This window comes from Allobosea sp. LjRoot9 (assembly GCF_964252745.1).
Classification (GTDB): Bacteria; Pseudomonadota; Alphaproteobacteria; order Rhizobiales; family Beijerinckiaceae; genus Allobosea.
In genome coordinates this window covers 503,354-613,609 of sequence record NZ_CAXUPC020000001.1, presented here as the reverse complement: position 1 = coordinate 613,609, position 110,256 = coordinate 503,354, and the positions used below count along the sequence as shown (strand labels likewise).

The window sequence follows — 110,256 nt, the reverse complement described above, 5'->3', positions numbered from 1 at the left end:
CGAGGGGAGAAGGGAAGCGAGCCCCCCGCTCAGGCGTGCGGCTGCAAGGTCCCGTTCGGACTGAGCGCGTTAATCACTGTCGGCAGATGGGCGGCGAGGAAGCCGGCCACCTCGTCGGGCGAGCGGTTGAAGGTCGAGGCGATCTTGCCGATGATGGTGTCGCCGAGCGCGGCCTCGATCTGGTCTGCCGTCACCGGCTGGTTGGCGCCGCTGCCGAGCCAGGAGGCGACCTGCGGGCCAAGGCCCGATGCCTGCAATTTCTCGAGCAGGCCCTGCAGCGAGCCGAGGCTGGTGCTGGCCAGGGCCTTCGACAGCAATTCGGGCAGCAGCTGCGCCTCCGCCTGTTCGACGAGGCCGCCAAGCGCGCCTTTCAACCCATCAAGCAAACTCATCTCGCCCCACCCCTTTCTGGAAACCTCGAAAAGGCCCGGCGCCGCGAGACGGCGCGCGGGCCAACTTGTTCAGGCCTTCATCGTGCTCAGGCCTTCTTGCAGGCGTCGCGGAATTTCTTGCGCTCCTTGCCGTGCAAACCCTTCTGGTCGGCCTGTACAGAGCATTCCTTGGATTTTGCCGTCCGCGTCGCGGGAGCCGCGGCGGCAGGCTTGGCAGCAGCGGGCTTGGTGGCAGCAGGGGCCGTGGTCGTGGCAGGTGCAGTCACCGCAGGCTTGGCTGCGGGCGTCGCCGGTGTGGCGGGCGTCGTCTGCGCGCTGGCGAACGACATCGTCATCAGAAGCAGACCGGCCGCGCCTGAGAGCATTGTGAAGTGTTTCATGATGAACCTCGCTGCGGTGGCCCCTGCCCCGGCAGATCCAGTCAAGGGATGTCTGAAAAGAGGCAGAATTCAGGCGCGCGTGAATTGTCCGGGCACAGTCATCGCGCCTGCATTGCTGCCGCAACGGAAGTTTTCGTCAGGCGGATACTTGCCAGGCCGATACTTGCGCGGATCGAGCCCGGCCGGCGAGCCCCGCCCGCGATTTGCGCAGCGCCGCCACAAGGCGCAACTCTCCCCGGTGAAGCTCGACTCGGCATCGCGCCGCAGCCGGGGACGATGCAACCGACGAGACGACTATGCCTCACAGCGCGCCCCTCTCCGCCCCAGACCTTGCCGCCTATCTCGCCCGGATCGGCTATGACGGCGCGGTCGCCCCGACGCGGGCCGCGCTGAACGCCCTGCATCTCCTGCACCCGCAAGCGATCCCCTTCGAGAATCTCGACCCGCTCGAGGGCCGCACGCCGCAGCTCGACCTGCCGGCGCTCGTCACGAAACTCGTGCATTCCCAACGCGGCGGCTATTGCTTCGAGCAGAACACCTTGTTCAAGGCGGTGCTGGAGGCCTTCGGCTTCGCGGTCGTGCAGATGTCGGGCCGCGTCATGCTCGGCAAGCCCGAGGAGGCGCAGGTCGCGCGTACCCACAAGGTGCTGCGCCTGACTTGCGAGGGGCAGGATCTGCTCTGCGATATCGGCCTCGGCGGCCAGGTCCTGAGCGGCCCGATGCGGCTCGTCCCCGAGATCGAACAGCCGACCCCGCACGAACCTTACCGGCTCGACCGCACCGGCGAAATCTGGTGGCTGCGCGCAAAAGTCGCCGGCGAATGGCGCCTGCTCTACCGCTTCACCCTCGACGAAACCTGGCCGATCGACGACCAGCTCGCCAACCACTATGTCGCGACCCACCCCGCCTCGCATTTCACCTACAGCCTGATCGCCGCCCGCGTGCTGCCGAAAGGCCGGCTCGCCTTGCTGAACCGGCGCGTGACGGAGCACCGGCTGGGCGAGCCGTCGGTCATCCAGGAGATCGCGGATAATGACGCGCTCAGGGCCGTGCTGGCGCAGCGCTTCGGGATCGCGGTCGAGGATGAGGCCTGGGCGAAGGCGGCGGGCAATATCGCAGGGTGAGCGCGGGCGCCGCGTCCGGTCGGGATAGAAGAGCGCCTTATCAGAAACAGGCGCGGGGAACCCCTCTCCTATAAGGAGAGGGGCAGGGGTGAGGTGTCGGCCCCTGGACCAGTTGCATGATGTCCTTGCCGTCATTGCGAGCGCAGCGAAGCAATCCAGGAGGGCTCGCTCTACGTCGCCTGGATTGCTTCGCTGCGCTCGCAATGACGATGGAGCAGCGGTGAGGTTACAACCAAAGCGTCAAACGGCCGACCCCTCACCCTGCCCTCTCCCTACGGGAGAGGGTTCCCCGCGCTGGCTGGACCTCGGGCTGCCCTTCCTTCTCCCATCCACGAGAAGGAAAGGAGCCCTCTCAGACCACCCTCAGGATCACACCACCCCGTAGGTCTTGAACCAGGCCAGCATCCGGGCCCAGCCGTCATCGGCCGCCGCCTTGCGGTAGCTCGGGCGATAATCGGCATGGAAGCCGTGCGGCGTGTCGGGAAAGATCACGATCTCGACCGTCTTGCCGGCCGCCTTGGCGGCGTCGCGCTGCTTCTCGACATCGGCCACCGGAATGCCGGTATCGGCGGCGCCGTAGAGACCCAGCACCGGGGCCTTGAGCTCGCCGACCACATCGGCCGCCGTTTTGGGCTGGATGTCGCTGCGGTTGCCGCCGAGCGGACCATACCAGGCGACGCCGGCCTTCAGCGCCGGGTTATGGGCGCAGTAGAGCCAGACGCCGCGCCCGCCGCGGCAGAAACCGGTGACGCCGAGCTTCTGGGCGTTGCCCTTCGAGCTGGCCGCGGCCCAGGCCGCGGTGGCGTCGAGATCCGACAGCATCTCGGCGTCAGGCTTCTTCGCGATCACGTCGCGCACGATCTGCTGCACGTCGGTCATCTTGGTGAGATCACCCTGCCGGGCGAAAAGCTCGGGCGCGACGGCGCAGTAGCCGATCTTGGCGAGGCGGCGGCAGGTGTCCTTGATATATTCGTGGACGCCGAATATCTCCTCGATCACGAGGATGACCGGGAACGGCCCTGCCCCGCTCGGCATGGCCCGGTAGCCCGGCATCATGCCGTCGCTGGTCGGGATCTTGACCTCGCCGGCCTCGAGCCCCGTCGCATCGGTGGAAATGGTCTGGCCCTGCACCACGGTGGTGGCGGCGGTGAAGCCGGTGACCAGCCCGGTCATGACGAAGCCGCGGCGCGAGAAGGGCTCGCGCACGAGGCCGTCCAGGCCCTCCAGCAGGGGTTTGGCGGCTTTCGCGATGGTGCTGCTCGTCATGGCGGTTACTCGCATGTCGGAAGGGGCGGCAGAGTGCGGCGGCGCGGACGCACTGCCAAGGGGCCGAAACGGAGCAATCGGGCGCAAATAGTCACAGCTGCGTGATCGCAAGGCCGTTGGGCGCGGAAAACGCGAATCTTTTCGCGCAAGACGGCCTGCCTGGGCGCCGCTCCCCTTGCGTCAGCCCGTCGCCCCGGCGCTCACGCATAGACTGAGCAGGTGCAACATGCCCACAAAGAAGGCAAAACAGCGATCTGTTAACGAACAAACGCTTGAATGGCGACTGAATAGGCAGAATCGAGTCGCCTCTGACCGCCTTGCCAGACCCTCACTGCGGGACAACGCCCGAATTATGAAGCATTTCTTAAATCGACATGCGCAAAGCGCATAACGGAACTGATCTAGCGCCTCTGTTTCGAGCAGGGGTGCTCCCATATATGCAGTGCACAACGAATTCATCGCTGTCAGGGCCAAAAGGCTCCGAAAAAACCGAGGACTTTCACCATGTTCGTCACCATGATTGCTGCCAAGATCCGCTCTTATCTTCGTTACCGTGAGACCGTTCGCGAGCTGTCGCGTTTGACCGACCGCGAGCTGGACGATCTCGGCCTGTCGCGTTCGGAAATCGCTTTCGTCGCGCGCACCCACGCCGCCGTCTGAGCCTTCACGGCTTCTACAAGTAGTTCTCCCGGGTTCGTGTCCTCCCCTCGGACCTGGTCGAAGAGCGAATGCCCGCTTTCGAGCGGGCATTTTGCGTTTTGGACCCTGGATCATGCCCCCGCGCCGGCGAAAAGCCGGAGCCGGCCGCCAGATAACGCCGGCCAAGATCGATCCGTCTCTTGACCGCGCGCGCCTGTGGCGACACATCGCTGGCATGACAATCAAACCCATACACATCATCGGCGGCGGCCTTGCCGGTTCCGAAGCCGCCTGGCAGATCGCGGAGGCCGGCTTGCCGGTCGTGCTGCACGAGATGCGGCCGGTGCGCGGCACCGAGGCGCACAAGACGCAAGGCCTGGCCGAGCTCGTCTGCTCCAATTCCTTCCGCTCCGACGATTCGCTCAGCAATGCGGTCGGGCAGCTCCATTGGGAGATGCGCCGACTCGGCTCGGTGATCATAGCCAAGGGCGACGCGCATCAGGTGCCGGCCGGCGGCGCGCTCGCGGTCGACCGTGACGGCTTCTCGCAAGCCGTCACGGCCGCGCTCGACGGCCATCCGCTGATCACGATCGACCGCGCCGAGATCGCCGGCCTGCCGCCCGCCGACTGGGACAATGTCATCATCGCGACCGGCCCCCTCACCTCGCCGGCGCTGGCGCAAGGCATCCAGTCGCTCACCGGTGAGGATTCGCTCGCCTTCTTCGACGCCATCGCGCCGATCGTGCATTTCGACTCCGTCGACATGGACCAGGCCTGGTTCCAGTCGCGCTACGACAAGGTCGGCCCGGGCGGCACCGGCGCCGACTACATCAACTGCCCGCTCGACCGCGACCAGTACGAGGCCTTCATCGATGCGCTCTTGGCCGCCGAGAAGACTGAATTCAAGGAGTGGGAGGGCACGCCCTATTTCGACGGCTGCCTGCCGATCGAGGTCATGGCCGAGCGCGGCCGCGAGACCTTGCGCTGGGGACCGATGAAGCCGGTCGGCTTGACCAACAAGCACAACCCGACGGTCAAGGCCTATGCAGTGGTGCAATTGCGCCAGGACAATGCGCTGGGCACGCTGTTCAACATGACGGGCTTCCAGACCAAGCTGAAATATGGCGAGCAGGCCGCGATCTTCCGGATGATCCCGGGGCTGCAGAACGCCGAATTCGCCCGGCTCGGCGGCATCCACCGCAACACCTATCTGAACTCGCCAAAGCTGCTCGATGAGCGGCTGCGCCTGAAGGCGGATCCGCGCCTGCGCTTCGCCGGCCAGATCACCGGCTGCGAGGGCTATGTCGAGAGCGCCGCGATCGGCCTGCTGGCGGGCCGCATGGCCGCCGCCGAGCGCCTCGGCCGGGAACTCGCCCTGCCGCCCGCAACGACGGCCCTGGGCGCGCTGGTCAACCACATCACCGGCGGCCATATCGTCACCATCGACGAGGGCCCGCGCTCCTTCCAGCCGATGAACATCAATTTCGGCCTGTTCCCGCATATCGAGGGCCAGGCGACGCATGGCCCCGATGGCAAGAAGCTGAAGGGCCCGGCCAAGAGCGTCGCGCGCAAGCACGCGCTGACGGCAAGGGCGAAGGCGGAGATGGAGGCCTGGGCGGGCGGGGTCGAGGTTCAGGCGGCGGAGTAAGGCACCCGGAGTTCCACGCGCGGTCATCCCGGACGCAGCCCCCGGGTCCGATCTTCGATCGGCCCAAGGATAAACTCCGCGCAGATCCGGGACCGTCATCAGGAAAGAGCGCCTTGTCCTGATGCTGGTCGACAGAGACTTTTCCGGAGGGCGATCCCGGATCGGCGCGGCTTCGCCGCTTGTCCGGGATGACGCGCTATATCACCGCGCCGCTTTCGCCGCCCGCCAGATCGTCCATTGCCGCTGCCAGGCCGGCAGCGCGATGATCGTGCGATAGGGGTCGTAGCCGCTGCGCTCCATGCGCTTGAGATAGGGCTCGACCAGCGTGACGGGCAGGAAGGCGGGTGCGACCGCCGAGGGCACCGTCTCGCGCATCTCGCGCAGCTTCTTGAGATGCTTGCGCGCGATCTCGCGCAGTTCCTTCAGCGAATAGAGCACGCCCGGCCCGCCGCGCCCGCGCACGATATCGTCGCGGGTCACGCCGTTGCGGGCGAGGACATCGGCCGGGATGTAGACCTGCCCTGCCGCCGAATGCCAGGGAAAGGCCCGCATCAGCCCGCACAGCGCATAAGCGACGCCGGCATGGCCGCAGGCCGCCGCGCCGCCCGGATCGGTGCCGTTGGCCAGCACGATCGAGGCGAGCCGGATCAGGGCGCTCGAGGTCTCCCCGGCATAGCCTTCAAGGTCGCGCAAGGACGGCATCGGATCGTCATAGAGATCGAAGATACGCGCCTCGATCAGCCCCGTCAGCGGCGCGATCGGCAGACGGTAGCGCGCGACGGCGTCGAGCAGTGCAGCCGCGACGGGGTGCGCCTGCCCCTCGCGTTTGCCACCATGATCATTGGCCTCGTTCTCCAGCAGGTCGCGCCACCACTGCATGCGCACCTCGCCCGGCAGCGGCTCACTGACCAGCGCCCGCACGCGGGCGATCTCATGGCTGAAGGCATAGAGCGCAAACAGCGCCGGCCGCTGCGCCTCGGGCGCGTAGAGGGCCGCGATATAGCGGTCGTGATCATGCTCGCGCACCAGCGCGGCGCAATGCGCATAAGCCTCCGGCAAGGCCGGCGCTACGGTCTTGGAACGATCGTCGGTCTGCGTCGTCTGCGGCATGGTTTCCGCCTTGGCCAGCTCTCGGGGGAAGGCCTCGCTCACCCTCAGTCTAGGCCCAGGATGGGGTGCGTGGCTATGCGTTCGTCGTCATGGCAGACGCTCAATCAACCGCGATCAGCACCGCAGCCACCCGCCGGTCCTCGCCGACCAGCACATTGTAGGTGCGCGCCGCAGCCCCCGTCGCCATGCCCTCGATGGTGATTCCGGCCTCGCGGAACGGCTCGCGCAGGGATGCGGGGATGAATGTGATGTCGAGCCCCGTGCCGATCAGCAGGAAATCGATGCCCTCGGCTTCGTCCAGGACCTGCTGCAGGCTCTCGCGCGTGATCCCTGCGAAGGCCGTCACTGGCCAGATCCGGATACCCGCCGGCGTCGCCAGAATCGAGCCGCGATGGCTCATATCGGCGAAGCGGAAGCCGCCGGCCCCAAAAGCGTCGATCTGATGCCGGCCCGGAACAAAACCGTCGAAGCGAGCCATGATCGATCCATTCCAATCCAGCGACAGCCCGCATGCTTCGAGGCACCGCTACGCGGCTCCCCAGGGCGAGGGCTGAGGCGCGAAATCAGGCTTTGGCCTTGGCCTTTGTCGCGGCGGGCGCCTTTTCCTCGGCGCTTTCCGGGCGGCCGAAGCGTACATCCATGTAGAGCAGCACCGGCGTAGAGACGAACATTGCCGAATAGGTGCAGACCACGACGCCAAACAGCATGACGAGCGCGAAACCCTCGATCGCAGAGCCGCCGAAGAAGACGAGCGCCAGCAGCGACAGGAAGGTCGTCGTCGCGGTCATCGCCGTGCGCGAGAGCGTCGAATTCACGGAGAGGTCGAGCAGTTCGTCGATCGGCATCGTCTTGTAGCGGCGCAGCAATTCGCGCGTGCGGTCGAACACCACGACCGTCTCGTTCAAGGAGTAGCCGACGATGGTCAGGATCGCCGCGATCGAGGTCAGGTTGAACTCGAGCTGCGTGATCAGGAAGAAGCCGATCGTCAGGACGATGTCGTGCAGCGTACCCAGGATCGCGCCGATGGCGAGCGGCATCTCGAAGCGGAACCAGAGATAGATCAGCACGCCGATGATCGCGAGCACGACGCCGAGCGTGCCGGCCTGGACCAGCTCGCCGGAGACGCGCGGGCCGACCGTCTCGACACGGCGGAAATCATAGTTCGCGGAGAAGGCCTCGCGCGCCTTGACGACGACCGCCTGCTGGGCCGCCTCGCCGCCCGCCTGCAAGGCAAAGCGCATCGAGATATCGCCGGCTGTGCCGAATTCCTGCACCTCGGCCTCGCCGAAGCCCAGGCCATGGGCGGTCGAACGCACTTGCGCGATCTCGGCCTTGCCATCCTTGGCCTGCATCTCGATCAGCGTGCCGCCCTTGAAGTCGATGCCGTAATTCAGGCCGACCGTCAGGAACAGGATGATCACCAGCATGGAATAGGCGGCCGAGAGCGGGTAGCTGAAGCGCCGGAAACGGACGAATTTGAAGCGGGTATTGTCGGGGACGATGCGAAGCAGACGCATGCGCTATCTCCTGAAAAGGGTTGGCAGCGTCAGAACGGCAGATGCTTGGGACGGGCCCAGCGATACCACAGCGCGATCAGCATCCGCGTCAGCGTCACGGCCGTGATCACGGTCGTCAGGATGCCGAGGATGAAGACGACCGCAAAACCGCGCACCGGGCCGGAGCCGAGCGAGAACAGCGCCACCGCCGCGATCAGCATGGTGACGTTGGAGTCGATGATGGTCGCAAAGGCGCGCTGGAAGCCCGCCTCCAGGGCCGAGACCAGCGGGCGGCCCTGATGCTCCTCCTCGCGCATGCGCTCATAGATCAGCACGTTGGAATCGACCGCCGTGCCGATGGTGAGCACGATGCCGGCAATGCCCGGCAGCGTCATGGTCGCGCCCAGCACCGACATCAGCCCGAAGATCAGGCAGACATGGACGAGCAGCGCGATCGAGGCGATCAGCCCGAACACGCCATAGGTCGCGAGCATGTAGACGATCACCAGCGCGGTTGCGATCAAGGTCGCGAGCTTGCCGGCATGGATCGAATCGGCGCCGAGGCCGGGGCCGACGGTGCGCTCCTCGACGATCGTCATCTTCGCCGGCAAGGCGCCGGCGCGCAGCAGGATGGCGAGATTGTTGACGCTCTCGACGGTGAAGTTGCCGGAGATCTGGCCGGAGCCGCCGGTGATCGGCGACTGGACGACCGGCGACGAGATCACCTCGTCGTCGAGCACGATGGCGAGCGCGCGTCCCAGATTTTCGGTCGTCGCCTGGCCGAAGCGCTGCGCGCCGCGGATGTTGAAGCGGAAATTGACGATCGGCTGGCTGGTGCGGGAATCGAAGGCCGGCTGAGCGTCGATCAGATCGCCGCCCTCGACGATGACCTGCCGGCTGACCGGGATCCGCTGGCCGCCACTATCCTTCGAGGGCAGCATGTCAACATCGGTCGCGCCCGGCTCCGCCACGAAGCGGAACTGGAGCTTTGCCGTCTGGCCCAGAATGGTCTTGAGGTGCTGCGGGTCCTGCAGCCCCGGAACCTGGACGAGAATCCGGTCGATGCCCTGGAGCTGGATGCTGGGCTCGACCGTACCGTCGGGATCGATACGGCGGCGGATGACTTCGATCGCCTGTCCCGCGGCGCGGCGGATGCGCTCATTGATGCCCGCCTCGGTCACCGAGAGCTGAACCAGCCCGTCGGGCTGCTCCGTCACCTCGAGCGTGCTGTTGCTGGATGGCCCGAAGGCGCCCAGCGTACCGACCGGCTGAGCGAGTTCGCGCAGCTTGGGCAGAAGCTTGGCACGGTCGGCGGCCTCGGGAACGCGCACCTGCACGCCACGGGCGATCGTGCCGATGCCGCCCTGGAAGCTGATGCGCTCCTCGCGCAGGATGCGGCGCAGATCGTCGCGCAGCTGCGTCACCTGGCTGCGGATCAGGTCGCTCCGGTCGATCTCCAGAAGCACATGCGAGCCGCCCTGCAGGTCGAGCCCGAGCACGACCGCGTGGATCGGCAGCAGGATGCGCGGAATCCAGGACGGCGCGCCGTTCTTGATCGCGTCTCGCGTCTGCTGGGAAAACAGGTTCGGCAGCGCAAGACCACAACCGAAGAACAGCACGAGAAGGACGACGATGACCTTGCGGGCCTGGAAACGAAGCATCTGCTTGAACAGCCTTGTTGTCGCGCGCCGGCCCGCTCTGGAGCCGGAGCGTCGTTCAGCTCTTGACCGGCTCGCCCTTGGCGCGCACTTCCGAGATCATGCCCTTGACCAGCCGGACGCGCACGCCCTCGGCGATCTCGGCCTCGATCTCGCCATCGTCGATGACCTTCGACACCTTGGCGACGATGCCGCCCGAGGTGACCACCGTGTCGCCGCGGCGGACGTTCTTGATCATCTCCTGATGCGTCTTCACCCGCTTCTGCTGCGGGCGGATGATCAGGAACCACATAATGACGAAGATCAGAACGAACGGCACCAGCGACATCAGCACGTCGGAGGAACCGCCGCCGAGGCCTTGAGCGAAAGCAGGGGTGATCACGAATAGGCTCCTTCATCGCGGCGGCGCAAAAGGCCACCGGCCGCGGGGCGCGGCAAAAGCATCGTCAGGCTTGTCAAAATCGCGCGGACTATAGCCACGGACGCCGGTAAATCAATCTGAGAGCAGCCGGTCACCCGGCTGCGTCCCCCACCTATGGGCTTGCCATCATTCGCGCAATGGCCTTGCGCTTTGCATCGAGGTGCAGTTTACCGGATTGTTGAACCGTACCGCCGGGTACGGCTGCTGCGGCTCACCTGTTTCAAGGCGCTTTCCAGATGACCGACACCGCTACCGACCAGACGCTTGCGACGCTCCTGCGCATCGCCTCCGCCCTGGAGCGCATCGCTCCCCCTGTCCGCAAACCGGCGGATCTGACAGTGGCCGACGCCTTCGTCTGGCATCCCACCGGGACGGAGCTTGCGCCCGTCGCCAGGGTCAACCGGGTGGCGCTCTCGCTGCTGCGCGGCGTCGACCGCGTCCGCGACACCTTGGCCGAGAATACCGAGCGCTTCGCGCGCGGCCTGCCCGCCAACAACGTCCTGCTCTGGGGCGCGCGCGGCATGGGCAAGTCCTCCCTGGTCAAATCGATCCATGCCGATACCAATGCGCGGCTCAAGAACAAGACGCTGCCGCTGAAGCTGATCGAGATCCATCGCGAGGACATCGAGAGCCTGCCCGTGCTGATGGCCCTGCTCCGCGCCGATCCGCACCGCGCCATCGTGTTCTGCGACGACCTCTCCTTCGACGGCGACGACACCTCGTACAAATCGCTGAAGGCGGCGCTCGACGGCGGCGTCGAGGGCCGGCCCGAGAACGTCGTGTTCTACGCCACCTCGAATCGCCGGCATCTGATGCCCCGCGACATGATGGACAATGAGCGCTCGACCGCGATCAACCCCGGCGAAGCGATCGAGGAAAAGGTCTCGCTGTCGGACCGATTCGGCCTCTGGCTCGGCTTCCACAAATGCAGCCAGGACGAATATCTGGCGATGATCGACGGCTATGTCGGCCATTTCGGCCTTAAGGTCGCGCCCGAGGAACTGCGTCGCGAGGCGCTGGAATGGGCGACGACACGCGGCTCCCGCTCCGGCCGCACCGCCTGGCAATACATCCAGGATCTGGCCGGGCGACTGGGGAAGCGGCTGGAGGGGTGAGCTCCTCTCCTTCTCCCCCGTCAAAGTCGGCTGTTGCCGACTTTGACGCTTTGGGTTGCCCATCTCGAACAAGCCCGAGATGGGCGGGAGAAGGTGGCAGCGCGAAGCGTTGACGGATGAGGGAAGCGCCTCAGCCTCAAACAAGAAAAAGGGCCGCTTACGCGACCCTTCCCTCATCCGTCTCACTGCGTTCGACACCTTCTCCCCCAAGGGGCGAAGGGAAGAGAGAATAGACAAAGCAATAGCGGGGCGGCCTTTCCTGGGACCGCCCCGCCTTGTTCCGATCGGTGGGGTCTCGCGGGTACCGATCGAATTCCAGGATCTCGAATTTCGGGATCGCTCAGTTGGTCAGGTAAGGCGTCGGATCGACCGGCGAGGAGCCCTTGCGCAGCTCGAAATGCAGCTGCGGCGAGGAGACGTTGCCGGACTGGCCAGAGTTGGCGACGACCTGACCGCGCTTGACCGTGTCGCCGCGCTTGACCTTCAGATCGCCGTTATGAGCGTAGGCCGAGACATAGCCGTTGGGGTGGCGGATCAGCACCAGATTGCCGTAGCCCTTCAGCTCGCTGCCGGCATAGGCGACGGTGCCGCCCTCGGCCGCCTTCACCGGCGTGCCTTCCGGCACGGCGATGTTGATGCCTTCATTGCCGCCCTTGCCGCTATAGCCGCTGATGACACGGCCACGCGCCGGCCAGCGGAAATCGGCCTTGTCGGAGGCATCCTCCGCGGCGGCCGGCTTGGGCAGGCTCGCGGTGACGACCGGCTCCGGCGCGGCCTTCGGAACGGCCGTGACCTTGGGCTCGGCGACAGGCGCGCTGGCGACCACCACCGGCTTCGCCTTCTCGGGCGCTGGCTTCTTCACCTCGGCGATGACCGGCTTGGCAACAGGCACGGCAGGAGCCGCCGCGACGGTCGTCTTGCGCGCCTCGGCCTTCGCCTTGGCTTCGGCTGCGAATTTGGCGCGCGATTCGCGCATCGCCTGCGCGTCAGTTGCGGCTTTGGTCTTGGCCTGGGCAGCTTCGTTCGCCTTGGACTCGGCGGCAGCGCTTGCCTTGGCTTCGGCAACAGCCTTGGCTCGAGCGGTCGCGCTAGCGGGCATGGCGGGAGCCGCGATGCGGGCCGCAGGAGCTGTCGGCGCCGCGGTCGGCGGAGCGAGGTTGCGGGCAGGTTCCGGCCGGGCGTCGCTTTGGACCTGCGCGCTCTGGGCGAATTGCTGTCGCGCGGCCGGGGCCGAACCTGCATTGGCATTATAGACGGGAATGGTCAGGCGCGAGCCCGGCGCGATAGTGGGGCTCGAAAGCCCGTTCGCGGAGATCAGCGCGGCGCGTGGCACGCCATAGCGCGAGGAGATGATGTCGAGCGTCTCGCCCTGGGCGACGACGACCGGCGTGCCGCCCTGCGCGGACCAGCCCGAGGCATTGCCGCCGGTGGCAAGCGGAGCCGTATTGCGCAGCGCCACGGCCGATTGCGGCGGCGGCAGCGGCTGCGAGCGGACTGATGCCATGACTGGCGCGGATGGCGGGTTCAGCGGCGTGCTGGCGACACGGCCGATCGAGCCCGTGGTCGCAGGATCGCGCATCGGCGGGGCCGCCTGAGCGCTCTTGAAGGGGCTGGAGAAGGGCGCGTCGCTGAAGCGCATCGTCTCCGAGGAGCAGGCGCTGACACCCAGGGCCAGCAGGCAGACCGTCGACACGCGAAGGACGACGCTGGGCTGGACCGATCCGACTAGAATACGCATGGCGACCTGGCTACGCATGGGACTGGCACTCGCGAACAACGCAACTCAATGGCGAGCATTAAAGCCCCGTTCAGGTTACGAAAGCGTTTCGCCCTCTCCCGCCATTTTCAATTTTCTGCGCGGCTCCCAAGCATTTTCGCGCGAAGCCGATATCGGCTCGCGTGAAGAAAGCACGCTAGAACAAAAGGCTAGAGCGCTCGCGCCAGGCCCGGTGCGAGCGGCGGCAGGCGCACCACCGGCCCCATGGCGTGGTCGAAGCTGCCGTCGGCAGCCTTCGTCACCACGACCCGGCGCGCGACACCCTCGACGCGCAAGGCGCCGACGAGCCGCCCGCCCGGCGAAAGCCGCATCAGCAGCGCCTCGGGCATGGCATGGGCGACGCCATTGACCAGGATGCGGTCGAAGCGGCCCAGCGTCCGATCCGGCTGAAATCCGTCGGCATGGCGCAGATCGACCGACTGGCCATAGCCATTACCGCTGAGGCGCTCATGCGCGGCCAGCGCCAGCGTGCGGTAGCGCTCCAGAGAGACGACCTCGCCGCCCATCGCAGCCAGCAGCGCCGAGACATAGCCCGAGCCGGTGCCGACCTCGAGCACGCGGGCCGAGGGCTGCATCTCCAGCGCGGTCAGGAGCGCGGCGACGGTATGCGGCGCCGTCATGGTCTGTCCGCAAAGCAGCGGCACCGAGACATCCTGGCGCGCCAGATCGGCAAAGCGCGACGGCGCGAAACGCTCGCGCGGCACCCTCTCCATAGCGCGCAGCACGACGAGATCGCGCACGCCCTGCGCCCGCAGCGACAAAAGGAAGGCGACAGTGCGCTCGCCCTCGCTGGCGGCCACCTCCTCGGTCATCCCTGCGCCCTCGTCGCTGGTCATGATTCAGCCCGCGCTGGCGGTCATTCCAACCGCGACGTCATCCTGGCCGGAGCGAAGCGGAGCGCCGGGATCCATCGGAGCGCTCCGGAGTTCTACGATGGATCCCGGGACGGCCTTCGGCCGCCCAGGATGACGCCGTGTTTCCTGAGCAAGATTCCCGCTCAAGCGAACACCTGCGCAAAACGCGTCAGCGTCGGCTCATGCGTCAGGTCGAGTTCCAGCGGCGTCACCGAGATCTTCTTCTCGAACAGTGCGCGCAGATCGGTGCCGTTGGCGGGCTCGGATTTGCTGCGCTGGAAGGCGATCCAGAAATACGGGTTGCCGCGCCCGTCCTGGCGCGGTTCCAGCTTCATCAATTCCTGGTCGCGCCGGCCCTGCACCGTGACCGCGACACCGGCAACCTCGCTCGGGGGAACATTGGGAAAGTTGAGGTTGAACAGCACATCCCTGGGAATGCCCTCGTCCAGCAAGCGCCGGATGATGCCGGGCGCATGGTGCTTGGCGCAGTCCCAATGGATCTGGTCGCGGCCGGCCGGCCCGTAGGCCTGGCTGACGGCAATCGAGGGGATGCCGAGCAGCGTGCCCTCCATCGCGGCTGCGATGGTGCCGGAATAGGTGACGTCCTCGGCGACGTTCTGGCCGCGATTGACGCCAGACAGCACGAGATCGGGCCGCTGGTCGATCATGATCGAGCGCGCGGCCATGATGACGCAGTCCGTCGGCGTGCCGGCAACCGCGTAGCGGCGCTTGTCGATCTGGCGCAGGCGCAGCGGATTGCTGAGCGACAGCGAATGCGCCACGCCCGACTGGTCGGTCTCGGGCGCGACGACCCAGACATCGTCGGACAACTGGGCGGCGATCGCCTCCAGCACGGCCAGCCCCTCGGCATGGATGCCGTCATCATTGGTGACGAGAATGCGCATGGGTCAGGAATCTTTCATCGTCAGACAGGATGAGGCGGTGAACCGCGACAGACCCCCTCTCCCCGCGCGGGAGAGGGTTGGGGTGAGGGAGCGCGCGACGCGGCCAAGGTTTCGGCTACCACTGCGCAGCCCGGAAACGTCACGGCGCCCCCTCATCCGGCCGCTGCGCGGCCACCTTCTCCCACCAGGGGCGAAGGGAAGAAGCGGCGCGCCGTCATGCCGCAGCATCACGCCTTCTCGATCCGCGTCACGCCGCGCATATAAGGTACAAGCGCTTCGGGCACCGTGATCGAGCCGTCGGCGTTCTGGTAGTTCTCCATCACCGCGATCAGCGCCCGGCCGACCGCCGTACCCGAGCCGTTCAGCGTGTGGACAAAGCGCGGCGCGCCGCCCTCGCCCGCACGGTAGCGCGCGTTCATCCGCCGTGCCTGGAAATCGCCGCAGACCGAGCAGGACGAGATCTCGCGATAGGTCTTCTGTCCCGGCAGCCAGACCTCGATGTCGTAAGTCTTCTGCGAGGCAAAGCCCATATCGCCGGTGCAGAGCGTCATCACGCGATAATGCAGGTCGAGCTTCTTCAGCACGGCTTCGGCGCAGGCCAGCATGCGCTCATGCTCCTCGCGCGATGTCTCCGGCGTGGTGATCGAGACCAGTTCGACCTTCTCGAACTGGTGCTGGCGCAGCATGCCGCGGGTATCACGCCCAGCCGAACCGGCCTCAGACCGGAAGCAGGGCGTCAGCGCGGTGTAGCGGCGCGGCAGCTCTTCCTCGGAGAGGATCGATTCGCGCACAAGGTTGGTGAGCGGAACTTCGGCTGTGGGGATGAGCCAGTGATCCTCGCCCGCCCTGAATTGATCGTCGCGAAACTTCGGCAGTTGCGCCGTACCGAACATCGCATCGTCCCGCACCATCAATGGCGGGTTGACCTCGGTATAGCCGTGCAGCTCCGTATGCGTGTCGAGCATGAACTGCCCGATCGCCCGGTTGAGCCTCGCAAGCCGCTGATTCAGCACGACGAAACGCGAGCCCGAGAGCTTGGCGGCCGTCTCGAAATCCATCTGACCGAGCGCTTCGCCGAGTTCGTAATGCTCCTTGAGCTGGTTGAAGCCGAAGAGCCGCCTGCCGGTTTTCTCAGGCGCCTCGCCATGCACAGATTTCACGACATTGCCATGCTCGTCGGCGCCCTCGGGCACGTCGTCATGGGGCAGATTGGGGATCGCGGCGAGTTGCTCGTTCAACGCCTCGACCGCCGCCTTCTCCTGCGCTTCCAGCGCCGGCTGCAATTCCTTCAAGCTGGCGACCTCGGCCTTCAGGCTGTCGGCGAGCGCGACATCCTTGGCGCCCATCGCCTTGCCGATCTCCTTGGAGAGGGCGTTGCGGCGTTCCTGCGAGCTTTGCGCCTTGGCGATGGCCGAGCGGCGAGTGTCGTCGAGGGCGAGCAGCGACGACGACAACGGCTCAAGCCCCCGCCGCTTCAAGCCGGTATCGAACGCCTCGGCGTTCTCGCGAATCCATTTGATATCGTACATCGGTCTCAGGCCATGCCGTCGCTGCGGAATGCAGCGAGAGATGCTCTAGACCGGGATGGCGAGCGATGGAACCACCGATGTAGCGGTTGGGAGCGCGGCCGCCCTCACCCGTCATGGCCGGGCTTGTCCCGACCATCCACGTCTTCGCTGGCTAAGGCCTGTGTTCAAGACGTGGATGCTCGCCACAAGGGCGAGCATGATGACGGAGGATCACTCCGCGGCAGCGTCCTCCGCCGCCTTCCTGGCCACCCGCTTCTTCTCGACATAGCGCACCGAGAACACCGAGAGCTCGTAGAGCAGCAGCATCGGCACGGCGAGCATCAGCTGGGAGATCACGTCCGGCGGCGTCAGCACGGCGGCAATGACGAAGACGAAGACGATGGCGTAGCGGCGCTTGTCCTTCAGGAACTGCGAATCGATGATCCCCGCCTGCCCGAGCAGCGTCAGCACCACCGGCAATTGGAAGGCGACGCCGAAGGCAAAGATCAGCGTCATGATCAGCGAGAGATATTCGCTGACCTTGGGCAGGAGCGCGATGCCGGCCTGGGTCTCGGTCGCGGCCTGCTGCATGCCGAGCGAGAACTTCATCAGCACCGGCATGGCGAAGAAAAAGACCAGCGCGGCGCCCAGCGTGAAGAACACCGGCGTCGCCACGAGATAGGGCGCGAACGCCGCCTTCTCATTCTTATAGAGGCCCGGCGCGACGAATTTGTAGACCTGCGTCGCGATCACCGGAAAGGCGAAGAAGCCGGCCCCGAACGCCGCCACCTTGATGTGGGTGAAGAGCAGTTCGAGCGGGCCGGTATAGATGAGCTGCGCGTTCGCGGTGCTCCCGGCCGCCCAGACATAGGGCTGCACCAGGATGTTGTAGATCTGCGTCGAGACCGCAAAGCAGATGAAGAACATCAGCAGGAAGGCGATCAGCGACTTGATCAGCCTCGCCCTGAGCTCGATCAGATGGTCGATCAGCGGCGCGCGGGAGGCCTCGATCTCGTCCTCGCCGTCCTTCGCATTGACGACGCTCATGCTGCGCTCCCGTCTTCGGGTTCGCTGACCCTAGCCTTGCGCTTGCGCGGAGCGGCCTTGGCAGGCTCCGCCGCCACGACCTCGGGCTCCGCCTTGGGCGCACGCTTGCGCTTCGGCTTCTCTTCGGTTGCAGCATCCGCGATCGGCGCGGGCGTGATCTCGACGGGCGGCAAGGGCTCAGGCGCCGGCAGCGCCGCGAGCTTGGCCTCCGCCTCTTTGATCTGCGCGTCGTCGAGGCCCGTCGAGGCGGGCTCGTTAGGCATATCGATGGGTTTGTAGTCGGAGTTCATGGCCGAAGACACCGAGCCGCCGACATCCTCGACCTGCTTCTTCAGGTCATGGAGTTCGGCCTCGCGCATCGCGTCATTGAACTGGCCCTGGAACTCGCTGGCCATGCGGCGCACCTTGCCGACCACCTGGCCGACAGTGCGCATAGCTTTGGGCAGATCCTTGGGGCCGATCACGACGAGCGCAACCGCCCCGATCAGCATCAATTCGCTCCAGGCGATGTCGAACATCGATGGCTCGTCCTCTCAACCGCTCGCCTTGAGGCAAGCGGCGCGCCATCAGGCCTTGTGCTCGGCCTTGGCCGCAGCGGGATTGCTCGTGGTCGCCTGGTCGATGACCCGGGGATCCGCCGGAGTAGCACTCGGCGGCGTGGCCGGCTCGTCATCGTCGGCCATGCCCTTCTTGAAGGACTTGATGCCCTTGGCAACGTCGCCCATCAGCTCGGACACCTTGCCGCGCCCGAACAGCAGCATCACAATGACGCCAACGACGATCCAGTGCCAGATACTGACGCCACCCATGGCGAACTCCTCCGAATTACAGTGCGGCCGGGCGTTGAGCCTCGGCCAAGCGCTTGTGGCGGAACCTATGTGTCCCCCGCAGGGAACACAAGAACTTCATCCGTCGGAATATCGATGCCGACATCGTCGCCCTCGCGAACGCTCCCGGTGAGCGACACCCGCGCGAGCAGCGGCCGATCGAAGCCCGAGACCGCGAGCAGGACGTGATCGACCTCGCCGAGGAAGCGCCGCGTCACGACACGGCCAGGCAGGCAGAACCCCTTCGGCGTCAATCGGATCGCTTGCGGCCGGATGCAGACCACGGCCTGCGCGCCTTCGCCGAGCTCGCCCGCCGGAAACCGCCCCACCGGCGTATCCACCGCGCCGCGCAGGACACGGCCTTCTATCTCGGTAAAATCGCAGAAGAATCGGGCGGCAAAGAGGCTGTTGGGCTGACGGTAGAGCTGTTCGCCCGTGCCGACCTGGACGATCCTGCCCGCGCGCATCAGCACGATGCGGTCGGCAATGCGCATCGCATCCTCGGGATCATGCGTCACAATGATCGAGGTCGCGCCGGTTTCCTTGAGCAGCGCCGCCGTCTCGTCGCGCACCACATCGCGCAGGCGCCGGTCGAGATTGGAGAAGGGTTCGTCCATCAAGAGCACGCCGGGGCGCGGCGCTATGGCGCGGGCCAGGGCGACGCGCTGCTGCTCGCCGCCCGACAACATATGTGGATAAGCCTCGCTGAGATCGGCGAGACCGACGCGGGCGATGGCGCGCAGCGCGGTGGCGTCGGCGGATGTCTCGTCATAGCCGCGCAGGCCGAAGCGAACATTCTCGCGCACGCTCAGATGCGGGAACAGCGCATAGTCCTGGAAGACCAGCCCGACGCCGCGCTGCTCCGGCTCGACGAAGCTCTGCGGTGAGGACACATCGCTGCCCTCCAGCAGCACGCGCCCGGAACTCGGCCGCTCGACGCCAGCCGCAAGCCTGAGCAGCGTCGTCTTGCCGCAGCCCGATTGGCCAAGCAAGGCCACGACCTCGCCGGGCTCGATCGACAGGCTGACCTCGCTCAAAGCCGTCACATCGCCGAAGCGCTGCGTCACCCGGTCGAATCCCAGAGCCATCGGAATCGCGGCACCGGCCGTCCCCCGCCTGCCCCAGCTCAGCCAGCGCGCCTTGGTCTCATTCGACGCCAAAAGATGCTCCTTGCTGCGCTTCAAACCCTTCAGCCCTCATCCTGAGGAGCAAGGCGGCAGCCTTGCGTCTCGAAGGATGCTCCAGCACGCACTGGATCATCCTTCGAGATGCGCTCCTGCGGAGCGCTCCTCAGGATGAGGGCTGAGAGAAACGAAGCCTGCTACTCATCCGCCCTGTGCGGCGGCCCTTCGCCGTCGTCAAGCGGCGTGAAGAGGTCGCCGAGCGGATCCTCGTCGGCGCGCAGATCCGGATCATCGTCGGGAATCGGCACGGTGAGGTCCTTGGTCAGCCGCCCCTCGATGAAGCCCGAGCCCTTGAGCTCGTCGAGGCCGGGCAGGTCGTCGATGCGGTCGAGACCGAAATGGTCGAGGAAACCCGGCGTCGTGCCATAGGTCACCGGCCGGCCGGGCGAGCGACGGCGGCCACGCAGTCGCACCCAGCCTGCCTCCAGCAGGATGTCGAGCGTGCCCTTGGCGGTGGCAACGCCGCGAATTTCCTCGATCTCGGCCCGCGTCACAGGCTGGTGATAGGCGATGATCGAGAGCACCTCGAGCGCCGCCCGCGACAATTTGCGCGGCGGCTCGGCCTCGGCCGCCAGCAGATAACCGAGATCGGGCGCGGTGCGGAAGGCATAACCGCCCGCGACCAGGCGCAGATTCACTCCGCGCGGTGCATAAAGCTCGATCAGATGCTCCAGCACCTGCGCAACATCGACGCCGGCCGGCACCGAGCGCGCCAGTTCCTCGGCGCTCAACGGCATGGCCGAGGCGAAGAGCAGCGCCTCGACAATGCGCGTCGCCAGGGCCAGCACCTCGGCCTCGTCGCCATCCTCCTCCTCGTCGAAACGCTCGGTCATCGCCACCGTCATCGCCCGCTCACAACGGCAAGGCCGGCGGCCGCGCCGAGCGGCGGCGCAGATAGAGCGGCGCGAAGGCTTCGTCCTGACGCAGATCGAGCGCCCCCTCCTTCACCATCTCCAGCATCGCCGACAGCGCCGAGGCCCTGACGGTCGCCGTCATCTCGCGCGCCGGCAGGCCATGCGAGGTCATGTAGCGCGCAAGATAAGGGTCGATCGCGGTCCAGTCGCCCGCCTCGCCAACGAGACGCTGCAAGGCCTCGCGCGCCTCGACCAGCGACCAGACGATGCGGTGGCCGACGGAGATATGGCCCTGGACGCGCCTCTGGCGCTGCTGCGCGTAGGCGGAGAGCAGATCGTAGAGCTCGGCCTCCCAGATCGGGCGCGCGCCCGCCACGATCGGCTCCGGCGCACCGCGCGCAAAAACGTCCTGCCCCAGCAATTCGCGCGAAGCGAGCCGGCGCGACGCTTCGCGGATCGCCTCCAGCCGGCGCAGGCGCAAGGCGAGCGCGGTGGCGAGGTCGGCCGCGCTCGGCTCCTCACCCTTGGGCGGCTCGGGCAGCAACAGGCGTGATTTGAGATAGGCCAGCCAGGCCGCCATCACGAGATAATCGGCCGCGAGTTCGAGCCTGAGCGCTCGCGCCTGCTCGACGAAGACGAGATATTGCTCGGCCAGGGCCAGGATCGAGATGCGGTGCAGATCGACCTTCTGGCGCCGCGCCAGATCGAGCAGCAGGTCGAGCGGACCTTCATAGCCGTCGACATCGACGAGGAGCGCAGGTTCGCCCTCGCCGCCAGCCTGGCTACGCCGCGGCTTTTCATCCTCGAATGGCAGTTCAGCGGCCATTTTGATTTCGGCCTGCCCCGATCGTCGACCCCGACCGATAGGTTCGGCTGTTCAGGCGCTCAAGGCAAGCGCGCTTGCAAGCTGCGCCCTCGCTTCATCCACATCCAGAGGCTCGGGCTCGTGCCGGATGCGGGAGAGCGCCATGGCGGCGCGGCGGCCGCGCCCGCCTTTCATCTCCGGCACGGCGCCGGCGATCGCCACCATCTCCTCCATGATGCCGTGGCAATGCAGCACGACATCGACGCCGGCGCGGATCGCCGCCCTGGCCTTCTGCGCGAAGCCGCCCGCGAGCGCCTTCATCGAAATATCGTCGGTCATGATCAAACCGTCGAAGCCGAGTTCGCCGCGCATGATCTCGCGGACGATCGTCTTCGACACCGTCGCCGGATGCTTCGGGTCCAGCGCGGTGAAGACGACATGCGCCGTCATCGCCATCGGCATGTCGGCGAGATGCCGGAACGGGCGGAAATCGCTCGTCCGCAAGTCCACCAGCGAGGCCTCGACCACCGGCAGGTCGTGATGGCTGTCGGCCTTGGCGCGGCCATGGCCAGGCATGTGCTTGATCACCGGCAGCACGCCGCCCGCAATCAGTCCCTCGGCCGCCGCCCGGCCGAGCCGCGCGATCATGTCGGGCTCATGCGCATAGGCGCGATTGCCGATGACGTCGTGGCTGCCGGCGACGGGCACGTCGAGCACCGGCAGGCAATCGACATCGATGCCGACGGATTTCAGGTCACGCGCCATCAGCCGGGCCGAAAGCCGCACGATTTCACGCTGTTGCACCGGGTCATTGATGCCGAGGAACGCCCGTGCCGGCGGGTAGGCCGGCCAATGCGGAGGTCCCATGCGCTGGACCCGGCCCCCCTCCTGGTCGATCAGGATCGGCGCATGCCAGCCGACGGTCTCGCGCATCTGCGCCGTCAGGGCCGCGACCTGCTCGGGCGATTGTGTGTTGCGCTTGAACAGGATGAAGCCCCAGGGCCGCGCCTCCCTGAAGAAGGCGCGCTCGTCTTGGGTCAGGCTCGTGCCGAGGCAGCCGGCGATGAAGGCGCGTGAGGTCATGTGTGAGGCCTAGAAAGGGGCAGGCCGACGGTCAACCCTCCGCCGTCATCCTGGACAAGTCGCGCAGCGGCGCAGATCCGGGATCCATCATAGGACGACGCGCTCTACGATGGATCCCGGCGCTCCGCTTCGCTTCGGCCAGGATGACGGTGGAGGATGGGATAACCTCCGCGCCTCAGCGCATCTGCGCAGACATCTGGGCGTTGAAGGCGTCGAAAGGCAGCTCGGCGATGCGGAACCAGAGCTGCTCCTTCTTCCAGTAGGGCAGGAACGAATCATAGAAGGTCTTGAAGGCCGGGTTGCTCGCGGCGAGCTCGCCATAAAGCGCGAAGGCCTCCTTGAACGCCGCCTGCATCACCTCCTGCGGGAAGGGGCGCAATTCGGCGCCAGCGGCTGCCAGCCGCAACAGGGCGTCGGGATTGCCGTGGTCGTATTTGGCGACGCACAAGGCATTGGCCTCCGAGCAGGCCGCTTCGAGCGCGGCCTTGTAGGCCGGCGGCAGATCGTTCCACTTGTCGAGATTGGCGATGAAGCTGACGTTGGCGCAGCCCTCCCAGAACCCCGGATAGTAGTAATATTTCGCGACGCGCTGGAAACCGAGCTTTTCGTCGTCGAGCGGGCCGGAAAACTCGACAGCGTCGAGCGTACCGCGCTCCAGAGCCGGATAGATGTCGCCGCCGGCGATCTGCTGCGGCACGACGCCGAGCCGCGCCATGATGCGCCCGCCGAGGCCCGCGATGCGGAACTTCAGCCCCTTCAAGTCTTCGAGCGTCTTGATCTCCTTGCGGAACCAGCCGCCCATCTGGGCACCGGTGTTGCCGGAGGGGATCGTGTAGCAGTTGTAGCCCTTCATGAAGGCGCGGCACAGTTCGAGCCCGCCGCCCTGGTAGAGCCAGGCGTTCTGCTGACGCGTATTGAAGCCGAAGGGCAAGGAGGTCTCGAAAGCGAAGGCCGGGTCCTTGCCGATATAGAAGCTCGACAGCGTATGGCTGCACTCGACCGTGCCGTTCTGGACGGCGTCCAACGCCTGCAGGCCGGGCACGATCTCGCCGGGCGCAAAAACCTGGATCTGGAACTGGTTGTCGGTGAGCTCGCCGACGCGCTTGGCGACCTGCGTGCTGAGGCCATAGAGCGTGTCCAGGCTCTTGGGATAGCTCGAGGTCAGGCGCCAGCTGACCTTGGGCTGCGACTGGGCGATAGCGGGAGCAGCGATGGCTGTGCCACCGACTGCAGCGCCCGTGCCTGCGGCCTTGACGAATGTACGACGATCCATGGGTTTCCTCGGTTTCTTGTGTCGCGTGGAATTCTGGTCTCGCGCCCTGCCCTCACCCTGACCAAGGACTTGCTCTAGCCAGAACATGCGCAAGCTGGGCAGAGACGCTACCCGCACTGGGCCCGCGCTTGAACCCCAACCATGCGGTAGCGTCATGCGCCGTAGGCCGAACGGAAAAGCCGCCGGCAGCGATTGGGCGCTGCCGGCGGCTTTTTATTGGGTCAGGCGTTATGTGACGGCTGAAGCCCGCTCAGTTCTTGTTCGCTCAGTTCTTGCTCGTCTAGTTCTTATTCGCTCAGTTCTTGGCGATGAAGCACTGGCCGCCGGCCGTCTGCAGCTGCGTGCACATGGCCGTGGCGTCGTCGCGCGAATAGGGGCCGACGCGCAGGCGGTAGACGGTCTTGCCGCCGGCGAGTTCGGTCTTGCGCACGATCGGCGCCTGGCCGCCCAACTGATCCGGATACTTGCGCTGCAGCGCCGAGAAGGTGGCGCGCGCTTCCGCCTCGCTGCCGGGCGCGCCGAGCTGCACCGCGAAATCGCCGGTGCCGGCGCGGATCGCGGCGGTGGCCGGAGCGGCATTCGTCGCAGCTGGAGCTGCGCTGGCGACGCGCAGCGGCGGCGTGGTCGCGGGTGCAGGCGTCGCGACGCGTTCCTGCACTTTCGCGGCCTCGGGCGTCGTGGCCGGGCGCGGGCGCGGCTGGTTATTGGCCGCCGTCGCGCTCGGATTGGCCGCTGCGGGCGCGGTGAGCTTGGCGGGAGCCGATCCCGTGACCGACGGTGATACGGCGTTGATATTGCCGTTGCCGTTCGCGCCGGGAGGCGGCGCGGGCGTGCCATCGGGCCGGATCGCGACGGTGCGCACGCGGCGCGGCTCGCCCAAACCCGGAACGGCAGGCCCCGGCGTCAGGGCGGGCTCCGCCGGCGTCGCGCTGCGCTCGGGCACGGCGGGAGCGTTCGCCAGCGGGTTGGTCGTGCCGGAGGTGTCGGTGCCGCCGGTGACCACGGAGGAACCCGGGCCGGGCAGGACAACACGCGCCGGCATGGCCCGCGCCGCCTGCTGGACATCGACCGGCTGCTCCTCGCGGCTGACCACCTGGGTCTGGGTCGAGGGAGCCTGTCCAACTTTTTCGTAGATCTGCTTGTTCTGGTTGGGAATCTCGGCGCCGCCGGGATTGGTGGGCTCGACCTTGGTCGGGCCGCGATCGGCGTTGATCACCAGCGGCAGTCCGTCCTTGCTGACCGGGCCCGACGAACGGAAGAACGACGCGCCTGCGACGCCGACGATGCCGATGACGGCGACCGTGGCCACCATCCATAAGCCCTTGCGCGAACGGCGCGGCTCGAGATCGGGCGCATCATCCTCCGCCATCATCGGCCGCTCGGACGGCTCGGACATGGCTGGCTGGCTGTAGCCGCCGGACTGCTCATAAGCATAGGAATAACCGCCGGCCTCCTGATCGAGGTCGCGCGGCGCATCAGCCACGCCCTGCACCGAAGCGGGCCGCTGATAGCTCTGCGGCTCCGGCAGGTGGAAGCCCTGCTCCTCGGGCTCGTCATAATGCTCGTCAGCAACGGGCGCAGGCCCCGGGGTCGTCGCCGGTCGAGCGACGTCGGTGCGCCGCAGCAGCGCCTCGAACTCGTCGAGCGCGCCACGCAGCTCGGCCGGAGGAGCAGAGCTCTCGGGCTTCGGCGGAACCGGAGCGGGCACGAAGGAGGGCTCCTGCCGCGGCGGCTGCCAGGACTGAGCCGGCTGTTGCCAGGACTGTACCGGCTGCGGCACAGGTGCCGGCTGGCCGCGATGGGCGAAGATATCCTTCAGCGGATCGTCCTGCCCAACGATGCGCGTCAGTTCCGCGAGCGGATCCGTGGTTTGGCCGGGCTTGGGCGCCTGGGCCGCACCGCGAAGCTGACGCTCGAGATCTTCGAGGTCGAGGGCGAAACGGTTTCTAGCTGGCTCACTCATGGCATGATCCATTCCAGCGCGGGCCGAGGCGACGAATGGAACGCCGAACCTCACGCGCGGTCAAATTGACCTTGTGCGCGCTGCCGGAAGGTTCCGTCAGCGCATCTCTTCCGGCGCCGCTACACCCGCGACTGCCAGACCGGAAGCAAGAACGCTGCGCACCGCATGCACGAACGCCAATCTCGCTTCCGTCGACTTTCGATCAGTTTGATTAACGAACCGTAATTGCGGCGAGTCTTTGCCCTTGTTCCAAAGCGAGTGGAATGCGCTCGCCAGCTCATGCACGAAAAAGGCCACCCGATGCGGCTCATGCGCCAAGGCTGCACCCTCGATCATCCTGGGATAGGCCGCGATCATCTTGACGATGCCGATCTCGGCCTCGTCGGTGAGCATAGCGAGATCCGCTTGAGCCAGCTTGGCGGAAGACAGATCGAGATCGGGAAAGGCCTCGCGCGCCTGCCGGAAGATCGAAGCACAGCGCGCATGCGCGTACTGGACATAGAAGACGGGGTTGTCCTTCGACTGCTCGACGACCTTGGCGAGATCGAAGTCGAGCGTCGCGTCGTTCTTGCGGAAGATCATCATGAAGCGCACCGCGTCGCGGCCGACCTCGTCGATCACCTCGCGCAGCGTAACGAAATCGCCCGAGCGCTTCGACATGCGCACCTGTTCGCCATTGCGCAGCAGCCGGACGAGCTGGCAGAGCTTGACGTCGAGCGCCCCTGCCCCGCCGGTCACCGCCTTCACGGCCGCCTGCATGCGCTTGACGTAGCCGCCATGGTCGGCGCCCCAGACGTCGATCATCTCGGTGAAGCCGCGCGTGAACTTGGAGCGGTGATAGGCGATATCGTTGGCGAAATAGGTGTAGCTGCCATCCGACTTCAAAATCGGCCGGTCGACATCGTCGCCAAACTGGGTGGCACGGAACAGCGTCTGCTCGCGATCCTCCCAATCCTCGTCCTTCTGGCCCTTGGGCGGCGGCAGACGGCCCTCATAGATCAGGTCGCGGGCGCGCAGATCCGCGATCGTCTCGGCCACCGCGTCGAGATTGCCGTCGATCGTCTGCAGCGAGCGCTCAGAGAAGAAGACGTCGTGGACGACGCCGAGCGCCGCGAGATCGTCGCGGATCATCGCCATCATGCCGTCGATCGCGACCGCACGAACGAGCGGCAGCCACTCGGATTCGGGCTTCGTCAGCAAGGCGTCGCCATGCGCTTTGGCCAGCGTCTGCCCGACGGAAACGAGATAGTCGCCGGGATACAAGCCCTCGGGGATCTCGCCGATCGTCTCGCCCAGCGCCTCGCGATAGCGCAGGAAAGCGGAGCGGGCGAGCACATCGACCTGCGCGCCGGCATCGTTGATGTAATATTCCCGCGCCACGTTGTGACCGGCGAAAGCCAGCACATTGGCGAGCGAATCGCCGAAGACCGCGCCGCGGCCATGGCCGACATGCATCGGCCCGGTCGGATTGGCCGAGACATATTCGACATTGATCTTCGGCTCGGGCTTGAATGCGCCCCGGCCGTAATCAAGCCCGGCCTCGACCGCGCTCTTCAGAATCGCGGTGAAGATCTCCGGCTGCAGCGTCAGGTTGATGAAGCCCGGCCCCGCGATCTCGGTCTTGACGATCGTCGCATCGCTGGCGAGCTCCTCGCAGATCAGCTGTGCCAGCGCGCGCGGATTGGTGCCCGCCTCCTTGGCCAGCACCATCGCGGCATTGGTCGCGAGGTCGCCATGGGCTGCATCCCTGGTCGGCTCGACCACGACCCGGCCGAGATTGAGCCCGGCGGGAAGCGCACCACGCTCGGACAAGCGCGCCAGCGCGGCGTTGACGCGGGCGGAGTAGGTCTCGAACAGGTTCATCGCGGTCATTCTTGGCGGTGGTTCGTGCTTGCAGGGAAGCGCCCGGCCCTATCGCAGCGAGGGGGTGGCGTCAAACAGGCGGCGGTGTTCGTCGAGCGCGTACCAGTCGGTCATGCCGGCGATATAGTCCGAAATTCGCCGCGCCTGACGCTGCGGATCGAGCGCCTCGCAGCCCTCGCCCCACTCCGCCGGCATGGCGCCGGGCTCGGCCAGGAAGCGCGAGAACAGGTCACGCACCACGTCGGCCGCCCTGCGCCGGATCTCGGCGATGCGCGGATGGCGATACATATTGGGGTAGAGGAAGGCCTTGATCTCGCTGTCGGCCGTCGTGATCGCCCCGGAGAAGGCGATGACAGGCGCGACCGCCCGGCGAACCGCATCGGCGTCCTGCGGCTGCAGCGCCGCGATCCGGGCCTGCGACTCCCCGATCACATCCTCGACGAAGCGGGTGATGACGCGCCGGACGAGCTCGTTGGTGGCGCGCGGCTTGGCGAGGCCGGGATGCAACCGGTCGATCTCGTCAAGCAATTCCGCCAGGAACGGCAGCTTGCGCAGATCCGTAAGCTCGAACAGCCCCGCGCGCAGGCCATCGTCGAGATCATGGGCATTGTAGGCGATATCGTCGGCGAGCGCGGCAGCCTGCGCCTCCGCCGAGGCATGGCTGTCGAGCCAGAGATCCTGCTGCGCCTGGTATTCGAGGATCGCGGCGGGAATGCCGGTATCCGCGTAGCGCGCGGTCGGCTGGCCATCGCCATCGAGCAGCGGGCCATTATGCTTGACCAGCCCCTCCAGCGTCTCCCAGCTCAGGTTCAGCCCATCGAAGCCAGCATAGCGATGCTCCAATCGCGTCACGATTCGCAGCGTCTGCGCGTTGTGGTCGAAGCCGCCGAAGTCCTTCATGCATTCGTCGAGCGCATCCTCGCCGGTATGGCCGAAGGGCGTGTGGCCGAGGTCATGCGCCAGCGCCAGCGCCTCGGCGAGATCCTCATCGAGCCCCAGCGCCCGGGCGAGCGCCCGCGCGATCTGCGCCACCTCGATCGTATGCGTCAGCCGCGTGCGATAATGGTCTCCCTCATGTGAAACAAAGACTTGCGTCTTGTGCTTCAAGCGCCGGAAGGCCGTGGAATGGATGATGCGGTCGCGGTCGCGCTGGAACTGGCTGCGCGTCGGCGAGCTCGGTTCATCGACCAGACGACCGCGACTCAGGCTCGATCGGCAGGCATAAATCGCCCGCCAGCGGTCGCCGGGTTCCGGTTCAAAGCTCTGTTGATGCGGCATGGCGGATCCGTCATCGCCCCCTGCTTGTAGAGGCGCGTGTCGGCAATTACCTTTGTGGGCAACCCGGGTGCAAGGAGCATCTGCCCAAGGAGCTCGCCATGTCGACCGATATCGAGGTCAATCCGCGCGGCGTCGCCGTCACCGGCAAGGCCGCGAGCCGCATTCTCTCCGTGATGGAAAAGGAGCCGCCCGGCTCGATGCTGCGCGTCAGCGTCGCCGGCGGCGGCTGTTCCGGCTTCCAGTACATCTTCGACGTCGACCGGGAAAAAGCGCCGGGCGACCTCGTGATCGAGCGCGATGGCGCAACCGTGCTGATCGACGAGACCTCGCTCGATCTGCTCGAAGGCTGCACGATCGATTTCGTCGACGATCTGGTGGGTCAGTCGTTCCGCATCACCAACCCGAACGCGACCAGTTCCTGCGGCTGCGGGACGTCGTTTGCGGTCTGAGGGAATACCCTCGTCATTCCGGGGCTTCGCCCTCGGGTCCGCCTAAGGTCGATCCAAAGGATAAACTCCGCGAAGAACCCGGAGCCGATAGCCACCATCGACGCGGAACGAAGCCGCACCAGCGGCTGCGCTCAGGAATTGCTCGCCTGCCGCCGCGCCGCATTGGCTTCGGCATATTGCAGCAGCCGGTCGAGATCGTTGCGCGCAATGTCGAACGATTCTCCCATTTGCGTCAGCGCCTCGTCGATATCCTCTGGATTGAAGGCAGCCGCCGCCCCCGCGGAGAGAGCAGCGGCTTTGGCTGCCGCAGCGCGATGCGGGTAGGATCGACGGGACAGCGCGTGGAACGCCATTCCCAGCATAACCAGGCACAGCGAATTCACCCCGATCGGCACCAGCGGAAACAGCACGCCCCATTTCACGGCGACGGGGCCGCCGAGCGCAGCGGTCAATGCAACCGCGCCGCCGGGCGGATGGAGTGAGCGCGTCACCGACATGACCGCGATCGCCAGCGCAACGGCGCATGCGGCTGCGATGGTGACGTCGGCAATAGCCCAGGCGACACCAAGACCAACGAAAGCCGAGATGACGTTTCCGCCGACGACCGGCCAGGGCTGCGCCAGAGGGCTTGCCGGAACCGCGAAGATCAGCACCGCCGACGCGCCGATCGGCGCGACCACCAATGGCGAGTGAACCGGAAAGGCAAAGCCCGTCGCGGCCGTCAGCGCCACCGCGATGAATGCGCCCGTACAGGCAATCGAGCGTTCCGAGATCGTCGCGCCGGCAAGAATGGGATCGAACAGCTTCACAGGCCGGCGCCAGCACTCATTGAGGAGGCCTGCTTCTACAATGAGCATTATGCACAATTCAACGGCAAATCAGATTAATTCACAAATCGACATGTGAATTACCTCAAAGCCATGAGGGAGTAGGGCCCGGCCGCCGCCAACCTCTGGAACTCAACAAAAAGGGCGCCATAGGCGCCCTTTCGTCACGGAACCCATGTTCGCGGCGTCAATGCGAACTGATCACGCCGCCCTGCTCCAGCCGGATCTCGGCAGCCATCAGGCCCTTCGGCCCGGGACCGTAGCGCACCAGCACGGCCTGGCCCGGAATCAGCTCGACCAGGCCGTAGCGCCGCAGCGTTTCCATATGGACAAAAATGTCCGGCGCGCCCTCGCCCGCCGAGACGAAGCCGAAGCCGCGCAGACGGTTGAACCACTTCACCACCATGCGCTCGAGGCCGCTGGTCGGCGTGACCGAGACATTGGTGCGCGCCATCGGCAATTCGGCGGGATGACGCCCGGCGCTGGTGTCGATCGACAGAACCCGCACCGCCTGCCGGCCGCGTGTCTTCTCGATCGCCTCAAGCACGATGCGCGCGCCCTCGGCAATGGCATTGAAGCCGTCGCGCTTCAGGATGGTGACATGGACGAGCACGTCGGCGCCGCCATCCTCCGGGACGACGAAGCCATAGCCCTTGCTGACGTCGAACCATTTGACATAGCCGGCGAGCTCGACGCCGGCCTCATGAGACAGCCCATCGGACCCGTCGAGCCGCATCACGCGATTGAGCGACTGGATCGGTCCTACTGGTGGACGCCCGCTCTCACCGTACTCGTCGGACATGTGCCGCTCACCCCCGCGCGAATGGCTTGATTCGTGGTGTCACGATACCATTGCTGCCAAGGCGCGATACAGCCCGCAGAGCTTCATCCACATCAACGAGAGGGAAATATTCAATTGTTAGCAGCTTGGCCGCCCAAAGCTCAGTCGTCATGATCACGCGCGCCGCCATTTGATTCCGGAGAGACCGATGCAAGACCTGCAGACCCTGGTTCTCTTTACGGCAGCTTGCGCGGTGCTGACCGCGACGCCAGGCCCCGACATGCTGCTGATCGCTTCGCGCAGCCTGAGCCAGGGCCGCGTCGCCGGTTTCCTGACCTATACCGGCATCGCGGCGGGCAGCTATCTGCAGGCCTTCGCCGCCGCATTCGGACTGTCGCAGCTCTTCATCCTGGTTCCGGCCGCCTACGACATCCTGCGCTGGGTCGGCGCGGCCTATCTCGCCTGGCTCGCCTGGACGACGCTGCGTTCGAAAACGCCGCTCTTCGCGCCGGACGCCACGGCAAGCCCCGTCTCGATGCGTCGCATCTTCATGCAGGGCCTGCTGACCAACCTGCTCAACCCCAAGATGGCGCTGTTCATGCTCGCCTTGCTGCCGCAGTTCCTGAAGCCGGAAGCCGGCTCGGTCGCGCTTCAGGTCATGGTGCTGGCGACGATCCTCAACCTGATAGGGCTGATCACCAATGGCATCGTGATTTTGACCGCAAGCCGGCTCGGCCACGCCATCGCCAGCCGCCCGCATCTCGCGCGCCTGCCGCAGAAGCTGATGGGCGCGGTCTTCGGCGCGTTGGCGATCAGGCTGGCAGTCTCGGCGCGCGAGTGAAGTCCCGGCACGCCACCTAGAGCGCTACTGGCAGTTCTTCGACCAGGGACTCGATGAGCTTCCTGTCGGCCGGTGTGGCCGGATTGTAGACGATCAGGCTCAGATCCGGCCGGGCATCCACCGCAAAGGCAGAGTACTCCAAGGTGATCGGTCCCAGCCGGGGATGACGCAGGCGCTTCACGCCGTCGCCATGCGTCTGGACATTGTTGTCGCGCCACATCGATGCGAATTCCGGACTCGCCTGGCTCAACTCGTCGACCAGCTTCGCAACCTCCGCATCGGCGCCCGCGCGTGCGGCATCAACCCGGAAAGTAGCCACGACGAAGCGGGCTACGGATTCCCATTCCGACTGCGCGGCGCGGACGCGGGGATCACAGAAGATCAGGCGCAGGACGTTGCGTTGATCGGGCGGGAGCGCGCCATAGTCGGTCAGTACGGCCGCGGCTGCGCGGTTCCAGGCAACGACGTCCCAGGTCGCCGTCCTGACGATCGCGGGGCTGTAGGTCAGCACGTCGAGCAGGCGCTGTAATCGCGGCGTGATCGCGTCGCCGCCGCGATAACGGACTTCGGGCGGACGACCGAGGCCGACAAGAAACAAATGCTCGCGCTCGACATCTGTCAGCGTCAGCGCCCGCGCGATCCGCTCGAGCACATCCGCCGAGGGACTTCCGCCGCGCCCCTGCTCCAGCCAAGTGTACCAGGTCGCGCTGATATTGGCGCGCTGCGCCACCTCCTCGCGGCGCAGCCCGGCGGTTCGCCGCCGGCCGCCGGAGAGACCGAAGGACGCAGGATCGAGCTTCGTGCGTCGGCTCCTGAGATAGACACCGAGCGAATTGCCGTCGGACATCGCGGCCCACCCTGTTAGCAATTATACCGGGATAAGCTCACTACTTTACCGGAATACTCAGCCTGCCCACAATGACCAAAGTGAAATTCTGGAGGCTGAGCGCATGCGTGTATTCGTGACGGGAGCCACCGGCTGGGTCGGCTCGGCGGTGGTCCAGGAACTGGTCGGGGCCGGCTATAAAGTGACGGGGCTGGCCCGCTCCGACGAAAAGGCTGCCGCGCTCGCAGCCGCTGGGGCCGATGTGTTGCGCGGCACGCTCGATGATCTCGACGCGTTGCGCAGCGCAGCCTCGGAAGCGGACGCGGTGATCCACACCGCGTTCAATCACGATTTCTCCAGATTCACCGAGAACGCCCAGCAGGATCGGCACGCCATCGAAACGCTGGGAAGCGCGCTGGAGGGATCCAGCCGCCCGTTGCTCGTCACTTCGGGCTTCGCGCGCCTCGCTCCGGGCCGGCTCGCGACCGAGCTGGACGTGCCCTCCTGCGATTCATCCTTCCCACGTCGATCCGAGGCGGCAGCGCGAGCGCTGACGGAGCGCGCCGTGCGCGCGGCAACGATCCGGCTCGCGCCGTCGGTCCACGGCCTTGGCGACCACGGTTTCATCCCGATCCTGATTGCGATGGCGCGCGAGAAAGGCGTGTCGGCCTATATCGGCGAGGGACTGAACCGCTGGGCCGGCGTGCACCGGCTGGACGCTGGGCGCCTCTACCGGCTCGCACTCGAACAGGGCGCCACCGAGCCCGCCTATCACGCGGTCGCCGACGAAGGCACGCCCTTCAAGGATATCGCCGAGGTGATTGGTCGCCGGCTCGGCCTGCCCGTAGAATCGCGTGGCCGCGAGCATTTCGGCTGGTTCGCCGACTTCGCAGGCGCGGATATGGCAGCGTCGAGCGAGCGCACGCGGTCGCTGCTAGGTTGGGAGCCGACCGGCCCGGACCTGCTCAGCGATATCGATCAGTCCGGCTACTATGCCGTTCGATGAGGTATGCGGTGCCTGGGCCGCCAGCCCCTAGAGCCGGATGATTTCAGATGGAATTACAAAGTGATCCACCTGAAACCTGAATCCATCTCTCATCTAAGAGTGAGGGCAGGATCAATGCTCTAGCGCAGCCAGGACGGAGCGACATAGCCGACGCAGCGCAGCTCTCCGCGCCCAGGGTTCACCACCTCGAAGGCCGGGACCGGGCAGTTGTTCGCGGGCGCCGGCTCCTTGAGCTCGGTGATGCTGCCATTGCCGGGACGAAGCTTACGAAGCGTCCAGGTCGAGCCCCCTGAATAATATTGCGAGCTGAGCTGCCAGCCCTGAGCCATGACCTCTTCGCTGAGCAGCGGGGCCGCCAGCGCGAAGGCACAAGCTCCGCCGGCCAAGGCATTCGCGAGCCGTTTCAAGACCGGACGGGAGGATGCCTGAGCGGCATCTGCGTTCGCTTTCGGGGCGTTCTGTGTCATCGGGGGACATCCAAAATTGCGCTGCCCCCAAAGCTGCAATCATGACGCCGGGGAAAGGCGCTGGACGTTGGCCCCCCGGAACCACGCCGTCATTCCGAGCCACCGCCCTGGCCCTGGCGAAAAGTCGAAGGGCCGTAGATGGCCAGGTCCGCCATGATTACCGGCCGCGCCGAGACGATCGCCCGCACCACAGCCCGGTGCTTTCTTCAGGGCAAACGATGCGCCCATGGGCGGTCGCCGGCTCCCTGGCTATCGTCCTCGGCCGGCGGAGTGGAATGTCGGCACGGCGCCCTCGCACCGTTCGTGCGACCTACTCTTCGAAGCGGCTCGTGGCGTCACGATCACGCTCATATCGTCTCTTGAGCGGAAACGGCGGCAACCAGGACTCGCGGCGGATGGTCCAGAGCTCGTAGGTCGGCGCCAGTTGGTCAGGGGCATCCAGCGATCCCAGGTTCACTTCGATTTCGTCGGCGCTGCGGGCGAAAACGGGCGAGCCGCAGCGGGGACAGAAAAACCGCCCGGCATAGTCGCGCGTTTCGCCATTGATCGTCACCGCATCCTGAGGGAACACCGCGGAAGCGTGGAAAAGGGCCCCATGATGCTTGCGGCAGTCGAGGCAGTGACAGAGGCCGACCCGGTATGGGCGCCCCGACGCCACAATCCGGACATTGCCGCACAGGCAACCGCCCGTGAACCGGTCCATGCTGCGTCTCCTTCAAAATCGAGCGGTCAGAAGGCTAACAACGAACCCCATCGAGCGTCCATGAAAGCCGTAACATGGAGCGCGCGCGACCGAGGCAGATGATGAGCGACGATAAAGCAACATGATCGCTTGGGCAGAAGGCCGACGGCTCGTCGCTCGGTCAGGCTTTCGATTTCTCGTCCGCATCGCGCTGGTAGACGGCGAAGAAGGCCTTGCCCATCAGCGTGGTCTCGCCGTCGATACATGTCTGGAGAACAGCCGCGCGGATGGCTTGAATCTGCGCGTCCCCCGGAGCCGCCGCCCCGGCGAATTCGGCAAGCTGAGCCGCAAGCCGCGTCTGGCCTTCCCCGGACAGGATAGCGGCCCGCTCGGCAAGCTTGCCCGCGCCGCCCGCAAGCCGCGCCAGCTCCGACGCCAGATCGGCAGTCCGCGCCGGCTTCAGATGCGCCGGATCGCCATCGAACCAGCCGGCATAGAAATGGTAGCTGGCTCGAACCAGGAATTCGGGATCGTCGTATTTCGGCAGCAGATAGGGCTTCGCCAGATAGCGGGGCGGAACCTTGACCGCGTGCAGCACCTCATCGAGCGTGGCGCCCTGATTGATTAATCGGAGCGTCTCGCTCGTCAGATATTCGAGCGCCTCCGCGCCGTCCCGCAGCACCTGCCCCGCGCGCTCCTTGCCGAAAATCACCGGCCCATGGCCCGGGATCAGGATCTCCGGCTCGAGTTCTTCCATGCGCCGCAACGCGACCGCCCAATCCGCCGCATAACGCTGGACCTTGCGCGGGTTGCCCGCATTCGGGAACACCCAGATCACAAAGTCGCCGCTCGCCAGAACGCGGCGCTTCGGCAACCAGACGAAGCTGGCGTCGTCGGTTTCGCCACGCCCGTGGAAGAGCGCGATCTCCTCGCCGCCGATCGTGAGCGACAAGCTGTCGTCATAGACCTCGTCAGGCTGTCGCTGGCCGATCGGGTAAACATAGCCCGGCTTGTTGAACTGCTGGCCCTGAACCAGGCTGTTGAAGCCGTGCGACGCTTCGTATCGCTCCATGCGGCGCCGCACATTCCGGTGAGCGACGATGCGTGGCCTGGGGCGACCCCTCGCATCGGCGTCCTCGTCGATGAGCGTGATGCCGCTGGTGTGGTCGATATGGCCATGGGTGTAGATCACGGTGTGAACCGGGCTGTCGTCCCAGCTTCGCACGACGGCCAGGGTCTGGGCTGCGGTATCGGGCTTGGCCGTGTCGATCAGGACGAGCCCGGCATCGGTGCGGATAGCCGTGACGCTGCCGCAAAAATACGTCGTATGGACGGTGATGATGTTCTCCGCGACCTGCGTGATCGCTCCCTCGGACACCGCCGCCGTCCACTCTTCCATCGGGGCGGCACCGCTCCAGAGCCGCTCGAACAACGCGTCGTGAGCCATCCCGAATTCCCTCTCAGCCGAGCTGCTCTTCTTGCTTAGCACTGCCGGCAGGGGAGTGAAGCCCGGGCAAGGAGGATGCTGACAGGTCGCGTCAGCTATGGCGCGCATAGCGATGGAGAGCGACCAGTGGTCGGCGGCCCGGACACGCTGCCTCATGCTCGACGACCGATAGCAAATCTGACCTTCACCAGAGGCCGGGGACCAATCGCCACTGCACTCGGCGGGAATAATCGTCATAGCCAGGAAGCTCGGCCCGCAACAGCTGGTCTTCCCATGACGTGCGCAGGACGAGCACCGCCGCCGCCAGAGCGGCGGGAACGAGCGCCCAGAGCGAGCCCAGCGCGAGCGCCATGCCGAAAAACAGGAACAGCGCGGCGATATAGCCGGGGTGGCGCACGAAACGGTAGGGACCGTTGTCGATCACGCGCTGATGCCGTTCGGACTGGATCCGGACGCCCGGTTCGAAATACGGATTCATCGCCTGCGCCCAGCCCGTCACCGCGATGGCCGCCAGCACGGCGACATAGCCCAATAGCACCACCCAGGCTGGCAGAGCCGACCAGTGGAACCGCCCGGCATCGAGCGCCGCGACCGGCAGGACCGCCGCCATCGCCGGCAGGATGACCGCAAGCAGCGCCTTGTCCCAGCTTTTCGTGCCCGCTTGGAAGCGGCTGCGCGCGCGGTAGATGATCGGATTGACCCAGGCGAGCACGAGGGCCGAAGCCCCGAAGCCCGAAATCAGAACCGCAAGGAAGACCCATCCGGGCCGCCAGGCGATCGTGCCGGCAGGCCAGAAGATCAATCCAAGCAACGAAAGCGGGAGGCTGATCGCATAGGCAATGGCCGTGCTGCGCGACATCGCGCTCGGCTCCCGGGGCGTTTCGGTCTGTTCCATATCACTCACTCCTTCGGCGAAATTGTCTCCAGGCTGGCTTTGGCCCAAGACTGGCTTGACCCAAGACTTACTTGACCCATGACTGACTTGATCCATGCGAGGGAACGCCGATCGATCGCCTCGTCAGGATCGCGGCTTCTTCGCACGCCACTGCTCAAGTGCTGCCTCCATCGCCTGGCGTATCGCCAGGTAGAACTCGGCCATATCCTCGAGGCGGTCCCGCGCTGCTCCCGACGCCACAGTGACTGCGCCATTCCTTAGGAGAGCGGCGAGCGCATCGAGCAGGTGGTTCTGCTCGGTCAGCATGCCCTCGTAATTATCGGACACCGCGTACAAGGCGCGCTTGCTGCCGCGTTCGCCATGGCGCCGGGCGAGCCTGTATGTTTCCAGCAATCGCGCGGCGACGCTGGCGCTGCTCTTGCTGATCTCGAGCTCGGCCGTGATGCGGTCGAGGCTGACCGGCTCGGCGCAGAGCAGCAGATAGCCGTAAAGGCGCGCCGCGGTCTGGGGCACGCCCCAAGGGATCAGCAACCGGGCCGCCTCCTCGATGAAGCGTTGCTCAGCCGTCGCCATGCGCTTGTTCGCTATATTCGGCATTTCCCGAATATAGCGTATATAATGCGTATGTCCAATGTGCGAGAGCGGTCAAAGGGAATCGCATGCCTGCCAGATAAGGCGCGCGGCTACCGGAATACGGCCCTTCCCTGCACCGCGATCCCCTACCCTGCCAATCGCCCCAGCGCGGGGCCGATCTCGGCCCGCACCACCAGATCGGCGATAGCGTCGAGCTCCGTCGGCTCGCGGTTGACGATGACGAGCTTGGCGCCATTGCGCTTGGCGATGACGGGAATCGCTGCGGCGGGAAAGACGACGAGCGAAGAGCCGACCACGAGGAAAAGATCGGCCTGCAGCGTCAGCGCATGGGCTCGCTGCATCTGCATCTGTGGCATCGCCTGACCAAACGAGATCGTCGCCGATTTGACCTGGCCGCCGCACATGATGCAGCGCGGCGGCTCACCCGTCGCTTCGAAGGCCGGTCTGATCGCGGCGAGCTCATGACGCCAGCCGCAGGTCAGACACGTAGCGTAGGTGCCGTTGCCGTGCAGTTCGACGATGCGCTCATCGGGAATGCCCGAGGCCTGATGCAAGCCGTCTATGTTCTGGGTGACGATGCCGGGCGAGCGGCCTTCGCTCACCAACCGCGCCAAAGCGCGGTGGCCACGATTGGGGCCGGCGCCGGCGAAATGGTCGTCCATCGCGAATTTGCGCCGCCAGGCCTCGATGCGCGCCTCGCGGCTGGCGGTGAAGGCAGCAAACGGGATCGGCTTGTGGACCATCCAGGGCGAACCCGGCGTGCGGAAATCCGGCACGCCGGATTCAGTCGAGATGCCGGCTCCGGTAAAGCCGACGATCACGGCTGCCCGGTCGAGCATGGCATGGAGTTCGTCGATGGCGTCGTTGGTCTCGTCCTGCATGCGCAATGATATGGGGTGATAACCCGCCTGCGTCCAAGTTGATTGACAAGGATGGCCGATTGACGAGGGCGCCGCCGCATCCCAAAGCTGCCTGCCATGCTGAAGACGCCGCAAGCTACCTTGAATCCCGACCTGCTCGACACCGGTACGCCTCCGATCCCGGAGGCCCAGGGCTGGGCGCGCGCCTATGACGGCCGCAACGGGCCGCTGATCGACCTGTCTCAAGCCGTTCCGGGCTCACCGCCGCCACAGGAGCTGCTGCAGCGCCTCGGTGAGGCCGCTAGCGCGACCGACAGCGCCCGCTATGGCGCGATCACCGGCGATCTCGCTTTGCGCGAGGCCTATGTGAAGGAGATGGGGAGTATCTACGGCGCGCGTTTCTCGCCCAGCGAGATCGCGATCACCTCGGGCTGCAACCAGGCCTATGTCATCACGATGATGGCGCTGGCCCGGGCCGGCGACAATGTGCTCCTGCCGACGCCCTGGTATTTCAACCACGAGATGACGCTGACCATGCTCGGCGCCGAGCCCAGGCCTCTGCCCTGCGATCCCGCAGCCGGCTTCGTGCCGGATGTCGCGGACGCAGAGAAGCTGATCGACGCGCGCACCCGCGCCATTGTGTTGGTGACGCCAAACAACCCGACCGGCGCGGTCTATCCGGCCGCGACCATCGCAGCCTTCGCCGAGCTCTGTGCACGGCGCGGGCTCTGGCTGGTGCTCGACGAGACCTATCGCGATTTCCTGCCCGAAGGCGTTGCCAGGGCACATGAGGTCTTTGCTGCAAGCGCCTGGCAAGACTCCGTCATCGGGCTCTACAGCTTCTCCAAGGCCTATGCCGTGCCGGGTTGGCGCCTGGGCGCGATCACGGCAGGCGAAAAGGTCGTCGCGCAGATCGGCAAGGTACTCGACTGCGTCCAGATCAGCCCGGTGCGCGCCGGCCAGGCGGCGATCACCTGGGGCATCGACGGCATCCGCGCCTGGCGCGAGGCCAACCGCGTCGAGATCAATGCCCGCGCCGCTTTGTTCCGCGCCGCGATGGCGCCGCTCGAAGGCTGGCGCGTGCTCGCGGCGGGCGCCTATTTCGCCTATGTCGCACATCCCTTCGAGGGCGTGCCGGCAGCCGATGTCGCGCGCAGGCTGGTCGAAGAGCGCGGTGTTCTCGCCCTGCCTGGCCCCTATTTCGGCCCGGAACAGGAGCAGCATCTGCGCATCGCCATCGCCAATGTCGCAGCCGACCGGATCGGCGGACTCGGCGAGAGGCTGGCCGGGTTTTCGGTTTAGAGGCTGCCGCTCTAGATTGCTTCGCTGCGCTCGCGACGACGGAGCGAACTACCGGAACAGCGCCGCGTAGCGCTCGCGATAGGCCCAGACCAGCAGGCTCCCGAGCACCACGAGGATGATCGCCACGGGGATGCCCTGCGGGTTGATCACCAGATGGAACAGCACGATCACCGTCATCACCGGCGCGAGCAATGCGAGGCCAAAGGCCGGCACGATGTTCAGGAGCAGGCTGAGCGCCCCCGCCAGATTGACCGTCTTCAAGAGCGGCCAGAAGAAGCCGGCATTCTGCAGCGCGGTCTCGAAGGCGACGCCGCGCTCACTTGTCGGCGGATGGATCAGATGCGCGCCGGTGGCGAGCCACCAGAAACCGTCGATCGCGCTGACGAGGAAGAGCAACCCGAGCAGGACGCGCGGAACCGTAACCAGAAGAATCTGTCGCATGACGTGCCCCCCAGCACTGCCTCATCGGAATAGGCGATTCTTAGAGCGCTTTCGAGCGAAGTGGATACCGGGTCGCGTGAAGAAAACGCGCTAAAACAAAGGTCTAGAGTGATTTCCGATCCAACTGGATCGGAAACTGTTCTAGCACCGCACTTCCGCGACTGTCGATTGGACAGCTTGCCCACCCGCTCTGCGGGAGAAGGGCAAGCTCACATCGTCGCCCCGATCTGCCACGGCACGAACTCGGCGTCGCCATAGCCCATCTCTTCCGACTTCGAATGCTCGCCCGAAGCGATGCGCAGCAGGTAGTCGAAGATCTCCTTGCCCTTCTCTTCCAGCGTCACGCCGTCGAGCACATCGCCGCAATTGATGTCCATATCGTCGGTCTGCTTCAGATACATCGGCGTGTTGGTGGCGAGCTTGACCGAGGGCGTCGGCTTGCAGCCATAGGCCGAGCCGCGGCCTGTGGTGAAGGCGAGGATATTGGCCCCGCCGGCGACCTGCCCCGTGGCGGAGACCGGGTCGTAGCCGGGCGTGTCCATGTAGACGAAACCCTTGGACTTCACCTGCTCGGCATAATGATAGACCGCGGCCAGCGTCTTGGTGCCGCCCTTGGCCGCCGCACCAAGCGATTTCTCCAGGATGGTGGTGAGCCCGCCGGCCTTGTTGCCGGGCGACGGGTTGTTGTTCATGTCCATCCGGGCGCGGGCCGTATAGTCCTCCCACCACTTGATGATGCCGACGAGCTTCTCTCCCACCTCGCGGGTGGCGGCGCGGCGAGTCAGCAGATGCTCGGCGCCGTAGATCTCCGGCGTCTCGGACAGGATCGCGGTGCCGCCATGCTCGACCAGGAGGTCGACGGCCTTGCCCAAGGCCGGGTTGGCGGTGATGCCGGAATAGCCGTCCGAGCCGCCGCATTGCAGCGCCAACATCAATTCCGAGGCCGGCACGGTCTCGCGCACGGCGCGGTTGGCGATCGGCAGCATCACCTTGAGCGCCTCGATGCCCGCGGCGACCGCCTTTTTCGTGCCACCCGTCTCCTGGATCGTCAGCGTGCGGAAGACGTCGCTCTCCTCGACGCCATAGGCGTCCTTCATCCGCTTGATCTGGAAACCCTCGCAGCCGAGGCCGACGACGAGGACGGCGGCCATGTTCGGGTTGCAGGCATAGCCCCAGGTCGTGCGCTTCAGCACCTCGAAGCTCTCGCCATTATAGTCGATGCCGCAGCCGGTGCCGTGGGTCAGCGCGATGACGCCGTCGACATTGGGATAATCGGCGAGCAGGCCCGAGCGCTTGACCTCCTCGGCCATGAAACGCGCCGCCGAGGCCGAGCAGTTCACCGAAGTGAGGATGCCGACATAGTTGCGCGTGCCAGCCTTGCCATTGGCGCGGCGGAAGCCCTCGAAGGTCGCCTGCTGTTCGACCGGCAGGACGAATTCGGGCTTGGCCTCGGCGCAGAAGGCATAGTCGCGCTCGAAGGCGTGGAACCCGGTATTGTGCTCATGCACCCATTCGCCAGGCGGAATATCGACCGTGGCGAAACCGATGATCTGGCCGAATTTACGGATCGGCTCGCCAGTCGCGATCTTGCTCAGCGCCAGCTTGTGCCCGCGCGGAATCCGCTTCAGCGCGGTGACGCCCGCGGCAGTGACGCCGACATCGACAGGATCGACCGCGACCGCGACATTGTCGGCGGCGTTGAGCGTGAGCGTGCGAGGTGGAAGCGCTTTGTCGAGCATGTGCGAACCGCTGGCTGGGGCGCGCCGCGACCGGTGCGGCGACATACGCAACACATGCACCTGCGCGGCTCAGTTTTCAATCGTTTGAAGAAGATGGCTGCGTTTGAAGAAGACGGCCGCGTTTGAAGAAGATGGCCGCCCCGCGGCACATGTCAGGCCCGGGCGCCTGCTGCCTTGACGAAATCGAGGAAGGCCCGCAGCGGGGCGGGAACCAGGCGCCTGCCGGGATAATACAGGAACGGTCCCGGAAAGCTCTGCCACCAGGATTCGAGGACCGGCTCGAGCGCGCCGCTGTCGAGATGCGGACGCAGCCAGCCCTCGAAAAGGGAGATGATCCCGCTGCCGGCGATCGCCGCCTCGACGGCGAGATCGATCGCGCCTCCCACGCTGACGATGAGCGGGCCCGCAGGCTCGACCCGCACGACCTCGCCATCCCGCTCGAACTCCCATGGCGTCGTCAAGGCTCCGCTTGCAAAACGGCCGAGCAGGCAGGCATGGCCGAGCAGATCGCGGGGATGCGCCGGACGGCCGGCGCGATCGAGATAGGCTGAAGACGCCGCAGCCGCAAAGCGCTGGATGCGGGGGCCGATCGGCACCGCGATCATGTCCTGCTCCAGACGCTCGTCATAGCGGATGCCGGCGTCGCAGCCGGCCGCAAGGACATCGACGAAGCTTTCGTCGGCGACCACCTCCAGCCGAATCTCCGGATAGGCGGCCAGGAACGGCGGCACGATGGCGGGCAGGATGAGCCGCGACGCGCTGACCGGCACATTGAGGCGCAGCGTTCCCGCGGGCCTGTCGCGAAAGCTGTTCACGACGTCGAGCGCCGTTTCCACTTCAAGGAGGGCCGGCCCGAGGCGATCGAGCAGGCGTTGGCCAGCCTCGGTCACTGCCACGCTGCGTGTGGTGCGGTTGAGCAGCCTGACACCGAGCTGCGCCTCGAGCCGGCGCACGGCTTCGCTCAATCCCGACGCGCTACTGCCGCTGGCCCGCGCGCCATCGCGAAAGCCTTTGGCGCGCGCGACCGCCACAAAGGCGTTGAGGTCGCTCAGATCGGCTTTCATTGTCTTGAATCCCGCACAGCCTGTACGGATTATGGCCGGTTATCGTGCAAGTCGGCAATGACTAGCTCGGGGTCGTTCCCAAAGGAGATCATCCATGTCCACGATCGAACCATCCGGCACATTCGTCCTCGGCGACCGCGCCGTGAAGCGCCTCGGCTACGGCGCCATGCAACTCGCAGGGCCCGGCGTCTTTGGCCCACCCAAGGATCGCGACGCCGCGCTCGCCGTCCTGCGCGAGGCGGTTGCAGCGGGCGTGAATCACATCGACACCTCGGACTTCTACGGCCCTCACGTCACCAACCGGATCATCCGCGAGGCCCTGCACCCCTATCCCGACGACCTCGTCATCGTCACGAAGGTCGGCGCCCGGCGCGGCGAGGATGCATCCTGGATTCCGGCCTTCTCGGCCGACGAGCTGACGCAGGCGGTTCATGACAACCTCGGCAATCTCGGCCTCGACGTCTTGGACGTCGTCAACCTCCGCGCCATGTTCGACGTCCACGGCCCGGCGGAAGGGTCGCTGGAGGCGCCGCTCGCCACGCTGGCCGAACTTCAGCGCAAGGGCCTCATCCGTCATATCGGGCTGAGCAATGTCACGCCGACGCAGATCGCGGACGCGCGCAAGATGGTCGAGGTCGTCTGCGTCCAGAACCAATACAATCTGGCGCACAGGGCAGACGACGCCCTGATCGACGATCTCGCCCGTGACGGCCTCGCCTATGTGCCGTTCTTCCCGCTCGGTGGTTTCAACCCGCTGCAATCCTCGATCCTGTCGGAAGTCGCCGCGCAGCTCGGCGCTACGCCGATGCAGGTCGCGCTTGCCTGGCTGCTTCACCGGGCGCCCAACATTCTCCTGATCCCTGGAACCTCGTCCGTCGCGCATCTGCACGACAATCTGGCTGCGGCGGATATCATCTTGCCCGACGATGTGCTCACGGCCCTGGACGGAATCGCGGCGCCGGCAGCTCACGGCTGAAGCGCCGATCCAAGCCAAAGAAAAAGCCCGGCCTCACGGCCGGGCTTCATATCGTGTCAGCGAGCCTGCGCCGCCAGCGGCGGCGTGGCGTCAGCTCACTTGGCGGCCGGGACGGCCTTGGCGACGATGCCTTCGAACGGCTTGTAGGCGTCCTTGGCGAGGGCGGTGTAGAGCTCGCCCATCTTGGTCAGCTGGGCGACGGCGCCCTCGAAAGCGGTCTTGACGTAGTCGGTCTGGATCTCGATCGCCTTGTCGAGGGTCTTCACGGCGGCGAGCTTCTCGATCGTCGCGGTGCCGGCCTCGAAGGACTTCTTGGCGTAGTCGGAAGCCTCGACGGCGATGGTCTGCACGCCCTTGGAGGTGGCGCCGAAAGCCTTCAGGGCCGCATCGACGTTCTCTTTCGAAGCCTTCTGGATCGTCTCGAACTGCTGGATCATGTTTCTTCCCTCCGGCACAGGAGTGCCGCCTCTGCTGACGAGCCCTTGCGGACCCAGGTTTCTCGCCCCAAGGCCAGATGAAAAGGTTCACCACCGGGGACAGTCCTCATATTGTGCAGTGCAACATGAATGTCAAGGACGCACCGCATTGCACCAGACGCAGACCGCGCCAAAACAGATGCGTCGCTTTTTAACGGCTCCGTAACCGCATCCGCCTAACCTCTCCCACTGTGTCCTTATCGCCACGTTTGTTGACGTGGTGCGGGATCGGGACGTGAGTTCTGAGTTGAGGCGGGTTGCATGGCTTTTTGTTGCGTTGGTACCCGACGCGCGCGTCTTCGCGCGGTCGTCGGACTGATCGGTGTCGTCACGATTGCGGTCAGCATGGCCGCGTCTCCGGCCGAAGCCCGCAAGCGTCGCCACCATGGCGCCGGCGGTGGCTATACGCCGCCTTACGCGGCCATGGTCGTGGACGTGAAGAGCGGCCGCACCCTGCACGCCGTCAATGAGGATGCGCCGCGCATCCCCGCCTCCCTGACCAAGGTCATGACGCTCTATATGCTGTTCGAGCAGATGGAGCGCGGCCGCTTCAGCATGGATTCCGAGCTCAAGGTCTCGGCTTATGCCGCGGCCCAGCCGCCGACCAAGCTCGGCCTGCGCCCAGGCTCCACCATCGCGGTCGAAGACGCCATCAAGGGCATGATCACGCTCTCGGCCAACGACGCGTCGGTCGTGGTCGCCGAGAGCATCGCCGGCTCGGAGGACGCCTTCGCCGAAATGATGACGCGCAAGGCGCGCTCGCTCGGCATGAGCTCCACGCGCTTCCACAACCCGCATGGCCTGCCGCATTCCCCGCCGAACCTGACCACGGCGCGCGACCTCACCATCCTGGCCCGCGCGATCCAGGAGCGGTTCCCGCGTTATTTCCCACTCTTCCAGACACGTTCCTTCCAATATGGCGAGCGCACGATCCGCGGTCATAATCGCCTGCTCGGCCGCATCGAGGGCGTCGACGGCATCAAGACCGGCTACACCCGCGCCTCGGGCTTCAACCTGATGACCTCGGCCAAATCGGAAGGCCGCCAGATCGTCTCGGTCGTGCTCGGCGGCCGCTCCGGCGCCTCCCGCGACAAGATCATGGCCGATCTCGTGGTCGCCAACCTGCCTCGCGCCGCCACCAGCGGCCGCGCCTCGACCATGGTCGCCGAAGCGCCCGAGCCGGAGGAGGCGCCACGCCGCGCCGCCCCGGTCGCCGCCGCGCCGCCGCAGCCCGTCGCTGTCGCAGCCGTCGAGCCCGCGCCCATGCCGGTGCCGCGTCCGCGCATCCAGCAGGAGGCGCCGCTTCCCGCCGCCGCCCGCGCCTACACCGCCACCACCACGACGCCGATCGCGCCGCCGCGCCCGCTCAATGTCGGGGCCCAGCAGCTGCAGCTTTCGGGCATGCGCACCGTGACCGCCACGACGACGCCTTCGGCGATGCGCTGGTCGATCGGCGCCCAGCCGGCTGACGCCAAGGTTCTGCGCCCGCCGGCGAATGTCGACGTCACCTCCTCGATCGCCAAGGTCGCCGAGCCCGACGAGGAAGCCCTCGCCAAGCTCATGGAGCCCAAACCGCAAGAGGCGAAGCAGCAAGAGACGAAACAGGCCGAGCGCAAGATCGAACTGCGCCAGCCCGTCGCCGTCGCCGCGGAGAAGAAGCCCGAGCCCGCCACCACCGTCCTCGCCAAGGCCGCAGCCGACACCAAGGCGAACGACGCCCGCCCGGTGGCGAGCATCGCCAGCGGCAAATGGATCATCCAGCTCGGCGCCACCGATGACGAGGCCAAGGCCAAGGACATTCTGGCCCGCGCCCGCTCCAAGGCGGCCGGCCCGCTGGCCGATGCCTCCGGCTTCACCGAGAAGGTCGAGAAGGGTGGCGCCACCTTGTTCCGCGCCCGCTTCGCCGGCTTCGAGGACCCCAAGGACGCCCAGAACGCCTGCACGAAGCTCAAGCGCGACGGTTTCGCCTGCTTCGCGACCCGCGGCTGACGGACAGACAGGAAAGGATCTGAGACCGATGTCGTTCCAGCCCCACACCCTGCCGCCGTTCGGCTCACTTCAGAAGGACGTCCTTGGCCTGGTTGACGCGGGCGGCAAGGCCGCTGCTGCCGCCGGCGTCCGGATGAATCCGCTTCATCAGGCTCCGATGGGCCTCGCGGATCGCCTGCTCGCCCGCCCCCGGCTGAAGCCCCAGGATCTCGTAGGCCTCCTGCTGCGACATCGCGCCCGGGCTCGCCGCGCCACCCTGCCCCGTGTCGCGGTGACGATCAGCGTCTTCACGCCAGCCGGGCGTCCGGCGGTCGAGATATGCCTCTAGCAGGCGGGCGCCGTCAGGATCGCTCGCGAGGCATTCGCGCATCAAGGCGCTGATCTCCGGCAGGCTCAAGCCATCGAGATCGCGCCCCGCGAAAGCCCCGGCGCGGACCTTGCCGGTCATGCCGCCGCTGTCATGGTCGAGTTCCATCTGCAGCAACCTGGATTCGACCTTGGAGCGCGCGCCCGGCGTCGTGCTCGTCCCAGCCCCTCCACCCCAGGGAAAGCGCATTCCGCCCGGCCCATAGGCGCTCCAGCCGAGTAGCCAGGCGCCGAGCCCGCCGACGAAGATCGCCATGTCGAGCCGCCCGCGCAGCATCAGCAGAGCCGCGACGCCGAGCGAAAGCACGCCGCCCCCGGTCTTCGCCACCTTGGCCAGGAGCTTCGGATTGGCGCCGGCAAACAGTTTCGACGCCCACCAGAGCAGGATCAGCACGGCAACGCCGTAAAACAGACTCAAGCTCGGCCTCCATCCATAGCGCTCAATAGCCCCTTGACCGCGGCGTTGTCGCCGGCGAGCCGCAGCAGCGCCTCGCGCCCGCCGCTGGCATAGGCGGCCGCTCCCCGTAGCAGGTCGAGCAGCGAGCCCGGCGCATTGACGTCGAAGCGCGCATGCGCGCCACCGGTCAGGCGCGCTATCGTCGCGAAGGCGGCGCTGGCGGCGGGGTCATGGCCTTCCTGGAATAGGAAACCGCGAATCCCGCGCAGGCCGAGCTCGCCTGCGAGAGCGGCAAGCGCATCGACATCCTCCTCCATCGCATCGCCGACGAAGACGAAGGCGCGGATCGGCACGGTCTTCGCTTCGTCACGGATATGCTTGAGCACGCGATGGATCTGCGTCTGGCCGCCCTCGCAGGCGATCCGGCTCATCAGCCCGTTGAGGCGTTGCGGCTCGCCGACCCAGCCTGACGAGCGGCATTCCATCAGCCCGCGGAAATAGACGAGCTGGACCGCAAGCCCGCCGCTCTTCGCTGCGACCTCGAACATCCGCGCCTGCAAGGAGCAGGCAAGATCCCAGGTCGGCTGGCGGCTCATCGTGGCGTCGAGCGCGAAGACGAGCCGGCCCGCCTGCCCCGTCGCCAGCGGCGCGAGCTGCTTGGCGGCCCCCAGGAAGCGGTCGATCGCACCCGGCGTCGAGGCGCCCGCAGCCTGTGGTGCGGTGGCTTCGGCCTTGCCCAGAGCACGGTCGGTCTTGTCGCTCATGAGGCTCCCGGTCGCACGACGCTGCAAATCATACCTGACCTGATATTGGCCATCGCCCGCGCATTTGCTACCCGTCCGCAAAATGGGAGGACAGGCGCAGTGACGCAGATAGCGGTTTTCGAGACGGTCGCCGCCATGCGGGCCAAGGTCGCGGCCTGGCATGCCGCGGGCGAGAAGGTCGCGCTGGTGCCGACCATGGGCGCACTGCATCAAGGCCATATCGCCCTGGTGAAGGAAGCCCAGCGCCATGCGCGGCGCGTCATCACCACGATCTTCGTCAACCCGACGCAGTTCGCCCCGCATGAGGACTTCAAGAAATATCCGCGCACCTTCGACCAGGACTGCGCGATGCTGGCCGAGGCGCAGGCCGACGCGGTCTTCTTTCCCCAGGTCGAGGAGATGTATCCCCCGGGCTTCGCCACCCGCATCCTGCTGCTCGGCCCCGCCGCAGTCGGCCTCGACGACCGCTTCCGGCCGACACATTTCGAAGGCGTTGCAACGGTTTGCTGCAAACTCTTTACCCAGAGTCAGGCCGATTGCGCCGTCTTCGGCGAGAAGGATTATCAGCAGCTCAAGGTGGTGACGCGGATGGCGGCTGATCTCGACCTCGGCATCGAGATCATCCCGCTGGCGACCTTCCGCGAGCCCGACGGCCTCGCCATGTCCTCGCGCAACCGCTACCTCTCGGCCGAGCATCGCGCGCTCGCGCCGCTGCTGCACAAGGTCATGCAAGCGCTCGCCGCGCGCCTGCGCAACCGCGACGACCTGTTCAAGGCGGTGACCGAAGCGCAAGGCGAGATCATCTCGGCCGGCTTCGAGCTGGATTACCTTGAAGCCCGCCACGCGGACACGCTCGCTGCCATAACCTCGCTGGCCGACGGCCCGATCCGTCTTCTGGTGGCGGCAAGGATCGGCGGAACGAGGCTGATCGACAATATCGCGGTGTGAGGCATAGCGCCGTCATTCTCGGGCGCAGCCCTCGGGTCCGATCTTCGATCAACCCAAGGATAAACTCCGCGAAGACCCGAGGCTCTCGTGCCGGTTGGAGCAATGCAGCGCCGCCCTTTCCGGGAAGAGATGGTCGGCTCAAGGCCGACCATGACGCGACGGCTTACAGCAGCCCCAATTCCGCCAGCTCTCGCCGCATCGCCTCCGGCATCACGCCGAGATCGCCGCTGCGACCGTCGATGTCGCGCGGCTTGTCCTTGTCGGCGAGATAGCGCCAGCCCTGGAAGGGCCGGCAGGGGCGCGGCTCGACCGGCACCACCACCGGCTCCATCACGAGATGGCAGCGGCCGATGCCATCCGCATCGGTGAAGGGCCTGATCTCCGTCAGGCGCTGGCGGGCCGAGATCTGGCCCTTGATCACCCAATAGAGCGAGCCGCCATCGACGATCTCGCTGACGCGTTTGGGCACCATGCGGGTGGTGTGCGTCTGCTCGTCGGGGCGGCCCATCCGCCGGCGCAGCAGCGACTGCTCCTCGATCCATTCCTCGAGATCGCTGATCGATTCGGCGCCGACGCAGAGTTTGAGCAGGTGAAGCGACATGGGCGGGATAGTAACGTCGATCGCCGCTCGCGCCAGCGCAGCCGCGCTCAATCCAAAGCTTTTCTCGAATGCTCGATGGCGTAGGTGCCGCCGTCGAATTTGCGCACCGTGTCCGGCGAGTTGGGGGTGGGCGCGGCTGCCGCGTCGAGCATTTCGGCGGTGGAAAGCCCCTGATTGACCTTGTGCAGGATGGTGTCGGAGACCAGGAACGCATTCTCGGCCAAGAGCCGCTTGCGGACGTCCTGGATGTCGTCGGGATTGAGCAGGGTTATGAACGAACAGCCGCCGGCCGATTGCAGTTTCGGCTTTCCGTCTGTCCAGACCACGGTCGTCGAAGTCGAGAAGGTCCACTGGACCGCGCGCACCGGGACATGCGCGCCATCGGGGCGCTCGACGACGAGGGCTGTGATGAAATTCGTTTCGCTGGCGTGCTTCTGCAGGAAATTCCGTTTTGCTGTCAGCATGTTGGCGCGCACGAGACGGGCGGTTCCGCCAGGCGAATCGATGATCGTGATCGAGCCCTTGCTGTCGTTGGCGACCGGCTTTGCCAGCGCCGAAAAAAACGGCAGCGACGGCGCCGAAAAATTGCTGCCCACATTCGCGCCGACACAGTCGAGGTTCCAGGTGAAGTTGATCGAGGTCGTGCCAATGGTCTGCGAGCCGTGCTCCGGCTCGAGCCCGGCATAGGACATCGAGAGGAATTTGTGGAACGCGATCTGTTTGAGACCGTAGCCCGTTCCTGCCGGTGCGCCCTTGGGCGTGAAGCTGCAGGTCGTTTTGAACGCCTGCACGCCGCTGTTGGGGGCAAAGCGCCCGACCATCAGCCGCCAGTCGAACGGGTCGGGCTTTTCGAAATCGACCGGGCGGCCTCTCGCCGCGTCGGAATTGAAAACATTCTCGAAGGTGACGCCGGAAATGGTGAAGCCAGGCGAAATCGTATGATCGGACATGTCGCCTACCAGTACATGTTGCCGCGCCGCTCGGCCGGGAGAACCCGGTCGAACGCCTGGCCTGCCTTGTATTTCCCGAAATCGAGCAATTCGAGCAACGGGTCGGCGAGGATCAACTGGTCGAACAGTCCCAGCGTCTTGGGGCCGATCATCCCATCGGAGGCGAGCCTTTTCTGCAGCTGGAACTTGCGCACATTAGCGTCGGTCTCGCTGCCGAAAATCCCGTCCCACTGGCCATTCTTGAACGATTTGACGAAGCTGAAGCCGAGGTCGTTGAGCAGATCCTGCACCGTCGCGACAGCGGGTCCGGTGGCGCCACGAGCGAGTGGCGCAGACGACGTCACCTTGAGCAAAGGCAGGCAGGCTGAAAGGCGACGGGACCGAAACATCGCAGCGTCTCCGTGATTGTCAGCGTCAGACCAATAGCCATCCAGAATATGCCCAAAAACAATCAGACACCGAAACGGCCAGGCTTGTAAATCCGCACGCCGCGACGGCGTGACCGCCGCGGCCGAACAGGCTATTCAGACCCGCACACAGGAGACCCACCATGCGCGGACTTGCAGGCAAGGCCATCCTCGTCACCGGCTCCTCGACCGGCATCGGCTACGCGATGGCGCAGCGGCTGGTGGCGGACGGCGCCAAAGTGCTCGTCCATGGCCGCGACGAGACCGAGGTCGAGGCCGCCTGCCGGCATCTCGGCGCTTCAGCGCAAGGGGCCACAGGCGACCTCGCCGACCCCGCCACCGCGCAAACGCTGATCGACGCCACGGTGAAGGCCTTCGGGCGCATCGACGGCCTCGTCAACAATGCCGGCATCTATCCGCGCGGCGTGCTCGGCGAGACCACCGCGACCTTCTTCGACCATATCTTCGCGATCAACACCCGCGCGCCGCTGCTTTGCGCCGAGGCCGCGATCCGCGCCTTCCGTCTGCAGAAATCCGGCGGCGCCATCGTCACCGTCGGCTCGATCAACGCCTATTGCGGGCTCTCCAACCTGACCGTCTATTCGATGTCGAAGGGCGCGCTGATGACGATGACGCGCAACCTCGCCAATGCGCTCGGGCCCGAGCATATCCGGGTGAACCAGCTCAATGTCGGCTGGACCTTCACCGCCAATGAGGATGTGACACAGCAGCGCGAGGGCCAGAAGCCCGGCTGGCAGGACCATGTCCCGCTCAAACTCGCCCCGACCGGCCGGATCATGCAGCCCGAGGAGATCGCGGCCCACACCGCCTTCTGGCTCTCCGACGAGAGCGCCCCGGTCTCGGGCCAGCTCTACGAGGCCGAGCAATATCCGTTGATCGGGCGCGTCTGATCTGTGGATTCCGCTGCGCCTGCCGATTTCGAGTCTTGGCTGTATTTTGAGCCCTGGCTGTCGCGCTGGGCGCTCGCGCCCGACGGCGACGCCATCACCACCCATGGCAGCCGCCTGCTGCCGGTACGCCGTCAAGGCGAGCCCGCCATGCTGAAGCTGCCCGAGGCCGAGGATGAGCGCCTCGGTTACCGCCTGCTCGAATACTGGGGCGGCGACGGCGCGGCGCGCCTGCTTGCCCACGACGAAAGCGGCAGCGCCATGCTGATCGAACGCGCCATCGGCAAGCGCTCGCTTTCGGCCATGGCCCGCAATGGCAGGGACGATGAAGCGACGCTCATCCTCTGCGAGGCGATCGCCCGCCTGCAGCGGCCGCGCGGCCCGGCCCCAATCGGGTTGATCCCGCTCGAAACCTGGTTCAAGGACCTGTTCCCGATAGCGCAGCAGCGCGGCGGCCTCCTCGCCCGCTCCGCCGCCACGGCGCGCGAATTGCTGGCGGCGCAGCAGGAGATCCTGCCGCTCCATGCCGATCTCCACCACGACAATGTGCTGGATTTCGAGGGGAGTGGCTGGCGCGCCATCTATCCGAAATGCGTCATCGGCGACCGCGCCTTCGAATACACTATCCTGTTCTGCGACCCTGATCTCGCCGATCCCGATCCCCCGGTCGCGGTGAGCCGCTTCGAGCGCCGGCTCGACATCGTCGTCGCGCAATCGGGGCTGGAGCGCCCTCGTTTGCTGCAATGGCTCATCGCCTGGTGCGGCCTCTCGGCTGCCTGGTTCCTCGGCGACGACGACCCGCTGGTCGAGATCAATCTGGCGATCATGACAAAGGCGATCGCCGCGCTCGACGGTTAGAGCGTTTTCGAGCGAAGTGGACACCGGTTCGCGTGAAGAAAACGCGTTAAAACAAAAGGCTAGAGCATTTCCACGCTTCGGAGAAACGCGGAAATGCTCTAGGGGCTCCCGCTGGCCGGGGCATCTCGAACCTGCCCGGCTAGGCTGGGCTCGGCTGTCGTCGAGAGCAACGACAGCCCCTTCATTGCCCCGATGTGATCCATAATTATGCCGCCCGGCGAGATAGTGACTGCCGAAGAGCGACTATTCCCCCGATTGCGGCAAGCAGTAAATCTGGCGGCGAAGCCAAGCAGCCGAACTGTAGCGCAGGCGCCGCGGCTCCGCTGCGCAAGTCATCGGAAGGAACTGGGGCAGCCGGGCGACATCGAGCGGAACTTCGGCCAGTCCACGGCCAGGTACAAGGAATAGGCGGCACGACGAAGCCAGCGTGTCGTTGCCCACAACCGAGGTGTGATCGTGTCCCTCTCCCAAGCCCTGAGTCTTTTGCCGCGTCGCGATCTGCTGGAGGGGCCGACTCCGATTCAGCGCCTTCATCGTATCGAGGATGCTTTGGGTTCGTCGTCGCATGGCGTTCGACTCTACGCCAAGCGCGACGATCTGATGTCGCTCGGCGGCGGCGGCAACAAGTTGCGCAAGCTCGAGTTCCTGCTCGGCGATGCCACCGCGGCAGGCGCGGACACGATCATCGCCACAGGCGGCCGGCAATCGAACTTCGCTCGCCTGGCGGCTGCCGCGACCGCGCGGCTGGGCCTGGCCTGCGAACTGGTTCTCTCCCGCATGGTGTCGCGCGGAGGCGACGAATATGATCGAAACGGCAACATCCTGCTCGACGATCTCTTCGGCGCCCGCATCCACGATCTACCGGCCGGCGTCGGTTCGACAGAGTTCGCGGAAGAGCGGGCCGAGGCGCTGCGTCGGGCTGGCCGGATCGCCTATGTGGCGACGCTCGGCGGCTCTTCGACGGTCGGAAGTCTCGGCTACGCGGCCTGCGCTCTCGAAATCCAGGCGCAATCCAAGGATCTCGAGGTCGATTTCGGCGCGGTCGTGCTCCCGAATGGCAGCTCGGGAACACAGGCCGGACTGGTCGCGGGATATCGGGCGCTCGGGCTTGATACCACCCGGGTGAGGTCTCACGCAGTGCTTGCCCCTGCCACCAGCGCAGTTGCGGCGACGGTCGAGAAAGCCAACGCCGCGTTGATGTTATTGGGTTTCGAGCCGTCTCTGACTTCGAATGACGTCAAGGTCTCGGGAGACCAGTTGGGTGCGGGCTATGGTGTTTCGACGCCGGCGATGGTCGAGGCGGTCCGGCTGATGGCGAGCCGGGAGGGCTTGCTGCTCGACCCCGTCTACGGCGGCAAGGCGTTCGCCGGCTTGCTGGCGGACGTCTCGGCCCGACGATTCAAGGCCGGTGACAACGTCCTCTTCATCATGACTGGCGGGAGCCCCGGCCTCTACGCCTATGCGAGCGATTTCCTCGGCGCAGATCGCAAGGATCCAAGCTGAGCACCACCACAGTGGGCAGGCGATACGCTCGCCTGCGAGCCACGCGAAGCATCAAACGTCCTATCGGCCCCAAGGAGAGAACCAATGTACGATGTATCCAGACGTAGCGTCTTCATGACGGCCGCCGGCGCCGCATCGGTCTTCGGATTGTCACGCCCCATCGAGTTGATCGGTAGCGCCCTTGCACAAAACGCAGCTGGAACGCCAAAGGCGTTTCATAAATTCAAGGTTGGCGATATCGAGGTCACGACGGTCTATGACGGACTGTGGGAAAAGCCCCACGCGCCGAACTTCGCGAAGAATGCGTCACTCGATGAGGTGAAGGCGGCGCTGATCGCTGGCGGGCTGACCGATGCCTACGTCCCCGTCCCGTTCACCGTGACAATCGTCAAGGTCGGTGGTCGCACGATCATGTTCGATTCAGGTACCGGCGGCCAGTTTCCACCGGCCGGCCAGGGCAAGGCCGGATTGCTGCTCGAGTCCAACCTGAAAGCCGCCGGGATCGACCCAGCCAGCATCACGACGATCCTGGTCACGCACTACCATCCAGATCACATCTGGGGCCTGATGGCGAAGGAGACCAACGCGCAAATCTATCCTAACGCCGAGATCATCGTGCCCGCGTCGGAGCACAAGTTCTGGACCGATGCGAGTGTGTTTACGAAACTTCCGGAGGCGGCGCACGGATTGCCGAAGCGCATCCAGGCGACACTGCCGACGTGGAAGAACGTCAGGCTTGTCGAGGACAATGTCGAGGTCGTGCCGGGTATTCGCTCCGTCGGAACCAATGGTCACACGCCTGGCCATACGAGCTACATCGTCTCCTCGGGCGCACAGCAACTGTTCGTCACGGGCGACGTTACCAATATCCCCGCCCTGAATATGCGCCATCCCGGCATGAATCTCGTGCTCGATACAGACTCTGCCATGGCCGAAGCCAGCCGCCGCAGGATCTTCGAACGCGCTGTTGCCGAGAAGGCAGTGCTGACGGGCTACCACTGGGGCATCCCTGGTGCGGGCACGATCGCCAAGGACGGTGCGGGCTACGCGCTCGTCTCTGTTGCCTAAGTCAATCACAAGAACACAGGAGCGGTCATCCATCGGCCGCTCCTGGCTGGCCCCGTCACCACAAGCGAAGCGTGGAAAGAGCCGCAGCACCCTTTGATTGGCGCGCGCCTATCGGGAGCGATCTGAGGTCGGTCGCCTGGGCAATGCGCTGCGCGCAGCCCCCTTGTTTTCCAAAGGAGATCGAAATGGTAATCGGCAGCAATGCGCCGACCACCTGCGCCGAACAGCGGCTGAAGGACCTCGGTATCACACTCCCTTCCCCGCCTACGCCCTTCGGCGCCTATGTCGAAGCGGTGAAGATCGGCAATCTGCTCTTCCTGAGCGGAATGCTGCCGGTCATCGATCGCAAGCCGCAGTTCCTCGGACGGGTCGGCGGCGAGTTGTCCGTGGAAGATGGCCGAAAGGCAGCGGAGATTGCTGGCCTCAGCGCGCTGTCCGCCATCAAGCAGCATCTTGGCACGCTCGACAAGGTAACGGGCGTCGCCAAACTCGGGGTCTACATCGCGACGGCGGGCGATTTCCGGGACCATCCGAAGGTCGCGGACGGAGCATCCGAGCTGCTCGCCAAGGTCTTCGGAACCGGGATGCTGTCAGGCCGCATCGTCCTGGGTATGGCCAGCTTGCCTCTCGGCGTGCCGGTCGAGATCGAACTCATTCTCGAGGTCGCAGGGTGAAACACGGCGAGCAGGCCAGCCCTCGAGATCGGCTTGGCGCGGCCCCCGCCTGCGCTGCCAACTCCGACAGGCGCGAGATCTGGAGACCATCTCGACGGTAGCCTTGCTCCTGAGATAGTGGGGAGTTGACAGGCAGATTCATTCCACTTGGCGAGAGAAAAATGGACCGGCTCGACGCCATGAAGGTATTCGTGGCCGCGCTGGACGAGGGCAGTCTTGCCGCGGCGGCGCGGCGGCTCGCCCGGTCGCCCGCCGCCGTGAGCCGTGCGATCGCCTTTCTCGAAGCGCATGTCGGGACCGAACTTCTCCACCGGACGACGCGGACCATGAAGCTGAGCGAGGCGGGCGCACACTACGCCGCGGCCTGCCGGCGCGTACTGGCGGATCTCGAGGAAGCCGAGTTGAGCGTCCTGAGCGAGCGTACCGCGCCGCGCGGGACGGTGACGATCACCGCGCCGCCGATCAGCGGCGAGGAGATTCTCCGCCCGATCGTCGATGCCTATCTCGAAGCCTATCCCGCCGTGTCGGTGAACCTGGTCCTGCTCGACCGGTCCGCGAATCTGGTCGAGGAAGGGATTGATGTCGCGCTGCGACTTGGCGATTTGCCCGATTCCTCGATGATCGCCGTCCGTATCGGCGGGAACGTCAAAAGGGTCGTGGTCGCATCGCCCAGCTATCTGGCACGGCATCCGCGTATCGACGAGCCCGCTGACCTCGCCAAGCATCAGATCGTGACCACAACCTATATTGGGCAGAATAGCTGGGTCTTTCCGCCCGCAGCCGGCTCCTCGATCGCGCGGGTGGTTCATTTCAAGCCGCGGCTCGTCGTCAACAGCGTGCGCGCCGCCCTCGCCTCTGCGGTCGGGGGTCTCGGCGTGACACGCCTCTATACCTACCACGTCGCCGAGCACGTGCAGGACGGCGCACTGACGGTGCTGCTGCGCGACGCCGAACCGCCAACGATGCCTGTCCATCTCGTCACGCCGCAGGGGCGCACGCTGGTGCCCAAAGTGCGAGCGTTCATGGATTTTGCCGCGCCGCTGCTGCGCAAGGAATTCGCGCGACTTTCGGCAGAGGCGGGTGTGCTGACGCACTGAACCAACGCTCTGTGACCATGGCAATGCCGATCGAAGGATAGCCGATCAGGGTGAACCAAAGAGTCCGCTGGCTGCGCGGAGCCTCGCTGAGGCAAACGCCATTTGAGGAACTCCTATTCATCCGCTTTGAGGAAGAGTGTCGCTCAGCCAGCAGGCGTTCGCTCTTCCATCGAATGAACCTAAGTGTCGTGCACCGCAATGGACCGGCGGCGTCACGCGCCCCGGGTCAGGAGATCTTCTCATGGGTGCAGAACGGAAAGTCGCCATTGTCACTGGCGCGTCACAGGGAATCGGCGCCGAGACCGTCGCCGCGTTTCGCCATCGCAACTATCGCGTGGTCGCGACGTCGCGCACGATCAAGCCGTCGCGCGATCCAGATCTGATCACCGTCGCCGGCGATATCGGCGATCCCGAGACCGGCAAGCGCGTCGTCGAGGAAGCGCTCGCCCGCTTCGGCCGGGTCGATACGCTGATCAACAATGCCGGCATCTTCATTCCGAGCGCGTTTACGGACTATACTTCGGAGCAATATGCCCAAATCTTGTCGACTAACCTCAACGGTTTCTTCTTCATCACCCAGCATGCTGTCAGCGCGATGGAGAAGCAGGGCCGCGGCCATGTCGTCCAGATTTCGACCAGTCTGATCGATCACGCCAATTCGAACATCCCCTCAGTGCTCGCGTCGTTGACCAAGGGCGGGCTGAATGCGGCAACGAAGAGCCTGGCGATCGAATATGCCAAGCGCGGCATACGCGTGAACGCCGTGGCGCTGGGCATCATCAAGAGCCCGATGCACCCGGTCGAGAACCACGGCGTGCTCGGCGGCCTGCACCCGATGGGCCGCATGGGCGAGATGTCGGACATCACCGACGCGATTCTCTATCTCGAAAACGCGCCGTTCGTGACCGGCGAAATCCTCCACGTCGATGGCGGCCAGAGCGCCGGCCACTGAGCCGACGCGCGCCGGATGCCGGGCTGCAGCGCTTGGCCTGCCGCTCTATGTCCCGACTGCCCTCGCCGTCGATGCCGCGCGGACTGCTCGCCCCTGTTCCCTCCAAACCCGGAGTAAAGCGATGAACGACAACAGACATCAGGATGGCATCCATCCCTTCCCGGCTGTGATGCAGACGCGGACGATCGAAACCAACGGCGCCAAGATCCATGTACGCGTCGGCGGTCATGGCCCGGCGGTCGTCATGCTGCACGGCTTCGGCACAACCGGCGACATGTGGGGGCATCTGGCGAGTGCACTCATCGAAGGCCACACGATCATCGTGCCGGACCTGCGTGGGTTGGGCCTCTCGTCGAAGCCTGATGGCGGCTACGACAAGAAGAATCAGGCGGCGGACGTGGTCGGCGTCATGGACGCCCTGGGTGTGCGTACGGCCGAACTGGTGACGCACGACATCGGCATCATGGTCGGCTTCGCGGTTGTCGCCACCCACCCCGAGCGTGTGAGCCGATGGGTAGCGATCGATGCGCCGCTGCCCGGCGTCGGCCCCTGGGATCAGATCACACAGGATCCAGCCATGTGGCACTTTGGCTTCGGTGGTCAGGACATGGAGCGCCTAGTCGCCGGCCGCGAGCGCATCTATCTCGACCGCTTCTGGAACGAACTTTCCCGGGACGGGAGGCGGTTTGATGAAGCGAAGCGCCAGCATTATGCAACGCTCTATGCGCAACCTGGCGCAATGCGAGCGAGCTTTGCCCAGTTCCTGGCGTTCAGCCAGGATGCGGCCGACAACAGGACGTTCCTTGCGCAGGGCAAGCTTCAGATGCCGGTCTTGGCCCTGGGTGGCGAAGCGACGTTCGGCCCGATGATCGGCGCGGTGATCCGGTGTGTCGCCGATAACGTCGAAGACGTCATCATCCCGGATTGCGGACACTGGATCACGGAAGAGCAGCCGCAGGCGACGACAGACCTGGTCGTCGACTTCCTACGTCGAGCTCGTTGACGAGCGGCCCCTGCCTTCGAGACGGGTTTCCATCCAGGCTGACGGCGCATGGCGGCGACTAGAGCGTTTTCGAGCGAAGTGGACACCGGTTCGCGTGAAGAAAACGCGCCAAAACAAGGAGCTAGAGCATTTCCGCAATTCGGAGACACGCGGAAATGCTCTAGGATGCCCCATGCCAGAGGTAAGCCGTCACTTCTGCGCGTGCGTGATCAGATTGTCGCGGAGCTTGACGACCGCCTTCTGCGTCCCTGCAAACTCATCGGCATCCATGCCGGTCGCCTTAACCAATGTCCTCTGCGCTCCCTTCTCGCGCAGGCGGCGCCCTTCCTCGGTCAGGCTGACGATGACCTGCCGCTCATCGTCGGGATCGCGTCGGCGGCGCAGATAGCCCAGTTCCTCGAGCTTCTTGAGCATTGGCGTCAGCGTGTTCGATTCGAGGAACAGCTTCTCGCCCAGGCTCTTGACCGTCTGGCTGTCCTCCTCCCACAGGGCCACGATCGCGATCCACTGGGTATAGGTGAGGCCGAGCGCCTCGAGGATCGGCTTATAGGCCCGGCCATAGGCGAGATTGGCCGAATAGACCGCAAAGCACATGAAATCGGCGAGCTTGGTCGTTGCAGGGCCAAGGGCCTTCGATTTGGTCATGGACATCTCCGCTCCGGCACGGGCCGGGTACGGCCAATATAGATCGCATGCGATTAAATCGGAAGAGGGTTGACAATCCGAGGCACGCCGCCCAATTACATCGCATCCGATTCAAGCGGATACGATTCAAGCGGATACGATTATAATAGAAAGGATGCCGCCATGACCACCAAGGTCCTCTATACCGGCAAGACCCACACCACCGGCGGGCGTGAAGGCGCCGCTCGCAGCTCCGACGGCCGTCTCGACATCGCCCTCTCCTCGCCCGGCTCGTCGGGCGCCGGCACCAATCCCGAGCAGCTCTTCGCCGCCGGCTGGTCCGCCTGCTTCATCGGCGCGCTCGGCCTTGCCGCCGGCGCACGCAAGATCCGGCTTCCCGCCGACACGGCCGTCGATGCCGAAATCGATCTCGCCAATACCGACGGGGCCTATTTCCTGCGCGCCCGGCTCGATGTCAGCCTTCCCGGCATCGAGCCCGAGATCGCCCAGTCGCTGGTCGAAGCCGCGCACCAGACCTGCCCGTATTCCAAGGCCACGCACGGCAATATCGAGGTGGTGACCACCGTCGTCTGACCATTTGCACGGCTCCGGCGACCGCATTCCCATCGCGGCAAGGGTTCGCAGCAAGGGTGCGGCCGCCCGGCCGGCAGGTTCTCCCGAGTCGGCAAGTCCTCTCGAGCCAGACAATGGGGCCCGGCCTTGGCTTCCAACTCCACGCCGACGCAGATCTTGCACTGACAAGGAGGGCACCGATGTCCCTTTTCATCCCAGCCTATCTCGCGGGCGTGCTGACGATCCTCTCGCCCTGCATCCTCCCGGTCGTGCCGTTCGTCCTGGCGCAGGCGAACCGGTCCTTCCCCCGCCAGTCCTTCCGTCGCAATGGCTTGCCGATGCTGCTGGGGCTGGCTTTTGCATTCGCCGCGGTGGCGAGCCTCGCAGCAGTCGCCGGGGGCTGGGCTGTCCAAGCGAACCGCTTCGGGCGCGCCGTCTCGCTGGTCCTGCTCGCCGGCTTCGGACTCGGCCTGATCTTTCCATCGCTCGCCGCCCGGTTCGCCTCGCCGCTGGTGGGGGCTGGATCGCGGCTGGCGGCATGGGCCGAGGGCGGACGGACACAGAGAGGACGAGCGCAGGGCAAACAGGCGGGCACGCTCTCATCGGTCGTGCTCGGCGTGGCCACCGGACTGCTCTGGACGCCCTGCGCCGGCCCGGTGCTGGGGCTGATCCTCTCGGGCGCGGCGTTGAGCGGGCCCGGTCCGCAGACCAGCGCGCTCCTGCTCGCCTACGGCCTCGGCGCCGCCACCTCGCTGGCCGCCGCCATTCTCGCCGGGCGGCAACTCCTCGCCCGCCTGCGGCCTTCGCTGCTCTGGGTCGAGCGGGCACGCCGGCTCACTGGGGCCGCCGTCGTCGGCAGCGTGGCGCTGCTGGGACTAGGCCTCGACACCAGCCTGCTGCAGCGCCTCTCCGCCGAGCAGACCTCAAAGCTGGAGAACACGCTCATGACAAGCATCGCAAATCCGCTTGGCGGCTTCGGGCAATCCGCCAACGCCGCCGTCCCCGATACCTTGTCAGGTCCACTCGCTGCGCTGCTCGACAGGCCGGGCTGGATCAACGCGCCGCCGCTTCGCGCCGACGCGCTGCGCGGCAAGGTCGTCGTCGTCAGTTTCTGGACCTATTCCTGCATCAACTGCCTGCGCGCGCTGCCGCATCTGAAGGCCTGGGCGGACAGATACAAGGATCAAGGCCTCGTCGTCGTCGGCGTCCATGCGCCGGAATTCGCCTTCGAACGGGATCGCGACAATGTGGCCCGGGCCAGCATGTCGCTCGGCGTGGGTTATCCGGTCGTGCTCGACAATGATTTCCGCATCTGGCGGGCCTTCGGCAATGCCGGCTGGCCCGGCATCCATATCGTCGGCGCCGACGGCCGGATCCGCCATCAGGCAACCGGCGAAGGCCGCTACGACCAGTCCGAGCAAATCATCCGGCGCCTGCTGTCCGAAGCAAACGCGACCGGCACCGCCGGCTCCAGCCAGCCGGTCGAAGGCCAGGGCACCCAGAAGCAAGCGGATTGGAGCAATCTCCGTTCGCCCGAAACCTATCTCGGCCATGACAAGGCCGAGCGCTTCGCCTCGCCCGGCTCGCTCACCCCGAACGAACCGCGCGAATACCGGCATCCCGCCGCGCTGCCGGCGAATGCCTGGAGCCTGTCGGGCAACTGGACGGTCGGCCCCGAATTCGCCGCGCTGAACCAGGCCGGAGGTGGTTTGCGCTATCGCGTCCATGCCCGCGACCTGCATCTCGTGCTGGTTCCGGGCTCGCCCGACCGCCCGGTCCGGTTTCGCGTCAGGATCGACGGCGCCGCGCCGGGAGCAAGCCACGGCTCGGACATCGACGAGCAGGGTTTGGGCACCGTCCGCGACGGGCGGCTCTACCAGCTCGTGCGCCAGGCCGGCCCGGTCACGGATCGGACCGTCGAGATCGAGTTCCTCGATCCGGGCGTGCGCGCTTACGCCTTCACCTTCGGCTGAGGGCGCCGACCCGGCGCACCCTTCAAGACACCCCGACAACCCCAGGAGAATGACAATGCAGCCTTCCCGCTCCGCTGAACCCGTCGACCAGAACCGTCGCCGCCTGCTGGCAAGCGCGGCCGCCGCGCTCGCGGCCATGCAGCTTGGTCCGATCAGCCCGGCTCTCGCCCAGCCGGCGGCAGCGCCACCGCGCGCCTCCGGCTTCCCCGCCCTCAAGCAGATCGAGGCCGGGGTCCTCAATATCGGCTATGTCGATGCCGGCCCGAGCGACGGCACCGTCGTCATCCTGCTGCATGGCTGGCCCTACGACATCCACAGCTACATCGATGTCGTGCCCGTGCTGGCGGCCAGGGGTTACCGCGTGATCGTGCCGCATCTGCGCGGCTACGGCACGACCCGGTTCCTGTCGGATGCGACGCCGCGGAACGGACAGCAAGCGGCGCTCGCGGTCGACGTGATCGCGCTGATGGACGCCCTCAAGATCGAGAAGGCCGTGCTCGGCGGCTACGATTGGGGGGCGCGCACCGTCAACATCGTCGCGGCGCTCTGGCCGCAGCGCGTCAAGGCCATGGTCTCGGTCAGCGGCTATCTGATCGGCAGCCAGAGCGCCAACCGGATGCCGCTGCCGCCGAAGGCCGAGCAGGACTGGTGGTACCAGTACTATTTTGCGACCGAGCGCGGCCGGCTCGGCTATCAGCAGAACACGCATGATTTCGCGCGATTGATCTGGCAGACCGCATCGCCGCGCTGGGCCTTCGACGACGCGACCTTCGCGCGCAGCGCGGCCTCTCTCGACAATCCAGATCATGTCACGATTACCATCCACAACTACCGCTGGCGGCTTGGCCTGGCGGAGGGCGAGGCCCGCTATGACGATCTGGAGCAGCGGCTCGCCCAGGCTCCCACGATCGCCGTGCCGACCATCACGCTGGAAGGCGACGCCAACGGCGCACCGCATCCGGAGCCGGCAGCCTATGCCAGGAAGTTCTCGGGCTGGTATCAGCACAGGCCCCTCTCCGGCGGGATCGGCCACAACCCGCCGCAGGAGGCGCCCGCAGCCTTTGCCGAGGCGATCATCGCGGTCGATCGCGCTTGAACCCGGTCGGGGAATGACAGAGTTTAAGCGTCTCGGAGGGGCGCAAGGCGTGCATGGGCATGGATCGCATCGATGCGATGAGGGTGTTCATCGCCGCCCTCGATGAAGGAAGCCTCGCCAAAGCGGGGCGTCTGCTCGGCCGCTCCCCGGCGGCGGTCAGCCGCGCGGTCGCCTTCCTCGAGCAACAGGTCGGCGCCACGCTGCTGCACCGGACCACCCGGGCGATCAGGCTCAGCGAAATCGGCGAGCGCTATGCCGCGGCTTGCCGGCGTGTCCTCGCCGAGCTGCAGGAGGCCGAGGCCGTGGGGGCAGATGAGCGCGTCGCTCCCCACGGCACCCTGACGATCACGGCGCCGCCGATCAGCGGCGAGGAGATCCTGCGCCCGATCATCGACGCCTATCTCGAGGCTTTCCCCGCCGTCTCGGTCAATCTCGTCCTGCTCGTGCGCAGCGCGAACCTGATCGAGGAAGGCATCGACATCGCGCTACGTATCCTGGAGCTGCCGGATTCCGCGATGACGGCCATCCGCATCGGCGGCGAGGTCAAGCCGGTGATCGTCGCCTCGCCGCGCTATCTGAGCCAGCATCCGCGCATCGACGAGCCCGCCGACCTGACCAGGCACAGCATCATTGCTTGCACCGATTTCGGGCGTGAGGCCTGGGTCTTTCCGCCAGCGAAGGGCGGTTCCATCCCCCGCTCCATCCCGTTCAAGCCAAGGCTGACGGTCAACAGCGTCAGGGCGGCGCTGGGCGCGGCTGTGGGCGGGCTCGGCGTCACGCGCCTGCTCTCCTATCATGTCGCCGAGCGTGTGCAGGACGGCTCGCTCACCCTGCTCCTGCGAGACGCCGAGCCGCCGGCCCGCCCGGTCAATCTGGTGCTGCCGCAGGGCCGCTCCTCGGTTCCCAAGGTCCGTGCCTTCCTGGACTTCGCGGTGCCACGCCTGCGCGCCGACTTCGCCCGGCTCTCGGCCGAGTCCACCGCGATGCGTGGCTGAGATGCATGGCTGACAAGAAGCATTCTTCCACTTTACGGAAGAATGCCTGCCGAACGACGGGCATTCAGCCGACCCGCGAAATCACCAAAATGATCCTCACCAGGCCAGACGGGCCGGGCAGCGGCGATTTCGCTCGCTGTCGAAGAGATGAGGATCATCATGAGCAACGAACGGAAGGTGGCCATCGTCACCGGCGCTTCCCAGGGCATCGGGGCTGCGCTGGTGAAGGGATTTCGCGACCGCAACTATCGCGTCGTCGCGACGTCGCGCTCGATCAAGCAGGGCAGCGACCCCGAGATTCTCGCCGTTCCCGGCGACATCGCCGATCCGGCGACGGCCGAGGCGGTCATCCGCGAGGCGCTCGCGCGCTTTGGACGGATCGACACGCTGGTGAACAATGCCGGCGTCTTCATCGCCAAGCCCTTCACCGACTACACCGCTGCCGATTTCGAGAGCAAGATCGCGACCAATCTCGCCGGCTTCTTCCACATCACGCAGCAGGCCGCGGGCGCGATGCTGAAGCAGGGCTCAGGCCATATCGTCAGCATCACGACCAGCCTGACCGATCATGCGATCGCCGGAGTCCCGACCGTTCTCGCCAATCTGACCAAGGGCGGCATCAATTCGGCGACGAAGGCGCTCGCCATCGAATATGCGGGCCGGGGTATCCGCGTGAACGCCGTCTCGCCGGGCGTGATCAAGACGCCGATGCATCCGCCGCAGACGCATGAATTCCTTGCCGCGCTCCATCCGGTGAAGCGGATGGGCGAGATCCGCGACATCGTCGAGGCCGTGCTGTTCCTGGAGAGCGCGGGCTTCGTCACCGGCGAGATCCTGCATGTCGATGGCGGCCAGAGCGCCGGACACTGAGGAGGGGGACACACCATGCCGATTGTCACCATCCAGGTCACGCGGGAGGGCTCGGGCCCCGGCCGCAGCTCGGTCACGCCCGAGGAGAAGGCGCAACTCATCGCCGGCGTCAGCCAGCTTCTGCTCGATGTGCTGCACAAGCCTGTAGACGCGACCTTCGTCGTGATCGAGGAGGTGGAGCTCGAAAACTGGGGCTGGGGCGGCTTGCCCGTCCCCGAATACCGCAAGCGCGCGGCGAGCTAGTTTCGCCGACGTCCCGCCCCACCCTGTCTCCGACACAGCGTTGAAGGAAACCGCCATGACCACGTCAAGCCAGACGCGACTGCTCGACCTTCTCGGCGTCGAGCTTCCGATCATCCAGGCGCCAATGGCGGGCTCCTCGACGCCGGAGATGACTATTGCGGTCAGCGAGGCCGGCGGACTCGGCTCCCTGCCGAGCGCCCAATATGACGAAAGCGGGCTGCGGGCGGCGCTGGACCGGGTGCGGGCCGGCACGCGCCGTCCGATCAATCTCAATTTCTTCAGCCACAACAACCCGGCCGACGATCCGCAGCGCCAATCCGCCTGGCTCAAGCGCCTCGCCGGCTACTATGTCGAGGCCGGGCTCGACCCCGACATGCCCAAGCCGGCCACGGGGCGCACCCCCTTCGACGCGATGGCGGCAGGCGTGGTCGAGGACTACAGGCCGGAGGTCGTCAGCTTCCATTTCGGGCTGCCGTCGGCCGATCTGCTCGAGCGCGTGAAGCGCACCGGAGCGAAGATTTTGTCCTCCGCGACCACGGTCGCCGAGGCGCGTTGGCTCGCTGAGCGCGGCGTCGATGCGGTCATCGCCATGGGCGCCGAGGCTGGCGGCCATCGCGGCAGCTTCCTGACCGACAGGATGTCCGAGCAGATCGGCACCTTCGCACTGGTTCCGCAGGTCGTCGATGCCGTCTCCGTCCCGGTGATCGCAGCCGGGGGCATTTTCGACCGGCGCGGCGTCACCGCCGCCTTCGCGCTCGGCGCCGCCGCCGTGCAGGTGGGCACCGCCTATCTGTTCACGCCCGAGGCAAAAATCTCACCAATCTACCGCAAGGCGCTCGGCATGGGCGAGCGGCCGACAGCGCTCACCAACCTGTTCACCGGCCGGCCGGCGCGCGGCATCGTCAACCGCGCCATGGCGGAGCTTGGACCGCTCTGCGACCTCGCACCGCCCTTCCCGACCGCCGGCACAATGCTGGGGCCGCTGCGCAGCGCCGCGGAAGCCGCAGGCCGCGACGACTTCAGCCCGCTATGGGCCGGGCAATCCTTCCCGCTCGCCCGGCAGATGCAGGCGGCAACATTGACCAGAATGCTCGCGGGCGCGGAAATCTAAAGGTTCCGTGCATGGGGCCTGGCATCCGGGCCGCGCCGACGTCGGGGTTGGCATGTCGCTTTGAAGCGGCCCATGCCCTGGTCGCAACAAGTCAGGCCTGTCGCGAAAGTCAGACTTGTCGCGAAAGTCAGACCTGCGGCCAGCCCCGGCCATTGTGCCACATCCCCAACCGGACTGTGGGAAAGCAGACGCTGCCAGCGTCTAAAGGGGTCAAGAGCGGCAGCTGGGCGGCCCTGGGAAAGCGGAGATTTGCGTCCCGGCTGGTGCAGCGCCATGCTGGCAGCCCATGGCTGAAACAGTCGAAGCGTCATGGGGGGTTTTCGAAGCGCCATGGAACCCTCTGAAGGGTCCCGGAACTCTTCGAAATGCGTTCAGGAATTCGTGGCAACCCGTTGCGATCATCGCGACACTGGTTGCCTGCAGCTCACGATTACAGGAGGCGTCGTTGCAAGGACAATTCGCGGCGGCGCTGCTGATGCTGGCCTTGGTCGATGCCTTGCCCGCGTCTGCCCAGACGCGGCCGGAGACGGGCTCGCCCCGGGCTCTCTACCAGATCGGCGCGGCCAGCGAGGCGGCGGCGCGCTGCCGCGGTCTCGCACTCGTCGACACAGGGTCGCAGGCGCAAGCCTATCGCGACGCCAAGGCCCATCCCGACACCAAGGCCGGAGCCATCTCGTCGCGAGCGATTGTGATGGGCGGCGCGGACTTCGCCAAGGAGTTCTCCGCAGCTTACGCCAAGGGCCTGGAACAACAGGTCTGCGACAGATATCTGCGGCGCTACCCCTGGCTGCTGACGCGTCGCTGAATGGGCTCGCGCGACCATAGCAGCGCGGTCGCGCAGAGCGCGTAGGCGACCGCCAGCAGCACGTAGAAGACCCATGTCGAGAACGACTCCGGCGCAGATCTCGGCAAGGGCGACAGGCCGGTTCCCAGCAGGATCAGGAATGTGGTGAGCGCCCCGCCATAGACTTTGCCCATTGGCGAGGGCATCGCGGCCCGGCCTCCCGCTCAGCGCAACGGCCTGTGGCGGCAAGTCGCCCGCGGCTCCGGCGGGCTCCGGCAAGGCGGCATGGGCCAGCCAGGACAGCACGACGCCGCTGACGCTGCGCTGGAACAGGATCATGATCATGCTCTGGTCGAGGTCGCCATGGAGCAGATCGAGCAACGGCACCATGACCGAGATAACCAACGACAGGAAGATCGCCGGTGCAAGACGTCGATGTCGATATCGGGCGCTGCCAGGAAGATCGAGCCGAGCTTGCCGCTATCAGGCGGGCGTCCGGAGATCTTGATCTGCCGAAGCGCCTCGACGGTCACCCGGCTGCCCATCGAATGCGCGAGGATGTCGACCTGCTCGGTGTCGCTGGCAAAGATCAGGCGTATGGTGCGTTCGAGATCGTCCCGCGCCGTCGTGGCGCTGTTGTTGAGGGCATAGCGTTGGTTTCTCGCTGAACAACGCTAAAGCGCATCAGATCGTGAACACCACATCGCTGGAGCCCCGAACATCTCACTTGGGTGGGTTGCTGGCATCCGCCTTTGCCGCGGAATTGGTCCGAACCGCGCCCCTTCCTGACGTTGAGAGATTATCCAAAACCGGGCGTTCCCGATCAGCCGAAGCTGCGTCTCATCCCGGCCCGAGTAAGTCATTCGATCAGCTATTGTGTTGCAACCGAAATTGGCCATTAATCCTGCATCTCGCGCAGTCACGCATTCATATCTTTCTTATTTTTCAGCTCGAATCCGGAGGCCTGCAACAGGCCTCAAGCCAGATTACTTTTGGTAATGGAGAAGCCTGATGTTGAAGAAAATGAGCTTGATCTTTGCAGTCTCGCTGGCGGTGGCAGGCTGCGCGACCGACCCGATTGTGACAAGCCAGACAGTAACCGTCGCCGGTGTCGGGCCAGTGGAGGTCGAACAGCTTGATGTCGAGATCGTCGATGTGGAGCCCGCTGAGCGCATGGTGGTCGTCCGGCAGGGCCGCCAAACATGGCCTGTCGCGGTGCCGGAAATGTTTGGCAATCTGCAAAATATCAACGCCGGTGACAGGGTCCAGATCCGGCGCGTCGAAGGCGTTATCCTTGGGCTAAAGCGCGCTCGGAAGGGTGCCAAGCCGGCAATCATCTATACCGAGGCGGTCAGCGGCCCCAGTTTCCAGAACCTGCCGGACAAATTCGTCGTGCGAACACTGACGGTGACAGCGAGGCTCGAGAGTTTCGATCCGGCGACAGGCATTGCCAGCTATGTCGGGCCGGCCGGACCACGGACCCGTACCGTGTCGGATCCCGTTATCCAAAACGATATCAGGCGCATGAAGCGTGGCGACATGGTCGAGCTTACCTTCGCCGAAGGCTTCCACTTCCAGAAGTATTGAGCTCGTCGGTTTCCCGCCGCATGCGGATGAATACGCTGGGTGCAAGCTCCAATTCGAATGGAGGCGAGCATCGCGCCTGACGATGGTCCATGGTCCGACCAGGAGCAGAGACGGCCAGCTTTGAACGACTGGCGCTTCGATCATTTTGAAGAAGCGTCAGTCTACGAAGTGCGGTCGCTGCGCCCGCACTTCGTAGACTTGTTATTTTAACGGACTCACTTCGAGAGTGACCTTGTTGATCTTGCCGGTGAACCAGGTCTCCGAGCCGATGCCGATGCCCTCGGCCACGGGCGCCTGGTTGTCGATGCCGACATCGGCGGTCTCGTCAGCCGAGAAGATATTGGGCTGTGTCCTTTCAACACGTTCTTCCGCCACGGTTTTCCCGCTCACGGAGAGCGTCGCCTTGCCTCCCTTGCCGAGGCCGCCGCCATCATAGGCAAAGTCGAGGGTGACCGTAGCGGGCCCCCGCGGCAGTGAATCCGTCGACACGCACGACATGAGTAAAGCGCTCCTCGGGTTGATGGCGTTCCGAGCCCATCTTGAAGGTGCCTGCGGGGATAAACGCCATGCCGGCGGTGCCATCACTATTTGGGGGCAGACCCGCATGTGCAGCACAGCTTCCAAGTTCCGCACGCGCCGCTTGCTGTTCGAGGCCGGTTGCGAAGGCGCCGGCCATGACGCTGGCCAGCACCGTTCCGACGCAAACGCAGCCGATCAACCAGCCGCGAGTTGCCATGGCTTTGGTCCTCGACATTGATGCGCAGTTGGACGTTATCGGTCTCATCTCGCCGGAAAGCAGCGAGAACCGAAGCCGGAGCTCAGCGCCGTCCGGCGCGATTGACCGGCCCGCCGCGGTTCATCGGCGTGCCCGGGCGGATGCCGACGCCTGCCGCGCCGAGACCCGGCGTGACCACCGCACGGCGAGCGACGGGTGCTCCGACCCGGGCGACGCAGCCCTTCGGGATGCCGACCGTCTTGCAGTAGACGACCGCTTCCGCGGGCTGGATTTGCGCCATGGTCATGAAGCCGCCCAGCATTGCCGCGGCCGTGAGGATTGCGCGCTTCGTCGTCATGGGGTTCTCCTCCACTGGTTTGAGCGACGTCTCGAACAGGCACCGCTGCTCTGGGTCGGCTTCGGCTCGCGCGACTATTGTGCGATGATCTTCAGCGGCAGGCCGAGGATCTTGATCGGCAGCGAAACGATCGTGCCGAGGGAGTCTCCCACCGCCTCCGCGGCGGCGCCGGGCTTCTGGTCGACGCCCTGCGCCAAGGCACGCTCCAGCTGCGGCGCGATGGCCGCAAGCTGGGCGAACTTGCCGTGATTGCTCGAGTCCGTCGCCTTGACGTCCGACAGATCGATGACGACGGCGCCAAGCTCGGCGAGCTCCGCCGTGTTGCTCCCGGCGCCGAGACGCTCCTGGCCGCCGGCGATGAAGCGCGAGGCGCCGAGCGCCTTGTCGTCCTTCGACAGGACGATGAAGAACGGCTTTTTGGGCTTGCCGAAGCGCCGCATCTGCGACTTGAAGACATCGACGTCGATATCGGGCGCCGCCAGCACGAGGTTGCCGAGCTTGCCGATCTGCGCCAGCCCGCCGGAGATCTTGATCTGCCGCAGCGCCTCGACCGTAACCCAGTTGCCCATCGAATGGGCCAGGATGTTCACCTCCTCGGCATCGCTGGCGAAGATCAGGCGGATGGTTCGCTCGAGATCGTCGCGCGCCGTCGTCGCACTGTTGTTGTCGTAGACGTATTGCGTCAGCTCACCGCGCGACGCCCAGGTGAACAGCACTGGCACGGCGGGCGACTTGGCGTCGTGAATGACCTGGGTGAAGCGATAGAGCCCCTCGGCGAACATCGTGTTGTAGCCGTGGATGAATAGCAGCACCTTGCGGCTGCCGCGCGGACGCGCCGCGAGCTGGGCGTTGAGCGACCGGACGAACGCCTTCTCCCCGTCGAGATAGCCGGCCCGGCGGACGACGAAATCGGTCTGGGCATTGCCCGGCGCCGTCGAGGCCCATTCGATTTCGCTCGGCTTGTGTCCGGGGGGCACCGAGACCTCGATCCCTGCGAAATCGAGAGGTGTCGCGCGCTCGCCACCGAAGAAGGTGCCCGGTCGCTCGTCCCGTTTGCGGGTCGTTGCAACCAGGATCGTGTGAGCCGTCCCTTCTGCGTTGATTGCGGCGACCGGAGCGAGAAAACCGGTCTCCGGCCGGCTCCCACAACCTGAGCCGAGCGCCGCCACGGCAAGCGCTGCGATGAGCCAGGTTCGAATTCTGATGTGAGCCGCTGCGGCCATGAGCACAGTCGTCGCCTTCGCTTTACTGGAAGAGGCCTCGATGACCGGGCCTATCACCGGCAGCGAGTGGTCACACGCCCATAGGCGTCTGCAGAGGGCACTGTGCCGGGAGGAGCGCGGCCCGTCGGAGAACAGCTCAGTTGGCTTCAAAGCGCAGGATCACCTTGCCTCTGCGTTTAGCAGAGGCGCGGCGGCGTGGCCTGTAGCATCCTGTATGTTCGGGGTGGCCGCAGCGCTCAATGCTGCGGGATTTCCGTCGCGGAGGCAGCCTCTGCCGCCGTCCCGGCCGGCAATGGAAAGCCGGCCTTCCGCGCGCCCTCGGCGAGGTGGATGGCATCGTCCGGCCGGTAGTTGCGCTTGGTCACCTCGTGCTCCCAGTTCTCGAAGAACTTCGGGATCAGGCGGAGGAACTCGCCCTTCGCCGCCGCCGCCTGCGGCTTCATCTCGAGCTGGGCGTAGATGATGGCGGCAACGAAATGGTATAGTGGGAACTTGTTCAGGCTGACCTGCCGGATCAGCGCTTCGGCCCGCCGATAGTCGCGCTGCATATAGGCGTGATGAGCCAGCACCCCGTTATAATAGTCGGAATGCGCGGGATTGCGGGCCAATGCCTGCTCCAGCAGCGCTGTGCCGCGAGCCCAGGCCCCGACTTGCCCCACGCGCGTGCCGAGCTCGGCGAGCAACTCGGTATCGTTCGGATTCAAGGCCATGGCCCGCTCGCCGATTTCGAGCGCCTCCGCCGGTTGCTGGGTGAAAAACAGCACCATCATGAGAGCCTGAAGCGCCCGGATGTTCGCCGGATCGAGCCGGATGGCGCGGCGGGCCGCGTCTGTCGAACGCTGAATGGCTGTTGACGAGCCCGGCTTCGGGTTGAAGCCGAAGCGATCCTCGTCGAGATACAGGATCGACAGCATCGCCCAGGCGGTTGCATAGCCAGGATTGGTGGCGGTGGCCTGTTCGAGGCAACCGCGAACCGCGCTGTGGCTCTCGGCGGAGAGTGCGGTTCGATAGCCATAGAACTTGAGGGAGCAGGCATAGGCATCGAGATTGTCCGGCGCTTTTGCGCCGATCCGTAGTCCGTCGGCCTGGAAGATGATGCCATAGGGTTGCGCGATGGCCGTGGCGACCTTCTGCGCCACATCCTTCTGAATCGTAAGGAGATCGTGCACGCGCAGGTCGGCGTCATAGCTCTGCGACCACAACACCGCCCCTGTCCTGGCATCGAGCAGCCGGCCCGTGACGCGCAGTTGATGGGTCGCGGCGCGAACGCTTCCCTCCAGCACATATCTGGCACCAAGCGCGCGATGGATCTGCGCGATATCGGCGCCGGGCAGGATGTTCCGGGAGGTTTCGCGCCCAAGGACCGACAATTCCTTGAAGCGCGCGACCTGGCTCATCACCTCCTCGGTCAACCCTTCGGCATAGATCTTCGCCTCCGGGATATCGCCGAGATTGACGAACGGCATGACGGCAAGGGTCGGCCCCGCCGGGGCTTCTATCGTCGGCTTTGGAACATCGCGTGAGCCGCTCGGCAGGGCGATACCGATGAACACAGCGGCGGACATGGCGACGCCGGCTCCGAGCCAGGCCATGCGCCGTGGTAGAGGCTGAAGGCTGACCTTGTCGGGCGGCGGCAAGCTTGGCACGAGGGGCAGGACCTGCTGCGCTGCCCGAAGCTCAAAGAATGGCACATAGCCGCCCTTCGGGATCGAAATCACGATGGAATCGGTCAAGCCGGCGATCAGATAGTAGCGCTCCAGCGCGCGGCGCAGCCGTCCGGCCTCGATGCGAACGACCGGATCGTTCTGAGCATCGAAGCCGGGATCACGCTCGAAGACTTTGGTTCCGACCGTATAGGCCTTGATGCGGGCCGCGCGTCCCGCCAGCGATTCTTCGACGATATAGCGCAGGAACTTCTTGGCTCGGCCCGGGACATTGAATTCGGAACTTGCGAAGAGACGATCAAGCTCAGCGCGCACATCGTCCGCTGAAGGCTGCGGTCGCGCTTGGGGCGGCTCATCGGCAATGCTGCGGCCGTCGAGCATAGGATCGCCTTTCCTGATCCGTCGCAACATTACGCTAGTGTAACCTACCGTAAACTACTCCCAGGTTGCCGGCTACAGGGCAATGCTGACGGATCAAGAGACGCCGCAACCGCATCACCTTGAGAAGGTGTCTGGTTTTCATCATGGATCGAAACCTGCTGGTCGCCGTCGCCCATTTTCCGGATCGGGGACATGCCATTGAGGAACTTGCCAGGACGAACGAGGAATTCTGTTCGCTTTGCAGCGATCTCGCCGAGGCCAAAGCAGCCCTTCTGCGCTGGGAGCAATCGTCCTCCCCCGTGAGGGAGGCTCGCACCACCGAATATCGCGGTCTGATGAACGACCTAGCGGCCGAGGTCGAGGCGACACTGGATCGCTATCGATAGCGCGCAGCCGCTGGAAATCAGTCGTTCGTTTCCGTTTCATGATCAGGCCGAGCTGGCTTTGATCCCTAAATCAGATCGTCAGAGCTCATGGAGCCGATATGCGCCGAAACGACGGGTTCACATACCGCGCCACCCTGCACGGCGTGTTCTCCAGCATCGCCTATCCTTTTGAGCGCATCGGATGCCCATCGCAGCGCTCAAATCCGCCATCCCGCCCGGCCCCCGAACCGACCGGCGATTCCGCGCAAGTCCAAGGCCCCCAAGACAACCATCCGGAGACCATCATGATTGTCAGGATCGCCGCCCTCGTTCTGAGCTTCCTGCTGGCCAGCGGGAGTGCCTACGCACAAGCCCGTCCCAGCGGGCCGCCCAGCGCCACCGTTCGCATCAAGCAGCTCCAGGTCGCCTTCATCGGCTCCGGGGCGATCGGCGGTGGCACGCTCCGCTTCCACAACCGCAGCTACGACATCACCGTCGGCGGGCTCGGCATCGGCGGCATCGGCGCGTCGCGGCTCACGGCGACCGGCTCCGTCTATGGCCTGAACCAGGTCGAAGACATCGCCGGCGCCTATGTCCAGATCCGCGAGGGCTGGGCGATCGGCGGCCAGGGCCGCGGCACGCTCTGGCTGCGCAACGCCAAGGGCGTGATGATGCGTCTCGCAACGCAAAGGAGGGGCCTCCAGCTCTCATTGGGCGCCGACGGGGTCCTGATCGGATTCAAGCAGTAGACCCTGCCCGTCAGCCTCCTGAAGCCAGGGAAGTCGCCATGAACCCCGCCATGAACCCCGCCGCCCCTCACCACCTGCCGAGCTTCATCACCGCACCGGGCGGAACGGACCACCTGATGGTGGTCGCGGCGTTCACCCTCGTCGGAGCGGTGCTGGGCATCGGCCTGCTCTTCCTGCGCCTGCACACCCTGCCGGAGCGGATGGCGCACAAGACGCACAAGATCCAGTTCGAGATCGTCGCCGTTCTCGGGCTGCTCGCGCTCTTCACGCATGTCCATGCCTTCTGGGTCGCCGGGCTGCTGCTCGCGCTGATCGACCTGCCCGACATTCCAGGGATGTTCGGCCGGATGGCCGGCTCCCTCGAGAAAATGGCCAATATCGCGCCGGGCCGGGGCGGCGACGCGGCATCGGATGCGGAGACCGCCGTGCCAGGGCCGGACGGGACCGTGCCGGTCGCGGGCGCCGGCATCGAGGAGAAGAACCATGCTTGAGCTTCTGGTCTGCGCGTTCTTCACCCTCCTTCCCGACTATCTCTATCGTCGCTACCGCCAGGGCAAACGGTTCGGCCGCGAGCTCACGCTCTATTCGGTCTGGTTCGAGTTGCGCTGGGGTCTCGTCACCTGCGTGATGCTGACGGTCGGCCTGATCACCGTGATCTTCTACAACCACCCCTCCACGACCAGCGCCACGGTCTTCTTCCGGACGGTCCCGATCGTGCCGGAGGTCAATGGCCGCGTCGCGCAGATCCATGTCGGCTTCAGCCAGACGGTCGCCAAGGGCGCACCGATCTTCACGCTCGACAGCAGCACGCAGGAGGCGGCCGTTGAGGCGGCGCGGCGCAAGATCGCCGAGGCCGATGCCGCGCTCGTCGTCGCGAAGGCTGATATCCTGGCCGATGAAGGCAAGATCCTGGAGGCGAAGAGCGCCCTGCAGCAGGCCATGGACGAGTTGCAGACCAAGAACGAGCTGAAGCGTCGCAACGATGCCATCGTCGCGACGCGCGAGATCGAACGGCTCGAGAACATCGTGGCGGGGCGCGAGGCTGCCGTCCTTTCGGCGACCGCCGCCAAGGACGCCGCCCAGGCGAAGATCGTCTCGCTCCTTCCCGCCGAACGCGCCAGCGCCACGGCCGCGCTCGCCCAGGCCGAGGTCGAGCTGCAGAAAACGGTCGTGCGCGCCGGCTTCGCCGGGCGCGTCGAACAGTTCACGCTGCGGATCGGCGACATCGTCAACCCCTTCATGCGCCCGGCCGGGATCATCATCCCGGAAGAGGCCGGGCGGGGCAGGTTGCAGGCCGGCTTCAACCAGATCGAGGCGCAGGTGATCAAGGTCGGCATGGTTGCCGAGGTCACCTGCATCTCGAAGCCGTGGGAGGTCATTCCGATGGTCGTGACGGGCGTGCAAGATTTCATCGCCGCCGGCCAGCTCAGAAGCGGCGAACAGCTGATCGATGCGCAGCAGGTGGTCCGGCCGGGAACGATCCTCACCTTCCTCGAGCCGCTCTACCAGGGCGGGCTCGACGGCGTGACGCCCGGCAGTAGCTGCATCGCCAATGCCTATAGCAGCAATCACGACGTGATCGCGGCGAAGGACACCGGCACGCTGCGCCGCATCGCCTTGCACGCGGTCGATGCGGTCGGGCTGGTACACGCCCTGCTGCTGCGCATCCAGGCGCTGGTGCTGCCGATCCAGACCCTCGTCTTCAGCGGCCACTGACAGCGAGCAGCAGAAACCGCTCGTGACGAAAGAGCCGCAGCCAGAGCATTTTCGAGCGAAGTGGACACCGGTTCACGTGAAGAAAATGCAGTAAAACAAGGAGGTAGAGCATTTCCGCGTTTCGGAGAAACGCGGAAATGCTCTAGGGTGGAGTCAGACGGGCAGCGATTGGCTCGCGTCACCTGAACGCCGCTGTCGCCACTCGGCGAGAGGGACATGGCGAGCCTGGCTGCGTGGCTCTACGGCTGCGTCCTGCTGTGCGCGGTCGCGCGGGCTTCGCATACCCCGCTTTCGCCCAACCCACCTCGACCTCCGGCCGGTATCGGCAAGGAGCAGTTCGACGCGCTGGTCGAGGCGATCGGCGCGGCCGTCGTTCGGAAGCTGGACGCCCGCCAGGCGAAGGGCACCACAGCTCCGCCCGCCGCTCCGGCCGAAGCTCGGGAAGACGAACTCGAAGGCCGCGTCAGCGAATTCGTCGCGCGCAGCCGGGAGGCGCTCGCCGCCTTTCCCGAACTCGCGCGGCGCCTGATCGCGCTCCTCTACCTAGTCAGGGAGGCGGGCGCCGGACGTAGCCTCTCCGCCTTCCTGGCGGTGTAAGGAGCGTGATCAAAAAGGCGGAGCAAAGCGCTGCGCGGCACCATGCAATCGCTCTGGCGAGGAATACGTCGGCCCAGGACTGCGCCATATGCATCGTCACTGCCCCGCTTCCGTAGCCAGCGCCAGTTCGGCCCGCGATCGGTTCTGGGCCGAGCTCGCGGCCGCAGCAGCGGCCTGATCGCCGCCCGCGCCCATCGTCTGGACGGCGACCATCGAGTCCGCGAACTCGATCCCCACGGTCGGGAAGGTCGTGACCATGGTCTTCACCGCGACCCGCTGGACATAGCTCGGCTGGATCGGCTTGACGGTGAATTTGAAGCGAACCAGGATCGCATTGTCCAAGATGTCGGCGACGCCCTGCATGCGCAGCGGAGCGATGAAATCATTGGCGAATTCGGGGTCCGCCTGCATCTGGTCGCCGATCTTCTTGACCGTCTTGCGCAGCTTCTCGAGATCGGTGTCGCGCTTGAAACGGAGGTTGAATTTGACGGTCGCCCAGTCCCGGCTGAAATTGGTGATCTGGCCGAGCTGACCGAACGGAATGGTGTGGACCTGCCCGTTCTGATGGCGCAGCCGGATCGAGCGCAGCGTAAAACCCTCGACGGATCCCTTCGCCTTGCCGCAATCGATGTACTCGCCGATGCGGAAGGCATCGTCGCTCAGGTAGAAGATGCCCGAGACGATGTCGCGGACGAGCGCCTGGCTGCCGAAGGATAAGGCCAGCCCGAACACTGACGCCCCGGCCAGAAGCGGCGCGATATTGACCCCCATCTCCGAGAGCACGATGAGCAGCGCCAGCACGCAAATCGTGATCGCAAGCACGACCCGCAACAGCGGCAGCATGGTCGCAAGGCGGGAGCCGGAGCCGCCGCCCTCCCCTCCGGCCGCAGCGTCGGCGGCCGTCGCCGGTGTCGCGCGGGTGAGGAAATCGACCAGCTCCCAGGCCACGAAGGCGAGGAACAGCGTCACGGCCGTCGCGAGAGACGAACGGGCGAGCGTCCGCCAGCCCTGCTCGTCGACGAGCGCGAAGACATCCACGATCCAGCTTTGCGCGACGAAGACCATGATCGCGAGCAGGATGGCTGTCCGGATGCAACGAATGACGACATCTGTGAAACCGCGAGGCGCCGGCATCGCCGCCACATCCGCAACGGGCTCGGCGACCGGCTCGCCCTCCGCGAGTGCGGGCACGGCCGCCGGGCGTGGCCGCGTCAGGTAGCGCGCCAGCGTTTGAAACAGGATTAATGCGATCAGCGCATTGAGCGTCAACAGCACGGCATTGGGCACGGTGTAGCGCGCGACCACGGCGCCGTAGACCTGGGTGAGCCCGAGCGCCAGGAAAAGCGGCGCCGCGACGGTGAGCCAGTGAGCGCCCAGCCAGCCGGCCAGGCTGTTCCGAGCCGAGGCCAGCCCGGCCAGCCAGCGGCCGACGGCGAGGCGCGAGCGCACGGCCATCCAGAAGACGAAGCTCAGCACGAGGCTCGTCACCAGGATCTGACCGGCGGCGATCGCCTCCGCCGGGGTCCCGGTCGCGATCAGCAGGCGGATCACGATCCGCAGGGCCATGATCAGGAGGACGATCAGAGTGATGCGGCGATACAGGGCGGCGGCTTCGCCATCGTCCATTGCCGCGAGGCGGGCGCCGGCGAGGCCTGGCCGCAGTACGAAGCGGAAAGCCAGCATGTAAAGCCGCCAGGCGAAGATCCCCGCCAGGATCGCGGCCGCCAGCTTGTCCTGGCCGACGCCGCGGGAAAACCAGATCCCGATCGCGCCATAACTGACGAGCCAGACGGCGGCGACGCCGACAAGATCGAGCGCCAGGATCGCGCCGATCGGCAGCAGCGCAGCGGGGCCGGGTGTCGCGGCAACTCTTATACCCAGGCGCGTTCGCAGACCGCCGAACAGCGCGGCCACGAGCCGTTCGACGGCGAGCGCCAGCGCCGCGGAGATCAACAGCAGCAGGAGAAACGCCGATAATCCACGGCCATCGCCGGCTTGGACGATCAGCCGGGGAAATTCCGCCAGCCGGCGGCCGAGTTCAGGGAAAGCCGCCAGCGCGGCAGCGCCTCTGTCGACGAACTGCGCCACCCGGGCTTCGAGCGGATCCGGCGTCGCGGCGCTGGCAGGGTCCGAGGCCCCTCCTCCCGCCGCCGGCGCGGGAGCCTTCAGCTTCGCGACGACCGATCGACCGATAGCTTCGACAAGTGCGTCGAACTGTTCCTGACTGATCCCGGCAGGCGGAGCCGGGGTTTGGGCGAGCGCTGGAAGCGAGAGGACCTGAAAACATAAAAACAGGCAGAATAGAGGCGAGATCGCCAGCGATCTCAAAGCTGACCTAACTGGATACCAAACGAATTGTTTCCAATAAGACATCGCAGCGTGACAACTGGCCATCAGGTCAGAAAAACAGCCTAAATCAATTTTGGCAAACAGGCTCATGGCGCCGACATCATCCGCTGCTCTATATAATGAAATTCAACAGCTCAAGACAATAACTTCTTTAGAAGTTTAATTTTACCACGAATGAATTATGATCATATCATTTTACATATGAAAATTATAGAGTATCGATCTGAATTGACCGACGCCTCCTATAGGATCAAGGTTAGTCGATGAGAACCGCGCCGACAAGCTTCACGACCTCTGCAAGATCAAGTTTATGCGCAGGCGCTCCATCGCATGTCCCGCCGGGGAATTGCGGCAGGGCGGGCTATCACTAGGGAATGTGGAGCTGATGTCCCAGGAACTCGTGTCTCCTGAACTCACGTCCCGAGAGCGCATCTCCCCTGGCGGCGCGCGACGGCCGGCGCCGTTCAGCTGGGCGCCCCACCGGCTCCTGGTGGCGCTTGCATGCGCCCTTCTCGCCTCGGCCAGCCTTGCCGAAGAGCGGCCTGGCACGGAGGCGACCACCTCGGAGGCCGAGCCGTCAGCGACAGGGCCGGTGATCTATATCGACGCCTCCGCGACAATGGCGAGATCGCCAGGAAACAGCTTCGTTATTGGCCGCCGTGGATTCTTCTCGATCACGGGCAGCTCCAGCAAATCGCTCTCCATCGATGCCCCGCTGAACATCGACATCACCGACGATCTGAGTGTCTATGCGGGCTTCGATTTCGCCAGCTCCAAGACCGCTTCCACGCCATGGTCGCAGCTGGCCATCGGCAGCTTCACCTCCGGATTCGACTATACCTTCATCGAGCAAAGCCGGTTTGTCCCCGAGCTTTCGGTCTCCGGCTCGGTGTCCCGGCCTGTCAGAATTCCCGCCGGATCGGCTCTGACGACGACCTGGTCAGGGGGGATCGACGCGGATTTTTCCCTCGACGAGTCGGGAAACCGCGGTCTCATCGCAGGCCTCGCGCTCACCTATGTCACCGTCAATTCCGGGCCTGGCCAGCTTCAGCCGCTCTATGGCGGCTATGTCGGGGCCTATCATCAGTGGGAGGCAGGCTGGAAGCTTACGGGAAAGGCCGGCTACGCGACCTTTGGCGGCGGCAATCTCGGCACGGTCATTCGCGCCACACCGGCCCGACAGGTCTTTGCGGTCGTGGAATTCGAAAAATACGATGCCGCCGACAACAAAATTTTCGGCGTCGGGCTGGCCGGAGCGCTGTCGCGGAGCACGACCGGCAAGACGAGCACCTCCGTCCAGCTCGTCCTGTCCGTGCCGCTTTACCTGACCCGGAAACACTGAGTTTCGGCCAGAGGTCACAGGAAACCCGCAAACGGAACCCTGCAGACAGCGCGCCGGCCGGTCGCATCGGTTCAGGCTCTGCTGCTTTTCAAGCCTGCTTGGGCGGCTCCTCGATGGCTTTGCCAAGCCGGTCAAGCTCGAGCGAATAGCAGAACAGGGCAAACAGCACCCAGAGCACGATGAAGCCCCTGGCCAGGGCCTGGTCGAGCGAGGGCAGCGCGGCGAGCTCGGGCAGGTGCCGGAAAAACAGCACCGAGAACACCGCACCGCCAAAGAAAAAACTGGAGCGGCCGGCAAATTGGACGAGGTGACCGAGGAAGGGGCTGTGGACAGGCACCGCGACCGCGGCCCAGCGATAGCGCGCCCAATAGGCGCAATGCAGGGTCAATGTCGCCAGCACGATTTCCAGCTCGACGAGCCGGCTCACCTGCTGCGGTTCGCCCATCCGCAGGATCATCTGGCGAAACAACGGAAACATCACCCAGAACAGCGCCGTCGCCGCCGCCGTCTGGACAGCCAGGAGGCCAAGATAGACGGCGTCCTTCCGGAACGCCGCAAGGGTTGCGCGACGGGGCATGCCGGATGGTGCAGAGCCGTGCCGCTCATGGCAAGTCTGGGTATGGCAAGTCTGGTTATGGCGGGCCTGGTTATGGCGGGCCTGGCAAGCGCCAGAAGCTGACGTCGGGCGACCACTCAAAGCAGACATCCAAGTCGGGCTGGCGGCAATGTAGGGGCCGCGGACGTCCTGGCGCGCATCGCCGTCTCCGGCACCGTTCTGCCTCGGATCTTCGGATCCGTGCAGCCCTCGACGACATGCGCATTCGTGACCACCTGCCCGGCTGCGCTGACAAAGAAACCGGTCCCGGTCGAGGTCCTTCGTAACCGGCGGCGACGGCTCCGTTGGCGGGCTCGGAATGGCCGCGGCCCAGGTGACATTGCTGCGCCGCGTTCCGCTAGGGGACAATCAGTCTCTCATTATGCGAATTCAGTATCAATATCTTCCAATCATTCAAAAATGTGCGGATCGCCGGCTATTGATCAGCGTTTTATGTTTGATCTGTATCAATGCGGACCTAGCATGTCGGATATGAATAATGACGCGCTCGACATCCGGCAGCTTGAAGCCTTCGTGGCGGTGATGTCGGCTGGCAGCATCACCGGCGCGGCGCGGCTGCTGGACCGCTCCCAGCCCGCCGTGACCCGGCAGATCCGGGATCTCGAAGCGGAGATCGGCTACGAGCTTTTGCATCGCAGCGGTCCGCGCATCAGTCCGACGCCGCGCGGTGTGCTGTTCCATGTGCAGGTCGAGCGCCTGTTCTTCGGCCTCAAGCATATCCGCGAGCGTGCGGCGGCGATCGGAGCCGGGGCGCTGCCCGCAATCGAGCTCGCTGCGACGCCTGCGCTCGCAGCCGGCATCGTGCCGGATGCGCTCGCCGCGATGGACCCTGCGCTCCTGCCGCGGCAGATCCATATCGAGGCGCTCGCGGCCGAGGGCGTGGTGCAGCAGGTGCTGTCGCAATCGGCCGATTTCGGCCTGGCGACCCTGCCGATCGAGCATCCCGGCCTCGATGTGCACTGGATCGGCGAGGCGCCTTGCCTTGCGGCGATGGCGGAAAGCGATCCGCTGGCGCGCCATGACGTCGTCGCGCTCTCTGATCTCGCCGCGCGGCGCGTCATCACCATGGCAAACCCCTACCGGCTGCGCCGGCGGGTGGACGAGGCTTTTGCGGCAGCCGGCATCGCGCCGCGCGAATTGATCGACGCCAATGCATCGCTCACGGCGCTCGCCTTGGCGCGTCGCGGTTTGGGCATCGCCATCATCGAGCCGGCGGCGGCCTGTGGCCTGCCCGTCAAGGGCGTCGTGCTGCGCCCGCTCGACGTGACGATCCCGTTCCTGTTCGGGGCGATCTCGCCTGTCGCGCGCCCGCTCACGCCCAGCATCGCGGCGCTGAACGAGGCGCTGCTGAAATCCGCCGCTGCGCTCATCCCAGGCTTCGTGCTGCGTGACGCGGTCGGCGCCGAGATGCTGGCCGATGCCGTCTATGGCGCGGCAGACAATCAGGAGGCGCGCTCATGACCGTGTCATCCGCGACCCCGATGGGGCTGGCCGCGCTGGAAGCCCGCCTGCGTCAGGATCTGGAATGGCTGGAGCTTCCGGCAAAATCCTGGGTGCCGCCCCATCGAACTCGACAGCAGCGCTCCTTCGAAAGGACACCAACCAGACATGCTTGAACTCAAGAATTTGAGGCTGTCCTACGGAAACGCCCAGATCCTGAATGGCGTCGATCTCTCCGTGCGTCGCGGTGACGTGGTGTCGATCATCGGCCCCAGCGGTACCGGCAAGACCACGCTGCTGAAATGCATCAACTACCTGGTCAAGCCTGCATCGGGAACCATCACGTTCGATCAGATCCGGATGGATTACCAGCGCGTCGACAAGGCCGCGATCCAGGCGATCCGGTGCCGGACAGCCATGGTTTTCCAGCAATTCAACGTCTTCAAGAACATGACGGTCATTCAGAACGTGATGGACCCGCTTGTCGTCGTGCAGCGCAAGTCCAAGGACGAGGCGCGCGAAATCGCCCTGCAAGAGCTTGAACGGGTCGGCCTCTCCGCGAAGCAAGACAGCTACCCGTCGCAGCTCTCGGGTGGCCAGCTCCAGCGCACCGGCATCGCGCGTGCGTTGGCGGTTCGACCGGATGTGATGCTCTTCGACGAACCCACCTCATCGCTTGATCCTGAGCTCGTCGGTGAAGTTCTGAAGGTGATCAAGGATGTCGCGTCGTCAGGAATTACGTCTCTGCTTGTGACCCACGAGATGCAGTTTGCACGGAGCATCTCGAACCGAATTGTCTTCATGGACAAGGGCGTCGTCGCTGCCGACGGAAGCCCGACCGAGATCTTCGATACACCTTCCAGCCCACGCCTTGCCCAGTTCCTGAATTCTGAACACACCCATAACTAAGAAAGGATTCCTAGACAATGTCTACAATGAAATCACTTTCGCGCCGTCAGTTCGGTTTGGCCGTTGTTGGCGGTATGGCAATCGCGCTTTCAACCGCTGGGGCGAGCTATGCTCAGACCTCCGCCAGCCCAGTCCGGACGATCAAGATCGCGACATCGGCAGAGTCCAAGCCCCTGTCATGGGGCGCAATCGGCGTCGAGCCGCAAGGATATGAGCCCGACGTCCTGAAAGCGATCAACGCGAAGCTGCCCCAGTACAAATTCGAGATGGAAGGGGCCGCGGATATTGCGCAGGAGACCGGCCTCGTCACCGGGAAGTACGACATATCGACCGGGGGCTATTACAAGAATCCTGCACGCAGCAAGCAGTTCCTCATCCCGGAAAACCCGATGGGCGCCAGTCTGCTGAAGATCTATAGCCGCAAGGATAGCAACATCAACGAATTGAAGGATCTGGTCGGCAAGCAGGTCGTGCCCCTGACGGCCGGCGGAGGGACTTACAGGTTCGTCACCCAGTGGCAGGCAGACAACCCGAGCTACAAGCTCGACATCACGGCTTCGAACGCCGGCGTCCCCTACCCCAATCGTTTGAACGAGATTCAGAACAAGAAATACGACGCGGCAATCCTGCCTTCGAATCTGGGGCAGCAGGAAGTCATCGACAACCAGAAGCTCGACATCAAGGCGAGCGATCCGATCACCATCAACAACACCTTCATGCTGATTCACCGGGCGGATAAAAACCAGGCTTTACTTGCCGACATCGATAAGGTGCTCAAAGAGCTGAAGGCCGATGGCACGCTGAGCAAGATCTCGCAGAAGTGGTTCGGCGAGGACATCGTCGTCTACATGAAGTAGCGAATGCTCAACGCAGAGCGTCGGACGCCGTAACGTAATCGGCTCTGATGCTCTGTCGCCTTGATCAAGCGCCGCACCGAAAACCGGTTTGCCGTTTTTGGTCCGGCGCTTCAAGCGAACCATCATACGGTCGACGATCAAGCCCGGACATTGCGAGAGGGAGTGTTTCGAAGTGAGCCTTGTGGACATGTCTGCAATGATACCCGAGCTCCTCTCGGCATTGCCGCTGACGCTCGCCATCATGTTTGTGGCCCTGCTGGCCGGGTTCTGCCTGGCTCTGGTCGCGACAACATTCCGGGTCCGCAGGGTACCCGTGATCAGTCAGCTGGCCGACCTTTACGTATCCTATGCACGCAGCGTCCCCGTCGTCCTGCAGCTGTTCGTCGCGTTCTACGGGCTTCCCGTATTGGCAGGCCTGTTCGGCGTGCCGGATTTTCTGTCGGCTACGGCGGCTTCGATGTTGGGGCTGAGCATATACCACGGCGGTTATCTGTCGGAGGTCATGCGGCCTGCCTATCTGGCCGTTGACCGCGGGCAGCACGACGCCGCCGACAGCCTGGGATATAGCTTTCGGCAGAAGATCTTCCGTGTCGTAGGCCCGCAAACGATTCACATCGCACTGCCTGGATACGGAAACTCACTAATATATATGATCCATAACGTCGCCCTGGTCATGTACATAGGCGCGGCTGACGTTATGGCGACCGCACATTTGATTATGGAGCGAGATTATAATCAATATCAATTTCAAACCTACCTTGTTCTTGCAGTTATCTATTCGGCAATGTGCCTGATTGTGTGGCTCGCCGTACGCTTCTTCGAGCGTCGCTCCTCGATGTACGTACCGAACGCAGCGCCGATCAAGACCACGCTCATGGCGAGCGCCTGACAGAAAGGTCGATCAGACTATGTTTGATATGGATGTTCTGCTTCCCGATTTCCGGGATATCATGGGCGCCGTGCCTGTCACACTCGCCATGGCGCTGATCGTCTTCGTCGTCTCGACGATCATAGGCGGCCTGTTTGCGCTCGTTGAGCATCGACGGATACCGGTCCTGCGGGAATTCGTCGTGACCTACAAGGTCATCTTCAAGGGCGTCCCAAAGGTCATCGTGATCTTTCTCGTCTATTATAGTCTTCCCGCAGTCATTCAGTTCCTTGGTTCACTGGTCGGGGTGACGCTCAACGGCCATGCAACATCCAACTGGGTCATCCTCGTCGTTTCCCTGATCGCCTGCATGGCTGCGTTCCAGGCGGAGATCGTCAAGGGAGCCCTGAACTCCTTTGACACAGGCCAGTCAGACGCGGCGCATTCGTTAGGCTACAAAAACAGCCAATTGTTCCGGAGAATCCTGTTCCCGCAAATCGTTGTCTCGGCAATTCCGGACCTTGCCAGCTCGATCATGGTCATCATGAAGGCACTGTCTCTTGGCTTCGCAATCGAAGTCGTCGATATATTTGCGCAATCGCAATTAACGGCTGCATTGAATTTCTACTACCTCGAAGCCTTCTTGATCGCCGTCGTGATCTATATGGTGATCGCCTATATCGTCACGCAACTTGCCGACAGGACGGAGCGAGCCCTTCGGGTCTGGTGAAGGGAAGCCTCACTGCGATCCTATCGCCCTGTCCATGACAACGGTCGCGTCCACGTTCAGCCCGTCCGCTCGGGCCACTCCTGGTGGAGATCGTCGATGACGAAGGCGTGCGCGTGGCCGTTGTCGTCGATGCCGGCGAGGTGGGGATGATCGGCGGGCAGGTCGTCATGACTGTGAGCGATGTCGCCGATCTCATCGGACGGCCAGACACGCCTGGCGACGACGACCGACGCCAGCGTGAGCAGCGCGAAGAGGCCGAAGGTCAGGGAGACGGGCAGTGCCGCACCGAGCCATCCAGCCAGTGGGTAGGTGATCAGCCAGCAGGCATGGGATAATGCGAACTGGGCGGCGAAGACGGCCGGACGATCGGCGGCGTGGGCGGAGCGGCGGAGCAGCCTGCCGGAGGGCGTCTGGACGGCCGAATAACCCAGGCCAAGCAAGAGCCATGTCGCCAGCAACCCCGGCCAGAGGCCGGCGCTCGCAACTGTCGTCGCGGTCGAGACGGCGATGCCGTCGACCGCGAACAGGAATGCGGCCGCGATCAGCAGTACGCAGCCGAGATAGATCGCAGCCGTGAACATGACCCGTCGATCGGCAAGCTTCTCCAGCAGGCGTGGCAGGGCCAGCGCAGCGATCATCGAACCGCCGCCGAAGCAGGCCAGCGCGAGCGCGACCTGGCCGTCGCCGAGCCCGAGGCGGCCCTTCACGAACACGACCGTGTTGACGATCACCATCGCGCCGCCGGTGGCCGCCGCCATGTTGAGCGCGAGCAGGCCACGCAGACGCGGCGTGGCCAGATAGATCCGCATGCCCCGCGTGGTCTTATCGTAGATGCCGCCCGTCCGCGCCGTCGCCGGCGAGACCGGCAGCGTCACCGAGAGCACGAGCGCAGCCGAGGCGAGGAACCCCACGACCGTGCCTGAGAACAGCCAATGATAGTTGATCAGCGTCAGCAGCGCAGCAGCCAGCATCGGACTGGTCAGGCTCTCCAGATCATAGGACAGCCGGGAGAGGGAGAGCGCCTTGGTGTAGTCGTTCTCGTTGGGCAGCACGTCGGGGATGGTCGCCTGGAAGGTCGGCGTGAAGGCGGCCGAAGCCGACTGCAACAGGAAGATCAGGACGTAGATCTGCCAGATCTCGGTGATGAAGGGCAGCAGCAGGGCGATTGCCGCCCGGACCAGGTCCATCGCGATCAGGAAGGCCTTGCGCGGCAGCTGTGCCGCAAAAGCCCCCACGACCGGCGCGACGGTGACATAGGCGACCATCTTGATCGCCAATGCGGTGCCCAGAACCGTGCCCGCCTTGTCGCCGGCGAGGTTGAAGGCGAGCAGCCCGAGCGCGACCGTCAGCAGCCCGGTACCGAGCAGCGCAATGATCTGTGCCAGGAACAGGCGGCCATAGGTGCGGTTGGCGAGAACGGCGAGCATGAGATCAATCTTGCCTGATATCGAGTCGGGAATGCTGCGGGGTCAGAGGTATTTGGTGATGGCCTTGAACGCATCGATCGACTGGCGCTGATCACGCGACATCGCGCCGACGGCATGCTCGAGGCAGTGGTCAAGATGGTCCTGGACCGGCGTCCTCTTGGCGCCAGCGACGGCGCTTTCGACCGCCTGCAACTGCTGGGCGATGTCGAGGCAGTTGCGCCCCGCTTCGGTCATCTCGATGACCTTGCGCAGCTGTCCTTCTGCCCGCCTCGGGCGCCTGGCTATGTCGGGATGGCTGGCGTGGACATGTGGTTCTGACATCGCTTGATCGTATCCCCCTGGATAGGATGCTGTCAAAGCGGTCGCCTGCGGACGGCGGCAAGGAGAAGAGCGACGAGGCCGGCCGCAGCGTGGCTGGTGACGAAGGCGTGCGGGCCGCCGAAGGCGATGACACTCATGGCTGGTTCTGGCGCAATCGCGGCAGCAAGGATGTTACGATCCGGCTGAAGACCGACGGAGTCTATACCGAGATCAAATGTATGGTCTGACGACCTCGACAGTGGGGCCGGCCGGGCGCTTGGCGCTCCAGCCGGTCCCTTCACCTGGGAGAAGCCGACGATCACCGCACCTATATGAGAGAGGTCGAGCCGCATGAGTTCGATGCCGAGCTGCAACGTGGCGCATAAGGAAGTTCGGAGACACTCCGTGCAAAATCGAGGAACCTGGGAGCGCTCACGCCGATGAAAGCCGCCCTGGCTCGCCTCTGGTTGAGGAACGCGCTTGGCGCGTTGACCGGACTCGCTGCTTTGGGTTTAGCCGTCCTGGTCGCGTGGGACAGCGGCACCCCAGCCGACACTTCGCCGCCGGCCAGGATTGCACTGGCGGTGCTGGGTGATTCCAGCAGCCATTCCTATCAGGATAGCCTGAGCTTCCCGCCGGGTTCCGCCAGCCGCGGCGGTGCGTTTCACGCCCGTACCTTCCAGTGGATCGAAGTGCTGGCGCGCCTGCGTGGCAATGAGCTCAATCCCGGACCCTGGGTACAGTGGGGGCAGCCTAGTCAAATGGCCTGGCTGCGCGATCTGATCGGGCGGCATGCCGGTCGGACGCCAAGAAAGGAGGATTACCTTTATAATTTCGCGAATTCTGGCGCAACTTGCAGGAATCTGATGGGTAGTCCGCTACAGCGTTATCCTCAGGCGCCGCGACTGGTGGAGCTGATGGACCATGACCCTGGGCGCTGGCGCAACGGCATCGTCGTCATCCGGATCGGCAATAATGACTCGTCGGCAGTGATCGATGACCAGGCGCGCGATCCCAAGGCGCCTGAGGTCCTTGCTGCGGCGGCGTATTGCGTGGAACAGATCGCGGCTGCCATACGCTTGATCCTTGCCGCTCATCCCAAGACCCGCATCCTGTTGGTCGGCACGGATAATGAGGTGAATGACCCGACGATCGACAAACGTCATTCCACTGCGGCCATCGCCAACATTCAAACCGCCTTCGACGACTTCAACGCCCAGCTGCGTGAGCTGGCCAGTACCGACGCGCGCATCGCCTTCTTCGACCTCGGAGCCTGGCTTGAGGGCCTTTGGGGCAGACGCGGCCCCGACGGCACTCCGGCATTCAAGACCGTCACCATCGGCGGAAAGCTGCGCGTCACCAACACCGTCGGGGACGAGCCCACTCATGCGGAGCTGGCGGATCATCACGGCGGCCTTGTCTGGAATGCGCTATGGGCACAATCGCTTGTCATGCGCCTGCGCGAGGCCTTCGATCTGCCTTTGACACCGATCAGCGATGAAGAGGTGGCACGCTTCGTCACCGCCCGGTGAGCAGGTCAGCACTCAAGTCCCGCCATGACGGCGGGCGTGGTCGCGCTCGCCGCTTGCTGATCGCCCCCGCTGTCCCCGTCCGTCCGATCCTCGCCTAGGCCAGCCCTCACCTAGAAGCGATCGGCCGCGAAGGGCTTGAGGTCGCAGAAGGCCGGCATCCCGGTCATCGCTTCCGCCAGGAGCCGCCCGGTGGCTGGGCCCAGGGTGAAGCCGTGATGGGCGTGGCCGAAGGCGAACCAGAGGCCGCGATGCCGGGAAGCCTGGCCGATGACCGGCAGCATGTCGGGCAGGCAGGGCCGCGCGCCGCGCCAGGGCTGCGCATCCAAGCGCTGGCCCAGCGGCATGATGCGCCGCGCGATCGTCTCCGCCTGGTCGAGCTGCCAGCTATCCGAGGGCTCGTCGCGGCCGGCGAGCTCGATGCCAGTGGTCAGGCGAATGCCACGCTGCATCGCGCTCAGCACGAAACCCGCCTGGGCATCGCAGAGCGGGTGCTGCGGCACAGCCTCATTCACGGCGGCGTAATGCATGTGGTAGCCGCGCTTGAAGGCGAGCGGGAAGCGATAGCCGAAGCGCTCATAGAGATCGCCCGACCAGGGCCCGAGCGCGACGACGACCTCGGGCGCCCGCCAGTCTCCGGCCTCGGTCGGCAGGCGCCATTGCGCACCCTCCTGATGCAAGGCCAGCGCGTCCGCCTGCACCAGCGTGCCGCCGCGCGCGGCGAACAACCCGGCATAGGCGCGCGTCACCGCGCCGGGATCGCTGACGGTGACGGGGTCGCGCCAATGCAAGGCGCCGGTCGCAGCGCCGGGCAGCAAAGCGGGCTCCAGGGCGCGCAAGGTCTCAAGGTCCAGCACGTCATAGGTGAGCCCGTAGCCGTGCAAGCCCGCCGCGGCGGAAACCGCCTGCTCGAGCGCGCGCGGGCTGCGGTAGAGCTCGATCCAGCCCTCACCGCGCATCAACGCCTGCGTGCCGGCGGCTGCCGTCCAGCGCCGGTGCTCGTCGATGCAGCGTTCGATCAGCGGCAGGACGGCGCGCCCCTGCCGCTCGAGCCGGTCGGGCGCCGAATTCCACCAGTAGCGCGCGAGCCACGGCGCCATCCGCAAGAGCGTCGCCGGCCGGTAGCGCACGGCGATGGAGCGGTTCGAGGCGAAGGCTGCAAGCGTCGCGAGATCGCGCGGGAAGGCATAGGGCACGACGGAGGAGCGCTCGATCAGCCCGGCATTGCCATGGCTGGTTTGCCCTCCCGGTTCGCCGCGATCGACCAGCAGGACGCTGCGCCCGCGCTCCTGCAGATGCAGGGCTGCGCTGACGCCGATGATGCCGGCCCCGAGCACGATCACGTCAGCCTGTCGTGTCTGCGCCTGCCGTATTCCGGCCTGTCCTGTTTGCGCCTGTTCTGTTGCAGTCGTCATCGCGCCGGACAGAGCCGTCTCCCTATGGCCCGACACTGAGCAGCGGCTTGGGGCGCGCGCGGCTTGGGGCATTGCTTCCTGTGGCATTGCCCCAGACGAGCCTCAAACCGCCATGATTTGCAAGAAAATAAAAATCCTTTGACAGTGTGATAGAAAAATTTCTTGATTGCGACATCGCCGGGATTTCCGATGTCGCAGACACTCCGCCAGAGATTGCAGGCCTGCCTCGCTGGGGGCTCCCGCGCCGACAAGGCGCTGGCGAGCTACATGCTGGCGCGGATGTCGAGCCTGCCCTTCGAGACGGCGGCGAGCCTGGCCGAAAAGGTTTCGCTCAGCGAGCCGACGGTCGGGCGCTTCTGCCGGACGCTCGGCTACAGGAGCCTGAAGGATCTCAAGGCGAGCCTCGCCGATGAGATCGGCGACAGCCCCTGGCTGATCAGCGACCGGCTGCGCGATTTCCAGCAGCGCAGCCGCGCCGGGGACGACCAGCTCGCGCGCAGCCTCGAGCTCGAGATCGCCGGCCTCGTCAGGCTCTACGAGCTTGCCCAGAGCGAGGATTGGAAGCGCGTGGCCCGCCGGCTCGCCAGCGCGCCTACAGTCTACATCACCGGCTTCCAGACCGAGCGCGGGCTGGCGCAATATCTCGCCAACCAGCTCCAGTATCTGCGCGACGGCGTGCATCTGGTCGACCTCGCCGCCGGCAATTTCTCCGAGCTCCTGCTCCCGGACGAGCCCGGGCGCTGCCTGGTGATCTTCGAGGCGCGGCGCTATTCGCGCATGGCAAAAGTGCTGGCGCGGGAAGCCAAGGCTGCCGGCATCGCCACCACGCTCGTCACCGATTCCTTCTGCGACTGGGGGCGCGGGCTGGTCGACGAGATGCTGGTCGTCTCGACCGAGTTCAACCTGTTCTGGGACTCGACCGCCCAGATGGCGAGCCTGAGCAACCTCCTGATCAACGCCGTCTTCGTCGAGCTCGGCCCGCAGGTCGAGCAGAGGCTGAACCGGATGGCGGAACTCTATGGCCGCTTCACCGGCCATGTCGGCGACAATTCCGGCCCGCTCGACTGACGGGCAGCGCCAGCCAAGCCTTCGATCTTCCAAGCCTTCGATCTTCCAAGCCTTCCATGCCTGCGCAGCATCTCACGACAAAAAGGGGAACCGGGATGAAGACGATGATGACACGCAGCCTGCTGGCCTTGGGCCTCGCGGGCTTGAGCCTCACAGGATTGGCCGCAGCCACCGCGCAGGCGCAGGAGGCGACCTTCGTGATGACCGCGCGCCTCGTCGGCGCACCGACCTACAACCCGACCAAGGCGACCAAGCTCAATACGGCGACGACGCTGATCTTCGATCGTCTCGTCGTGCAGGACGCCGACCAGAGCTTCCATGGCCAGCTCGCCTCCTCCTGGGAAGCCAGCCCCGACGGCATGCAATGGACCTTCAAGCTCAAGCCCGGCGTCAAGTTCCACAATGGCGAGCCGTTCAACGCCCGGACGATCGAATGGTGGGTGCCGCAATTCAAGGGCACCGAGAACGCCTTCACCGTGGAGGCGATCGAGCGTGTCGAGGTCGTCGACGATCTGACGGTGCGCTTCCACATGAAGCACCCCGATCCGAACCTGCTGTTCAACCTCGCCACATCCTTCATGTGCATTCCCGAGCCCAAATCCTACACGGCGCTCGGCGACAAGTTCGGCGTGACCGAGGCCATCGGCACTGGCCCCTACAAGATGCAGCAGTTCAGCGTCGGCCAGCAGACCGTGCTCGTCCGCAATGACGACTATGCCTGGGCCTCCGACCTCTCTGCCAATCGGGGCCCGGCCAAGTTCAAGAAGCTGACCTTCCGCGAAATCGCCGAGGAATCGACCGCCTATCTCGAATTGAAGACCGGCGGCGCCGACATGCTGGTCAATGTCCCCACCGACTTCCTGCCGCGCATCCAGGCCGACAAGGCGGTGAAGCTCGTCACCCTTCCCGGCAATGAGCTGGTCTATATGCCGATCAACACCAGCGTCGAGCCGTTCACCGACGTCAAGCTGCGCGAGGCGACCGCCTTCGCCGTCAACCAGAAGGAGATCCTGACCAGCCTCTATGGCGGCAATGGCGCAGCGGCAGACACCTTCCTGATCTCCTCGCTGAAGGAGTCGCAGGTCGAGCCGAAATACAAGATCTCCTACGATCCCGAACGCTCGAAGAAGCTGTTCGACGAAGCCGGCTGGAAGGCGGGCCCCGACGGCATCCGAGTCAAGGACGGCAAGCGCCTCGAGGTCAAGCTCTGGACCCAGAACGGCACCGAGTTCAAGCGCCTTGTCGAGATCGTCCAGGCCCAGCTCAAGGCTGTCGGCATGCAGGCCGATATCAGCATCATCGATGCCGGCTCGATCAATGCGCAGTACCGCAAGAAGACCGAGCATCAGCTCGCGATCCGCGCCTATCAGTGGACCAATGCCGACATCGTCGACTGGTTCTTCGCGGCCAAGCGCGCCGGCTACCCCAATGTCTCGATGTTCAACGACCCGGAGGCGGAGCGGCTGAACGACATCGCGATGAACAAGTCCAAGACCTGGGATGAGCGCGTCGCGAACTTCACCCGCTATCATGAATATGTGCTGTCGCAGTACCCGTTCGCGCCGATCTACCAGCCGGCGCAGAGCCTGGCCTATGGCAAGCGCATCGCCCTGCCGCAGGTGATCCGCGGCACCGGGCTCTACGGGCCGACCATGCTCGATATCGCCCCGGCGAATTGAATCCGGCCCAAGTGAACTGAGCCCAAGCGAACTGAACCCGGTCCCGGCCGCACAGGGGAGAGAGCCTTGCTGCTTTTCGCGATCCGGCGGCTCGCCATGCTGGTGCCGGTGTTCCTCGCCGTCTCGCTGGTGATCTTCATGATCATCCATCTCGTGCCGGGCGATCCGCTGGAGCATCTGATCCAGGTCGGCTCCTCGCCCGAGCAGCGGGCGCAGATGATCGCCCGCTACGGCCTCGACCAGCCGCTGCTCGTGCAGTACGGGCGCTGGCTCGCCAAGGTCGTCACGGGCGATCTCGGCGACGCCATCGTGATGCGCCAGCCGGTCGCGCGGCTGATCGCGGAGAACATGCCGCACAGCCTGGCGCTCGGCGGCGCGGCGCTGATCTTCTCCACCACGGTGGGGATCGTCACCGGCGTGCTCGCCGCCTCCTTCCGCGACAGCCTATTCGATCGGGCGGTGATGGGCTTCATCCTGCTCGGCTCGACGCTGCCGAGCTTCTGGCTGGCGCTGCTGATGATCCTGATGTTTGCCGTGCAGTTCGAATGGTTCCCGGTTTCCGGTGCGCGCAGCTGGGACGCGCTGGTCCTGCCGGCGCTGACCATCGGCATCGGCGGCACGGCGCTGATCGCCCGCGTCACCCGCGCCGCGATGATCGAGATCGCCGGCCGCGATTTCGTGCGCGTGCTCCAGGCCAAGGGCCTGCCCTTCTGGCGTATCCAGCTGCGCCACGTGCTTCAGCAGGCGATGCTGCCGGTGATGACGATCCTGGGCCTGCGTATCGGCTGGATCCTCGGCGGCGCCGTCACCGTCGAATATGTCTTCGCCCGGCCGGGCCTCGGCTCGCTGCTGATCACCGCGCTCGGCCAGCGCGACTATCCGCTGGTGCAGGGCTGCCTGCTGATGCTCGCCATCGCGGTGATGCTCGGCACGCTGCTTGGCGACCTCGCCCAGGCGGCGCTCGATCCGCGCCTGCGCGAAGCCATGGGTGCAAGATGAGGGCGACAAGATGAGCCGTCGCTCGCTGCCCGCCCGCCTCGCCCGCTCGCCGCGCGGCGCCATCTGCGCGCTGTTCCTGATCGCGCTCGTCTTCTGCGCGATCTTCGCGCCCTGGATCGCGCCTTACGACTATGCGGCCCAGCAGCTCTCGATCGCCAATACGCCGCCCTCCCCGGCGCATTGGCTCGGCACTGACGAATTCGGGCGCGACCTGCTCTCGCGCATCATCCAGGGTGCGCGCACCTCGCTCAGCGTCAGCGTGCTCTCGATCGCGCTGTCGGTGGTTGCGGGAGCGACGCTTGGCGCCGCCGCCGGCTATTTCGGCGGCCTGTTCGACCGGGCCGTGACCGTCATCGTCGACCTGACCTGGTCCTTCCCCGAGATCCTGCTGGCGCTGATCCTGATCGCGATCCTGGGGCCGGGGCTGCATTCCACCGCGATCGCCATCGCGATCGCCTATCTCGCCCAGTTCACCCGATTGACGCGCGCGCAGGTGATGTCGCTCAAGGGTGAGCTCTTCGTCGATGCGGCGGTGGCGGCCGGCGCCCATCCCGGCCGCGTACTCTTCCGCCATCTCCTGCCCAATGCGATGACCCCGGTCATCGTCGCCGGCATGCTGGCGACGGGCGACGCCATCGTGCTCGAGGCGACGCTGGGCTTCTTCGGGCTCGGCGCCCAGCCGCCAGTCCCGAGCTGGGGGGCGATGATGAGCTCCGGCACGGCGCAGATCTTCATCGCGCCCTGGATCATCATCTTTCCCGGCCTCGTCATCGCCACCACCGTGATCGCCATCAACCTGTTCGGGGACGCGCTGATCGAGGCGCTCGATATCCGCGCGTCGCTGCGCGACGGCTGACGCGCCGCACCACTCCGCAAGAACCGCATCCAAGACAAACAAGAGAGACCTTAGGGAACGCCATGAGCTTTACCGTGCTGACCGCCGAGTTCTCGCATGAGAGCAACACCTTCAGCCGCTGCCCGGCCGATTACGCCGCCTTCAGGGATCGCGGCATCAGGCTGGGCGACGCCGCCATCGCCGAGCGCGGCGAGGCCAATACGCCGATCGCCGGCTTCCTCGATATCGGGCGCCCGGCAGGCTGGCGGGTGATCCATGCGATCAGCGCCGCCGCCCAGCCCTCCGGCCCCGTGACGCGCGACGCCTTCGACCGCATCGCCAATGTCATCCTTGAGGCGGCCAAGGCCCATGCCGGGGCGATCGACGGCGTGCTGCTGGGCCTGCACGGCGCGATGGTGACAGAGTTCTGCGAGGATGGCGAAGGCGAACTGCTCAAGCGGCTGCGCGCCGTGCTCGGCCCAAAAGTGCCGATCGGCGTCACGCTCGACCCCCATGCCAATGTCACCCGGGCGATGACGGAGCTCGCCGAGATCGTCGTCTCCTACAAGACATATCCCCATGTCGATGTCCGCGAGACCGGGCGGCTGGCAGCCGGCATCCTGCAGCGCACCATGGCGGGCGGGATCAGGCCGGTGACGCTGCGCGCGGAACGGCCGATGCTGGAGGAGGTCAATGGCGGGCGCACCGATATCGGCCCGATGGTCGCGCGCATCGCCAAGGCGAAGGCCTATGAGCAGGAGCCGGGCGTCTTCGCCGTCAGCGTCAATGGCGGCTTCGGCAATGCCGATATCGCCGAGGTCGGCCCGACCGTGCTCGTCACCTGCGAGGGCGATCTCGCGCGCCATCGCGGCTTCGCCGAGGCGCTGGTCGACGACATGTGGCAGCGCCGCTTCGAGATGGTGACGCCTTTTCTCACGGTGGCGGACGCCGTCGCGGAGGCTACCGCCTATGTCGCGACATCGGGCCCGCTGATCATCGCCGATTACGCCGACAATCCCGGCGGCGGCGGCTATGGCGACGCGACCGGGCTGTTGCAGGCCATGATCGAGGCCGATCTGAAGGACGCGTGCTTCGGCCCGATCGTCGATCCGGAAGCCGCAGCCGAACTGCACAAGGCGCAGCCGGGCGCGACGGTCTCGGTCAGGCTCGGCGGCAAGGTCGATCCCGCGATTGGCGGCGGGCCGCTTGCCCTCACCGGCACGCTCGTCAGCCTGAGCGCGGGCGACTATGTCGGCGACGGCCCGATGCTCGGCGGCCTCCATGCGAGCTGGGGGCCCTGCGCCGTGCTGCGCGTCGGCGATATCGAGATCCTGGTCACCACGATCCGGGCGCAGATGAACGACCTGCAGCAATTTCGCGCCTTCGGCATCGACCCCGCCGCCAAGCGCGTGGTGGCGCTGAAGTCGATGCAGCATTTCCGGGCCGCCTTCGAGCCGATCGCCGGCAAGGTCATCGTCTGCGACAGCGGCGCGCTGTGCACGCCGGACCTGACCAAACTGCCCTATCGCCGCGCCCGCCGGCCGATCTTCCCGCTCGATTCACACAGTGCGGGCTAGATTATCATACCGCTCAGCAATTGATCGGCCGGCTCGGTGAGAAGGCCGTCGGCCTTCAACATGACAAACCCGTGCAACTGAGCCCAGATTGCATTGGCGGCAGCACGGGCGCGCTTTGGCGAGGCCTCTGAAACGCGATCGAGGAGCGGTTGAAAGCTCGCCAAAGCGGCCTTCAATAGCGCGCTGCCCTCGGGCGCGCCGGCAACCAGGCCGGAGGCGAACATCAGGCGATAGAGCTGACCATTCTCCTCCCCGAACTGGAGATAGGCAGCGTACATCCGCTTGACGGCTCCGGCTTCGGTACCAGCCTCTGCCGCGGCCACCAGCGCGGCCGTGAACGCCTCGAAGCCCAGCGTGGCCACTGCGACCAGAAGCTCGTCGCGGTCGCTGAAGTGTCGATAAGGCGCCGACTGCGCCACGCCAGCGCGGCGTGCAAGCGAGGCAAGCGAGAGGCTCTGGGTACCGTTCGCGGCGATTTCGGTCCGCGCCGCCTCCAACAGAGTCCGGCGCAGATCCCCGTGGTGATAGGCGTCGCGCTTGCCGGGCTTTTCGGTCAGTGATTTGCTCATGTGATAGCCAATAACATTCTGCTTGACACGTGGTCAATCGGCTGTATGTGATACGTCATCACATCGATGGTGATGATGATGACTTCGAGCGATCAGCGCCTGCGAGAGCAGGGCTGCCTCGGAGGTCGATGCTCCATGACTCGAACAGAAAGGAATTCTGACATGACCAACCATTCAAACCATCAGGACGCGGTTCTCCGCCGTTCCGTCCTTCAGGGCGCCAGCGCTGCGGCGCTCGCCGGCGCCTTCGGCGTCGTTGCTCAGGCGAGCGCGCAGCCGGCATCGTCTGGATCCGGATCGCTGGGTTCACGTCTTCAAGGCGTGCAGCACTTCGGTCTGACAGTGCAGAACATGGACCGGGCCCATGCCTTCTACACGGAGGTCCTGGGTGGCACCGAAGTGCTACGCGATGGCGATTTCTACGGCGAGCGCATCCACAATACGCTGCTGACGGATCAGGAGATCGAGGCCCGCACCCGCCGCGTCAATCCGCGCGTGATAGGGGTTCCCGACCTTCGCAGTGGTGCGCAGCGTCTGGATGTGCGCTTCATCCAGTTCGACAATGTCGTGATCGAGCTTCTGCAGTATCGCGACGCCAGCGAACCGGCGGGCAGTGGCGCCGCATTCGCCGAGCCGCTCGATCATATGAGTCCGGCCTTCCCGCGCATGATGCACATCTGCTTCCATCTCGGCGATGATGTCGATTTCAACCACTTCATCGCCGATCTCGAAGCCGAGGCCGCTCGGCGCGGCATGTCGCAGGTCAAGGCGAACCGGGTTATCACGGTCCGCAGCGAGCCTGAACGCCTCGCTGCGCCGCTCGAGGCCAACAGCAACGGCATCACGGAAGGCCAGTCCAACGGCTGGCGGCTGATCTACTGCAAAGGCCCCGAGGGCGAGCAGCTCGAATTCGTGCAGGCACTCGGGCCGGTCAAGCAGCTTTTCGACCGGGCGCGCCAGGCCCGCCGGCAGATCTGAGGGCGAGAACCTGACATGACCAACTCATCGACAAAATATGGTGCCGCGATCGCGATCGCGGCGATGGCTGTCACCGCGCCGGCACTTGTCGGACGTGCGGCACAAGACACTGGCGCGGCCCAGGCAGTCGTCCGCTACGACGACATTCCTGACGGGGCCTATGCGGTCGTCGCCGAGGTTCGCGCAAAGCCCGGCATGGAAGGGCTGCTGCGCGAGGCGACGCTTCCGCTGGTGGCGCAGGTTCGAAACGAGCCCCGCAATCTCGTCTACTTCCTGCACGAGGACCGCACCACGCCTGGGCATTTCGTCTTCTACGAAATCTTCGCCAGTGAGGCGGATTTCAAGGCGCATAATGCGACACCGCACGTCCAGGCCTGGTTCGCGCGCCTGCCCGAACTCGCGGAAGGCGGCGTCACGGTCACGCATATGCAGGTGCGGGGCAACACGCCCTGATCCCCTTGGGATTGCACCTTCCGCCTTACAACCCGCTCCCGACCGGCCGTGGTCGGGGGCGGCCCTCATCGCGGTCTCAGCATCACTGCCCACGCACCCCTCCCACGACGCCACCAACCTCACCGCGCGGCGAAATCCCCATAGCACGGCCTCGAGCCACGGCTTCCTCCCCTGGCGGCTTTCGGACGCCGGCCCTCAGCCCGGTCCAAACTCGCGCGCAAGGGCCGGCATCCCAGACCCTTCACATAAGCAGACATTTGGGTCTCCGCCCCAGAACTGGCCTCTCCCCGTGTCGCATCGGCCCGTGCTGGCTCGTCTCCAGCACGGGGAGAATCTGCTTAGGGGCGGGCTGATTACGTCGAAGGCTTCGCCGGCTCGCCATAGGCAATGAGGAATGTTTCGACCGTCGCGTCTGCATGGCGTTCAAGCTCGGCTTGGGAGCGCGGCTTCGTATTACCCGTGAACATCGCCTCGTTCATCGGAATCCAGAGCAACATTCCAAAGAAATGGCTCGCGGCCAAATACGCGTCGGGTGTCCGAAGAAGCTGCCGGTCTGTCAGCTGCTGGAAGCAGGTCGCCATCGAGGCGAGCATGCGCTCGAAGCCTTTTTCATACCAGTCGCGGCCGAGCTGAGGCATTCGATCGGCGTTGGCAATGATGAGGCGTCGCAACTTCAACCGCTCGTCGTCCATCAGCATCGACATGAAGCGTCGGGCGACCTTCTGCAGTCCCCCCGTCATGAATTCCGCCTCGGTCAGCAACGCGGCGACCGCATCGAAGGCCTCGGTAGCCTGAGCGGCCGACGCACGAATGACCTCGCCAAAGAGCGTCTCCTTGTCGACGAAATGCTTGTAGACCGTCTGTTTGGAGACGGCGGCCTTGGTGGCGATCTCCTCCATGCTCGTTCCATCATAGCCCTGGCTCACGAACGCCACGGTGGCCGCGTGGATGATCTCACGCTCCTTGCGCGCCGAGCGGGTTTCGCCATCAACCTTCATGCCATCCCCAGTTCGGTACTAGACGGTTCCGTTCCGCGCGTGATAGGCAAGGTTACAGTACTAGACCGACTAGTACTGCACCTGAGGAACGGGCCAGACAGATGGTTAGGATGATTTTCGTCAATCTGCCAGTGCGCGACCTGCCGGCGGCGACACGCTTCTATCTTGCGATCGGGGGCAGGTTGAATCCGCAGTTCTCGAACGACAAGGCCAGCTCCGTGATGTTCTCGGACTCGATCGGGGTCATGCTGCTGACCCACGAGCACTACCGACAGTTCACCGCGCGGCCGATCGGGGACCCCAGGCGCGAGAGCCAGATGCTCATCGCGCTCACCGCTGACAGCAGGGCCGAGGTGGACGCCACGATCGAAAAAGGCGTGGCGGCGGGCGGCCGCGCCGATCCGAATCCAGCTCAGGACCTCGGTTTCATGTTCAACCGCCACATCGAGGACCCGGACGGGAACGTTTGGGAGGTTCTGTGGATGGACCCCTCCGCCATGCAATAGCGGCCACGCGCGCCGAGGCGGCCGGGCTCCATCGATTTGGACGAAAGCGCCAATGCAAGGCGGGGTCTCTGGCCCGGCGCACCGATCCTCAACGAAGACGCGCGAGCAGGGCGCGCTCGATTCTCGAAACCACCCATAGATCATTCGATCAAGAGGCGACGTCAGGATGCCTGGTCCAGAACCCAAGGTCGACGCATATGCCGAAAGCGTCGAAGCATTCGCCAAGCCGATCCTGGCGCATCTACGCGGCGTTGTCCGCTCGACCTGCCCGGAGGTTGTCGAAACCTTGAAATGGGGAATCCCCCATTTCGACTACCGGGGCGAGATGATGTGCATTTTTGCCGCCTACAAGTCGCATTGCGCTTTTTCCTTCTGGAAGAGCTCGCTGATGAGCGACCCGCGGCTCAAGGCGAGCGTCGATTTGCCGTCGTCCAAACGCTTCATGGGGAAGTTGACGAGTCTCGCCGATCTCCCTGTCGACGCCGAGCTTATCGCTTGGATCCGGGAGGCCATGGTGCTCAACGAGCAAGGCGCGAAGGTCGCGCCCCGCACCTCATCCGCGCCCGCCAAGACCGTCGTCGCGCCGTCCGTTTTCGTCGATCGCCTTGCGGCTTCCCCATCGGTCAAGACGATATTCGAGAGCAAGTCGGCGTCGTTCCGGAAAGAGTACATTGTCTGGATCGCCGACGCGAAAACCGAAGCCACGCGCGACAAGCGGATCGACGAGGCACTTGCCTGGATCGCCGAAGGCAAGGGCCGGTTCTGGAAATATGCGAAAGGCGGCTGAAAGCTTTCGCCGCCACTGGAGACAGCCGCTCAGCAAGCGCGGTCCGAACGGAAATCCTCCATGGCGGGTGTGAACGCGCACGGCCAAACCCGTTGGTCCGCGATCTGTCGCGCTCCCGGTTTCAACCCTCCCGTCCCGCTCCAAAGCCAGGGTCCGGTCGTGGCGCGGTTCAGCGGTCCGGCTGGAGTCGCTGGCCACGAACAGGATGGCGCCCATCCTATTCTCGACGCGGCCTAGCCGCCCGAGCGCGACCTCGGCGAGGCCACTGGCCACAACGCCTCCCCCAAGAGGCTTGTATTTATTCGCGATCAAGATTGGCGCTCAGCTTATCCTGGCAGCGTAGAGATGCAGCACAGCCCAGGCGATCCCGAACCATCAGGCTAGTCCCGTATTCCGCAGGACCTCAACCTCATCGATTGGTGCCCCAGATTCGGGTTGAAAACACAGGTCCGGGAGCGAGATACCGGCTGACAATGCGGGGCCGTCCCTCCCCAAGGGGCTTCTTTGGCGTATGCTCGATCGACAAGAATCCTGATGGGATGGGAGCCCGAACGTCATTTTCAGCTTTCGCTTCGTTCACTGCGCGGACCTGCATATCGATGCGCCGCTCAAGTCTTTGGCGCTGCGAAACCCCGAGCTCGCGGATCTGGTCGCGAACGCCACGCGAAAAGCGTTTGTCGCAATCGTCGATCTCTGCCTGGACGAGAAGGTCGACGCCCTCCTGATTTCGGGCGACCTCTACGACGGCGACCAGACCTCCATGAAGACCGCCGGCTTCATCGCCGCACAGCTCCGCCGGCTGCATGAAGCGGGCATCCGCACCTTCGGCATCCGCGGCAACCATGATGCCATGTCCCGGATAACGACGGAGCTCGTCTTTCCCGACAGCGTGACCTTCTTCAAAGGCTCTGCCGGGGCGATTTCCCTGCCGAGTCAAACAGGCCGCCGGGACGTCGTCATTCATGGGATCAGCTTCCCGCGGCCGCATGCCCTTGAGAGCCTCTTGCCGAAGTTCAAGCCTCCGGTCGACGGCGCAATCAATATCGGGCTGCTGCACACCAGCCTCGCCGGCGCCGAAGGCCATGATCGCTATGCCCCCTGCAACGTCGCCGACCTCGCCGCGGCCGGTTTCGACTATTGGGCGCTCGGCCACGTTCACAAGCGCCAGGTTCATCTCGACAAGCCCGCCATCGTCATGCCCGGCATCCCGCAGGGCCGTGACATCAACGAGAGCGGCGCGAAATCGGTCAGCCTCGTCACAGTCAACGATGACGGCACCATCCAGATCGAAGAGCACCGCACCAGCACGGCTCAATTCGAGCGCGTCATGGTGGACCTGTCCGGCGTCGAGGATTGGCCGGATGCCATGCGAGCGATCGGTCGCAAACTGGCGGCCGAGTGCGAAGCCACGGCATCTGATCATCTGATCGCCCGTATCCAGCTCACCGGCGCAACACCCCTCACCTGGCGCTTGCGCCGGGACACCGAGATGCTGCTCGCCGAAGCCGAGCAACAAGCCGCGATCATCGGCAAGACCTGGATCGAAAAGATCAGCTCTGAATGCTCCGAACCTCTGGGAACAGCGATCGACAGCGCCAGCGCCGTCGCGGAGCTGTCGCAGCTCATCTCCAGCGACGTCCTGAAATCCGATGCCTACCGGCTTCAGGCCAGCGAGATCGTCACGGAGCTTCGAGGCGCACTGCCTCGCGAGCTCCACAGGATCTTTGGAGAGGATGAGGCCGGCTTCGAGAAGGCCGTCGCGCAATTGACCCGTGATGGCGCGCTCGACGTCATCGCCCATCTGCATGAAGCCGACCGCGAGCCGCGCGCCTGATGCGGATCCGGCGCCTCGATCTCACGCGTTTCGGCCGCTTCACCGACCATGTGCTCGACTTCGGCAGCCCCGAGGACGGCAAGCCGGACTTCCACCTGATCGTCGGCAGCAATGAGGCTGGCAAATCGACGCTCACGGCCGCCATCGTCGACCTGTTCTTTGGCATCGGTCAGCGCTCGCCCTACGACTTCCTGCACGGCTACGACACCATGCAGCTCGGCGCGGCTCTCGACCTGCCCAGCGGAACGCGAGAGGTGGTGCGCGTCAAACGGGGGGCTCGGCTCCGGGATGCGAGTGGCCAGGCCATCGATGAGGGCGTGCTGACCGCAGGCCTCTCCGGCATCAACCGCGAAGCCTATCGGATGATGTTCTGTCTTGACGAGGAGACGCTGCGCCTCGGCGGTGAGAGCATCCTCGCCAGCCAGGGTGAGCTCGGCCAATTGCTCTTCTCCGCCAGCGCCGGCCTGGCCGCCTTCGGCTCGACCCTCACCAGGCTGCAGGAGACTACTGACGCCTTTCACAAGGCACGCGCCCGGTCGACCGAACTCGCGAGCTTCAAGACTAGGCTCGATGCGCTGAAAACCAGGAAGGACGAGATCAACGTCCTTGCCACCACCCATGCGCAACTTGTCCAGGACAGGAACGACGCCGCGGCAAAGTACGAAACTTCGCTGGCCGAGCGCGGCAAGTCGAAGCTCCGTCTGGACGAGATCAACCGCTACCTCTCGGCCTTGCCTGATCTGGCCGCCATAAGGGCCCTTCGCCAGAACCTGTCGAACCTGGCTGACGTGCCGCAGCCGCCAGCCGGCTGGACCGAACGCCTGCCGGAGCTCATCACCGCCGATGGCCGCCTCAAGGCTGCATCCGAGATCGCCTCGGCCAGCGTAGAGCGGATTCGCCGGGAGCGGGATGGCATTCAGGTCGAGCCGTCCATCCTCGCGGCCGGCCCCGCAATCGACGCCCTGCATACTGGCGAGGCGCGCTACGTCGCTGCACTCGACGTCCCGAAGCGGCAATCCGAACTCGCCGTCATCACCGGCAACCTGAAGAAGCTCGCCGAACGGCTCGATCGCCCGGATGCGGACCCTTCGAAACTGGTGCTGTCGGCCTCGCTTGTCGGAAAATTCCGCGGCTTGATCGATCGGCGATCGGGGATCCGCGAAAGGCTGCAGTCCGCGGGGAGAGAACATATCCGCGCCAGCGAGGCGGCTGCCGTGGCGAAGCAGGTTCTCGAAGGGTTCGGGCCGGCCAAGGCCGATGAGGCGTCGGCAGCAAGGCTGCAGCTCGTTCTCGATCAGGCGCGGGCGAGCGACCATGTCGCCCGCGAAAAATCGGCGCGCCGCATCGTCGTCGACCTCAGAGAGAAGCTCGCAGACCAGGTCTCGCAGCTTGGCCCGTGGTCTGGCGAAATCGATCAGCTCAACGCGGCCAGAGTGCCGACGGCAGATCAGATCGAAGACTGGCGCGGCCGGGCTGAGACGATCCGCCAGGCCCTGGCCACGCATGGCTCTGACATTGAAAGCCTGACCAACACCGCAATCGAGCTCTCGGCGAAAATTGACGCGATCAAAGCCGCAACAGGGCTCGTCGATGATGCCGCCGTATTCACGGCCCGGACCAGGCGCGATGATGCCTGGCTCAGCCATCGCCAGGCCATGGACCATGCCACGGCCGAAGCCTTTGAGAGCGCGTTGCGGCAGGATGACGCGATCACGGATGCGCAACTTCGCCAGACAAGCCAGGCTGCCGAGCTACGGCAAGCCGTGCAGGCGATGGCGACAGCCTCCGCCAGGCTGAAGCGGGTCGAGGATCTCCACAGCCGGGCGCTCGAGCTGAAGGTGGTTCTGGAACGCGAAACGGCAGGCGCTCTCGCCGCGATCGGGCTGCCGGCCGACATGCGTTTGAGCGAACTCGATCGCTGGCTGTCGCGTCGCCTGTCGGTTCTCGACATCAATGCCGGCCTCAAATCGGCATCGGCCGATCTTCAGGCCGCTCAAGATGATGCCGCCGCCCAGATCGAGCGGCTGACATCCGCCTTGAAGCTTGCTGGAATCGCGTCGCCCGACGCCGCCTTCGACAGCCTTCTCCTTAGCCTGCAGGCAATCGTCGATCAGCAGAAGAAGCAACGTTCCGATCTCGCCAACGCGGCAAAGGCCGTAGAAACCCATGCGGCCGAGCTCGGCGCGCGCAAGCGAGATCTCGCCGAGGCGCAAGCCATCGATGACGAATGGCAACGGGATTGGACAACTGCCGTTGGATCTTGCTGGCTCGGTGAAGTGCCCTCCCCGCCCGGACCCGACGAGCTCAATCAGATCCTTTCCCTGCTTGCGGACATTCCGCCCCTGGAGGTCGAACGCGAAAGTCTCAGCCACCGCATCGAGGCCATGAAGCGAGACCAGGAGCAGTTCGTCCAAACAGTGCAGTCGATCGCCGGCACGCTCGGCTTCGCAGACGACGACGATCCTCTCGAACTCGCCTCGGGCCTGCGCCGGCGAGTTGAGCTCGCGCGCCTGAACGACCAAAAGCGCCGCAGCAAACAAGCCGACCTCGACCAGGCCGAGATCGTGCAGCGTGAGGCTGTGGAAGGGATGGCGCTGCACGAGGCTGAAGCATCGACCCTGACCGCTTTCTTCGGCGTCGGTTCGCTGCTCGAGGTCAGCGCCATGATCGACCAGGCCAACCGCCGCTCCGACCTCGAGCGCCAGCTGAAACTCCTGGGCGAGCGCGTGTCTGCAGCTTGTCGATCCCAGTCGCTGGACGCCGCTGAAGCGCTCCTGGCCGAGCTCGATCAGTCACAGCTTGAAACCGAGGCGGCCACGCTCACAGCGCGGCTCGAAGGCCAGGATCGCGAAGCTCACGAACTTCACGCTCGGCACATGCAGGCAGATCGCGCGCTCGCGGCGATCGGAGGCGATGATGCGGTCGCGCGGCTCGATGAGGAGCGCCGGACATTGCTTGTCGAGCTCGAGGAGAAGGCCATCACCTTCGCTCGCCGGAGACTGGGCATCGCAGCTGCCCACCAGGCGCTTCAGATTTATCGCGAGACGCACCGTACCTCGATGCTGCAATCCGCCTCGGAGGCCTTCCGGACGATCACCAAGGGCGCCTATTCCGGCCTCAAGACCCAGCCCAGCGGCGACAAGGAAATCCTCTTGGGCGTCATGGCCGCGGGCGGCTCGAAACTCGCCACGGACATGTCGACCGGCACGCGGGCTCAGCTCTACCTCGCGCTGCGCATCGCCGGTTATCACGAGTTCGCCAAGACCCGTCCCTCGCTGCCGTTCATCGCAGACGACATCCTCGAGACCTTCGACGATTTCCGCTCTGAGGAGGCCTGCCGTCTTCTCGCCGAGATGGCCAAAACCGGGCAGGTTATCGTGGCCACTCATCACCACCACCTGATCAGCATCGCTCGCAGGATCTGCCCCGCCATCACCGTGCACGAATTGCCTGCGTGAGGGAGAAGCGAGCAGGAGGCAGCTCCGCATTGGCCCGTCAGCGACCTTAGCGAAGTCCGCTTGCAGGGTTTTAAAGGCCGATATCGCGAATTCCGGAGCGCGCACGCAGACGTCCAGCCTGTAATAATCGCCGATTCTTCGGCGCGAAATTCAGCCGTTCTGCCGTCCGCCCTATAGTAGCCTCTCTTGCTTGAGCAGCGAGCCTTCGCGCAGGCAATGTAGGTCGTCTCGTCGCCGTCGGATGTGACGACCTACATCTGCAGATAGCCGCTGATCAGCCCGTACCAGTGACTGCTGGGCTCGCCCGCGCGGGCGACGTATTCGCCTGCCTCGACCGATGCCTCCGACATCGTTGCTAGAGCATTTTCGAGCGAAGTGGACACCGGTTCGCGTGAAGAAAATGCGTTGAAACAAGGAGGTAGAGCATTTCCGTGATTCAGAGAAACGCGGAAATGCTCTAGGACGAGAGCGCGCAGATCGGCGGGGCGCGAGCGATACCACTCCCATCTTTCCAAGAACGCGACCGACATAGCTGCCGTCTCGGACGTTCTACCAGCCGCCACGAGAGCCCCGCTCCACCTGAACTTCGCCGCCGTCTCGATTTGCATGGCTCGCCAGCGGCGACACCGCGCAAGCCTGGTCGATCTTCCCGCTCGATCGATGACGACGCCATAGCCGCCGCGCGCTCCAGCCGGCCCGAAAGCCGGAACGGGCGCTTGCCGGCCCTCCCCGCTTGTGGCGCAGAGATGTCGTCGCACCGCCGGATTGCTGTCAGCTTCGCGCCCTATCCGCCCACCGGCCGGCGCGCGTCATGACTTGCCTGACAGCCGATCTGCCGATACCGGCGAACTGCCAACTGCAGACATCAGGACATTGCCCGGAGCCGGAGATTCGACCCACGCCGCTCCCGTCGGGATCGAAATCGCGTTTCGCGAGTTGATCAGTCACACCGCCAATCAGGCGCGAGGAGCAGAACAATGACGACGATCAGGCAAACGGCAGTTTCCTTAGCAGCTTTTCTCATGCTGGCTTCGCCGGCCATGGCGCAGTCGCGCTCACTTGGTCCGGCGACCGGCACCGTTAGCATCGAGCAGGTTCAGGCGGGCTTTGTCGCCTCCGGCGAGGTTGGCGGCGGTACGCTGCGTTACCACGGCCGCTCTTATCCGATCACGGTCGGCGGCATCGGCCTGGGTTCGATCGGCGCATCGCGCACTGTCGCCTCCGGAACTGTCTACGGACTCAAGAACAGGTCCGATCTCGCCGGTGCCTATGTCCAGCTGAAGGAAGGCTGGGCTGTCGGCAATCGGGGACGCGGCAGCGTCTGGCTGCAGAACGACAAGGGAGTGACCCTGCGACTGGCCGCGCGCCGGCAAGGGCTTCAGCTCTCTCTTGGCGCTGATGGCGTGCTGATCGGCTTCAAGCAGTAAGGCGTGATCGCGGCCTGAAAACAGCTGCCTGGAGCTGAATCTCAGCTTCGGCTCCGGGATCCGCAATAGTCAGGTCCAGTCAAGTCTACGGGGCGGTGGCGCCGTGTTTGCTCCACCGCCCCCGACGGACCGAATTGGGCCGCAAGCGAATTCCATGATTGCCGGGGACTGGCCGGCTCGACCATTCGGTGGCAGGGTTTGCGTCTCCTGGCAGGCCTCGATGGCAAAGCAATCCATACCGCACCCGGTCCTCTCGACCCCGCGCCTTCGCTTGCGCCAGTTTCGCGCCGATGACGCAGATGCGATGCATGAATGCTTCGCCGACCCCGAGGCGATGCGCTTCTGGAACCAGCCGGCCTATACGAGGCCCATCGAAACCGAGCGGGCCGTGCGCAGTTTCATCGACTGCACGCCATCCTATTATCGCTTCTGGGCGGTGACTGAGGCGGGCGATGACCGCTGCCTCGGGCTGGTCAATTACCATGACGGCCATATCCGCAGCAGGCGCGCGAGCATCGGCTATATCATCAACCCGGCGCGCCACCGGCAGGGCTTTGCCATGGAGGCCGTATCAGTGATGATCGACTTCTGCTTTGCCGAACTCGGCCTGCATCGCCTCCAGGCCTTCATCCACCCCGACAATACCGCCTCGATCGCGCTGATCGAGAAACTCGGCTTCAGCCGCGAAGGCCTGTTGCGCGACAATCTGCGCGTCGGCGAGGTCTGGCGTGACGATGTGCTCTACGCGCTGCTCGCAAGCGAGTGGCGACGCCAGGGCTGAGCTCGCCTTGTGCAACCCTATGCGGGACTATCGACCAGACAAAAGGCGCAACGGGCTCGAGCCTATGGAAAACGGACGGAGCAGCCTGCGCTTTGGAACGTGACCCAGCAGCTCAATCCTATGAGGAGCCGCCGTTCTTCTTACGACATACGCCATGCACCAGACCGCGCAGCCAGCGATGCGCCGGATCAGCGTCCATTCGTGGATGCCACATCTGAGATATCGTAAATGCGGCCGTATGCACCGGCAGCTCGAAGCCTTGCGCTTCGATGCGGGGCGATGCGCCCTGATGCGTCTGCTCGGCGCTGAGGCAGGATGCCGTGACATGCGCCACGAGGTCCGAGGCGCATGCAATCGCGAGCGCTGCCGGGAAGCTTGGCGCCACCACCACGACATCCCGTGCAAGGCCAAGGGCACGGAGCGCCTCATCCACCGGATCGACCGCATGCGCGAGATGGGACACGATCACGTGCCCGCACGCCGCAAAGCGCTCGGCCGTGACTTCTCCCATCAGAAGCGGGTGGCCCGGACGAACCGCACCAACAAAGTGATCAGTAAACAGCGCCTGCACCCGCACTTCCGGGCCAGTTTGGCCAAGGATGCCGATTTCCAGGTCCACTAAACCCTCGCGCAATGGGCGCACATCCTTGTCTGGCTTTGGCGCAAAGCGCAGGCGCACCCTTGGAGCCGCTTGCGTGACTGCCGCCACAAGCCGTGCAGCGAGGACATGCACGAAAGCCTCGTTGGCGCGCAGCGTAAAATCCCGCTCCAGGACAGCGAGATCCAAGTCTCTGGCGGCAGGCTGCAGCAGCGCACGGACCTCCTGCGTCAAGGCCGGGACGCGCTCGCGCAAACTGGTGGCGTGCGGCGTCGGCACGAGACTGCGCCCGGCCCGTACCAGCAGCGGATCACCCGTCGCGGCGCGCAGCCGCGCGAGCGTGCGGCTCATTGCCGATGAGCTCAGCCCTAGCCTGCGGGCCGCCTCGGCCACGCTGCCCTCCGTCAGGAGCGCATCCAGGGCAATGAGAAGGTTCAGGTCGATATTGGCCATATAGGAAGCCTAGCATGGCGGCGCGCGAGTCCAGCTCATCACATGGCGTCTTGTGCAGCTATTCAATGCATCCGGTGCGCCTTCCGCCATGCCGTGCGGATCTGCATGATCCGGCTGACAACAACGAGCACCGGACAGGCGATGCGGGCTCAGCCTGCGACGTCGGCAGTTTGCCGAACGCGCTCCCGCACGACTAGCGAAGGCAATCCCACAATGCCGAATTCAACCTCGACCAAGACCGTTCTGATCATCGGCGCCTCGCGCGGCCTCGGCTACGCCATGGCCGAGGAGTATCTCAAATATGGCTGGAGCGTGGTTGGCACCGTCCGCGGCGAAAGCCGAACCAAATTGCATGACCTCGCCGCCAAACCCGACAGCCGCATTCAGATCGAAACCATCGACGTCAATTTTCCAGATCAGATTGCAGCGCTGCGCAGCCGCCTGACTGGACGGGCATTCGACGTCCTGTTCGTCAACTCCGGCATCACCAACACCAATCCAGATGAGACAGTCGCCGAGGTCTCCACGGACGAGTTCGTGCATGTGATGGTGACGAACGCCCTGAGCCCGATGCGCGTTGTCGAAGCGCTGCAGGATCTCGTTCCACCCACGGGCACGATTGGCGTGATGTCATCGGGCCAGGGCAGCGTGGCAAACAACACGAACGGAATGCGGGAGGTGTACCGCGGCAGCAAGGCGGCCTTGAACACCTTCATGCGCAGCTTCGCGGCGCGTCATGCTGACGGTTCGAGGGCGATGGTGTTGATGGCGCCCGGCTGGGTCCGCACGGAACTAGGGGGCCCGGACGCTCGCCTGACCATCGAGGACAGCGTGCCAAGTCTCGTCAACGTCCTGATGAGTGTCGAGGGCAAGGCCGGGCTGCAATATCTCGACTACCTCGGGCGCACGGTTCCGTGGTGATTGCCACGAGGCATTGCGTTGTCAAGCGAATGGTCCCGAAACGGATCGGTTGATCAGCTTGGCTCTCGTCGGGGCTCCCAGCCCAGCCGGCAACGTCACGCGCAAGTCGATATCACGCCGACTTGATCTGACTATCGGTATAGTCATAGGCGATCGCGGCTTTGAAGCTGCCAATCCTCTCGATGATCATGTGGCGATAGAGTTCGGCTGGAATATCGCGATCTTCGACCCGGGTCAGTCCTCGCGATACAGGAACGAGCAAATCGCCGGGGTGGCTGCCACGCAGAGAGTGAATGCTGCC

At 65.2% G+C, this 110,256-nt stretch carries 113 protein-coding genes (1 of these 113 running past the window's edge); 56 read left to right on the top strand and 57 right to left on the bottom strand.

Going from position 1 to position 110,256, the window contains the following annotated elements; genetic code table 11:
* Positions 1-29: 29 nt before the first annotated feature.
* Together ACSQ3P_RS03040 and ACSQ3P_RS03035 are read right to left on the bottom strand one after the other, a co-directional pair.
* Positions 30-392, bottom strand: coding sequence for a YidB family protein (locus ACSQ3P_RS03040; protein WP_436164169.1), 363 nt, complete (start codon positions 390-392; stop codon positions 30-32).
* 86 nt (positions 393-478) lie between these two features.
* Complete coding sequence (locus ACSQ3P_RS03035; RefSeq protein WP_436164168.1) at positions 479-772, bottom strand: PsiF family protein; 294 nt, start codon at positions 770-772, stop codon at positions 479-481.
* Between the two features lie 296 nt (positions 773-1,068).
* Between ACSQ3P_RS03035 and ACSQ3P_RS03030 the strand changes: the two genes are divergently transcribed.
* Complete coding sequence (locus ACSQ3P_RS03030) at positions 1,069-1,896, top strand: arylamine N-acetyltransferase family protein (protein ID WP_436164167.1); 828 nt, start codon at positions 1,069-1,071, stop codon at positions 1,894-1,896.
* Positions 1,897-2,265: 369 nt separating this feature from the next.
* Here the strand turns inward: ACSQ3P_RS03030 and ACSQ3P_RS03025 are convergent, their stop codons facing one another.
* Complete coding sequence (locus tag ACSQ3P_RS03025) at positions 2,266-3,162, bottom strand: dienelactone hydrolase family protein (protein ID WP_436164166.1); 897 nt, start codon at positions 3,160-3,162, stop codon at positions 2,266-2,268.
* 504 nt (positions 3,163-3,666) lie between these two features.
* Here ACSQ3P_RS03025 and ACSQ3P_RS03020 point away from each other — a divergent pair.
* Both ACSQ3P_RS03020 and trmFO read left to right on the top strand, forming a co-directional pair.
* Entirely contained in the window at positions 3,667-3,822 is a 156-nt protein-coding gene (locus tag ACSQ3P_RS03020; RefSeq protein ID WP_082358930.1) for a DUF1127 domain-containing protein, read from the top strand.
* 214 nt (positions 3,823-4,036) lie between these two features.
* Positions 4,037-5,449: a methylenetetrahydrofolate--tRNA-(uracil(54)-C(5))-methyltransferase (FADH(2)-oxidizing) TrmFO gene (trmFO, locus tag ACSQ3P_RS03015; RefSeq protein WP_436164165.1), complete on the top strand. Its 1,413-nt coding sequence runs from the start codon at positions 4,037-4,039 to the stop codon at positions 5,447-5,449.
* Positions 5,450-5,650: 201 nt separating this feature from the next.
* Here the strand turns inward: trmFO and ACSQ3P_RS03010 are convergent, their stop codons facing one another.
* The 5 genes from ACSQ3P_RS03010 to yajC form a co-directional block, all read right to left on the bottom strand.
* Entirely contained in the window at positions 5,651-6,559 is a 909-nt protein-coding gene (locus ACSQ3P_RS03010) for a phytoene/squalene synthase family protein (protein ID WP_436164164.1), read from the bottom strand.
* A gap of 100 nt (positions 6,560-6,659) precedes the next feature.
* Positions 6,660-7,037: an Mth938-like domain-containing protein gene (locus ACSQ3P_RS03005; protein WP_436164163.1), complete on the bottom strand. Its 378-nt coding sequence runs from the start codon at positions 7,035-7,037 to the stop codon at positions 6,660-6,662.
* Positions 7,038-7,122: 85 nt separating this feature from the next.
* Positions 7,123-8,076, bottom strand: a complete 954-nt coding sequence (gene secF, locus ACSQ3P_RS03000; protein ID WP_069691977.1) for a protein translocase subunit SecF — start codon at positions 8,074-8,076, stop codon at positions 7,123-7,125.
* Between the two features lie 29 nt (positions 8,077-8,105).
* On the bottom strand, positions 8,106-9,716 hold the full coding sequence (gene secD, locus ACSQ3P_RS02995) for a protein translocase subunit SecD (RefSeq protein WP_436164162.1): 1,611 nt from the start codon (positions 9,714-9,716) through the stop codon (positions 8,106-8,108).
* Between the two features lie 55 nt (positions 9,717-9,771).
* The gene (yajC, locus tag ACSQ3P_RS02990) at positions 9,772-10,041 is read right to left on the bottom strand and encodes a preprotein translocase subunit YajC (RefSeq protein WP_310150695.1); all 270 of its coding nucleotides are present in this window, start codon (positions 10,039-10,041) and stop codon (positions 9,772-9,774) included.
* A gap of 329 nt (positions 10,042-10,370) precedes the next feature.
* Between yajC and ACSQ3P_RS02985 the strand changes: the two genes are divergently transcribed.
* Positions 10,371-11,249: an ATP-binding protein gene (locus ACSQ3P_RS02985; protein WP_436164161.1), complete on the top strand. Its 879-nt coding sequence runs from the start codon at positions 10,371-10,373 to the stop codon at positions 11,247-11,249.
* Between the two features lie 340 nt (positions 11,250-11,589).
* On the opposite strand, the gene ACSQ3P_RS02980 is transcribed toward ACSQ3P_RS02985, so the two are convergent.
* The 15 genes from ACSQ3P_RS02980 to ACSQ3P_RS02910 form a co-directional block, all read right to left on the bottom strand.
* Complete coding sequence (locus tag ACSQ3P_RS02980; RefSeq protein ID WP_436164160.1) at positions 11,590-12,987, bottom strand: peptidoglycan DD-metalloendopeptidase family protein; 1,398 nt, start codon at positions 12,985-12,987, stop codon at positions 11,590-11,592.
* 188 nt (positions 12,988-13,175) lie between these two features.
* Positions 13,176-13,862 carry a protein-L-isoaspartate O-methyltransferase family protein gene (locus ACSQ3P_RS02975; protein WP_436164159.1) on the bottom strand — a complete coding sequence of 229 codons (687 nt, stop codon included), beginning with the start codon at positions 13,860-13,862 and terminating at the stop codon, positions 13,176-13,178.
* Between the two features lie 161 nt (positions 13,863-14,023).
* Positions 14,024-14,785 carry a 5'/3'-nucleotidase SurE gene (surE, locus tag ACSQ3P_RS02970; protein WP_436164158.1) on the bottom strand — a complete coding sequence of 254 codons (762 nt, stop codon included), beginning with the start codon at positions 14,783-14,785 and terminating at the stop codon, positions 14,024-14,026.
* A gap of 227 nt (positions 14,786-15,012) precedes the next feature.
* Positions 15,013-16,314, bottom strand: a complete 1,302-nt coding sequence (gene serS / locus ACSQ3P_RS02965) for a serine--tRNA ligase (RefSeq protein WP_436164157.1) — start codon at positions 16,312-16,314, stop codon at positions 15,013-15,015.
* A gap of 210 nt (positions 16,315-16,524) precedes the next feature.
* The gene (gene tatC / locus ACSQ3P_RS02960) at positions 16,525-17,340 is read right to left on the bottom strand and encodes a twin-arginine translocase subunit TatC (protein WP_436164156.1); all 816 of its coding nucleotides are present in this window, start codon (positions 17,338-17,340) and stop codon (positions 16,525-16,527) included.
* Positions 17,337-17,858 carry a Sec-independent protein translocase protein TatB gene (gene tatB, locus ACSQ3P_RS02955; RefSeq protein ID WP_436164155.1) on the bottom strand — a complete coding sequence of 174 codons (522 nt, stop codon included), beginning with the start codon at positions 17,856-17,858 and terminating at the stop codon, positions 17,337-17,339. Before tatB ends, tatC begins: the two co-directional genes overlap by 4 nt.
* Before the next feature lie 48 nt (positions 17,859-17,906).
* Positions 17,907-18,149 (bottom strand): twin-arginine translocase TatA/TatE family subunit, encoded by a 243-nt coding sequence (locus ACSQ3P_RS02950; RefSeq protein WP_436164154.1) that lies wholly within the window; start codon positions 18,147-18,149, stop codon positions 17,907-17,909.
* A 65-nt stretch (positions 18,150-18,214) separates the two neighbouring features.
* On the bottom strand, positions 18,215-19,327 hold the full coding sequence (locus ACSQ3P_RS02945; protein ID WP_436164153.1) for an ABC transporter ATP-binding protein: 1,113 nt from the start codon (positions 19,325-19,327) through the stop codon (positions 18,215-18,217).
* 161 nt (positions 19,328-19,488) lie between these two features.
* Positions 19,489-20,196: an SMC-Scp complex subunit ScpB gene (gene scpB, locus ACSQ3P_RS02940; protein ID WP_436164152.1), complete on the bottom strand. Its 708-nt coding sequence runs from the start codon at positions 20,194-20,196 to the stop codon at positions 19,489-19,491.
* Between the two features lie 7 nt (positions 20,197-20,203).
* Positions 20,204-21,031, bottom strand: a complete 828-nt coding sequence (locus ACSQ3P_RS02935) for a segregation and condensation protein A (protein ID WP_436164151.1) — start codon at positions 21,029-21,031, stop codon at positions 20,204-20,206.
* A gap of 51 nt (positions 21,032-21,082) precedes the next feature.
* Complete coding sequence (nagZ, locus tag ACSQ3P_RS02930) at positions 21,083-22,093, bottom strand: beta-N-acetylhexosaminidase (RefSeq protein ID WP_436164150.1); 1,011 nt, start codon at positions 22,091-22,093, stop codon at positions 21,083-21,085.
* A gap of 175 nt (positions 22,094-22,268) precedes the next feature.
* On the bottom strand, positions 22,269-23,366 hold the full coding sequence (locus tag ACSQ3P_RS02925) for a TRAP transporter substrate-binding protein (RefSeq protein ID WP_436164149.1): 1,098 nt from the start codon (positions 23,364-23,366) through the stop codon (positions 22,269-22,271).
* A gap of 295 nt (positions 23,367-23,661) precedes the next feature.
* Entirely contained in the window at positions 23,662-25,329 is a 1,668-nt protein-coding gene (locus ACSQ3P_RS02920) for an SPOR domain-containing protein (protein WP_436164148.1), read from the bottom strand.
* A 96-nt stretch (positions 25,330-25,425) separates the two neighbouring features.
* On the bottom strand, positions 25,426-27,192 hold the full coding sequence (argS, locus tag ACSQ3P_RS02915) for an arginine--tRNA ligase (protein ID WP_436164147.1): 1,767 nt from the start codon (positions 27,190-27,192) through the stop codon (positions 25,426-25,428).
* Positions 27,193-27,240: 48 nt separating this feature from the next.
* Positions 27,241-28,470, bottom strand: a complete 1,230-nt coding sequence (locus tag ACSQ3P_RS02910) for a deoxyguanosinetriphosphate triphosphohydrolase (RefSeq protein WP_436164146.1) — start codon at positions 28,468-28,470, stop codon at positions 27,241-27,243.
* A 98-nt stretch (positions 28,471-28,568) separates the two neighbouring features.
* On the opposite strand from ACSQ3P_RS02910, the gene ACSQ3P_RS02905 reads away from it, so the two are divergent.
* Positions 28,569-28,919, top strand: a complete 351-nt coding sequence (locus ACSQ3P_RS02905; RefSeq protein WP_092177659.1) for a HesB/IscA family protein — start codon at positions 28,569-28,571, stop codon at positions 28,917-28,919.
* Positions 28,920-29,050: 131 nt separating this feature from the next.
* On the opposite strand, the gene ACSQ3P_RS02900 is transcribed toward ACSQ3P_RS02905, so the two are convergent.
* Together ACSQ3P_RS02900 and ACSQ3P_RS02895 are read right to left on the bottom strand one after the other, a co-directional pair.
* Positions 29,051-29,728, bottom strand: a complete 678-nt coding sequence (locus ACSQ3P_RS02900; RefSeq protein WP_436164145.1) for an HPP family protein — start codon at positions 29,726-29,728, stop codon at positions 29,051-29,053.
* A gap of 205 nt (positions 29,729-29,933) precedes the next feature.
* Positions 29,934-30,548, bottom strand: coding sequence for a cold-shock protein (locus ACSQ3P_RS02895; protein WP_436164144.1), 615 nt, complete (start codon positions 30,546-30,548; stop codon positions 29,934-29,936).
* Positions 30,549-30,735: 187 nt separating this feature from the next.
* On the opposite strand from ACSQ3P_RS02895, the gene ACSQ3P_RS02890 reads away from it, so the two are divergent.
* Positions 30,736-31,368 (top strand): LysE family translocator, encoded by a 633-nt coding sequence (locus ACSQ3P_RS02890; RefSeq protein ID WP_436164143.1) that lies wholly within the window; start codon positions 30,736-30,738, stop codon positions 31,366-31,368.
* Between the two features lie 16 nt (positions 31,369-31,384).
* On the opposite strand, the gene ACSQ3P_RS02885 is transcribed toward ACSQ3P_RS02890, so the two are convergent.
* Complete coding sequence (locus ACSQ3P_RS02885; RefSeq protein WP_436164142.1) at positions 31,385-32,215, bottom strand: helix-turn-helix transcriptional regulator; 831 nt, start codon at positions 32,213-32,215, stop codon at positions 31,385-31,387.
* A gap of 103 nt (positions 32,216-32,318) precedes the next feature.
* Here ACSQ3P_RS02885 and ACSQ3P_RS02880 point away from each other — a divergent pair, with 103 nt between their 5' ends.
* On the top strand, positions 32,319-33,200 hold the full coding sequence (locus tag ACSQ3P_RS02880) for an SDR family oxidoreductase (protein ID WP_436165144.1): 882 nt from the start codon (positions 32,319-32,321) through the stop codon (positions 33,198-33,200).
* 119 nt (positions 33,201-33,319) lie between these two features.
* Here ACSQ3P_RS02880 and ACSQ3P_RS02875 read toward each other — a convergent pair whose 3' ends face one another.
* From ACSQ3P_RS02875 to ACSQ3P_RS02850, 6 genes are all read right to left on the bottom strand, one after another.
* On the bottom strand, positions 33,320-33,667 hold the full coding sequence (locus ACSQ3P_RS02875; protein ID WP_436164141.1) for a hypothetical protein: 348 nt from the start codon (positions 33,665-33,667) through the stop codon (positions 33,320-33,322).
* A 310-nt stretch (positions 33,668-33,977) separates the two neighbouring features.
* Positions 33,978-34,370 (bottom strand): GFA family protein, encoded by a 393-nt coding sequence (locus tag ACSQ3P_RS02870; protein WP_436164140.1) that lies wholly within the window; start codon positions 34,368-34,370, stop codon positions 33,978-33,980.
* 160 nt (positions 34,371-34,530) lie between these two features.
* Entirely contained in the window at positions 34,531-36,033 is a 1,503-nt protein-coding gene (locus ACSQ3P_RS02865) for an alkyl sulfatase dimerization domain-containing protein (protein ID WP_436164139.1), read from the bottom strand.
* The gene (locus ACSQ3P_RS02860) at positions 35,981-36,691 is read right to left on the bottom strand and encodes a methyltransferase family protein (RefSeq protein WP_436164138.1); all 711 of its coding nucleotides are present in this window, start codon (positions 36,689-36,691) and stop codon (positions 35,981-35,983) included. The genes ACSQ3P_RS02865 and ACSQ3P_RS02860 overlap by 53 nt, the downstream gene beginning before the upstream one ends.
* A gap of 123 nt (positions 36,692-36,814) precedes the next feature.
* A complete protein-coding gene (locus ACSQ3P_RS02855) occupies positions 36,815-37,264 on the bottom strand; it encodes a GbsR/MarR family transcriptional regulator (RefSeq protein ID WP_436164137.1) in 450 nt (149 codons plus the stop codon).
* A gap of 146 nt (positions 37,265-37,410) precedes the next feature.
* Entirely contained in the window at positions 37,411-38,166 is a 756-nt protein-coding gene (locus tag ACSQ3P_RS02850) for an SIR2 family NAD-dependent protein deacylase (protein WP_436164136.1), read from the bottom strand.
* 96 nt (positions 38,167-38,262) lie between these two features.
* Here ACSQ3P_RS02850 and ACSQ3P_RS02845 point away from each other — a divergent pair, with 96 nt between their 5' ends.
* Entirely contained in the window at positions 38,263-39,447 is a 1,185-nt protein-coding gene (locus ACSQ3P_RS02845; RefSeq protein WP_436164135.1) for an aminotransferase, read from the top strand.
* A 48-nt stretch (positions 39,448-39,495) separates the two neighbouring features.
* On the opposite strand, the gene ACSQ3P_RS02840 is transcribed toward ACSQ3P_RS02845, so the two are convergent.
* The 3 genes from ACSQ3P_RS02840 to ACSQ3P_RS02830 all read right to left on the bottom strand — a co-directional run bounded on the left by ACSQ3P_RS02840 (position 39,496) and on the right by ACSQ3P_RS02830 (position 42,691).
* Positions 39,496-39,888: a hypothetical protein gene (locus tag ACSQ3P_RS02840; RefSeq protein WP_436164134.1), complete on the bottom strand. Its 393-nt coding sequence runs from the start codon at positions 39,886-39,888 to the stop codon at positions 39,496-39,498.
* Between the two features lie 209 nt (positions 39,889-40,097).
* On the bottom strand, positions 40,098-41,627 hold the full coding sequence (locus ACSQ3P_RS02835) for a UxaA family hydrolase (RefSeq protein WP_436164133.1): 1,530 nt from the start codon (positions 41,625-41,627) through the stop codon (positions 40,098-40,100).
* Between the two features lie 152 nt (positions 41,628-41,779).
* Positions 41,780-42,691 carry a LysR substrate-binding domain-containing protein gene (locus ACSQ3P_RS02830; RefSeq protein ID WP_436164132.1) on the bottom strand — a complete coding sequence of 304 codons (912 nt, stop codon included), beginning with the start codon at positions 42,689-42,691 and terminating at the stop codon, positions 41,780-41,782.
* Between the two features lie 94 nt (positions 42,692-42,785).
* Here ACSQ3P_RS02830 and ACSQ3P_RS02825 point away from each other — a divergent pair, with 94 nt between their 5' ends.
* Positions 42,786-43,667, top strand: coding sequence for an aldo/keto reductase family oxidoreductase (locus ACSQ3P_RS02825; RefSeq protein ID WP_436164131.1), 882 nt, complete (start codon positions 42,786-42,788; stop codon positions 43,665-43,667).
* A 95-nt stretch (positions 43,668-43,762) separates the two neighbouring features.
* On the opposite strand, the gene ACSQ3P_RS02820 is transcribed toward ACSQ3P_RS02825, so the two are convergent.
* The gene (locus tag ACSQ3P_RS02820; RefSeq protein ID WP_069692005.1) at positions 43,763-44,104 is read right to left on the bottom strand and encodes a phasin family protein; all 342 of its coding nucleotides are present in this window, start codon (positions 44,102-44,104) and stop codon (positions 43,763-43,765) included.
* A gap of 384 nt (positions 44,105-44,488) precedes the next feature.
* Between ACSQ3P_RS02820 and ACSQ3P_RS02815 the strand changes: the two genes are divergently transcribed.
* Positions 44,489-46,132, top strand: a complete 1,644-nt coding sequence (locus ACSQ3P_RS02815; RefSeq protein ID WP_436164130.1) for a serine hydrolase — start codon at positions 44,489-44,491, stop codon at positions 46,130-46,132.
* Between the two features lie 64 nt (positions 46,133-46,196).
* On the opposite strand, the gene ACSQ3P_RS02810 is transcribed toward ACSQ3P_RS02815, so the two are convergent.
* Positions 46,197-46,916 carry a DnaJ domain-containing protein gene (locus ACSQ3P_RS02810; RefSeq protein ID WP_436164129.1) on the bottom strand — a complete coding sequence of 240 codons (720 nt, stop codon included), beginning with the start codon at positions 46,914-46,916 and terminating at the stop codon, positions 46,197-46,199.
* Positions 46,913-47,659 (bottom strand): VWA domain-containing protein, encoded by a 747-nt coding sequence (locus ACSQ3P_RS02805; protein ID WP_436164128.1) that lies wholly within the window; start codon positions 47,657-47,659, stop codon positions 46,913-46,915. Before ACSQ3P_RS02805 ends, ACSQ3P_RS02810 begins: the two co-directional genes overlap by 4 nt.
* Positions 47,660-47,758: 99 nt before the next feature.
* Here ACSQ3P_RS02805 and panC point away from each other — a divergent pair, with 99 nt between their 5' ends.
* The gene (gene panC / locus ACSQ3P_RS02800) at positions 47,759-48,607 is read left to right on the top strand and encodes a pantoate--beta-alanine ligase (protein ID WP_436164127.1); all 849 of its coding nucleotides are present in this window, start codon (positions 47,759-47,761) and stop codon (positions 48,605-48,607) included.
* 163 nt (positions 48,608-48,770) lie between these two features.
* On the opposite strand, the gene ACSQ3P_RS02795 is transcribed toward panC, so the two are convergent.
* The 3 genes from ACSQ3P_RS02795 to ACSQ3P_RS02785 are packed head-to-tail and all read right to left on the bottom strand — an operon-like array spanning position 48,771 to position 50,547.
* The gene (locus ACSQ3P_RS02795) at positions 48,771-49,208 is read right to left on the bottom strand and encodes a DUF1489 family protein (protein ID WP_069692010.1); all 438 of its coding nucleotides are present in this window, start codon (positions 49,206-49,208) and stop codon (positions 48,771-48,773) included.
* 47 nt (positions 49,209-49,255) lie between these two features.
* A complete protein-coding gene (locus tag ACSQ3P_RS02790) occupies positions 49,256-50,158 on the bottom strand; it encodes a hypothetical protein (RefSeq protein WP_436164126.1) in 903 nt (300 codons plus the stop codon).
* A gap of 5 nt (positions 50,159-50,163) precedes the next feature.
* Entirely contained in the window at positions 50,164-50,547 is a 384-nt protein-coding gene (locus ACSQ3P_RS02785) for a peptidoglycan-binding domain-containing protein (RefSeq protein WP_436164125.1), read from the bottom strand.
* Positions 50,548-50,708: 161 nt separating this feature from the next.
* Between ACSQ3P_RS02785 and ACSQ3P_RS02780 the strand changes: the two genes are divergently transcribed.
* From ACSQ3P_RS02780 to ACSQ3P_RS02745, 8 genes are all read left to right on the top strand, one after another.
* Positions 50,709-51,476 carry an SDR family NAD(P)-dependent oxidoreductase gene (locus tag ACSQ3P_RS02780; RefSeq protein ID WP_436164124.1) on the top strand — a complete coding sequence of 256 codons (768 nt, stop codon included), beginning with the start codon at positions 50,709-50,711 and terminating at the stop codon, positions 51,474-51,476.
* Positions 51,477-51,515: 39 nt separating this feature from the next.
* On the top strand, positions 51,516-52,331 hold the full coding sequence (locus ACSQ3P_RS02775) for an aminoglycoside phosphotransferase family protein (protein ID WP_436165143.1): 816 nt from the start codon (positions 51,516-51,518) through the stop codon (positions 52,329-52,331).
* 456 nt (positions 52,332-52,787) lie between these two features.
* Positions 52,788-53,834 (top strand): D-cysteine desulfhydrase family protein, encoded by a 1,047-nt coding sequence (locus tag ACSQ3P_RS02770; protein ID WP_436164123.1) that lies wholly within the window; start codon positions 52,788-52,790, stop codon positions 53,832-53,834.
* 84 nt (positions 53,835-53,918) lie between these two features.
* Positions 53,919-54,902, top strand: coding sequence for an MBL fold metallo-hydrolase (locus tag ACSQ3P_RS02765; RefSeq protein ID WP_436164122.1), 984 nt, complete (start codon positions 53,919-53,921; stop codon positions 54,900-54,902).
* A gap of 185 nt (positions 54,903-55,087) precedes the next feature.
* Entirely contained in the window at positions 55,088-55,576 is a 489-nt protein-coding gene (locus ACSQ3P_RS02760; protein WP_436165142.1) for a RidA family protein, read from the top strand.
* Positions 55,577-55,737: 161 nt separating this feature from the next.
* On the top strand, positions 55,738-56,673 hold the full coding sequence (locus ACSQ3P_RS02755; protein ID WP_436164121.1) for a LysR substrate-binding domain-containing protein: 936 nt from the start codon (positions 55,738-55,740) through the stop codon (positions 56,671-56,673).
* 241 nt (positions 56,674-56,914) lie between these two features.
* Positions 56,915-57,625 carry an SDR family NAD(P)-dependent oxidoreductase gene (locus ACSQ3P_RS02750; RefSeq protein ID WP_436165141.1) on the top strand — a complete coding sequence of 237 codons (711 nt, stop codon included), beginning with the start codon at positions 56,915-56,917 and terminating at the stop codon, positions 57,623-57,625.
* A gap of 121 nt (positions 57,626-57,746) precedes the next feature.
* Positions 57,747-58,628 (top strand): alpha/beta fold hydrolase, encoded by an 882-nt coding sequence (locus ACSQ3P_RS02745; protein ID WP_436164120.1) that lies wholly within the window; start codon positions 57,747-57,749, stop codon positions 58,626-58,628.
* A 189-nt stretch (positions 58,629-58,817) separates the two neighbouring features.
* Here ACSQ3P_RS02745 and ACSQ3P_RS02740 read toward each other — a convergent pair whose 3' ends face one another.
* Positions 58,818-59,273, bottom strand: coding sequence for a MarR family winged helix-turn-helix transcriptional regulator (locus ACSQ3P_RS02740; RefSeq protein ID WP_436164119.1), 456 nt, complete (start codon positions 59,271-59,273; stop codon positions 58,818-58,820).
* Positions 59,274-59,435: 162 nt separating this feature from the next.
* On the opposite strand from ACSQ3P_RS02740, the gene ACSQ3P_RS02735 reads away from it, so the two are divergent.
* The 8 genes from ACSQ3P_RS02735 (at position 59,436) to ACSQ3P_RS02700 (ending at position 66,918) form a co-directional block, all read left to right on the top strand.
* Positions 59,436-59,846 (top strand): organic hydroperoxide resistance protein, encoded by a 411-nt coding sequence (locus tag ACSQ3P_RS02735; protein ID WP_436164118.1) that lies wholly within the window; start codon positions 59,436-59,438, stop codon positions 59,844-59,846.
* A 179-nt stretch (positions 59,847-60,025) separates the two neighbouring features.
* On the top strand, positions 60,026-61,798 hold the full coding sequence (locus ACSQ3P_RS02730) for a redoxin domain-containing protein (RefSeq protein ID WP_436164117.1): 1,773 nt from the start codon (positions 60,026-60,028) through the stop codon (positions 61,796-61,798).
* 55 nt (positions 61,799-61,853) lie between these two features.
* A complete protein-coding gene (locus ACSQ3P_RS02725; protein WP_436164116.1) occupies positions 61,854-62,894 on the top strand; it encodes an alpha/beta fold hydrolase in 1,041 nt (346 codons plus the stop codon).
* Positions 62,895-62,953: 59 nt separating this feature from the next.
* Positions 62,954-63,889 (top strand): LysR family transcriptional regulator, encoded by a 936-nt coding sequence (locus tag ACSQ3P_RS02720; RefSeq protein ID WP_436164115.1) that lies wholly within the window; start codon positions 62,954-62,956, stop codon positions 63,887-63,889.
* A 159-nt stretch (positions 63,890-64,048) separates the two neighbouring features.
* The gene (locus tag ACSQ3P_RS02715) at positions 64,049-64,759 is read left to right on the top strand and encodes an SDR family NAD(P)-dependent oxidoreductase (protein WP_436164114.1); all 711 of its coding nucleotides are present in this window, start codon (positions 64,049-64,051) and stop codon (positions 64,757-64,759) included.
* A 15-nt stretch (positions 64,760-64,774) separates the two neighbouring features.
* A complete protein-coding gene (locus ACSQ3P_RS02710; RefSeq protein WP_436164113.1) occupies positions 64,775-65,002 on the top strand; it encodes a tautomerase family protein in 228 nt (75 codons plus the stop codon).
* 55 nt (positions 65,003-65,057) lie between these two features.
* Positions 65,058-66,113: an NAD(P)H-dependent flavin oxidoreductase gene (locus ACSQ3P_RS02705; protein WP_436164112.1), complete on the top strand. Its 1,056-nt coding sequence runs from the start codon at positions 65,058-65,060 to the stop codon at positions 66,111-66,113.
* 445 nt (positions 66,114-66,558) lie between these two features.
* Complete coding sequence (locus ACSQ3P_RS02700) at positions 66,559-66,918, top strand: hypothetical protein (protein WP_436164111.1); 360 nt, start codon at positions 66,559-66,561, stop codon at positions 66,916-66,918.
* Here the strand turns inward: ACSQ3P_RS02700 and ACSQ3P_RS02695 are convergent.
* The gene (locus ACSQ3P_RS02695) at positions 66,891-67,103 is read right to left on the bottom strand and encodes a hypothetical protein (RefSeq protein ID WP_436164110.1); all 213 of its coding nucleotides are present in this window, start codon (positions 67,101-67,103) and stop codon (positions 66,891-66,893) included. The genes ACSQ3P_RS02700 and ACSQ3P_RS02695 overlap by 28 nt on opposite strands.
* A gap of 135 nt (positions 67,104-67,238) precedes the next feature.
* A complete protein-coding gene (locus tag ACSQ3P_RS02690) occupies positions 67,239-67,487 on the bottom strand; it encodes an alpha/beta hydrolase (protein WP_436165140.1) in 249 nt (82 codons plus the stop codon).
* Between the two features lie 421 nt (positions 67,488-67,908).
* Between ACSQ3P_RS02690 and ACSQ3P_RS02685 the strand changes: the two genes are divergently transcribed.
* The gene (locus ACSQ3P_RS02685; RefSeq protein WP_436164109.1) at positions 67,909-68,484 is read left to right on the top strand and encodes a hypothetical protein; all 576 of its coding nucleotides are present in this window, start codon (positions 67,909-67,911) and stop codon (positions 68,482-68,484) included.
* A 201-nt stretch (positions 68,485-68,685) separates the two neighbouring features.
* Here ACSQ3P_RS02685 and ACSQ3P_RS02680 read toward each other — a convergent pair whose 3' ends face one another.
* The 4 genes from ACSQ3P_RS02680 to ACSQ3P_RS02665 form a co-directional block, all read right to left on the bottom strand.
* Positions 68,686-68,982: a hypothetical protein gene (locus ACSQ3P_RS02680; RefSeq protein WP_436164108.1), complete on the bottom strand. Its 297-nt coding sequence runs from the start codon at positions 68,980-68,982 to the stop codon at positions 68,686-68,688.
* Positions 68,983-69,302: 320 nt separating this feature from the next.
* A complete protein-coding gene (locus tag ACSQ3P_RS02675) occupies positions 69,303-69,557 on the bottom strand; it encodes a hypothetical protein (RefSeq protein WP_436164107.1) in 255 nt (84 codons plus the stop codon).
* 74 nt (positions 69,558-69,631) lie between these two features.
* Positions 69,632-70,780, bottom strand: coding sequence for an alpha/beta hydrolase (locus ACSQ3P_RS02670; protein WP_436164106.1), 1,149 nt, complete (start codon positions 70,778-70,780; stop codon positions 69,632-69,634).
* A gap of 236 nt (positions 70,781-71,016) precedes the next feature.
* Positions 71,017-72,759, bottom strand: coding sequence for an adenylate cyclase (locus ACSQ3P_RS02665; RefSeq protein ID WP_436164105.1), 1,743 nt, complete (start codon positions 72,757-72,759; stop codon positions 71,017-71,019).
* Positions 72,760-72,968: 209 nt separating this feature from the next.
* Here ACSQ3P_RS02665 and ACSQ3P_RS02660 point away from each other — a divergent pair, with 209 nt between their 5' ends.
* The 5 genes from ACSQ3P_RS02660 to ACSQ3P_RS02640 all read left to right on the top strand — a co-directional run bounded on the left by ACSQ3P_RS02660 (position 72,969) and on the right by ACSQ3P_RS02640 (position 76,252).
* Complete coding sequence (locus tag ACSQ3P_RS02660) at positions 72,969-73,211, top strand: hypothetical protein (protein ID WP_436164104.1); 243 nt, start codon at positions 72,969-72,971, stop codon at positions 73,209-73,211.
* A gap of 284 nt (positions 73,212-73,495) precedes the next feature.
* Positions 73,496-73,939, top strand: coding sequence for a hypothetical protein (locus ACSQ3P_RS02655; RefSeq protein ID WP_436164103.1), 444 nt, complete (start codon positions 73,496-73,498; stop codon positions 73,937-73,939).
* Positions 73,940-73,977: 38 nt separating this feature from the next.
* A complete protein-coding gene (locus tag ACSQ3P_RS02650; protein ID WP_436164102.1) occupies positions 73,978-74,430 on the top strand; it encodes a hypothetical protein in 453 nt (150 codons plus the stop codon).
* Positions 74,423-75,655 carry an HlyD family secretion protein gene (locus tag ACSQ3P_RS02645; protein ID WP_436164101.1) on the top strand — a complete coding sequence of 411 codons (1,233 nt, stop codon included), beginning with the start codon at positions 74,423-74,425 and terminating at the stop codon, positions 75,653-75,655. The genes ACSQ3P_RS02650 and ACSQ3P_RS02645 overlap by 8 nt, the downstream gene beginning before the upstream one ends.
* A gap of 216 nt (positions 75,656-75,871) precedes the next feature.
* The gene (locus ACSQ3P_RS02640; protein WP_436164100.1) at positions 75,872-76,252 is read left to right on the top strand and encodes a hypothetical protein; all 381 of its coding nucleotides are present in this window, start codon (positions 75,872-75,874) and stop codon (positions 76,250-76,252) included.
* A gap of 96 nt (positions 76,253-76,348) precedes the next feature.
* Here the strand turns inward: ACSQ3P_RS02640 and ACSQ3P_RS02635 are convergent, their stop codons facing one another.
* Positions 76,349-78,340: a mechanosensitive ion channel domain-containing protein gene (locus tag ACSQ3P_RS02635; protein ID WP_436164099.1), complete on the bottom strand. Its 1,992-nt coding sequence runs from the start codon at positions 78,338-78,340 to the stop codon at positions 76,349-76,351.
* A gap of 646 nt (positions 78,341-78,986) precedes the next feature.
* On the opposite strand from ACSQ3P_RS02635, the gene ACSQ3P_RS02630 reads away from it, so the two are divergent.
* Positions 78,987-79,943, top strand: coding sequence for a hypothetical protein (locus tag ACSQ3P_RS02630; RefSeq protein ID WP_436164098.1), 957 nt, complete (start codon positions 78,987-78,989; stop codon positions 79,941-79,943).
* Between the two features lie 88 nt (positions 79,944-80,031).
* On the opposite strand, the gene ACSQ3P_RS02625 is transcribed toward ACSQ3P_RS02630, so the two are convergent.
* Positions 80,032-80,520: a hypothetical protein gene (locus tag ACSQ3P_RS02625; RefSeq protein ID WP_436164097.1), complete on the bottom strand. Its 489-nt coding sequence runs from the start codon at positions 80,518-80,520 to the stop codon at positions 80,032-80,034.
* A gap of 501 nt (positions 80,521-81,021) precedes the next feature.
* On the opposite strand from ACSQ3P_RS02625, the gene ACSQ3P_RS02620 reads away from it, so the two are divergent.
* From ACSQ3P_RS02620 to ACSQ3P_RS02595, 6 genes are all read left to right on the top strand, one after another.
* The gene (locus ACSQ3P_RS02620) at positions 81,022-82,020 is read left to right on the top strand and encodes a LysR family transcriptional regulator (RefSeq protein WP_436164096.1); all 999 of its coding nucleotides are present in this window, start codon (positions 81,022-81,024) and stop codon (positions 82,018-82,020) included.
* Positions 82,017-82,175: a hypothetical protein gene (locus ACSQ3P_RS02615; protein ID WP_436165188.1), complete on the top strand. Its 159-nt coding sequence runs from the start codon at positions 82,017-82,019 to the stop codon at positions 82,173-82,175. The genes ACSQ3P_RS02620 and ACSQ3P_RS02615 overlap by 4 nt, the downstream gene beginning before the upstream one ends.
* Positions 82,168-82,908 carry an amino acid ABC transporter ATP-binding protein gene (locus ACSQ3P_RS02610; RefSeq protein ID WP_436164095.1) on the top strand — a complete coding sequence of 247 codons (741 nt, stop codon included), beginning with the start codon at positions 82,168-82,170 and terminating at the stop codon, positions 82,906-82,908. The genes ACSQ3P_RS02615 and ACSQ3P_RS02610 overlap by 8 nt, the downstream gene beginning before the upstream one ends.
* 17 nt (positions 82,909-82,925) lie before the next feature.
* Positions 82,926-83,765: a transporter substrate-binding domain-containing protein gene (locus tag ACSQ3P_RS02605; protein ID WP_436164094.1), complete on the top strand. Its 840-nt coding sequence runs from the start codon at positions 82,926-82,928 to the stop codon at positions 83,763-83,765.
* Between the two features lie 181 nt (positions 83,766-83,946).
* A complete protein-coding gene (locus ACSQ3P_RS02600) occupies positions 83,947-84,654 on the top strand; it encodes an amino acid ABC transporter permease (RefSeq protein ID WP_436165139.1) in 708 nt (235 codons plus the stop codon).
* Positions 84,655-84,673: 19 nt separating this feature from the next.
* The gene (locus ACSQ3P_RS02595; protein ID WP_436164093.1) at positions 84,674-85,363 is read left to right on the top strand and encodes an amino acid ABC transporter permease; all 690 of its coding nucleotides are present in this window, start codon (positions 84,674-84,676) and stop codon (positions 85,361-85,363) included.
* A gap of 56 nt (positions 85,364-85,419) precedes the next feature.
* Here the strand turns inward: ACSQ3P_RS02595 and ACSQ3P_RS02590 are convergent, their stop codons facing one another.
* On the bottom strand, positions 85,420-86,790 hold the full coding sequence (locus ACSQ3P_RS02590) for an MFS transporter (protein WP_436164092.1): 1,371 nt from the start codon (positions 86,788-86,790) through the stop codon (positions 85,420-85,422).
* A gap of 42 nt (positions 86,791-86,832) precedes the next feature.
* Positions 86,833-87,111, bottom strand: coding sequence for a metal-sensing transcriptional repressor (locus ACSQ3P_RS02585; RefSeq protein WP_436164091.1), 279 nt, complete (start codon positions 87,109-87,111; stop codon positions 86,833-86,835).
* A 26-nt stretch (positions 87,112-87,137) separates the two neighbouring features.
* Between ACSQ3P_RS02585 and ACSQ3P_RS02580 the strand changes: the two genes are divergently transcribed.
* Positions 87,138-87,338: a hypothetical protein gene (locus tag ACSQ3P_RS02580; protein ID WP_436164090.1), complete on the top strand. Its 201-nt coding sequence runs from the start codon at positions 87,138-87,140 to the stop codon at positions 87,336-87,338.
* Positions 87,339-87,530: 192 nt separating this feature from the next.
* The gene (locus tag ACSQ3P_RS02575; protein WP_436164089.1) at positions 87,531-88,622 is read left to right on the top strand and encodes an SGNH/GDSL hydrolase family protein; all 1,092 of its coding nucleotides are present in this window, start codon (positions 87,531-87,533) and stop codon (positions 88,620-88,622) included.
* 110 nt (positions 88,623-88,732) lie between these two features.
* On the opposite strand, the gene ACSQ3P_RS02570 is transcribed toward ACSQ3P_RS02575, so the two are convergent.
* Positions 88,733-90,034 (bottom strand): NAD(P)/FAD-dependent oxidoreductase, encoded by a 1,302-nt coding sequence (locus tag ACSQ3P_RS02570; protein ID WP_436164088.1) that lies wholly within the window; start codon positions 90,032-90,034, stop codon positions 88,733-88,735.
* 189 nt (positions 90,035-90,223) lie between these two features.
* Between ACSQ3P_RS02570 and ACSQ3P_RS02565 the strand changes: the two genes are divergently transcribed.
* The 5 genes from ACSQ3P_RS02565 (at position 90,224) to ACSQ3P_RS02545 (ending at position 96,192) form a co-directional block, all read left to right on the top strand.
* Positions 90,224-91,102: a MurR/RpiR family transcriptional regulator gene (locus ACSQ3P_RS02565; protein ID WP_436164087.1), complete on the top strand. Its 879-nt coding sequence runs from the start codon at positions 90,224-90,226 to the stop codon at positions 91,100-91,102.
* 95 nt (positions 91,103-91,197) lie between these two features.
* Complete coding sequence (locus ACSQ3P_RS02560; RefSeq protein WP_436164086.1) at positions 91,198-92,781, top strand: ABC transporter substrate-binding protein; 1,584 nt, start codon at positions 91,198-91,200, stop codon at positions 92,779-92,781.
* A 66-nt stretch (positions 92,782-92,847) separates the two neighbouring features.
* Positions 92,848-93,780 (top strand): ABC transporter permease, encoded by a 933-nt coding sequence (locus ACSQ3P_RS02555; RefSeq protein ID WP_436164085.1) that lies wholly within the window; start codon positions 92,848-92,850, stop codon positions 93,778-93,780.
* A 10-nt stretch (positions 93,781-93,790) separates the two neighbouring features.
* Positions 93,791-94,636: an ABC transporter permease gene (locus ACSQ3P_RS02550; RefSeq protein WP_436164084.1), complete on the top strand. Its 846-nt coding sequence runs from the start codon at positions 93,791-93,793 to the stop codon at positions 94,634-94,636.
* A gap of 62 nt (positions 94,637-94,698) precedes the next feature.
* On the top strand, positions 94,699-96,192 hold the full coding sequence (locus ACSQ3P_RS02545; protein WP_436164083.1) for a M81 family metallopeptidase: 1,494 nt from the start codon (positions 94,699-94,701) through the stop codon (positions 96,190-96,192).
* Here ACSQ3P_RS02545 and ACSQ3P_RS02540 read toward each other — a convergent pair.
* Positions 96,189-96,761, bottom strand: coding sequence for a TetR/AcrR family transcriptional regulator (locus tag ACSQ3P_RS02540; protein WP_436164082.1), 573 nt, complete (start codon positions 96,759-96,761; stop codon positions 96,189-96,191). The two genes, ACSQ3P_RS02545 and ACSQ3P_RS02540, sit on opposite strands and share 4 nt — an antisense overlap.
* A 162-nt stretch (positions 96,762-96,923) precedes the next feature.
* Between ACSQ3P_RS02540 and ACSQ3P_RS02535 the strand changes: the two genes are divergently transcribed.
* Complete coding sequence (locus tag ACSQ3P_RS02535) at positions 96,924-97,739, top strand: VOC family protein (RefSeq protein WP_436164081.1); 816 nt, start codon at positions 96,924-96,926, stop codon at positions 97,737-97,739.
* A 15-nt stretch (positions 97,740-97,754) separates the two neighbouring features.
* Positions 97,755-98,192, top strand: coding sequence for a putative quinol monooxygenase (locus ACSQ3P_RS02530; protein WP_436164080.1), 438 nt, complete (start codon positions 97,755-97,757; stop codon positions 98,190-98,192).
* 353 nt (positions 98,193-98,545) lie between these two features.
* Here the strand turns inward: ACSQ3P_RS02530 and ACSQ3P_RS02525 are convergent, their stop codons facing one another.
* On the bottom strand, positions 98,546-99,190 hold the full coding sequence (locus tag ACSQ3P_RS02525) for a TetR/AcrR family transcriptional regulator (protein WP_436164079.1): 645 nt from the start codon (positions 99,188-99,190) through the stop codon (positions 98,546-98,548).
* 101 nt (positions 99,191-99,291) lie between these two features.
* Between ACSQ3P_RS02525 and ACSQ3P_RS02520 the strand changes: the two genes are divergently transcribed.
* The 6 genes from ACSQ3P_RS02520 to ACSQ3P_RS02495 all read left to right on the top strand — a co-directional run bounded on the left by ACSQ3P_RS02520 (position 99,292) and on the right by ACSQ3P_RS02495 (position 107,983).
* Positions 99,292-99,696: a VOC family protein gene (locus tag ACSQ3P_RS02520; RefSeq protein ID WP_436164078.1), complete on the top strand. Its 405-nt coding sequence runs from the start codon at positions 99,292-99,294 to the stop codon at positions 99,694-99,696.
* Positions 99,697-99,862: 166 nt separating this feature from the next.
* Positions 99,863-100,483, top strand: coding sequence for a DUF1801 domain-containing protein (locus ACSQ3P_RS02515; RefSeq protein WP_436164077.1), 621 nt, complete (start codon positions 99,863-99,865; stop codon positions 100,481-100,483).
* 616 nt (positions 100,484-101,099) lie between these two features.
* Positions 101,100-102,317 (top strand): metallophosphoesterase family protein, encoded by a 1,218-nt coding sequence (locus tag ACSQ3P_RS02510; RefSeq protein WP_436164076.1) that lies wholly within the window; start codon positions 101,100-101,102, stop codon positions 102,315-102,317.
* Positions 102,317-105,775 (top strand): AAA family ATPase, encoded by a 3,459-nt coding sequence (locus ACSQ3P_RS02505; protein ID WP_436164075.1) that lies wholly within the window; start codon positions 102,317-102,319, stop codon positions 105,773-105,775. The genes ACSQ3P_RS02510 and ACSQ3P_RS02505 overlap by 1 nt, the downstream gene beginning before the upstream one ends.
* Before the next feature lie 977 nt (positions 105,776-106,752).
* Entirely contained in the window at positions 106,753-107,202 is a 450-nt protein-coding gene (locus ACSQ3P_RS02500; RefSeq protein ID WP_436164074.1) for a hypothetical protein, read from the top strand.
* Positions 107,203-107,422: 220 nt separating this feature from the next.
* The gene (locus tag ACSQ3P_RS02495) at positions 107,423-107,983 is read left to right on the top strand and encodes a GNAT family N-acetyltransferase (protein ID WP_436164073.1); all 561 of its coding nucleotides are present in this window, start codon (positions 107,423-107,425) and stop codon (positions 107,981-107,983) included.
* A gap of 118 nt (positions 107,984-108,101) precedes the next feature.
* Here ACSQ3P_RS02495 and ACSQ3P_RS02490 read toward each other — a convergent pair whose 3' ends face one another.
* Positions 108,102-109,034, bottom strand: coding sequence for a LysR family transcriptional regulator (locus ACSQ3P_RS02490; RefSeq protein WP_436164072.1), 933 nt, complete (start codon positions 109,032-109,034; stop codon positions 108,102-108,104).
* A gap of 213 nt (positions 109,035-109,247) precedes the next feature.
* Here ACSQ3P_RS02490 and ACSQ3P_RS02485 point away from each other — a divergent pair, with 213 nt between their 5' ends.
* Entirely contained in the window at positions 109,248-109,955 is a 708-nt protein-coding gene (locus tag ACSQ3P_RS02485; protein ID WP_436164071.1) for an SDR family NAD(P)-dependent oxidoreductase, read from the top strand.
* Positions 109,956-110,067: 112 nt separating this feature from the next.
* Here the strand turns inward: ACSQ3P_RS02485 and pyrF are convergent, their stop codons facing one another.
* Positions 110,068-110,256, bottom strand: the end of a protein-coding gene (pyrF, locus tag ACSQ3P_RS02480; protein WP_436164070.1) for an orotidine-5'-phosphate decarboxylase. It continues 714 nt past the right edge of the window; the window shows 189 of its 903 coding nt (coding positions 715-903); the start codon falls outside the window, past its right edge — the gene reads right to left on this strand; it ends in the stop codon at positions 110,068-110,070.

Bases quoted from the DNA above. Each gene is read 5' to 3' on its own strand.
- ACSQ3P_RS02580 (WP_436164090.1), top strand. From the start codon at position 87,138: ATGCTGTCAAAGCGGTCGCCTGCGGACGGCGGCAAGGAGAAGAGCGAC.
- ACSQ3P_RS02550 (WP_436164084.1), top strand. From the start codon at position 93,791: ATGAGCCGTCGCTCGCTGCCCGCCCGCCTCGCCCGCTCGCCGCGCGGC.
- ACSQ3P_RS02675 (WP_436164107.1), bottom strand. From the start codon at position 69,557: ATGACGACGAAGCGCGCAATCCTCACGGCCGCGGCAATGCTGGGCGGC.
- ACSQ3P_RS03035 (WP_436164168.1), bottom strand. From the start codon at position 772: ATGAAACACTTCACAATGCTCTCAGGCGCGGCCGGTCTGCTTCTGATG.
- ACSQ3P_RS03025 (WP_436164166.1), bottom strand. From the start codon at position 3,162: ATGACGAGCAGCACCATCGCGAAAGCCGCCAAACCCCTGCTGGAGGGC.
- ACSQ3P_RS02640 (WP_436164100.1), top strand. From the start codon at position 75,872: ATGGCGAGCCTGGCTGCGTGGCTCTACGGCTGCGTCCTGCTGTGCGCG.
- ACSQ3P_RS02785 (WP_436164125.1), bottom strand. From the start codon at position 50,547: ATGTTTCGGTCCCGTCGCCTTTCAGCCTGCCTGCCTTTGCTCAAGGTG.
- ACSQ3P_RS02680 (WP_436164108.1), bottom strand. From the start codon at position 68,982: ATGTCGTGCGTGTCGACGGATTCACTGCCGCGGGGGCCCGCTACGGTC.
- ACSQ3P_RS02805 (WP_436164128.1), bottom strand. From the start codon at position 47,659: ATGAGCGACAAGACCGACCGTGCTCTGGGCAAGGCCGAAGCCACCGCA.
- ACSQ3P_RS02750 (WP_436165141.1), top strand. From the start codon at position 56,915: ATGGGTGCAGAACGGAAAGTCGCCATTGTCACTGGCGCGTCACAGGGA.
- ACSQ3P_RS02715 (WP_436164114.1), top strand. From the start codon at position 64,049: ATGAGCAACGAACGGAAGGTGGCCATCGTCACCGGCGCTTCCCAGGGC.
- ACSQ3P_RS02925 (WP_436164149.1), bottom strand. From the start codon at position 23,366: ATGGATCGTCGTACATTCGTCAAGGCCGCAGGCACGGGCGCTGCAGTC.
- ACSQ3P_RS02860 (WP_436164138.1), bottom strand. From the start codon at position 36,691: ATGGAACAGACCGAAACGCCCCGGGAGCCGAGCGCGATGTCGCGCAGC.
- ACSQ3P_RS02880 (WP_436165144.1), top strand. From the start codon at position 32,319: ATGCGTGTATTCGTGACGGGAGCCACCGGCTGGGTCGGCTCGGCGGTG.
- ACSQ3P_RS03020 (WP_082358930.1), top strand. From the start codon at position 3,667: ATGTTCGTCACCATGATTGCTGCCAAGATCCGCTCTTATCTTCGTTAC.
- ACSQ3P_RS02540 (WP_436164082.1), bottom strand. From the start codon at position 96,761: ATGAGCAAATCACTGACCGAAAAGCCCGGCAAGCGCGACGCCTATCAC.
- ACSQ3P_RS03040 (WP_436164169.1), bottom strand. From the start codon at position 392: ATGAGTTTGCTTGATGGGTTGAAAGGCGCGCTTGGCGGCCTCGTCGAA.
- ACSQ3P_RS02520 (WP_436164078.1), top strand. From the start codon at position 99,292: ATGGTTAGGATGATTTTCGTCAATCTGCCAGTGCGCGACCTGCCGGCG.
- ACSQ3P_RS02695 (WP_436164110.1), bottom strand. From the start codon at position 67,103: ATGCCCTCGCCAATGGGCAAAGTCTATGGCGGGGCGCTCACCACATTC.
- ACSQ3P_RS02745 (WP_436164120.1), top strand. From the start codon at position 57,747: ATGAACGACAACAGACATCAGGATGGCATCCATCCCTTCCCGGCTGTG.
- serS (WP_436164157.1), bottom strand. From the start codon at position 16,314: ATGTACGATATCAAATGGATTCGCGAGAACGCCGAGGCGTTCGATACC.
- ACSQ3P_RS02615 (WP_436165188.1), top strand. From the start codon at position 82,017: ATGACCGTGTCATCCGCGACCCCGATGGGGCTGGCCGCGCTGGAAGCC.
- ACSQ3P_RS02740 (WP_436164119.1), bottom strand. From the start codon at position 59,273: ATGACCAAATCGAAGGCCCTTGGCCCTGCAACGACCAAGCTCGCCGAT.
- ACSQ3P_RS02865 (WP_436164139.1), bottom strand. From the start codon at position 36,033: ATGACGATTATTCCCGCCGAGTGCAGTGGCGATTGGTCCCCGGCCTCT.
- ACSQ3P_RS02630 (WP_436164098.1), top strand. From the start codon at position 78,987: ATGTCCCAGGAACTCGTGTCTCCTGAACTCACGTCCCGAGAGCGCATC.
- ACSQ3P_RS02645 (WP_436164101.1), top strand. From the start codon at position 74,423: ATGCTTGAGCTTCTGGTCTGCGCGTTCTTCACCCTCCTTCCCGACTAT.
- ACSQ3P_RS02505 (WP_436164075.1), top strand. From the start codon at position 102,317: ATGCGGATCCGGCGCCTCGATCTCACGCGTTTCGGCCGCTTCACCGAC.
- ACSQ3P_RS02985 (WP_436164161.1), top strand. From the start codon at position 10,371: ATGACCGACACCGCTACCGACCAGACGCTTGCGACGCTCCTGCGCATC.
- ACSQ3P_RS02625 (WP_436164097.1), bottom strand. From the start codon at position 80,520: ATGCCCCGTCGCGCAACCCTTGCGGCGTTCCGGAAGGACGCCGTCTAT.
- ACSQ3P_RS02490 (WP_436164072.1), bottom strand. From the start codon at position 109,034: ATGGCCAATATCGACCTGAACCTTCTCATTGCCCTGGATGCGCTCCTG.
- ACSQ3P_RS02725 (WP_436164116.1), top strand. From the start codon at position 61,854: ATGCAGCCTTCCCGCTCCGCTGAACCCGTCGACCAGAACCGTCGCCGC.
- ACSQ3P_RS02905 (WP_092177659.1), top strand. From the start codon at position 28,569: ATGTCGACCGATATCGAGGTCAATCCGCGCGGCGTCGCCGTCACCGGC.
- ACSQ3P_RS02735 (WP_436164118.1), top strand. From the start codon at position 59,436: ATGACCACCAAGGTCCTCTATACCGGCAAGACCCACACCACCGGCGGG.
- ACSQ3P_RS02765 (WP_436164122.1), top strand. From the start codon at position 53,919: ATGTACGATGTATCCAGACGTAGCGTCTTCATGACGGCCGCCGGCGCC.
- ACSQ3P_RS02760 (WP_436165142.1), top strand. From the start codon at position 55,088: ATGGTAATCGGCAGCAATGCGCCGACCACCTGCGCCGAACAGCGGCTG.
- ACSQ3P_RS02935 (WP_436164151.1), bottom strand. From the start codon at position 21,031: ATGGCCGCTGAACTGCCATTCGAGGATGAAAAGCCGCGGCGTAGCCAG.
- trmFO (WP_436164165.1), top strand. From the start codon at position 4,037: ATGACAATCAAACCCATACACATCATCGGCGGCGGCCTTGCCGGTTCC.
- ACSQ3P_RS02525 (WP_436164079.1), bottom strand. From the start codon at position 99,190: ATGAAGGTTGATGGCGAAACCCGCTCGGCGCGCAAGGAGCGTGAGATC.
- ACSQ3P_RS02835 (WP_436164133.1), bottom strand. From the start codon at position 41,627: ATGCTCGACAAAGCGCTTCCACCTCGCACGCTCACGCTCAACGCCGCC.
- ACSQ3P_RS02605 (WP_436164094.1), top strand. From the start codon at position 82,926: ATGTCTACAATGAAATCACTTTCGCGCCGTCAGTTCGGTTTGGCCGTT.
- ACSQ3P_RS02500 (WP_436164074.1), top strand. From the start codon at position 106,753: ATGACGACGATCAGGCAAACGGCAGTTTCCTTAGCAGCTTTTCTCATG.
- ACSQ3P_RS02890 (WP_436164143.1), top strand. From the start codon at position 30,736: ATGCAAGACCTGCAGACCCTGGTTCTCTTTACGGCAGCTTGCGCGGTG.
- ACSQ3P_RS02870 (WP_436164140.1), bottom strand. From the start codon at position 34,370: ATGGACCGGTTCACGGGCGGTTGCCTGTGCGGCAATGTCCGGATTGTG.
- ACSQ3P_RS02875 (WP_436164141.1), bottom strand. From the start codon at position 33,667: ATGACACAGAACGCCCCGAAAGCGAACGCAGATGCCGCTCAGGCATCC.
- ACSQ3P_RS02685 (WP_436164109.1), top strand. From the start codon at position 67,909: ATGTTGAAGAAAATGAGCTTGATCTTTGCAGTCTCGCTGGCGGTGGCA.
- ACSQ3P_RS02815 (WP_436164130.1), top strand. From the start codon at position 44,489: ATGGCCGCGTCTCCGGCCGAAGCCCGCAAGCGTCGCCACCATGGCGCC.
- ACSQ3P_RS02920 (WP_436164148.1), bottom strand. From the start codon at position 25,329: ATGAGTGAGCCAGCTAGAAACCGTTTCGCCCTCGACCTCGAAGATCTC.
- scpB (WP_436164152.1), bottom strand. From the start codon at position 20,196: ATGACGGTGGCGATGACCGAGCGTTTCGACGAGGAGGAGGATGGCGAC.
- ACSQ3P_RS02620 (WP_436164096.1), top strand. From the start codon at position 81,022: ATGTCGGATATGAATAATGACGCGCTCGACATCCGGCAGCTTGAAGCC.
- ACSQ3P_RS02565 (WP_436164087.1), top strand. From the start codon at position 90,224: ATGTCGCAGACACTCCGCCAGAGATTGCAGGCCTGCCTCGCTGGGGGC.
- ACSQ3P_RS02655 (WP_436164103.1), top strand. From the start codon at position 73,496: ATGATTGTCAGGATCGCCGCCCTCGTTCTGAGCTTCCTGCTGGCCAGC.
- ACSQ3P_RS03030 (WP_436164167.1), top strand. From the start codon at position 1,069: ATGCCTCACAGCGCGCCCCTCTCCGCCCCAGACCTTGCCGCCTATCTC.
- argS (WP_436164147.1), bottom strand. From the start codon at position 27,192: ATGAACCTGTTCGAGACCTACTCCGCCCGCGTCAACGCCGCGCTGGCG.
- ACSQ3P_RS02610 (WP_436164095.1), top strand. From the start codon at position 82,168: ATGCTTGAACTCAAGAATTTGAGGCTGTCCTACGGAAACGCCCAGATC.
- ACSQ3P_RS02650 (WP_436164102.1), top strand. From the start codon at position 73,978: ATGAACCCCGCCATGAACCCCGCCGCCCCTCACCACCTGCCGAGCTTC.
- ACSQ3P_RS02950 (WP_436164154.1), bottom strand. From the start codon at position 18,149: ATGGGTGGCGTCAGTATCTGGCACTGGATCGTCGTTGGCGTCATTGTG.
- ACSQ3P_RS02705 (WP_436164112.1), top strand. From the start codon at position 65,058: ATGACCACGTCAAGCCAGACGCGACTGCTCGACCTTCTCGGCGTCGAG.
- ACSQ3P_RS03010 (WP_436164164.1), bottom strand. From the start codon at position 6,559: ATGCCGCAGACGACGCAGACCGACGATCGTTCCAAGACCGTAGCGCCG.
- ACSQ3P_RS02830 (WP_436164132.1), bottom strand. From the start codon at position 42,691: ATGAAAGCCGATCTGAGCGACCTCAACGCCTTTGTGGCGGTCGCGCGC.
- ACSQ3P_RS03005 (WP_436164163.1), bottom strand. From the start codon at position 7,037: ATGGCTCGCTTCGACGGTTTTGTTCCGGGCCGGCATCAGATCGACGCT.
- ACSQ3P_RS02895 (WP_436164144.1), bottom strand. From the start codon at position 30,548: ATGTCCGACGAGTACGGTGAGAGCGGGCGTCCACCAGTAGGACCGATC.
- ACSQ3P_RS02855 (WP_436164137.1), bottom strand. From the start codon at position 37,264: ATGGCGACGGCTGAGCAACGCTTCATCGAGGAGGCGGCCCGGTTGCTG.
- ACSQ3P_RS02885 (WP_436164142.1), bottom strand. From the start codon at position 32,215: ATGTCCGACGGCAATTCGCTCGGTGTCTATCTCAGGAGCCGACGCACG.
- ACSQ3P_RS02720 (WP_436164115.1), top strand. From the start codon at position 62,954: ATGGATCGCATCGATGCGATGAGGGTGTTCATCGCCGCCCTCGATGAA.
- ACSQ3P_RS02820 (WP_069692005.1), bottom strand. From the start codon at position 44,104: ATGATCCAGCAGTTCGAGACGATCCAGAAGGCTTCGAAAGAGAACGTC.
- tatB (WP_436164155.1), bottom strand. From the start codon at position 17,858: ATGTTCGACATCGCCTGGAGCGAATTGATGCTGATCGGGGCGGTTGCG.
- ACSQ3P_RS02530 (WP_436164080.1), top strand. From the start codon at position 97,755: ATGACCAACTCATCGACAAAATATGGTGCCGCGATCGCGATCGCGGCG.
- ACSQ3P_RS02755 (WP_436164121.1), top strand. From the start codon at position 55,738: ATGGACCGGCTCGACGCCATGAAGGTATTCGTGGCCGCGCTGGACGAG.
- ACSQ3P_RS02825 (WP_436164131.1), top strand. From the start codon at position 42,786: ATGTCCACGATCGAACCATCCGGCACATTCGTCCTCGGCGACCGCGCC.
- ACSQ3P_RS02710 (WP_436164113.1), top strand. From the start codon at position 64,775: ATGCCGATTGTCACCATCCAGGTCACGCGGGAGGGCTCGGGCCCCGGC.
- ACSQ3P_RS02980 (WP_436164160.1), bottom strand. From the start codon at position 12,987: ATGCGTATTCTAGTCGGATCGGTCCAGCCCAGCGTCGTCCTTCGCGTG.
- ACSQ3P_RS02790 (WP_436164126.1), bottom strand. From the start codon at position 50,158: ATGTCCGATCATACGATTTCGCCTGGCTTCACCATTTCCGGCGTCACC.
- yajC (WP_310150695.1), bottom strand. From the start codon at position 10,041: ATGTCGCTGGTGCCGTTCGTTCTGATCTTCGTCATTATGTGGTTCCTG.
- ACSQ3P_RS02570 (WP_436164088.1), bottom strand. From the start codon at position 90,034: ATGACGACTGCAACAGAACAGGCGCAAACAGGACAGGCCGGAATACGG.
- ACSQ3P_RS02495 (WP_436164073.1), top strand. From the start codon at position 107,423: ATGGCAAAGCAATCCATACCGCACCCGGTCCTCTCGACCCCGCGCCTT.
- ACSQ3P_RS02850 (WP_436164136.1), bottom strand. From the start codon at position 38,166: ATGCAGGACGAGACCAACGACGCCATCGACGAACTCCATGCCATGCTC.
- ACSQ3P_RS02730 (WP_436164117.1), top strand. From the start codon at position 60,026: ATGTCCCTTTTCATCCCAGCCTATCTCGCGGGCGTGCTGACGATCCTC.
- ACSQ3P_RS02575 (WP_436164089.1), top strand. From the start codon at position 87,531: ATGAAAGCCGCCCTGGCTCGCCTCTGGTTGAGGAACGCGCTTGGCGCG.
- ACSQ3P_RS02545 (WP_436164083.1), top strand. From the start codon at position 94,699: ATGAGCTTTACCGTGCTGACCGCCGAGTTCTCGCATGAGAGCAACACC.
- ACSQ3P_RS02595 (WP_436164093.1), top strand. From the start codon at position 84,674: ATGTTTGATATGGATGTTCTGCTTCCCGATTTCCGGGATATCATGGGC.
- ACSQ3P_RS02485 (WP_436164071.1), top strand. From the start codon at position 109,248: ATGCCGAATTCAACCTCGACCAAGACCGTTCTGATCATCGGCGCCTCG.
- ACSQ3P_RS02585 (WP_436164091.1), bottom strand. From the start codon at position 87,111: ATGTCAGAACCACATGTCCACGCCAGCCATCCCGACATAGCCAGGCGC.
- ACSQ3P_RS02795 (WP_069692010.1), bottom strand. From the start codon at position 49,208: ATGTCGCTTCACCTGCTCAAACTCTGCGTCGGCGCCGAATCGATCAGC.
- ACSQ3P_RS02535 (WP_436164081.1), top strand. From the start codon at position 96,924: ATGACCAACCATTCAAACCATCAGGACGCGGTTCTCCGCCGTTCCGTC.
- ACSQ3P_RS02840 (WP_436164134.1), bottom strand. From the start codon at position 39,888: ATGCGACAGATTCTTCTGGTTACGGTTCCGCGCGTCCTGCTCGGGTTG.
- ACSQ3P_RS02910 (WP_436164146.1), bottom strand. From the start codon at position 28,470: ATGCCGCATCAACAGAGCTTTGAACCGGAACCCGGCGACCGCTGGCGG.
- ACSQ3P_RS02590 (WP_436164092.1), bottom strand. From the start codon at position 86,790: ATGCTCGCCGTTCTCGCCAACCGCACCTATGGCCGCCTGTTCCTGGCA.
- ACSQ3P_RS02660 (WP_436164104.1), top strand. From the start codon at position 72,969: ATGGATCGAAACCTGCTGGTCGCCGTCGCCCATTTTCCGGATCGGGGA.
- ACSQ3P_RS02780 (WP_436164124.1), top strand. From the start codon at position 50,709: ATGCGCGGACTTGCAGGCAAGGCCATCCTCGTCACCGGCTCCTCGACC.
- ACSQ3P_RS02515 (WP_436164077.1), top strand. From the start codon at position 99,863: ATGCCTGGTCCAGAACCCAAGGTCGACGCATATGCCGAAAGCGTCGAA.
- surE (WP_436164158.1), bottom strand. From the start codon at position 14,785: ATGCGCATTCTCGTCACCAATGATGACGGCATCCATGCCGAGGGGCTG.
- tatC (WP_436164156.1), bottom strand. From the start codon at position 17,340: ATGAGCGTCGTCAATGCGAAGGACGGCGAGGACGAGATCGAGGCCTCC.
- secD (WP_436164162.1), bottom strand. From the start codon at position 9,716: ATGCTTCGTTTCCAGGCCCGCAAGGTCATCGTCGTCCTTCTCGTGCTG.
- secF (WP_069691977.1), bottom strand. From the start codon at position 8,076: ATGCGTCTGCTTCGCATCGTCCCCGACAATACCCGCTTCAAATTCGTC.
- ACSQ3P_RS02670 (WP_436164106.1), bottom strand. From the start codon at position 70,780: ATGGCCGCAGCGGCTCACATCAGAATTCGAACCTGGCTCATCGCAGCG.
- nagZ (WP_436164150.1), bottom strand. From the start codon at position 22,093: ATGACCTCACGCGCCTTCATCGCCGGCTGCCTCGGCACGAGCCTGACC.
- ACSQ3P_RS02845 (WP_436164135.1), top strand. From the start codon at position 38,263: ATGCTGAAGACGCCGCAAGCTACCTTGAATCCCGACCTGCTCGACACC.
- ACSQ3P_RS02560 (WP_436164086.1), top strand. From the start codon at position 91,198: ATGAAGACGATGATGACACGCAGCCTGCTGGCCTTGGGCCTCGCGGGC.
- ACSQ3P_RS02975 (WP_436164159.1), bottom strand. From the start codon at position 13,862: ATGACCAGCGACGAGGGCGCAGGGATGACCGAGGAGGTGGCCGCCAGC.